The sequence below is a fragment of the Bacillus sp. UNC322MFChir4.1 genome (assembly GCF_000746135.1).
GTDB lineage: Bacteria > Bacillota > Bacilli > Bacillales > Bacillaceae_G > Bacillus_A.
Map to the genome: position 1 here is coordinate 1 of NZ_JQKQ01000023.1, position 111,128 is coordinate 111,128.

General features: G+C 35.2%; 106 protein-coding genes, 4 pseudogenes, 2 riboswitches and 1 other annotated feature. Of the genes and pseudogenes, 32 read left to right on the forward strand and 78 right to left on the reverse strand.

What is annotated here, in order from left to right:
* Nucleotides 1-192: transposase (locus tag BR72_RS10195; protein WP_035432645.1), on the forward strand; the 192-nt coding region annotated here is incomplete at its 5' end.
* Between the two features lie 142 nt (nucleotides 193-334).
* Here BR72_RS10195 and BR72_RS10200 read toward each other — a convergent pair.
* Both BR72_RS10200 and BR72_RS10205 read right to left on the reverse strand, forming a co-directional pair.
* Nucleotides 335-871, reverse strand: a complete 537-nt coding sequence (locus BR72_RS10200; protein WP_051957288.1) for a DUF5643 domain-containing protein — start codon at nucleotides 869-871, stop codon at nucleotides 335-337.
* 68 nt (nucleotides 872-939) lie between these two features.
* Entirely contained in the window at nucleotides 940-1,278 is a 339-nt protein-coding gene (locus tag BR72_RS10205; RefSeq protein WP_331280391.1) for an RNA polymerase sigma factor, read from the reverse strand.
* A gap of 64 nt (nucleotides 1,279-1,342) precedes the next feature.
* Here BR72_RS10205 and BR72_RS10210 point away from each other — a divergent pair, with 64 nt between their 5' ends.
* A complete protein-coding gene (locus BR72_RS10210; RefSeq protein ID WP_035432651.1) occupies nucleotides 1,343-1,786 on the forward strand; it encodes an EVE domain-containing protein in 444 nt (147 codons plus the stop codon).
* Between the two features lie 331 nt (nucleotides 1,787-2,117).
* Nucleotides 2,118-3,941: an APC family permease gene (locus tag BR72_RS10215; RefSeq protein WP_035432656.1), complete on the forward strand. Its 1,824-nt coding sequence runs from the start codon at nucleotides 2,118-2,120 to the stop codon at nucleotides 3,939-3,941.
* A gap of 316 nt (nucleotides 3,942-4,257) precedes the next feature.
* On the opposite strand, the gene BR72_RS10220 is transcribed toward BR72_RS10215, so the two are convergent.
* Nucleotides 4,258-4,863, reverse strand: coding sequence for a PRK06770 family protein (locus BR72_RS10220; RefSeq protein WP_035432658.1), 606 nt, complete (start codon nucleotides 4,861-4,863; stop codon nucleotides 4,258-4,260).
* A 449-nt stretch (nucleotides 4,864-5,312) separates the two neighbouring features.
* Between BR72_RS10220 and BR72_RS27650 the strand changes: the two are divergent.
* Nucleotides 5,313-5,408, forward strand: a pseudogene (locus BR72_RS27650) (FMN-binding negative transcriptional regulator); the annotation flags it as partial.
* Here the strand turns inward: BR72_RS27650 and BR72_RS10225 are convergent.
* Nucleotides 5,377-5,547 (reverse strand): annotated as a pseudogene (locus BR72_RS10225) (MFS transporter); the annotation flags it as partial. The pseudogenes BR72_RS27650 and BR72_RS10225 overlap by 32 nt on opposite strands.
* Before the next feature lie 155 nt (nucleotides 5,548-5,702).
* Between BR72_RS10225 and BR72_RS10230 the strand changes: the two are divergent.
* A complete protein-coding gene (locus tag BR72_RS10230; RefSeq protein ID WP_035432664.1) occupies nucleotides 5,703-6,176 on the forward strand; it encodes a hypothetical protein in 474 nt (157 codons plus the stop codon).
* A 129-nt stretch (nucleotides 6,177-6,305) separates the two neighbouring features.
* On the opposite strand, the gene BR72_RS10235 is transcribed toward BR72_RS10230, so the two are convergent.
* Both BR72_RS10235 and BR72_RS10240 read right to left on the reverse strand, forming a co-directional pair.
* On the reverse strand, nucleotides 6,306-6,818 hold the full coding sequence (locus BR72_RS10235; RefSeq protein ID WP_331280392.1) for a GNAT family N-acetyltransferase: 513 nt from the start codon (nucleotides 6,816-6,818) through the stop codon (nucleotides 6,306-6,308).
* Nucleotides 6,819-7,114: 296 nt separating this feature from the next.
* Nucleotides 7,115-8,152 (reverse strand): SDR family oxidoreductase, encoded by a 1,038-nt coding sequence (locus BR72_RS10240; RefSeq protein ID WP_035432669.1) that lies wholly within the window; start codon nucleotides 8,150-8,152, stop codon nucleotides 7,115-7,117.
* Between the two features lie 854 nt (nucleotides 8,153-9,006).
* Between BR72_RS10240 and BR72_RS10245 the strand changes: the two genes are divergently transcribed.
* Nucleotides 9,007-9,840, forward strand: coding sequence for a YwqG family protein (locus BR72_RS10245; RefSeq protein WP_035432670.1), 834 nt, complete (start codon nucleotides 9,007-9,009; stop codon nucleotides 9,838-9,840).
* Between the two features lie 183 nt (nucleotides 9,841-10,023).
* Here the strand turns inward: BR72_RS10245 and BR72_RS10250 are convergent, their stop codons facing one another.
* Nucleotides 10,024-10,398 (reverse strand): hypothetical protein, encoded by a 375-nt coding sequence (locus BR72_RS10250; protein WP_051957289.1) that lies wholly within the window; start codon nucleotides 10,396-10,398, stop codon nucleotides 10,024-10,026.
* A gap of 321 nt (nucleotides 10,399-10,719) precedes the next feature.
* Here BR72_RS10250 and BR72_RS10255 point away from each other — a divergent pair, with 321 nt between their 5' ends.
* Nucleotides 10,720-11,265, forward strand: coding sequence for a 2'-5' RNA ligase family protein (locus tag BR72_RS10255; RefSeq protein WP_197059940.1), 546 nt, complete (start codon nucleotides 10,720-10,722; stop codon nucleotides 11,263-11,265).
* Nucleotides 11,266-11,772: 507 nt separating this feature from the next.
* Here the strand turns inward: BR72_RS10255 and BR72_RS10260 are convergent.
* Nucleotides 11,773-12,630, reverse strand: coding sequence for a LysR family transcriptional regulator (locus BR72_RS10260; RefSeq protein ID WP_035432672.1), 858 nt, complete (start codon nucleotides 12,628-12,630; stop codon nucleotides 11,773-11,775).
* Between the two features lie 110 nt (nucleotides 12,631-12,740).
* Between BR72_RS10260 and BR72_RS10265 the strand changes: the two genes are divergently transcribed.
* Nucleotides 12,741-13,988, forward strand: a complete 1,248-nt coding sequence (locus BR72_RS10265) for an MFS transporter (RefSeq protein ID WP_035432673.1) — start codon at nucleotides 12,741-12,743, stop codon at nucleotides 13,986-13,988.
* A gap of 138 nt (nucleotides 13,989-14,126) precedes the next feature.
* On the opposite strand, the gene BR72_RS10270 is transcribed toward BR72_RS10265, so the two are convergent.
* The 7 genes from BR72_RS10270 to BR72_RS10300 all read right to left on the reverse strand — a co-directional run bounded on the left by BR72_RS10270 (nucleotide 14,127) and on the right by BR72_RS10300 (nucleotide 20,222).
* Nucleotides 14,127-14,486 carry a hypothetical protein gene (locus tag BR72_RS10270; protein WP_035432675.1) on the reverse strand — a complete coding sequence of 120 codons (360 nt, stop codon included), beginning with the start codon at nucleotides 14,484-14,486 and terminating at the stop codon, nucleotides 14,127-14,129.
* A 260-nt stretch (nucleotides 14,487-14,746) separates the two neighbouring features.
* The gene (locus BR72_RS10275; RefSeq protein WP_035432676.1) at nucleotides 14,747-15,325 is read right to left on the reverse strand and encodes a cysteine hydrolase family protein; all 579 of its coding nucleotides are present in this window, start codon (nucleotides 15,323-15,325) and stop codon (nucleotides 14,747-14,749) included.
* 87 nt (nucleotides 15,326-15,412) lie between these two features.
* Complete coding sequence (locus BR72_RS10280) at nucleotides 15,413-15,775, reverse strand: MmcQ/YjbR family DNA-binding protein (protein ID WP_035432677.1); 363 nt, start codon at nucleotides 15,773-15,775, stop codon at nucleotides 15,413-15,415.
* 399 nt (nucleotides 15,776-16,174) lie between these two features.
* A complete protein-coding gene (locus tag BR72_RS10285) occupies nucleotides 16,175-16,975 on the reverse strand; it encodes an ABC transporter permease (protein ID WP_035432678.1) in 801 nt (266 codons plus the stop codon).
* A gap of 5 nt (nucleotides 16,976-16,980) precedes the next feature.
* Nucleotides 16,981-17,769, reverse strand: coding sequence for an ABC transporter permease (locus tag BR72_RS10290; RefSeq protein ID WP_035432680.1), 789 nt, complete (start codon nucleotides 17,767-17,769; stop codon nucleotides 16,981-16,983).
* On the reverse strand, nucleotides 17,744-18,772 hold the full coding sequence (locus tag BR72_RS10295; RefSeq protein ID WP_035432682.1) for an ABC transporter ATP-binding protein: 1,029 nt from the start codon (nucleotides 18,770-18,772) through the stop codon (nucleotides 17,744-17,746). The genes BR72_RS10290 and BR72_RS10295 overlap by 26 nt, the downstream gene beginning before the upstream one ends.
* 997 nt (nucleotides 18,773-19,769) lie before the next feature.
* Nucleotides 19,770-20,222 (reverse strand): hypothetical protein, encoded by a 453-nt coding sequence (locus tag BR72_RS10300; RefSeq protein ID WP_177206943.1) that lies wholly within the window; start codon nucleotides 20,220-20,222, stop codon nucleotides 19,770-19,772.
* A 555-nt stretch (nucleotides 20,223-20,777) separates the two neighbouring features.
* Between BR72_RS10300 and BR72_RS10305 the strand changes: the two genes are divergently transcribed.
* Complete coding sequence (locus tag BR72_RS10305; RefSeq protein WP_051957291.1) at nucleotides 20,778-22,145, forward strand: Nramp family divalent metal transporter; 1,368 nt, start codon at nucleotides 20,778-20,780, stop codon at nucleotides 22,143-22,145.
* Nucleotides 22,146-22,202: 57 nt separating this feature from the next.
* On the opposite strand, the gene BR72_RS26390 is transcribed toward BR72_RS10305, so the two are convergent.
* From BR72_RS26390 to BR72_RS24960, 3 genes and pseudogenes are all read right to left on the reverse strand, one after another.
* Nucleotides 22,203-22,493 (reverse strand): hypothetical protein, encoded by a 291-nt coding sequence (locus tag BR72_RS26390; RefSeq protein ID WP_035432686.1) that lies wholly within the window; start codon nucleotides 22,491-22,493, stop codon nucleotides 22,203-22,205.
* Nucleotides 22,483-23,556 (reverse strand): annotated as a pseudogene (locus BR72_RS27655) (GH25 family lysozyme); the annotation flags it as partial. The pseudogene BR72_RS27655 and the gene BR72_RS26390, both read right to left, overlap by 11 nt.
* A gap of 264 nt (nucleotides 23,557-23,820) precedes the next feature.
* Nucleotides 23,821-25,314, reverse strand: a pseudogene (locus BR72_RS24960) (GW domain-containing glycosaminoglycan-binding protein); the annotation flags it as partial.
* 938 nt (nucleotides 25,315-26,252) lie between these two features.
* Between BR72_RS24960 and BR72_RS10320 the strand changes: the two are divergent.
* Both BR72_RS10320 and BR72_RS10325 read left to right on the forward strand, forming a co-directional pair.
* A complete protein-coding gene (locus BR72_RS10320; protein WP_035432692.1) occupies nucleotides 26,253-26,831 on the forward strand; it encodes a DUF2087 domain-containing protein in 579 nt (192 codons plus the stop codon).
* Nucleotides 26,832-26,914: 83 nt separating this feature from the next.
* A complete protein-coding gene (locus tag BR72_RS10325; RefSeq protein WP_035432695.1) occupies nucleotides 26,915-28,120 on the forward strand; it encodes an MFS transporter in 1,206 nt (401 codons plus the stop codon).
* A gap of 96 nt (nucleotides 28,121-28,216) precedes the next feature.
* On the opposite strand, the gene BR72_RS10330 is transcribed toward BR72_RS10325, so the two are convergent.
* Complete coding sequence (locus BR72_RS10330) at nucleotides 28,217-30,409, reverse strand: transglycosylase domain-containing protein (protein ID WP_035432698.1); 2,193 nt, start codon at nucleotides 30,407-30,409, stop codon at nucleotides 28,217-28,219.
* 531 nt (nucleotides 30,410-30,940) lie between these two features.
* On the opposite strand from BR72_RS10330, the gene BR72_RS27455 reads away from it, so the two are divergent.
* The gene (locus tag BR72_RS27455) at nucleotides 30,941-31,174 is read left to right on the forward strand and encodes a DUF3947 family protein (RefSeq protein ID WP_081904856.1); all 234 of its coding nucleotides are present in this window, start codon (nucleotides 30,941-30,943) and stop codon (nucleotides 31,172-31,174) included.
* 279 nt (nucleotides 31,175-31,453) lie between these two features.
* Here the strand turns inward: BR72_RS27455 and BR72_RS27335 are convergent, their stop codons facing one another.
* The 7 genes from BR72_RS27335 to BR72_RS10360 form a co-directional block, all read right to left on the reverse strand.
* Nucleotides 31,454-31,585 (reverse strand): hypothetical protein, encoded by a 132-nt coding sequence (locus tag BR72_RS27335; protein ID WP_256217123.1) that lies wholly within the window; start codon nucleotides 31,583-31,585, stop codon nucleotides 31,454-31,456.
* A gap of 138 nt (nucleotides 31,586-31,723) precedes the next feature.
* Nucleotides 31,724-33,118 carry a PepSY-associated TM helix domain-containing protein gene (locus BR72_RS10335; RefSeq protein ID WP_035432700.1) on the reverse strand — a complete coding sequence of 465 codons (1,395 nt, stop codon included), beginning with the start codon at nucleotides 33,116-33,118 and terminating at the stop codon, nucleotides 31,724-31,726.
* 344 nt (nucleotides 33,119-33,462) lie between these two features.
* Nucleotides 33,463-35,328, reverse strand: coding sequence for an FtsX-like permease family protein (locus tag BR72_RS10340; RefSeq protein WP_035432703.1), 1,866 nt, complete (start codon nucleotides 35,326-35,328; stop codon nucleotides 33,463-33,465).
* 12 nt (nucleotides 35,329-35,340) lie between these two features.
* A complete protein-coding gene (locus BR72_RS10345) occupies nucleotides 35,341-36,108 on the reverse strand; it encodes an ABC transporter ATP-binding protein (RefSeq protein ID WP_035432706.1) in 768 nt (255 codons plus the stop codon).
* A gap of 329 nt (nucleotides 36,109-36,437) precedes the next feature.
* Nucleotides 36,438-38,066, reverse strand: coding sequence for a YndJ family protein (locus BR72_RS10350; protein WP_035432707.1), 1,629 nt, complete (start codon nucleotides 38,064-38,066; stop codon nucleotides 36,438-36,440).
* Complete coding sequence (locus tag BR72_RS10355; RefSeq protein ID WP_035432708.1) at nucleotides 38,054-38,683, reverse strand: DUF4166 domain-containing protein; 630 nt, start codon at nucleotides 38,681-38,683, stop codon at nucleotides 38,054-38,056. The genes BR72_RS10350 and BR72_RS10355 overlap by 13 nt, the downstream gene beginning before the upstream one ends.
* 4 nt (nucleotides 38,684-38,687) lie before the next feature.
* The gene (locus BR72_RS10360; RefSeq protein WP_035432709.1) at nucleotides 38,688-39,596 is read right to left on the reverse strand and encodes a DoxX-like family protein; all 909 of its coding nucleotides are present in this window, start codon (nucleotides 39,594-39,596) and stop codon (nucleotides 38,688-38,690) included.
* A 182-nt stretch (nucleotides 39,597-39,778) separates the two neighbouring features.
* Nucleotides 39,779-39,966: riboswitch (Lysine riboswitch) on the forward strand.
* Between the two features lie 222 nt (nucleotides 39,967-40,188).
* On the opposite strand from BR72_RS10360, the gene BR72_RS10365 reads away from it, so the two are divergent.
* A complete protein-coding gene (locus BR72_RS10365; RefSeq protein ID WP_035432710.1) occupies nucleotides 40,189-41,418 on the forward strand; it encodes an aspartate kinase in 1,230 nt (409 codons plus the stop codon).
* 216 nt (nucleotides 41,419-41,634) lie between these two features.
* Here the strand turns inward: BR72_RS10365 and asnA are convergent, their stop codons facing one another.
* Complete coding sequence (gene asnA / locus BR72_RS10370; protein WP_035432711.1) at nucleotides 41,635-42,618, reverse strand: aspartate--ammonia ligase; 984 nt, start codon at nucleotides 42,616-42,618, stop codon at nucleotides 41,635-41,637.
* 71 nt (nucleotides 42,619-42,689) lie between these two features.
* Nucleotides 42,690-42,949: a binding site (T-box leader), on the reverse strand.
* 490 nt (nucleotides 42,950-43,439) lie between these two features.
* Here asnA and BR72_RS10375 point away from each other — a divergent pair.
* Complete coding sequence (locus BR72_RS10375; RefSeq protein WP_035432712.1) at nucleotides 43,440-44,600, forward strand: MFS transporter; 1,161 nt, start codon at nucleotides 43,440-43,442, stop codon at nucleotides 44,598-44,600.
* Between the two features lie 70 nt (nucleotides 44,601-44,670).
* Here the strand turns inward: BR72_RS10375 and BR72_RS10380 are convergent, their stop codons facing one another.
* Both BR72_RS10380 and BR72_RS10385 read right to left on the reverse strand, forming a co-directional pair.
* The gene (locus BR72_RS10380; RefSeq protein ID WP_051957293.1) at nucleotides 44,671-45,537 is read right to left on the reverse strand and encodes a sigma-70 family RNA polymerase sigma factor; all 867 of its coding nucleotides are present in this window, start codon (nucleotides 45,535-45,537) and stop codon (nucleotides 44,671-44,673) included.
* 183 nt (nucleotides 45,538-45,720) lie between these two features.
* Nucleotides 45,721-46,572, reverse strand: coding sequence for an NAD-dependent epimerase/dehydratase family protein (locus BR72_RS10385; RefSeq protein WP_035432715.1), 852 nt, complete (start codon nucleotides 46,570-46,572; stop codon nucleotides 45,721-45,723).
* A gap of 517 nt (nucleotides 46,573-47,089) precedes the next feature.
* On the opposite strand from BR72_RS10385, the gene BR72_RS25545 reads away from it, so the two are divergent.
* Nucleotides 47,090-47,239 (forward strand): DUF3934 family protein, encoded by a 150-nt coding sequence (locus tag BR72_RS25545; protein WP_081904857.1) that lies wholly within the window; start codon nucleotides 47,090-47,092, stop codon nucleotides 47,237-47,239.
* A gap of 205 nt (nucleotides 47,240-47,444) precedes the next feature.
* Here the strand turns inward: BR72_RS25545 and BR72_RS10390 are convergent, their stop codons facing one another.
* From BR72_RS10390 to cls, 7 genes are all read right to left on the reverse strand, one after another.
* Nucleotides 47,445-48,377 (reverse strand): response regulator, encoded by a 933-nt coding sequence (locus BR72_RS10390; RefSeq protein WP_035432716.1) that lies wholly within the window; start codon nucleotides 48,375-48,377, stop codon nucleotides 47,445-47,447.
* A 4-nt stretch (nucleotides 48,378-48,381) separates the two neighbouring features.
* Entirely contained in the window at nucleotides 48,382-49,686 is a 1,305-nt protein-coding gene (locus tag BR72_RS10395; RefSeq protein ID WP_035432717.1) for an ATP-binding protein, read from the reverse strand.
* A gap of 74 nt (nucleotides 49,687-49,760) precedes the next feature.
* Nucleotides 49,761-51,494: an oxaloacetate-decarboxylating malate dehydrogenase gene (malS, locus tag BR72_RS10400; protein ID WP_090998427.1), complete on the reverse strand. Its 1,734-nt coding sequence runs from the start codon at nucleotides 51,492-51,494 to the stop codon at nucleotides 49,761-49,763.
* 52 nt (nucleotides 51,495-51,546) lie between these two features.
* Nucleotides 51,547-52,986, reverse strand: a complete 1,440-nt coding sequence (gene aspA / locus BR72_RS10405; protein ID WP_035432719.1) for an aspartate ammonia-lyase — start codon at nucleotides 52,984-52,986, stop codon at nucleotides 51,547-51,549.
* 168 nt (nucleotides 52,987-53,154) lie between these two features.
* Entirely contained in the window at nucleotides 53,155-54,426 is a 1,272-nt protein-coding gene (locus BR72_RS10410; protein WP_035432721.1) for a cation:dicarboxylate symporter family transporter, read from the reverse strand.
* Between the two features lie 206 nt (nucleotides 54,427-54,632).
* Nucleotides 54,633-55,307: a nucleoside/nucleotide kinase family protein gene (locus BR72_RS10415; protein WP_035432722.1), complete on the reverse strand. Its 675-nt coding sequence runs from the start codon at nucleotides 55,305-55,307 to the stop codon at nucleotides 54,633-54,635.
* A 188-nt stretch (nucleotides 55,308-55,495) separates the two neighbouring features.
* Nucleotides 55,496-56,707 carry a cardiolipin synthase gene (cls, locus tag BR72_RS10420; protein WP_035432723.1) on the reverse strand — a complete coding sequence of 404 codons (1,212 nt, stop codon included), beginning with the start codon at nucleotides 56,705-56,707 and terminating at the stop codon, nucleotides 55,496-55,498.
* Nucleotides 56,708-56,832: 125 nt separating this feature from the next.
* On the opposite strand from cls, the gene BR72_RS10425 reads away from it, so the two are divergent.
* The gene (locus tag BR72_RS10425) at nucleotides 56,833-57,099 is read left to right on the forward strand and encodes a hypothetical protein (protein ID WP_156107936.1); all 267 of its coding nucleotides are present in this window, start codon (nucleotides 56,833-56,835) and stop codon (nucleotides 57,097-57,099) included.
* Here the strand turns inward: BR72_RS10425 and BR72_RS10430 are convergent.
* From BR72_RS10430 to BR72_RS10450, 5 genes are all read right to left on the reverse strand, one after another.
* Nucleotides 57,046-58,191: an ABC transporter permease gene (locus BR72_RS10430; protein WP_035432725.1), complete on the reverse strand. Its 1,146-nt coding sequence runs from the start codon at nucleotides 58,189-58,191 to the stop codon at nucleotides 57,046-57,048. The two genes, BR72_RS10425 and BR72_RS10430, sit on opposite strands and share 54 nt — an antisense overlap.
* A gap of 1 nt (nucleotide 58,192) precedes the next feature.
* Nucleotides 58,193-59,302 (reverse strand): ABC transporter permease, encoded by a 1,110-nt coding sequence (locus BR72_RS10435; protein WP_035432727.1) that lies wholly within the window; start codon nucleotides 59,300-59,302, stop codon nucleotides 58,193-58,195.
* A gap of 37 nt (nucleotides 59,303-59,339) precedes the next feature.
* The gene (locus BR72_RS10440; protein WP_035432729.1) at nucleotides 59,340-60,275 is read right to left on the reverse strand and encodes an ABC transporter ATP-binding protein; all 936 of its coding nucleotides are present in this window, start codon (nucleotides 60,273-60,275) and stop codon (nucleotides 59,340-59,342) included.
* Between the two features lie 133 nt (nucleotides 60,276-60,408).
* Nucleotides 60,409-61,512 carry a sensor histidine kinase gene (locus BR72_RS10445; RefSeq protein ID WP_035432732.1) on the reverse strand — a complete coding sequence of 368 codons (1,104 nt, stop codon included), beginning with the start codon at nucleotides 61,510-61,512 and terminating at the stop codon, nucleotides 60,409-60,411.
* 4 nt (nucleotides 61,513-61,516) lie between these two features.
* A complete protein-coding gene (locus BR72_RS10450; RefSeq protein WP_051957294.1) occupies nucleotides 61,517-62,152 on the reverse strand; it encodes a response regulator transcription factor in 636 nt (211 codons plus the stop codon).
* A 276-nt stretch (nucleotides 62,153-62,428) separates the two neighbouring features.
* On the opposite strand from BR72_RS10450, the gene BR72_RS10455 reads away from it, so the two are divergent.
* Genes BR72_RS10455 through BR72_RS10470 form a run of 4 tightly spaced genes read left to right on the forward strand, consistent with a single transcriptional unit; the run spans nucleotide 62,429 to nucleotide 65,382 of the window.
* A complete protein-coding gene (locus BR72_RS10455) occupies nucleotides 62,429-62,917 on the forward strand; it encodes an RNA polymerase sigma factor (RefSeq protein ID WP_081904858.1) in 489 nt (162 codons plus the stop codon).
* Nucleotides 62,914-63,366: a hypothetical protein gene (locus BR72_RS10460; protein ID WP_035432736.1), complete on the forward strand. Its 453-nt coding sequence runs from the start codon at nucleotides 62,914-62,916 to the stop codon at nucleotides 63,364-63,366. Before BR72_RS10455 ends, BR72_RS10460 begins: the two co-directional genes overlap by 4 nt.
* Nucleotides 63,359-64,429, forward strand: a complete 1,071-nt coding sequence (locus tag BR72_RS10465; RefSeq protein ID WP_035432738.1) for a hypothetical protein — start codon at nucleotides 63,359-63,361, stop codon at nucleotides 64,427-64,429. Before BR72_RS10460 ends, BR72_RS10465 begins: the two co-directional genes overlap by 8 nt.
* On the forward strand, nucleotides 64,426-65,382 hold the full coding sequence (locus BR72_RS10470) for an exosporium protein E (protein WP_035432740.1): 957 nt from the start codon (nucleotides 64,426-64,428) through the stop codon (nucleotides 65,380-65,382). The genes BR72_RS10465 and BR72_RS10470 overlap by 4 nt, the downstream gene beginning before the upstream one ends.
* 113 nt (nucleotides 65,383-65,495) lie before the next feature.
* Here BR72_RS10470 and BR72_RS10475 read toward each other — a convergent pair whose 3' ends face one another.
* The 4 genes from BR72_RS10475 to BR72_RS10490 form a co-directional block, all read right to left on the reverse strand.
* Nucleotides 65,496-66,743: a DUF445 domain-containing protein gene (locus BR72_RS10475; protein ID WP_035432742.1), complete on the reverse strand. Its 1,248-nt coding sequence runs from the start codon at nucleotides 66,741-66,743 to the stop codon at nucleotides 65,496-65,498.
* A 157-nt stretch (nucleotides 66,744-66,900) separates the two neighbouring features.
* A complete protein-coding gene (gene kdpA, locus BR72_RS10480; protein WP_035432744.1) occupies nucleotides 66,901-68,568 on the reverse strand; it encodes a potassium-transporting ATPase subunit KdpA in 1,668 nt (555 codons plus the stop codon).
* Nucleotides 68,569-68,696: 128 nt separating this feature from the next.
* A riboswitch (cyclic di-AMP (ydaO/yuaA leader) is annotated at nucleotides 68,697-68,835 on the reverse strand.
* A gap of 107 nt (nucleotides 68,836-68,942) precedes the next feature.
* Complete coding sequence (locus BR72_RS10485; RefSeq protein ID WP_035432746.1) at nucleotides 68,943-69,371, reverse strand: DUF3995 domain-containing protein; 429 nt, start codon at nucleotides 69,369-69,371, stop codon at nucleotides 68,943-68,945.
* A gap of 209 nt (nucleotides 69,372-69,580) precedes the next feature.
* Nucleotides 69,581-70,750, reverse strand: a complete 1,170-nt coding sequence (locus BR72_RS10490) for an MFS transporter (protein WP_231559707.1) — start codon at nucleotides 70,748-70,750, stop codon at nucleotides 69,581-69,583.
* A gap of 375 nt (nucleotides 70,751-71,125) precedes the next feature.
* Between BR72_RS10490 and BR72_RS10495 the strand changes: the two genes are divergently transcribed.
* The gene (locus BR72_RS10495) at nucleotides 71,126-71,668 is read left to right on the forward strand and encodes a DUF1697 domain-containing protein (RefSeq protein WP_035432832.1); all 543 of its coding nucleotides are present in this window, start codon (nucleotides 71,126-71,128) and stop codon (nucleotides 71,666-71,668) included.
* A gap of 43 nt (nucleotides 71,669-71,711) precedes the next feature.
* Here the strand turns inward: BR72_RS10495 and BR72_RS10500 are convergent, their stop codons facing one another.
* The 9 genes from BR72_RS10500 to BR72_RS10540 form a co-directional block, all read right to left on the reverse strand.
* Complete coding sequence (locus BR72_RS10500) at nucleotides 71,712-72,578, reverse strand: SMP-30/gluconolactonase/LRE family protein (protein WP_035432751.1); 867 nt, start codon at nucleotides 72,576-72,578, stop codon at nucleotides 71,712-71,714.
* A gap of 156 nt (nucleotides 72,579-72,734) precedes the next feature.
* The gene (locus BR72_RS10505) at nucleotides 72,735-74,063 is read right to left on the reverse strand and encodes an MATE family efflux transporter (RefSeq protein ID WP_197059942.1); all 1,329 of its coding nucleotides are present in this window, start codon (nucleotides 74,061-74,063) and stop codon (nucleotides 72,735-72,737) included.
* Between the two features lie 63 nt (nucleotides 74,064-74,126).
* Nucleotides 74,127-74,483 (reverse strand): GIY-YIG nuclease family protein, encoded by a 357-nt coding sequence (locus BR72_RS10510; RefSeq protein ID WP_035432755.1) that lies wholly within the window; start codon nucleotides 74,481-74,483, stop codon nucleotides 74,127-74,129.
* Between the two features lie 225 nt (nucleotides 74,484-74,708).
* On the reverse strand, nucleotides 74,709-75,473 hold the full coding sequence (locus tag BR72_RS10515) for a DUF2087 domain-containing protein (protein WP_035432757.1): 765 nt from the start codon (nucleotides 75,471-75,473) through the stop codon (nucleotides 74,709-74,711).
* A gap of 259 nt (nucleotides 75,474-75,732) precedes the next feature.
* Complete coding sequence (locus BR72_RS10520; RefSeq protein ID WP_035432760.1) at nucleotides 75,733-75,996, reverse strand: hypothetical protein; 264 nt, start codon at nucleotides 75,994-75,996, stop codon at nucleotides 75,733-75,735.
* Between the two features lie 53 nt (nucleotides 75,997-76,049).
* Entirely contained in the window at nucleotides 76,050-76,769 is a 720-nt protein-coding gene (locus BR72_RS10525) for an ABC transporter ATP-binding protein (RefSeq protein WP_035432762.1), read from the reverse strand.
* Nucleotides 76,766-77,578 carry an ABC transporter permease gene (locus BR72_RS10530; protein ID WP_035432764.1) on the reverse strand — a complete coding sequence of 271 codons (813 nt, stop codon included), beginning with the start codon at nucleotides 77,576-77,578 and terminating at the stop codon, nucleotides 76,766-76,768. The genes BR72_RS10525 and BR72_RS10530 overlap by 4 nt, the downstream gene beginning before the upstream one ends.
* A gap of 52 nt (nucleotides 77,579-77,630) precedes the next feature.
* Nucleotides 77,631-78,149: a nitrous oxide reductase accessory protein NosL gene (locus tag BR72_RS10535; protein ID WP_035432766.1), complete on the reverse strand. Its 519-nt coding sequence runs from the start codon at nucleotides 78,147-78,149 to the stop codon at nucleotides 77,631-77,633.
* A complete protein-coding gene (locus BR72_RS10540; RefSeq protein ID WP_035432768.1) occupies nucleotides 78,146-79,423 on the reverse strand; it encodes a right-handed parallel beta-helix repeat-containing protein in 1,278 nt (425 codons plus the stop codon). Before BR72_RS10540 ends, BR72_RS10535 begins: the two co-directional genes overlap by 4 nt.
* A 769-nt stretch (nucleotides 79,424-80,192) precedes the next feature.
* On the opposite strand from BR72_RS10540, the gene BR72_RS10545 reads away from it, so the two are divergent.
* A complete protein-coding gene (locus tag BR72_RS10545) occupies nucleotides 80,193-80,666 on the forward strand; it encodes a hypothetical protein (RefSeq protein ID WP_035432770.1) in 474 nt (157 codons plus the stop codon).
* 99 nt (nucleotides 80,667-80,765) lie between these two features.
* Nucleotides 80,766-81,059: a hypothetical protein gene (locus BR72_RS27460; protein WP_035432772.1), complete on the forward strand. Its 294-nt coding sequence runs from the start codon at nucleotides 80,766-80,768 to the stop codon at nucleotides 81,057-81,059.
* 936 nt (nucleotides 81,060-81,995) lie between these two features.
* On the opposite strand, the gene fumC is transcribed toward BR72_RS27460, so the two are convergent.
* The 10 genes from fumC to BR72_RS10600 all read right to left on the reverse strand — a co-directional run bounded on the left by fumC (nucleotide 81,996) and on the right by BR72_RS10600 (nucleotide 94,192).
* The gene (fumC, locus tag BR72_RS10555; RefSeq protein WP_035432774.1) at nucleotides 81,996-83,384 is read right to left on the reverse strand and encodes a class II fumarate hydratase; all 1,389 of its coding nucleotides are present in this window, start codon (nucleotides 83,382-83,384) and stop codon (nucleotides 81,996-81,998) included.
* Between the two features lie 131 nt (nucleotides 83,385-83,515).
* Nucleotides 83,516-84,919, reverse strand: a complete 1,404-nt coding sequence (gene nhaC, locus BR72_RS10560) for a Na+/H+ antiporter NhaC (protein WP_035432777.1) — start codon at nucleotides 84,917-84,919, stop codon at nucleotides 83,516-83,518.
* Between the two features lie 358 nt (nucleotides 84,920-85,277).
* The gene (locus BR72_RS10565) at nucleotides 85,278-85,775 is read right to left on the reverse strand and encodes a DinB family protein (RefSeq protein WP_035432779.1); all 498 of its coding nucleotides are present in this window, start codon (nucleotides 85,773-85,775) and stop codon (nucleotides 85,278-85,280) included.
* 347 nt (nucleotides 85,776-86,122) lie between these two features.
* Entirely contained in the window at nucleotides 86,123-86,944 is an 822-nt protein-coding gene (locus tag BR72_RS10570; RefSeq protein WP_035432781.1) for an ABC transporter ATP-binding protein, read from the reverse strand.
* A gap of 30 nt (nucleotides 86,945-86,974) precedes the next feature.
* Nucleotides 86,975-87,952: a FecCD family ABC transporter permease gene (locus BR72_RS10575; protein ID WP_035432783.1), complete on the reverse strand. Its 978-nt coding sequence runs from the start codon at nucleotides 87,950-87,952 to the stop codon at nucleotides 86,975-86,977.
* Nucleotides 87,949-88,980, reverse strand: a complete 1,032-nt coding sequence (locus tag BR72_RS10580) for a FecCD family ABC transporter permease (protein ID WP_035432785.1) — start codon at nucleotides 88,978-88,980, stop codon at nucleotides 87,949-87,951. The genes BR72_RS10575 and BR72_RS10580 overlap by 4 nt, the downstream gene beginning before the upstream one ends.
* Nucleotides 88,981-88,993: 13 nt before the next feature.
* Nucleotides 88,994-89,956, reverse strand: coding sequence for an ABC transporter substrate-binding protein (locus tag BR72_RS10585; protein ID WP_051957296.1), 963 nt, complete (start codon nucleotides 89,954-89,956; stop codon nucleotides 88,994-88,996).
* Between the two features lie 141 nt (nucleotides 89,957-90,097).
* The gene (locus BR72_RS10590; RefSeq protein WP_035432786.1) at nucleotides 90,098-91,195 is read right to left on the reverse strand and encodes an alanine/ornithine racemase family PLP-dependent enzyme; all 1,098 of its coding nucleotides are present in this window, start codon (nucleotides 91,193-91,195) and stop codon (nucleotides 90,098-90,100) included.
* A gap of 14 nt (nucleotides 91,196-91,209) precedes the next feature.
* Nucleotides 91,210-93,018, reverse strand: coding sequence for an IucA/IucC family protein (locus tag BR72_RS10595; RefSeq protein WP_231559702.1), 1,809 nt, complete (start codon nucleotides 93,016-93,018; stop codon nucleotides 91,210-91,212).
* Nucleotides 92,999-94,192 carry an MFS transporter gene (locus BR72_RS10600; protein WP_269320425.1) on the reverse strand — a complete coding sequence of 398 codons (1,194 nt, stop codon included), beginning with the start codon at nucleotides 94,190-94,192 and terminating at the stop codon, nucleotides 92,999-93,001. The genes BR72_RS10595 and BR72_RS10600 overlap by 20 nt, the downstream gene beginning before the upstream one ends.
* A 130-nt stretch (nucleotides 94,193-94,322) precedes the next feature.
* Here BR72_RS10600 and BR72_RS10605 point away from each other — a divergent pair, with 130 nt between their 5' ends.
* A complete protein-coding gene (locus BR72_RS10605) occupies nucleotides 94,323-96,302 on the forward strand; it encodes an IucA/IucC family protein (RefSeq protein ID WP_035432787.1) in 1,980 nt (659 codons plus the stop codon).
* 177 nt (nucleotides 96,303-96,479) lie between these two features.
* Here BR72_RS10605 and BR72_RS27075 read toward each other — a convergent pair whose 3' ends face one another.
* From BR72_RS27075 to BR72_RS10615, 3 genes are all read right to left on the reverse strand, one after another.
* On the reverse strand, nucleotides 96,480-96,689 hold the full coding sequence (locus BR72_RS27075) for a GNAT family N-acetyltransferase (RefSeq protein ID WP_231559704.1): 210 nt from the start codon (nucleotides 96,687-96,689) through the stop codon (nucleotides 96,480-96,482).
* On the reverse strand, nucleotides 96,690-97,067 hold the full coding sequence (locus tag BR72_RS27080; RefSeq protein WP_231559705.1) for a GNAT family N-acetyltransferase: 378 nt from the start codon (nucleotides 97,065-97,067) through the stop codon (nucleotides 96,690-96,692).
* A 481-nt stretch (nucleotides 97,068-97,548) separates the two neighbouring features.
* Nucleotides 97,549-97,719 carry a Fur-regulated basic protein FbpA gene (locus BR72_RS10615; protein ID WP_035432788.1) on the reverse strand — a complete coding sequence of 57 codons (171 nt, stop codon included), beginning with the start codon at nucleotides 97,717-97,719 and terminating at the stop codon, nucleotides 97,549-97,551.
* Nucleotides 97,720-98,477: 758 nt separating this feature from the next.
* Here BR72_RS10615 and BR72_RS10620 point away from each other — a divergent pair.
* Entirely contained in the window at nucleotides 98,478-99,110 is a 633-nt protein-coding gene (locus BR72_RS10620; RefSeq protein WP_035432789.1) for a hypothetical protein, read from the forward strand.
* Between the two features lie 180 nt (nucleotides 99,111-99,290).
* On the opposite strand, the gene BR72_RS10625 is transcribed toward BR72_RS10620, so the two are convergent.
* Nucleotides 99,291-100,091 carry a hypothetical protein gene (locus BR72_RS10625; RefSeq protein ID WP_035432791.1) on the reverse strand — a complete coding sequence of 267 codons (801 nt, stop codon included), beginning with the start codon at nucleotides 100,089-100,091 and terminating at the stop codon, nucleotides 99,291-99,293.
* A 150-nt stretch (nucleotides 100,092-100,241) separates the two neighbouring features.
* Here BR72_RS10625 and BR72_RS10630 point away from each other — a divergent pair, with 150 nt between their 5' ends.
* The 3 genes from BR72_RS10630 to BR72_RS10640 are packed head-to-tail and all read left to right on the forward strand — an operon-like array spanning nucleotide 100,242 to nucleotide 101,871.
* A complete protein-coding gene (locus BR72_RS10630) occupies nucleotides 100,242-100,652 on the forward strand; it encodes a MarR family winged helix-turn-helix transcriptional regulator (RefSeq protein WP_156107937.1) in 411 nt (136 codons plus the stop codon).
* A complete protein-coding gene (locus tag BR72_RS10635; RefSeq protein ID WP_035432795.1) occupies nucleotides 100,636-100,965 on the forward strand; it encodes a DUF3147 family protein in 330 nt (109 codons plus the stop codon). Before BR72_RS10630 ends, BR72_RS10635 begins: the two co-directional genes overlap by 17 nt.
* A 12-nt stretch (nucleotides 100,966-100,977) precedes the next feature.
* The gene (locus BR72_RS10640; RefSeq protein WP_051957297.1) at nucleotides 100,978-101,871 is read left to right on the forward strand and encodes an alpha/beta fold hydrolase; all 894 of its coding nucleotides are present in this window, start codon (nucleotides 100,978-100,980) and stop codon (nucleotides 101,869-101,871) included.
* A 43-nt stretch (nucleotides 101,872-101,914) separates the two neighbouring features.
* Here the strand turns inward: BR72_RS10640 and BR72_RS10645 are convergent, their stop codons facing one another.
* The 4 genes from BR72_RS10645 to BR72_RS10660 all read right to left on the reverse strand — a co-directional run bounded on the left by BR72_RS10645 (nucleotide 101,915) and on the right by BR72_RS10660 (nucleotide 104,684).
* Nucleotides 101,915-102,304, reverse strand: coding sequence for a hypothetical protein (locus BR72_RS10645; protein ID WP_035432842.1), 390 nt, complete (start codon nucleotides 102,302-102,304; stop codon nucleotides 101,915-101,917).
* A 90-nt stretch (nucleotides 102,305-102,394) separates the two neighbouring features.
* Nucleotides 102,395-102,967, reverse strand: a complete 573-nt coding sequence (locus BR72_RS10650) for a histidine phosphatase family protein (RefSeq protein WP_035432797.1) — start codon at nucleotides 102,965-102,967, stop codon at nucleotides 102,395-102,397.
* Between the two features lie 183 nt (nucleotides 102,968-103,150).
* The gene (locus BR72_RS10655; protein ID WP_035432844.1) at nucleotides 103,151-103,312 is read right to left on the reverse strand and encodes a hypothetical protein; all 162 of its coding nucleotides are present in this window, start codon (nucleotides 103,310-103,312) and stop codon (nucleotides 103,151-103,153) included.
* 97 nt (nucleotides 103,313-103,409) lie between these two features.
* Nucleotides 103,410-104,684 (reverse strand): MFS transporter, encoded by a 1,275-nt coding sequence (locus tag BR72_RS10660; RefSeq protein WP_035432799.1) that lies wholly within the window; start codon nucleotides 104,682-104,684, stop codon nucleotides 103,410-103,412.
* Between the two features lie 115 nt (nucleotides 104,685-104,799).
* Between BR72_RS10660 and BR72_RS10665 the strand changes: the two genes are divergently transcribed.
* The 4 genes from BR72_RS10665 (at nucleotide 104,800) to BR72_RS10680 (ending at nucleotide 107,899) form a co-directional block, all read left to right on the forward strand.
* Nucleotides 104,800-106,014: a helix-turn-helix domain-containing protein gene (locus BR72_RS10665; RefSeq protein ID WP_035432801.1), complete on the forward strand. Its 1,215-nt coding sequence runs from the start codon at nucleotides 104,800-104,802 to the stop codon at nucleotides 106,012-106,014.
* 106 nt (nucleotides 106,015-106,120) lie between these two features.
* Nucleotides 106,121-106,300, forward strand: coding sequence for an H-type small acid-soluble spore protein (locus BR72_RS10670; RefSeq protein ID WP_035432804.1), 180 nt, complete (start codon nucleotides 106,121-106,123; stop codon nucleotides 106,298-106,300).
* Nucleotides 106,301-106,978: 678 nt separating this feature from the next.
* Complete coding sequence (locus BR72_RS10675; RefSeq protein ID WP_035432806.1) at nucleotides 106,979-107,299, forward strand: antibiotic biosynthesis monooxygenase family protein; 321 nt, start codon at nucleotides 106,979-106,981, stop codon at nucleotides 107,297-107,299.
* 3 nt (nucleotides 107,300-107,302) lie between these two features.
* The gene (locus tag BR72_RS10680; RefSeq protein WP_035432808.1) at nucleotides 107,303-107,899 is read left to right on the forward strand and encodes a dienelactone hydrolase family protein; all 597 of its coding nucleotides are present in this window, start codon (nucleotides 107,303-107,305) and stop codon (nucleotides 107,897-107,899) included.
* Nucleotides 107,900-107,924: 25 nt separating this feature from the next.
* Here BR72_RS10680 and BR72_RS10685 read toward each other — a convergent pair whose 3' ends face one another.
* The 6 genes from BR72_RS10685 to BR72_RS25560 all read right to left on the reverse strand — a co-directional run.
* The gene (locus tag BR72_RS10685) at nucleotides 107,925-108,104 is read right to left on the reverse strand and encodes a hypothetical protein (protein ID WP_035432810.1); all 180 of its coding nucleotides are present in this window, start codon (nucleotides 108,102-108,104) and stop codon (nucleotides 107,925-107,927) included.
* A 141-nt stretch (nucleotides 108,105-108,245) separates the two neighbouring features.
* Nucleotides 108,246-108,458: a DUF3951 domain-containing protein gene (locus BR72_RS10690; protein ID WP_035432812.1), complete on the reverse strand. Its 213-nt coding sequence runs from the start codon at nucleotides 108,456-108,458 to the stop codon at nucleotides 108,246-108,248.
* A gap of 100 nt (nucleotides 108,459-108,558) precedes the next feature.
* The gene (locus tag BR72_RS10695) at nucleotides 108,559-108,876 is read right to left on the reverse strand and encodes an AzlD domain-containing protein (RefSeq protein ID WP_035432814.1); all 318 of its coding nucleotides are present in this window, start codon (nucleotides 108,874-108,876) and stop codon (nucleotides 108,559-108,561) included.
* Nucleotides 108,867-109,544, reverse strand: a complete 678-nt coding sequence (locus BR72_RS10700) for an AzlC family ABC transporter permease (protein ID WP_051957302.1) — start codon at nucleotides 109,542-109,544, stop codon at nucleotides 108,867-108,869. The genes BR72_RS10695 and BR72_RS10700 overlap by 10 nt, the downstream gene beginning before the upstream one ends.
* 422 nt (nucleotides 109,545-109,966) lie before the next feature.
* Nucleotides 109,967-110,653 (reverse strand): class I SAM-dependent methyltransferase, encoded by a 687-nt coding sequence (locus tag BR72_RS10705; RefSeq protein ID WP_035432818.1) that lies wholly within the window; start codon nucleotides 110,651-110,653, stop codon nucleotides 109,967-109,969.
* 289 nt (nucleotides 110,654-110,942) lie between these two features.
* A partial coding sequence (locus BR72_RS25560) for an IS3 family transposase (RefSeq protein ID WP_156107938.1) occupies nucleotides 110,943-111,128 on the reverse strand: 186 nt, incomplete at its 5' end.

Genomic DNA, 111,128 nt, shown 5'->3' on the forward strand with positions numbered 1-111,128 from the left:
GAAAGCGAGCTGTTCAAAGAAAAAGCAAAAGAGCGCTATAAAATTGAAGCGAAAAATAGTGAACTCAAACATAGACACGGGTATGATGTGGCATCTTCCTCGGGTCTTATTGGCATGCGAATGCAAGGGGCGATGGCCATATTCGCAGTTAATTTAAAACGAATTATGACATTATTAAAAGGGAAACAGTAACAAAAGTATAGAGAGAAAGGCGACCTTTCGTTCAAAACTGAACGAAAGGTCGCCTTTTTTGTTTTACATATGTTTTATGAGATGAAAAACGGAAGTTTTTCAGTGGCCTCATTTAAAGAAAGCAGCCCTTTCGTTTACTATGTTATTTTTCTAATTCGATAATGATCTCTTTTAACACGAGGTCCTCTTTTTGGCTACCAATTTTCTTTAATATATTAAATTTACTTCCTTCACTTCCAGCTCCTCCTGCTTCACCATAATTATCAGCATTATGATTACTTAACATAACATGAGGAGTTATAATAAGTTTTGTTGCATTCGGATTGATTTTTTGAAATGTTTTGCTTCCATTCAAAGTATAAGAACTTTCATCACGTATACTCCCATTTCCTTCTCCGGCATAACTATTCCCTAAATCATCCTTAATTCTCAAATCAACATATACTTCATCCCATCTATTTTTCATATACTCGGAAACTTCTTGTTTATACGAAACGATAAATGACATCGGTGATACGGATAATTTCTCAATAGATACCTTTACTCCGTCTCGTTCTACACTACTATGAATTAGTTTTTCTTTACTTTCCGTTGCCTTTAAAGTGAAATCAAAGTTCCAATTCCCTTTTATTTCTTTCCCTGTATTTGTGTTTGTAATGCACTCTATATTCCATTGCATATTTACACTTTCTTCTTTAGTAGCCTCCAAGGTACTAGCAGTATATAAACCTACATACTTATAGTTATCTACTTTTTTAATTCCATTACTTCCCGACGTGACTTTACTGTCCCTTCTTTCACATTTAACACTTCCGAAATTTCTAAAATAGATAAATCTTGATAGTAAAAAAGAATAATAACAATTTGATGCTTGCTAGATAATTGCTGCACTGCATCGAGAATCATCTGAGACTCTTCTTGTATGAGATAATTATTTTCTGGTGTTTTCACATCTTTTATACGAAACCATGTTTCAGGGTGCAAAAAGGCAAACTGCTTTTTCCGCTTCTGTTTTAAAGTTGTATGAATTAATATTTGATGAAACCAAGTCTTAAACGAAGCAATCTCTCCATTAAAACGATGAATTTCCCAACCACATCTTTATTTTTTGAAGAAACTAGTGATTCATCATGTGGGTGTTAATGCGCTAATGAATGAGATAAACTATTGGATTGGCGTCGCTTCAAGGGATCATGTTTTAAAAGGTGTAGAAGGTGGATTCGCCGGGCTTTGTCACGGCAAATCCTCCCCATTAAAAAGAATGAAATCTGGAGATTGGATTATATATTATTCTTCTAAACATAAGTTAAATGAAAAAGCACCATGTCAAATGTTCACAGCTATTGGCAATGTAATTGATGACCATATTTACGAGTTTGATATGGAGAACGGTTTTATTCCTTTTCGCAGAAATATCAAATTTTATCAATGTAATGAAATAGACATTCATCCACTTATTGATAAACTATCCTTTATTCAAAATAAGAAAAAGTGGGGATATCCATTCCGATATGGGTATCTCAAAATAAGCAAAGAAAATTTTACATTAATAGCACGGGAAATGGGTATTGAAACTATTGAATTCCCTACTTGATAAGAATTTAAAAAAGATCAGCCTTCAACATATTGAAGGCTGATCCCTTTATCTAAATAGATATTCATTTTCACATATAACAAGTATTATGTAAAAAACATAACCCCCCATATCAAACTCTATTTTACAATTTCAAATCCTAAATATAATCAATAACTTTTATTTTCCCTCTTCGCTATATCCATTTTTTTATGAAATAAAAAGCTTATTCTGTCACTGTTTTGTCAATTTACTATAAAAAAAGAATGAATTCATAATAAAAACATCTATTCACTCGCTACCAATTGTGATATTCTTTTCATTGGAAAAATTACTTATTGGTGGTGCATCCATGTTTTTAGCGTTCAAAAGGTTTTTAATTGGTAGACCTCTTAAATCAACTGCATTAGGTGAACAAAAATTAAATAAATTAAAGGCATTAGCCATTCTTTCATCTGATGCTCTTTCTTCTGTTGCTTATGGAACAGAACAAATTTTAATTGTTCTTGCAGCAATCGGATCAATTGCTTTTTGGTATTCTATTCCAATCGCAATCGGTGTTCTCATTTTGTTAACGGCACTTATTTTATCGTACAGACAGATCATTTATGCCTATCCACACGGCGGAGGAGCTTACGTTGTTTCTAAAACAAATATAGGTATAAATGCGGGTCTTGTTGCCGGGGGATCCTTACTGGTAGATTATATTCTTACCGTAGCTGTAAGTGTATCCGCAGGGACAGATGCGATTACATCCGCATTTCCAGCTTTACATCAGTACACCGTAATAATCGCTGTAATACTTGTTATTTTTATTACCATTCTGAATCTTAGAGGAGTAACTGAATCAGCTTCTATTCTAGCTTATCCTGTCTATCTCTTCGTATTAGCACTTATCGTATTAATTTCTGTTGGAGTCTTTAAAATTGCAACTGGACAAGCGCCGGCATCTTTACATTCACCTATTGGTACGGTAGCACCAGGAATTACATTATTCTTTTTATTAAAAGCATTCTCATCTGGGTGTTCTGCATTAACAGGGGTAGAAGCGATTTCAAATGCAATCCCTAACTTTAAGGCGCCAGCTGCTAAAAACGCAGCCACTACTTTAGTGATGATGGGAGCAATTCTTGCAGTATTATTTACTGGTATCACCGTTTTAGCATATTGGTACGGTATCGCTCCGAAACACAACGAGACTGTTGTCTCTCAAATTGCTTCGGATGTATTCGGAAGAAATTATGTGTATTACTTTATTCAAGGAACAACTGCACTTATTTTAGTATTAGCTGCTAATACGGGATTCTCCGCATTCCCATTATTAGCTTTTAACCTAGCATCAGATAAATATATGCCTCGCATGTTTTTAATGCGCGGTGATCGACTAGGATATTCAAATGGAATTATGACTCTTGGAATCGCTTCTATCATTTTAATTATTGCGTTTCAAGGAAAAACAGAACAATTAATCCCGCTGTACGCAGTTGGTGTATTTCTTCCTTTCACCTTGTCACAAACGGGAATGATTATAAAATGGTTGCGTGAAAAACCAGCAGGATGGTTACCTAAATTACTAACAAATTTAGTAGGTGCACTTATTTCATTATCTGTATTACTTATATTCTTTATCACAAAGTTTTCACAAGTATGGTCTGTCGTTATCTTCCTGCCAATTATTGTGTACATCTTTCATTGTATCTATAAACATTACGATTCGGTTGGTGAACAATTACGTATCAATCCAAACGACATTCCTCACAAAATTGAAGGAAACATCGTTATCGTACCGGTTGCAGGAATTACAAAGGTAGTTGAACAATCCATAAATTATGCTGAGGCTATCGGTGATACTGTCATTGCTGTATATGTAGCATTTGATAAAGAAAGTGAAATAAAGATGCAGCAAAAATGGAAAGAATGGAAGCCAGATGTTCGTCTTATTACAGTCGTTTCTTCTTATAGAAGCTTAATGAGACCTATTACAAAATTAGTAGCAAAGATTCAAGAGAAAGCACAAGAAAATCATCATTCCGTTACTGTTCTTATTCCGCAGTTTATCACAAAGAAAAGTTGGCATAACTTTTTACACAACCAATCAAGTATTTTATTAAGGATTTATCTTTTATATAAAAAGAATGTTATTGTTTCAACTGTTCCGTATCGATTTAAGAAATAGAGTTTAAAACTGTTACAAGTTTCTATTTTTCTATTAAAACGAGACCTCTAACTATTAATCAGTTAGGGGTCTCGTTTTTGTTTTCCTTACTTATACGATATATTTAGCAGAATTGGTATTTTAAGTAAAATGAATTTTAAAGAGGAAATTGATAAAGTCTTACCGTGGTCAATGGATTTACCATCTAGTTGCAAAGTACCGAAAAAAAGTGAAGAAAACAAAAAGTAACTCTAAAATCAACCTTTGTTGTATATTTTGGAGTTACTTGACGTTTACCAATCAAATCTTTTCAACACTATTATATATTTTTTATAGGTCATTTTTTACCTTGTTCACCATTTGCTATTAACGTACTTCCTGAAAATGTCTCTTTTTGCATGAAAACTTTATTAATTAACTCTTTCTGTTCCTCTTGTGACATTACACCCTTACCTTCACCAAGGTTCCCGCTTTGTAATTTCCAAATCGTATTATGATCGGCATCAACCTTCTCGTATTTCCCTTGTTTCCACCTTTCTAAAATATCTATATATACATTTTTATGATTCATATCACCGCTCTTAATAACCCCTAATAAACTTTCAATTCGTTCTTGCGTTATAAAAATATAACCCCACTTTTGATCTGCTTTTACTTTTTGATGTGCCATTTCGTGTAATGCAATTTGTACTTTTTCATCAGTCCACTTAAAATCTTTATTAAAATCACTATTTGGCAACGAGTAATTACCATTATCTAACAGATTTACGTTTTCTGCTTTTACTTTGCTATCAGCTAACACTTCCACTGCTGGAGCCGCTGTTGGTGTTTGTTTAGTAGTTGCTTTACTTTGATTGAGGTAATATAAGATTCCATAAGTAAGTGCCACACCGATTACTGCCATCCCAGCAATGATTCCTAGTATTTTTAATAGTGTTTTCATTGTCCGATTTTCCTCCCCAGCATTCCATTACTTATTTTCTTCCTACCTATTTCGTTATTCACAAAAATTATCCATCTGTTCTCTCCCCCAAAAATACTATTTTATCAAAATCTTTCATAGACTTCCTTTTATTGTATTTCTTTTCAGTTTAATATTGCAAGATTATTCTGTAAAATCATCATAACTTTATACATTGGAAGTTTTCTTCATCGTTTATAAATAGGGAACGAGGCGCTATTAACTTTTATTATGCTGTTTTGACCGTCTCCATTTAAATAAAGGGTGTTTATGTTGAATAAATCTACAAAAAGAAACGCTCAGAGTTTTCTTACTCTAAGCGTTTTTTCTTTACGTTTAACTATCAGTATAAATTATTCATTTTAATAAAATATACTTATTAAAATGAAATCTTAGGAACCCTCACTGGAGAACCTTCGAATATTAGTTATGTACCAACATGGAACTATGGTAAAGCCAGCATTTTGAACGTGGGAGAGTTAAAATTTGATTTTACAATATTGCTACAAAAATACGAAAAACTCCGGAAGCAATACTCATTGCCATTCGGCCAATCTTATCAACAAGGATTCCTGTAACGAGTGACGGAAGATACATTGAACCTACATGAAATCCAATGACAAGACCCACTTCACTTAAGCCATGACCATGGTGTTTCATATTCAATAGCATTTCCATTCATATCGTATACAAGAAAACCATACAGACTACTCCCCTTTTACATAACCAGTGCTATCGGAAGTAGATAGCACTGGTTGCATATTACCTTCTATTTAAAGAAATAGTAATAAGATAAAATCCTGTATTTTGGAGGTTAAAATATGCGAAAGATAACTGCTATTCTTTTTTGTATATTGTTTTTTATATTCAGTAGCAATATATTAGCGGAAGCTTCCTCGTTTAGTGATCTGCCTATATCAAAGTCATCTGAACATTGGCACTTGAAAATTGATAAAGCTAACAATGACCCAAGGCTTTCAAAACCAAAGCCAGGCGTAGTAAACACATATAGTCTAGATGTGAAGAACCTAGGAAAAGATGTTTATAATTTAGATGTAGATATATACAGTAACTTTAACGATTCCAAGACTTTGCGGGGAAATATAGACGCGCTTGAGACTGAGAGAACAGTCACCACTAATGAGTGTCATTTTCCTAATTTTCCTGTGTCAGTAAAAGCAAAAGGTATTACGGTTATTGTTACATGGCAAGAGGAACTACCAAAGACGCTAGAAAATGGTCAAAAAATACAAGCAAGAAAATACAAACAAATATTTGTGTTCGATCAAAAATAAATGATAAAAAGCTCTCCTTAAAATTAGAGAGCTTTTATCATTTCTTATCCATCCAATGACAATAAGAGGTTTAATTTGTACTGAACTCCAAAAGTTAGACTTTTTTCGGAATGATTCCTCACTCCGATTTCATAGTTCTATCCAGTAACGCTGAACACTTTCGCCAGTAACAGGGGAAATTACTTCATTTTCTAAGATACCTCCAACTTTTTGAATGGTTTTTGCAGAGCCGATATTTACTTTGTCACAAGTTATCAACACTTTCTCCAATCCTAATTTTTTCGCTTCAAATAAGGAAAGCCGAAGTTGCTCTGTGGCGTAACCTTTTCGACGTTCGTCAGGGTGCACGCTATAACCGATATGCCCGCTCTCCATCAGTAATTCTGGCGTTAATCGATGGCGGATATTGATTAAACCGAGTAATTTCCCCTTTTCAATACTCAAAAACTGAGTGGATGAAACTCGATTTGCTGGTAATTTTTCTCCTTTTTCTTGAATTTCGACTTTTTCAAACCATTCGTCTACGGAATCAAAATTTTGTAAGGAACAACTACCATAAGGTTGTTCTCTTGAATTTAGGAATGCCTGTCGATAAGCCATGATTTGTTCGCTATACTGGTGTGTTGGTTTCACTAATTTCATTGTCATCCTCTTTCTCCTATATCATTTTTCATTCCAGTTTATAACATTCAGAATAGAACGAATAGAATGAGAGAAGTTTTTTCTTTTTAGTCCCTCAGCACCAAACTTTTTATACGGGTTAATCCATTGCCTAACTCGTTCAAGATATTCTTCAATAATACGCAATATTAATTCAAAATCATATTTTTAAAATCTAAATTTCATCACACAATCATATCAGATCTTTTGGACTACTAAATTTAGAAAAATCTATTTCCTTGCAAAATCTTTCTCTGCTTGATCAGTATATATTCTCATCATAATTTCCCCTTCCGAAACCAAACCTCTAGCAATTCGGTCTCTCTTTCTCTTGATATACCTGCTTTTCGTTCTGTATCCTGCCTCGATTTCTCCCATCGATACACATCACAAATAATATCTTCAATAGGTCTAAAGGAAAGACCAGCGTTAACAGCTTTTTCTATACTGATGAAAAAACTACCTTTCCACGGTTCTGTCTCTCCTTCTAATGGGAAATTTTCAGGAATCCATAAAGGCAACTCCGTCCATGGCTTTACTTTATTCTCAATTAAAAACTGTTCTTCTGCCCATACAAATTCAGCATCGCTATTTGTTACTGCTTTACAAGTATTTAATAGTTCGTCTATCGTCAATTCATTATTCGGCCCTGTTACATTAAACTTGCCTACTTTTCTGTTTTCTGCCATATCGAATGCCCAGGTTGCCACATCTTTCACGTCAATCAGTTGAACAGGACGGTCTGAACGTCCTGGCACCATTATTTTCCCACCTTGTGTTACACGCTGAACCCAGTACGGGAGTCGATCTGAATAGTCAAATGGTCCAACAAGAAGCCCTGCTCTTACATGCAAAACACGCCCCGGCCAATGTTTTTCTGCTTCTTCTTCACATAAAACTTTAAGTGCTCCATAATACTCGTAAGGAGATATTTCCCCATCCTCAACAGCTTTTAACTTATCGCTAGGCGGCATAGGCTGTAAATGATAGCCTTCCTTAATATGAAGTGGAATCCAATCTTTGTAAGTAGAGATACTGGATATAAATGTATAATGTTCGATGTTATCTCCAAGTACAGCAGCAATTTTTTTAATTTGATGAGGAGCAAATCCACATGTGTCCATTACAACATCCCATTTTCGATTTGCTAAACATGATACATCACTGTCTCTATTGCCGGTTAGCTGCTCTACTTCAGGAAATACATCTTTATTCGTGCCGCGATTAAATAAGGTAACTTCATGCCCTCTTTTCAATGCTTCTTCTACTAAAGCTCTTCCCAAAAAACGAGTCCCCCCCAATATAAGGACCTTCATAAAATTACCCCCATTCATTTTCATAACCTATAAAATTAACATTCACTTTATATAACGATTTTCCTACTGAAAAAGTTACGGGGGTGATAAGAAAATTAATGTTGTTTTATTCATGTACTGTAAACAAATTATGTTGCTTTCTTCAATATGATTTTTTAATCATATACCGGAATCATTCCATCATAAAAAAACTCCTAATTAATCAGAAGGCTACCAATCTTATAACATACAATTCTAAAGCTTGCAGGAGCATTTCTTCAATTTCAGGTGTTCCGTATGTTTTCTTCTAAACCATCGTACCCACAAACTAGACATATATAAGCCATTCATTTCTCCCGTTCTAAGTTACCAACTGTCAAAAGAAAGAAAAAGATAAGGAAACATTTTGTTATTCTGCCCATTTTGCTATTGCGATTGGCGATGATGAAGAAGATATTTTTAAAGCAGCAGATGGGATTCCAAACAATGTAACAGCGCTTATTACAAACAACGCTAATAGAAATACGGAAAATGAATTTGATGTTACTATTGAATTTGATGGAGGTACAGATACAGTAGAGGTTGAAGCGGGTGTAGGTGTAGTTATTTCATATGAAAATGTACGCCGTATTTTCGCTACTTTTAATGAGGGGACAACACCAATTTTTGGTGAGGTTGATCTTCAATATGTGTACAAGTTCTAATGAGAAGAAAACCTTGCTTATATAGCAGGGTTTTCTTTTTTAAATATAGCCCTTCTATTAATAATTATAATTTTTTTTTGATTAAGGGGTTTATTAAGGGTAATGATTATTGCTTTTTTAAAAGATAAATTAGAACTCTGTTGCTGTACAATAAGAATGAGGTGATACATAATGAAAAAAACGCTACAAGATGTGCTTAAAAAGTACGGTGTCATGCATCTAGAGAAAAATATTTTAGATACGCTTGAGCAAACGATTCAAATACATTTATGTAGAGAATCTGACGAAAAAATAGCAGTGGGAACATCAAAATTCGGAGGTTTTCCTGATTTTCCTGATGAATTAGAGATTCCAATGAAAAATGACATATCGCTACACTTTATTGGACAACTGAATTTAGAGGAAGTACAACCCTATCACAAAGGAAATCCACTACCTACAAAAGGCATGCTCTATTTCTTTTATGATGCCGAAGAACAGCCATGGGGGTTTGATCCAAAAGATATTGGAGGACATCGTGTTCTGTATACGGAAAATATAGAAAAACTAAAACGGAGAGAAATCACAACAGAAACGTTCCCACCTTCACTAATTTCATTTCAAGAAACATGGACATTGACAAAAGAAAAAATTGGGAAAACGGGTTTATCAGATGATGATGAATGGGATTTTTATAAAGAAATAGAAGAAGTGTATATCGGGGAAGGGTATAATGGATTGCATCATTTACTCGGTTCAGCACAAGCTATACAGTCAGAAGAAATGGCAGAAGAGTGCCATCTTGTTACGCAAGGATTTTATTTAGGAAATGCATATCCTTCAAATAAAGAGGGAAAACGTTTGTCTGGTAGCTCTCGTGATTGGATGTTACTTTTACAAATTGATACCAACGACGAGTCTCAAATGTATTGGGGAGACACTGGTCTATTGTATTTTTGGATAAAAAAAGAAGATTTATTGCAAAAAAACTTCGAAAATACATGGTTGATTTTGCAATGTTGTTAAATTAAAAAGTATTCATTACGGTAAGTATTTCAGGTAATATAAAGAATCCTAATAAATAGCGTAAAAAACAACATATCGATTGGTATGTTGTTTTTCCTTGTTTTCATATGTTTTATTAAGGTACGATGGTGAAGAATAACTACAGTGAAGAAATACTTTGACCACCCTTCTCCATTCTTTATACTATTCCCTCAAACCAGCTCCAACAACTTTCCCTGACTCCTCATCTACAAGTTTGATAATGTCTCCCAATAAACTACTCTTTGTAGAACGGAACACAACCTGTGTCACTTCTTTCCCCTCAAAAGAACGGTCTTTTAAAGCGAATCCATTTGTATCTGCAACCGTTTTACTCACTTGGGTATCTTTCCATCCACCAATTACTTCTTTTTTCTGCGAATCAGAAAGTGAGTTCCAAGCGATTTCCCGTACATCTTTCGTTGTTTCTGTTGCTCCTGTTTTGTCGCCTGTTTGCTTATCTGCCGTTTGACATCCGCCTACTAATAGTAGTGAGGAAAAAGCAACCACTGAGAGAATTGTAGCCTTCAGTTGTTTCAAAATGATTCATCTCCTGTTCTATTCATTTATTATCATTTTCGACATTTGATTGTATATCCTTTATTTTCATTCGTAACATAAATGAGCAATCCTCTGTTCATAGGCATCTGAACTTCAACTCACAGCTAGCTCTACCCAATTCTTATATACTTTATAATGAGGCAAGTATGTCAAAATTGGACGTTATCATCAAAACTATATATACCAGAAAATTTATATTTTTTCAATTTTTTGTTAAAATAATTATAGAAAATAAGATTAGGAGATGATAACTTTTATTTAAGTACAAATATTTTTATTCACTAAAAAAGGAGAATTCATATGCAATACTTTATTGGGATTGTGCCTCCAGACGAATATAAAGAAAAAATAATTAAAGTTCAACAGCGATGGGAAAATAATTTACTTGTCGATGTTGTTGAGCCACACATTACGGTAAAAGCTCAAGGTGGCTTAACTGCCGATTTAGAATGGATTGAAAAATTGAAAAAGGTTTGTGCAAATTTTTCTACGTTCAATGTCTCCCTAAATCAACCAATGTTTTTTGGAGAAAGTGTTCTTTTCTTGGGTGTTTCATCAGAAAAAATTTTTGAATTACATCAAAAGATTGTTAATGCCATTTCTCCTGATAATGAGTTGATTAAAAAATATATGGAACTAGATAATTATGTACCTCATTTAACAATGGGACAAACACATTGGGGGTTATCTAGTAAAGAATTAAAAGCCATGGCTAATATAACTGAAAAAGAACTCAGTCCTTATCCTACATTTGAAGTGAATTTCATACGCATATATCAAGAAATTGAAACAAACAAATATGTAAAATATCTAGATATTCCGTTTAAAAAGCATCTTCAAATGTAGAGTCTTATTCGCTGTCAATTCATTTAATAAGACTTTGAAAGAATAGTAAAACGCTTGAATAGTTATCCAAGCGTTTTCAGAGTGCTGTAAGATGCTTACATGATAAATAAGTACAATTTCTTATTTTTCCTCATAACAAGTATTATGTTACTTTGTATCGGATACTTAATCATAAATAATTCCTCACAAAAAAACAAAAAGAAACAATTAACAGATATACAGAATGCCAATTACCTCGTTTCTTATACGGATACATGTAAGCCCCAAACTACACAAATCCGCATCAAAACTATATTTACCAAATGGATTAATCCCCATGCAGATTGCTACTGGCTGTGTATACCAAATTTTAATACAATTCCCCATATCTCAAGTACAATAGATTATTTTATGCTTTTAATGAAGACGACCATTTACGGTGAAGCTTATAATTTCATTCATAGACAACCTTGAAGACCCCTATCCTATATGCCGCCGCTAAAACAAACCTCAATAATCAGAATTAAGTTACACAGTTTTTTCTTTAATCAGCTCAACAAATTTCTGAAGAGCAGCCGAAAAAAGCACGTCTTTTCTCATAATAAAATAAGTTGGTACTTTGGAATATTTCTCAGGGAGAGCAGTCAAAGTTAAAGATTCCTCATGGTCTTTCAAAATTGATTTGACCATGACAGCAATGCCCATTCCGGCCTTCACACAACCGATGATTGCTTCAATCGTACCAAATTCTAATACACGCTTTGGATAGATACCTTCTTCTTTTAACCACTTTCCTACCATATTTCGATAGTGGCAGCCGTTCCCAAAAGCTAACATAGTGACTTTATCAAGCTCTTGAAAAGTATGTAAAGGTTGATGACTAATAATCGTTAGTTCTTCCTCACAAAACAAAATGGAAGTTAAATCTGGATGATGAACATCTTCAACAATAAAAGCTCCTTCTAGTTTACGTTCGAGCACAAGTTGTGTTAGCTCAGTGCTTGTATTGGCTTCTAACACTAATTCAACCTCAGGATAATTTTCATAATAGCTTTTCAGAAGTGGCGGTAATCGGACTGCAGCTGTAGAGTTGGTAGATCCAATCTTCAATGTGCCTAGAGGTGTTGAGTGATTACTTTGTACCAATCTGATTGATTGCTCAGTTAAGTCTAGTATTTTCCTAGCATATGTTAACAAAATCTCGCCATTAGAATTTAAAGTAACTCCCTTTCCGTTACGATAAAATAGAAGGACTCCCAACTCATCTTCTAGCTGTTTAATTTTCATAGTTACATTTGATTGAACATAGTTTAGTGATTTTGCTGCTCTCGATATACTTCCTTCTTCGGCTACTTTTTTAAATACAGTCAAATCTTTAATATCCATATAACTCACCTCTTGAGATATCATTTTTTTTGATATCTTTTATCTTTATTATTCATTTTACATGATGTCTTTCTATTCATACAATTAGAACAAGAGGAGGCTATGATAGAATGCAGCGACAAAAAACTAAAAATGGTTCCACTAGCTCTTACAAATGGATTATTTTATTGATTGCAACTATTTCACAAACATTTGCTACTTTTGTTACGTACGGGATTGGCCCGTTAGCTTCTTTATGGCAGCAAGTACATCACCTATCTCAGTTTCAAACCGGGTTACTTGTGTCAGCTGTAAATATTGGGCCGATCTTCTCAATGCTGTTTTTTGGAAACTTAATGGATCGATATGGCGAAAGATGGATTGTAGGAGGAGGATCTATTTTACTTGGAGCGAGTATGTTGCTTGCCTATCCAGTCACCAATTACACATATGTAGTTGCTATTTTACTATTTGTAGGAGTTTGGTATGGAACGGCACAACCTGGGGGCAGTAAAGCGATTGTAAAGTGGTTTCCTCCTCAGCGTAGAGGACTTGCAATGGGTATTCGTCAAACTGGAATTCCCATCGGAGGTGCTTTAGCTTCTAGTACGCTTCCTTTCTTTTTTTATGAATATGGCCTTCCTTCTGTAATCCTTGTGCAAGCAATTGTAGCTATGAGCGGGGGCTCATTGTTCATCCTATTTTATCGTGAGGAGCGTTCTAGCATTCAAAAAACAGAAACGGTTTCCTTCCTTACAAAGTTAAAGAAGATACAAAGAAACGATTCTCTCTATCCTATCTTTTTAATTGGAATAACAATGATGTCCTTACAAATGGTGCTCGTTTCTCACCTAATGAGTTATCTTACAAATGAAGTTCATACAAATCTTCATCATGCTGGAATATTATTAAGTGTAGTATTGCTAGGTGGAATGTTTGGGAGGGTCCTTCTAGCATGGGCTAGTGATAACATATTTAAAGGAAATCGCGTTATTCCATTACAAATTACTATCAGTATCACTGTCTTATTGCTCCTTTGCACGAGTTATGTCATGACCTATATGACTTTTTGGTTACTCATAATCTTCTGCTTCTGCCTTGGTTTCTTCGCTATCGGGTGGTTTAGTTTATTTATCGTTTTCGTATCAGAGAAATCAGATCCGCAATTTATTGGTTTAACTGTGAGTTTTGCTTTAACATTAAATCAATTTGCTATTGTACTTGCACCTGCGTTGTTTGGTATACTTGTTGACCATCTACATAGTTATACTGCTCCGTTTAGTATACTAGCTCTTCTCATTGCTTTGAGTGGAATATGGTTAAGCATTACCGAATATCGTAACAAACAATTACGTATTCGAAATTTCTTATCTGTTTAATAACTTTAGAAGAACGTTTTTCATTCCAAACTAACAAATACTCCTTTTGTTTTAACTAGTAAACATGATTACTTAACAAAGTATTTGAGTAAAAAATAAGTGTAGAAAAAGGACTGTACGCATTTCCTTTTTCTACACTTATTTTTCCCGATATGCTGAACAATGTTCGTCAGAAATTCGATAATTTTCCTTACCTGTTAATGCTGCAACTTCCACTAATTTTTGACCCAGTCTATCCCATACGGCAACTGTATTCAATGAAACCCATTCAATATTCCCTCGTGCAAGCCGAAAGGAAAGATAATGATTATCCGTTGTTACTAAGACTTCTTTATAAATAATTTGTTTGTTTTTACGATTTTGAATGACCAATACAATATCTAAATTTTCTTCTTCCTTAGGTATTTGAATAAGCTGTGCTACAAACATTCCATTGGGATTCTTCTTCGTCTTATAAATTTTTTCATTTTCAATTTTCATTTCTGGTCTTCCCCTCATACTCTCGTCCTCCTCCCTTATTCCTAATCAGTAATGATACTTTATTATTAAACTAAAATTTGAAGAAGTTTATAAAAAACGTGGGAAATTATTCATGACAGAAAGAAAAAATGTGGATGTTGAACATAAAGAAAAAGAACACATATTATAAAGGTTTAATATGCGTTCTAAGTCTAGTCTTTTTTGTTTTATAGCATATATATTCTTTGTAAATCCTACATATCATTCGATAACAACGTGATGCTATCCCTATAAAAAAATTATTTTAAGATCTCTATCTCCGTAATTCCCATCATCTCGTTAGTTGTAAGAATGGTAGCAAATTCCTCATGCAATGTAGCCAATGAAATAGCATGAATTTCTTCTGCACTGTAGTATATATCATTTGGCCCTTTCATTCCAAATGCAGCTGTGGCATCTGAAATAAGATATGTATCAAATCCTAAATTACCACTCATTCTTGTAGTAGTTGAAACGCAATGAGGCGTTGTTAACCCAACAATAACAACCTTTTCAATACCGTTCGTACGTAAGTACTCTTCTAAATTCGTCCCTATAAACGCACTATTTACTTTCTTTTGAATAACAACTTCACCCTCAATTGGCTTTACAATATCTTTAAATTCTGAACCTTCATGACTAGGATGCATGATAGAATGAATATTATCTGATAAATGTTCAATATGGATAATTGGGTATTTCTTTTTTCTCCATATTTTTAATAAACTTTCAATATTTTGTTCTGCTTCTAAATTATTTCGTACACCCCATTTTTCATGATTAAATGCTTTCTGAACATCAATAATTACTAATGCCGCATTATCTAATTTATTTAACATGTATTTCCCCCTGCCCTTAGAATGACTATATCTAATCATTAAATCCTTTTTTAGTCCTTTAATCCCATCCATTCATTGTTTCAGTCTTTATTCCAAACTACCAATTTCTTTTTGAATCTTTTTAGGTAACTTTTGAAGGACTAGCTCATAGGAATGAATAATTAACTTCTCCCATAACTCTTTAGGAATATCAGCATCTAGATAAATGGAATTCCAGTGTACTTTATTCAAGTAATATCCAGAAATAATCCCTTCGTATGTTTCCCTCAAATATTCAGCACGCTCTGGATCACATTTCAATGATAGTATAGGCTTCCCCACTGAATCTCCGCCAAGCATAGCAAACATTTTACCTCCCACTTGATAACGATCTGCTTGCCATTCTATTTTATAATCATGAATTGCTCCAAGCTGATTTCGACAATATCCTTCTAATATATGTTTCTCCATAAATAGGCTCCTTATATACAAATTTATTACTTCAAGCCCAAACAGTATTTATCTCAAATCATATGACGACTCGCAATCTGATAAGTATATAATACAAAAGATTCTTTACAGTTCCAATTGCTTAACTCCTTCTGAATTAACTCAAGATGCTTCTTAGAGATATCACTTATCGCATTTCCAACTGATTTCCTTACATACAATTATTTAAATACATCCGTTTTAATATTTCGACATATAAGTTATTGCTAAGCAGAATACATCATGACCTCAACTTCCCTTTGTTTTAAACTATTGCATGTGGTAGGAAAAGACCCTGACCGCTACTATGCACGGCCAGATGCTCTTATCCTCCTATAGAAAAAGGGGGGTATGTAAATGTTTTAACTTATATACATATAGTTAACTTCCTGTACTAGTAAATGCACTCAATCCAAATTTCCAAAAACGATAAGCTATAAAACATAGTATTATCGCAACGAGTGGTGTACATAAAGAAACCCATTTATATCCCTTATCGAAGAAATAAGCCGCTGGATAAAAGGACGTAAAACTATAAGGAATAATAAACGTTAAAATAAATGCGATCACTTTATTATAAATGGTAATCGGATATCGCGAAAAGTCACTTAAACTGAATACTGCTGATACAACAGGGAGACTATCTGTCATCCAAAAAGAAAATGTTATAAAAAATAAATTTAATGCAACAAAGATCATACCGCTTGATAAAATCATTATAATAAGTATCAGTACATTTCCAAACGAAATAGCAATATCTAAATTACTAATAGAATAATAAAGAACCACTCCCCCTATTAATAGTTGTCCTATTCCATCTTGTTGAACACGCTCTGCTATAATTTGGAACAGCGGATTAATTGGGCGAATAAGCAAACGGTCTAAATTTCCTGTCCGAATGTATTGCCATCCAATCGTCCATAAATTATCGAAGAAAATGTGATGGATTGCCCTTCCTGCAAAAGCAATTCCGTAGATTAAGAGAATTTGATAAAAATTCCATCCTTTTAAAGTTTCAATATGATCAAATACCACTTTTATAAAAAAGATAGCGGCAAATTGTTGAATGAAAACTGAAGAAATTCCTATTAAAAAGTCTACTTTATATTCCATCATCACTTTTAAGTGCTGCTTAAAATAGACAATGTATAAGAATGAGTATCGTTTAAGAGTTTGCAACAATTCACTCACCCCCCAAATATTGTGATTTTTCGGATTGCTAAAGTCCATAAGAATCTAACAAGTACTGTAATCACGATTAACCATATGAATTGTGTCGCAATTGCCATATAAGCTTGGGTACCTGATATAGAACCTGTATAAATAGAAACAGGGATATAGACCATAGACTGAAAAGGTAAAAACATACTCATTTCTTGAAACCATTGCGGATATAGCGATAATGGGACGAGTGCACCTGAACAAAATTGAATAACTGACTCTCGCAGAAGGCGTAGTCCCCATATATTAACAGTCCAAAAAGCTAATATACCGATAATAAGATCTAATTGCGTTCCAATTAAAATACCTAAAACTACACTTACCGTAAATAATAGAAAAGACTCTAATGATCGCGGTAGTTGAATCCCTACAAACCAAATGGCAAACAGTAACATAGGAAACGTTGTACGCATAGAATTAGAAATTTTTTGCCCTATATCCATCGCTACAAGTTTATCTAATAAGTGATATGGCTTCATCAGTTCCAATGCTATATCACCTTGTTTAATCATTCTAGCTAAGTTATTCCCTACTCCCGATACATATTGTTCCAACAACAAAGCTATAACCATATAAGTTAGCATGTTAGATAGTGAAAGTGCTCCAACAGTCTCTTTATTCTCATATACAGCAGTCCAAAAATAATACAACGTACATAATTTAACGATAATTGCAAATGTACCTGCCCAATACCACGCTGCATATGAGGTATCTAGCTTTATCTGCACTTTAAGCATTTCCCAATATTTCCTCAAAGGATTCCTCACCTCCATGCTGATAAAGATCTTTAATAATTGTCTCTAATTTAGGGTTAGAAATCGTCAAATCTAATATTTTATTGTGCCTTGCAAGTTCTGAAAGCACAAATTCCGATGAAACATATTTTGTATGAAAGCTTAACTCTACATGAGATTTACTTTCTGCTGCATTCTTCTGTACGACTATGTAATTTTGTAGTGATACAGGAATCTCAAACTTTGTGTACTCTTCTAATTCTAAAGATAGAATGCGGTTATAAGAAAAACGATCTTTAAGATTTTGTAAGTCCCCATCATAAATAATAGACCCTTTATCAATAATAATAATCCGCTGGCAAAGCTCTTCTATATCTTGCATATCATGAGTAGTTAATACAACTGTTGCATCCAATTTCTTATTCATTTCCTTAATAAAACTACGTATTTTTTCCTTTACATCAATATCTAAACCAATTGTAGGTTCATCTAGAAACACAACAGAAGGTTGATGAAGAAAAGCAGCAGCCAACTCACAACGCATTTTTTGTCCGAGTGATAGCTGACGAACAGGTAATGGCATTAAAGTTCCGAGATCCAGTACTTCTTCAAATAAATGTAACATTTCCTGATATTTTGTTTCTGGAATCTCATAAACATGTTTTAATAGTTCGAAAGACTCTCGCACCGGTATATCCCAAGCAAGTTGTGTACGTTGGCCAAAAACAGCTCCTATATTTTTAGCGTTTTCCTGTCTATCTTTGTATGGAATAATTCCATTTACCTTAATTTCACCTGTATCTGGAGTTAAGATTCCACACAGCATCTTGATAGTGGTTGACTTTCCAGCACCGTTGAATCCGATATATCCAACCATTTCTCCTTTTTCAACAGAAAAAGAAATCGGTTGCACTGCCTGCTTATCATAATACTTACGTTTAATCAAAGCTTTTATTGCACCCATTAGACCCGCTTTTCTCTCTAATATCTTATAGCTTTTCGTAACATTTTTTACTTCAATCATTTATAAATCCCCTACTTCCCCTTTACAAATATTAGCCGTTACACAGCTAAAGTATGATAGCAATCAAATAAATTCCTTCATCCTATTACACCTGCCTCCTATAAAATAGAGATTCATTGTAAATGATAATCTAGCACCCTCATACGAAAGCGTTTGCATAAATAGAAACTAGTATAATTTTACAGTAGCATTTAAATATTATCAATAGATTTAAGTGTATCGAAACGAACCACACGCAAAAACATTTTCCCCTTGACTTAATATCTTTACTATAACCTTTCAAGCCTCTTCCCCATAATTAAGCTTTTCTATTTCAAATAGAAATTGTCTTCCCGCCTTCAGTCCCCTCTAAATATCGGCTTACCGCTCGTACTTCTCCTTTTGAAGAAAATTTATCCATAAAAAATGCACCCGAGTTGTTAGACCTTATCTAACAATTGGGGTGCACTTCAACAGTAAATCGGCTTATTTTATGTCGGAAATTACTTAGCATATAAGACCCTCATTTTGTCGGCAAGACCTCATACCCATCAACTTAAGATTTTGAAGTGCACTCAAAACGAAATTTTTTCACGCTACATTTATTTATGATAATTAAGTTTACTATTTTCATTTTGGAGTATTTTTATCCCGCATTAACGGGCAGTAATACTCCCACCTCAAAATTCAGCGAAAACATTGTCCAGCTCTAGCGGCTAGAATCTCCGGACGTTTCCGCTTTTCTTAAGAAGTTAGGTGGGAGATAAACTGCCCGTAAAAGCCCGATTGGTTCAACTAATAATCAGTGGGGGATGAAGAAAACCCCCACTGATTAAAGTTTCACTTTATTTGTTAGCTCGTGATGGGGCGGAACCCAATATGGACTATTTGGGGTTATTGTACTATCTCTTCTTTATGTTGAGTAAAAAAGAAGATAAAAATAATTAAAGAAAGACCTAGAAGAAAGATTCCATTTTCAGATGGCTTAAAAGTAGGAAGATCGGTTAAAGCCATGTCATCATTCCTTTGTAAGTGTTTTTAATAAATTAGGATTAACATCAAAATGTTTGGACACAACCTTTTGAAAGAAAGTATAATCTCTTTTCAAGTAAGGAAGAGTGGGTTCAAGTTTAGGAACACCAAAAATAGGTCCACTAACATTAATGGTAAATCTGCCTGGTGCAATAAAGCTACCCGTAACACCAATTTCATCATTAAGTAATAAAACAGCGAGGATAACATCTATTACATCAATAATCACATTCGTAGTTTGTTTCTCAAATTTACCTTCGACTCGACTTTCCCCTGTTAATGGTCCTCCTAATGAAACGCGAAACCCTCCTGGTGTCACAAAAACTCCTATAATGGTGATTTGTCCAGTTAACAATAGTGCGCCTGTCACAATATTGAGATCGCGCTGGATAGACCGTATGACTTGTATATCTTTTGTAATTTCAACGTTTTTTTCCACTATTGTCACACCCTCTAGATACATATTATTCTGAGCGATGTTAAATGTGAGTAAGGATAAGTATGAAATATAGGGTATTTCTTGTATAAAAGGAGAAAAATTAAAATCGGAGAAATTTCAAAATGACGAAAAAACTGTTTACTGAAAAAGAAGTTCAAGATCTATCAAAGAATCCGTACGTAAAATCCGTGAGCGCGAAAGAAATTACTTATACAGATGAATTTAATCGTATTTTTATAAAAAAATTCATCTCTTATTTAAGAATCCACTCTCGGAATTTCACCAGTTAGAAAAATAAATATTGCTGCTCAACATTTGCTTTCTATGTTATCTGTTAGCAAGTACAAATAATTCATAGCAAAATAATCATATTTATACTCACCTATTTTCTTGCTTTTGCATAAAATTTAATCACACATCATAATTTTAAACCAGGCTAAAAAAGTTGGTCTGGGTAAACTATTAAAGTAGGACACTACATTTTTGACATAAGAAAAAATCCAACCCTATTTTAGGTTTAAAAAATATAACAAATGAAAAGGAGGAGGATACGTCATGGACGAATTAGAAACAGTCAAATCGCAAAATGCGGTTGCCGCGCCACACCAGGAAGGTTGGCGGCAACAGAACAGTGATCCTAGTTTACGAGAAGTGTACAAAAGTATGAGGATACCGAAGAAGGGAAATTCTCTGCGAAAGCTTCTTGCATTTATGGGGCCAGGTTATCTTGTTGCAGTAGGGTATATGGATCCTGGAAACTGGGCTACATCACTAGCTGGAGGATCTGCTTATAACTACACGTTATTATCTGTCATTTTGATTTCTAACTTTATGGCTATTATTTTGCAGGCATTATCTGCAAAGTTGGGGATTGTAACAGGAAGAGACTTAGCACAAGCATGTCGAGATCATTTCAGTAAGCCTGTATCGCTTGTTTTATGGGTACTATGTGAATTGGCTATTGCAGCTTGTGATTTAGCAGAAGTAATAGGTGCCGCAATCGCATTAAATCTTTTATTTCACATTCCTCTTGTATGGGGTGTATGCATTACTTCGTTTGATATCTTACTAATCCTTTTATTGCAAAATAAAGGATTTCGTTATATTGAAGTGATTGTCATAAGTTTAATCGCTACAATTTCTGTTTGTTTTGGTGTAGAACTCTTTATGTCGCAACCACAACTAAGTGAAATTGCAAAAGGCTTTATTCCAAGTAAAGAGATTATTCAAAATCCACAAATGCTGTTTATTGCACTTGGAATTTTAGGAGCTACAGTTATGCCACATAATTTGTATTTACATTCTTCTATCGTACAAACGAGAAATTACGAAGAAACGCCTAAAGGGAAACGAGAAGCGATTAAGTTTTCAGTGATTGACTCTACTATCGCCTTAATGTTGGCTTTATTTGTAAATGCATCAATTTTAATATTAGCCGCATCCACTTTTTATACAACAGGGCATACCGAAGTAGCAGAAATCCAAGATGCCTATCAATTGTTAAATCCGATTCTTGGAAGCGGAATTGCGAGCGTATTATTTGCAGTTGCTTTATTAGCCTCAGGACAAAATTCTACGTTAACAGGAACGTTAGCTGGGCAAATTGTAATGGAAGGTTTTTTAAATATCCGCTTACGCCCATGGATTCGCCGCTTGATTACGCGTTTAATCGCAATTATACCTGCGGTCATTGTAACACTACTATATGGAGAAAAAGGAACCACGGATCTATTAGTATTAAGCCAGGTTATCCTATCTCTTCAACTTTCATTTGCAGTAATTCCACTAGTTATGTTTACTAGTGACAAAAAGAAAATGGGTGAATTTACAAACTCACTTTGGACAAAAGGAATCGCTTGGTTTATTGCAATTGTTATTGCTATTTTAAATGCATATCTGCTTTTTACTACATTTTCAGGATGAAAGTATTCTAAATATATATTGTATTGCCTCAATTAATCCAAGCTATATATATCCAGTTTAATTTTTCGACATATAAGTCACTTCTATGCAAAATACAACATTACCACTACTCGCTTTTTCTTTTTTTTTAAACCTTGCATGTGGCAAAAATAGTCCTTGACCGCTTCTATGCATGGCCAGATGCTCTCGCCAACCTAAAAGAAAAAGGGTTTTATATCGTTTTTTTAATTTGTATGTATATATAGAAAAAACTCCTGTTTGACCAGGAGTTTTTTCTACTATTCTTCTTTTTTGTTCTTGTTTCTCCTTGATTATACAGGCAAGAAATCCGTTACGGTCTAAGTCCATCTAATGAAGTAGTAACGTTAATATCAACCGCTCCTTCTACTCCATTTACACTCCCACTTTCTGTATATTGCCAAGAATTCCAGTTATTCCAATCACCATATGTAGTTGGAGTAGTAGAGTTATATCTAGAAATCCAAAGAGGTACATCGCCAAGTCCGGATAAATTAAAATTATTTATATACCAAGGCCCTGTATAAAGCATAACGCGTTTTCCTGTTGTCTGCTGCACATAATCAATAAAAGTACGCGCCCATCTTGTCACATACGGCCCTGTTATATTACCTGTCGGACTAGATGGTGATTCCAGATCAAGGACAGGCATTAAATCCGTATGATATCGATTCAATACATCCACAAAATGTTTTGCTTCCACAATCGGGTCACCTGATTCTGGACGAGCAAAGTGATATGCTCCAACTAAAAGACCTGCTGCAGATGCATTTTGTACATATTGTGCATAGGTTGGATCTGTATATGAGACACCTTCAGTTGCTTTCATATAAGCAGCATTAATACCAGATTGCTTTACTTTATTCCAATCTATATTTCCTTCCCAGTGTGAAACGTCAATAAATGTATAAGACGGTTTCAGTGTTACTGTTACTTTACTATCTTCTGTACCTTGCATATATTCCACTTCGATCCAGTGAACATCACTATTTGAGTTATCTGTAATATCAATTTTCAATGCTTTTTCATTGTAACCATGATATCCCCATGCATCTACAACTTTTTTCCCATCTACATATACACGAATTCCATCATCCGCTCCTGTATACAGAAGATACTGACCAGCTTTCAGATGCTTAGCTGTAACATAGCGTGCTGAGAAATGGGTTCCTGATACACCTCTAGCCGGTGAGCCTTCAAATCCATTATCATCTTGCAAGCCGCCATTTGCTGCTTGTGAAAGAGTCTTAGCTGCAACCGGATATCCAGAAAGAGATTCATTCGGATAGTAATAGGCAAGCCAACTATCAAATGGTACTACATCTGAAAATACAGCTGCTTGTCCACCATCTTGATAATATTGTGTGTGAATACTATGAGAACCTGCTGCCATGTTTGGGAATACGGCACGATTCGTTTCACCAGCAGCTGCCGACCAGCGATTAATAACTACATTATCATCAACCGAAACCTTTATGCCATCATCTGCAAACGACTGAACGAAATAATCTCCTCCAGACAATTGCTTATTCTGAACAAAATCAGCTTGGAACTGTTGAGAAGGAAAACCAGCAGGACCTCCTGATCCCCAGTTATAATGAACTTCACCGTTTGGATCCAGCTGAGTATAGACAGTTTTCGAAGATAGTACCTTCGCATCAACCCAGCCTAAAATACGATTGTCTTGCTTAATTTTGTTCCAGGTGGTAGAACCTTTTGTAAGACTTTGTACAACTTGCACCATTTGATATTTGTAATCATTTGTAGACCCTACGAACTTCGCTCCATATTCCCCATACGGTACTGTCCATATACCATCACCGTTCGTCGATGGTTGTATAACTGCTGCTCGATTCTCATCTTTAATATTAGTTATATCTGTAAGCGACTTTCCGCTATCAAGCCAGCCCAATATCTTACCGTCTTTCGCTACTTGATACCATGTAACATTTCCTATTGTTGCAGTCTTCACAACTTGAAACGTTTGATAAGCATAATCATTTGTACTTTGTACATATTTTGCGCCAGGAAGGCCGTACGGTACTGTCCATATGCCATTGCCATTCGTACTTCCAATAGTAACCGAAAAGTCCGCCGGCTTAGCTATCCCTGTATTGTCTATTGCATAACTGCTAATCCAGCCAATAGCTTGACCATCTAGACTAAATTTATACCATTGTACACCTTGATATGTAACGCTCCCGATTAACTGCATATCTCGAAAAGCATATTGATTAGAAGATCCTAAATATTTTGCACCTGAAAGGCCATATGGCATGCTCCATATACCATTGTCATTTGTCGCCCCCATAACAGCCGCCTGATTTATAGCTTTTAGATTCGTCAAGCTACTTAACGCACGACCATCAAGCCATCCAATGACTTGATTGTTCACGCTACATTGATACCATGTAACATTTCCAATCGTTGCTTTCTGAATCACCTTTACATCTTTTCCTACATAATTATTAGTGGAATTGATATAGTTTGCGCCATTTAGACCATATGGAATAGACCAAACTCCGTCACCAGATGTAGAGACAATAAACTGATTCTGATTAACATTCGTTGTAATATATAGGGCTTTACTATCAACCCATCCTGCATCTTTTCCATCTACTTGCAGATGATACCAAAGTACATTCCCAATCTGCGCACTACCAATAACATGAACGACCATACCACTATATTTCGTAGCGTCTCCAAGGTAACTAGCCCCTTGTAAACCATATGGTACTGTCCATATACCATTACCACTCATGTTATTTTTAATCAAGCCATCGCAATTTAACGGAGTTTGATTAACAGTCGCTGTAGTATTTAGGACTTTACTATCAACCCATCCTGCATCTTTTCCATCTACTTGTAGATGATACCAAAGCGTATTCCCAATCTGTACACTACCAATAACATGAATGACCATACCACTATATTTGGTAACGTCTCCAAGGTAACTAGCCCCTTGTAAACCATATGGTACTGTCCATATACCATTACCATTCATGTTACTTTTAATCGAGCCATCGAGATTTACCGATTGTTCATTTGCAACTGTACTAGCTGCCAAAGCAGTGTTCGGACTTCCAACAATTACTGTCTGAGCACCACAAACCGTAATCGCAGTACACACAGATAGCCAAACTTTCTTCACTTCTAGACACCCTCTCCTTAAATTGTAATAATCTTGTAGCTGGAAGAGGTCTATTTTTATGTAATCTTTTAATATATGTTTCAATAAATAAGATCCCTAACAATTATGTCCCTCTCTACTACCTTTACATATTACTATTTTTATAGAAATTTTAATATAGTATTTTTGATAAGTATTTCGAAATATATTTAACATAAACACTCATCAAAAAACTTTATATGGAAACGTTCATTCATGTTTCACACAAACGAACGATACCTTCTAATACACAATATTTCATTATCCTAATATACATTTTATCATTTTCATATATTATGTACTTGCATTTTCTTTAGCGACTATTAATGTATTTCGCTATTTATAGATTGTAATCTCCTACTTCATGATTTAAGGAAAATTGTCCATAGCTAATACAAATGCATATCTGCAAACAAATCAAGAAATTCAATTACAAAAAATGATAAAACCTTCAAAACTTTTAAAAGGCCACGAAGAAAAGTCTCTAGAATCATCACTAAATCTGCTAATGAAGAAATTAATCGTACAATAATGCATTTTAACATTTTCATATTCAATAACACAATACAATAATATATTTTACACTTTAATAGATTTAGAGTGAGTATCTTATACTAAGTATTCACTAATCCCCTCCTTCCCTATTTATAATATTCGAACCAACTAATCTTTTTGTGGGGGTAGTTTTTTGAAATCTTTCAATAAAACCGAAAAAACTTTGAAATATATAACTTCACGAAAGTAAATATACATTGCTTCTCACTTCCTAGTGATACAACAAATCCTTATGTGCTCAACTTAAACAGAGAAAAAAAATATCTCCCCACCGATATAAACACCTTCATCATTTCATTACTTGAATTACAAATCTAATTCGATTATAATCTAATTAGATAAACATTAAAGTAGGTGATTTCTAAATGCAATTAAACAAAATTGTTGAGTTTCATAAAGCATTAGGTGATCTTACACGTGTCCGGATTATTGCCTTGCTACAGCAAGGTCACTTGAGTGGACAAGAGATTGCCGGAAAGTTAGGACTTAAGCCCCCAACAATTACCCACCATATGACAAAGCTGCGAGATGTTGGACTGATAAAAGAACGTCGTGATAAAAATACGATCTATTTTTCTCTTAATACAAAAATATTGGAGATGAGTGCCAAGGCTATTTTTACTATAGGAACAGGAGGCGATTCAAATATGGAAATGTCGGTTACTGAAAAAGAACGTGCAGCTATTATTAATAATTTCTTCACAAAAGATGGGAAACTAAAAACCTATCCTGCACAGCGAAAGAAAAAACTTGTCGTACTCACACATATGATTAAAGGATTAGAATTTGGAAAAATTTATCCAGAGAAAGAAATGAATGAATATTTAAAGCAATTTCATGATGATTACGCGACATTAAGACGTGAACTCATTATGTGCCAATATATGTACCGAGAAAATAATCAATATGAGTTAAACCCTGTTGAGTTATGGTGGTTAAAATAATGGACGTTACTTGACGTCCTTATTTTTCAACTAATTAATTAGATAAATATGAAATTAGATATTTATAAAATAAGGAGATAGCCATGAATCTTTCTTTTATAAATGAAGAAAAAAAATATCGGAGGTTATTTTTTGCCGGCATCGTAAATGGTATTGGGGATCGCTTTAGTTCCGTAGCTGTGCTAGCAATGCTACTGCATCTAACAGGTTCAGGATTGGCTGTGGGAATGACTTTAGCAATCCGTCTCATCCCCTTTTTATTTTTCGGGCCAATAGGTGGGATGTTGGCTGATCGATTTTCAAGAAAAACAATATTAGTTGTAACAGACCTTATAAGGATTCCATTTGCCTTGTCCTTCCTATTTGTTCAAAGTAAAGAAGATATTTGGATCGTTTATTGCAGTTCATTTATTTTGGCAGCAGGAGAAGCTATATATGGACCAACAAGAAAATCAGCAATACCTAAGCTCATTAGTAAGAAACATCTTGTAAAAGTAAATAGTTTGGAACAAGTAATGCTAGGAATCGTTTTAATTATTGGAGCACTTTCAGGCGGAGTAGTTTCGTCTATTTTCGGACCTAATGTGACTTTTTGGTTAAATGCAGGATCATTTTTAGGGGCAGCCGCTATCAACTATACGATTCAGTTTCCAAGGAATGAAGATGTAAAAAAAGTAGAGAAGTCCGAAAATCTAATCTTCACCTTCAAAAAGGTAATTTTGATGTCTATTACGGTACAAATTCTTTTTTTCTGTGAAATATTAATAGCTTCTATAAATGGAATTGATAATGTTCTAATTAGCGTCTATGCGATTAACGAGTTTCATCTTGGTGATGTTGGTGTAGGTCTTTTTTATGGTGCATTAGGTATTGGCTTAATATTAAGCTTTTCTGTTGCAAATCAACTACGAAAAAATTTCCTTGTTATAGGTTTAGTATGTTTATTGCTTGAGGGAATATTTCAACTGTTATTAAGTCAAACACATTTAGTAATTTTTGCATTTCTTATGTTTTGCGGGATTACATTTATGTCCGGGATTGGTAATGCATGCTTTGATACCATTCTTATGAAGGAAGTTCCTGAACAACACCAAGGAGCCATATTTGGACTACTAGCAACAATCATAAATACCGTATTGGGAATATCTATGTTTATTTCTGGATCGGCATTGCAATTCCTTGCGCCACGTACCTTAGGTTTGATTGGAGGTATCGCCTATATCCTTATTGCCATTTCCCTAATTGTAACTATTTCAACGAAAGCATATCGAAAAAGAGGTACCATTTGAGAGGTACCTCTTTTCTTATGAAGACTTTCTCCTATTTCTTCCATTCACTATAATGATTACAAGTTATGACTAAGTTTCCTCTTTTCTGTACTTACCTTAGTCATGCTTATGTTTATGTTTATCTTTTTTATCTTGATTCTTTTTACCTTTGTCTTTTTTATCTTTATCCCCACCATGATCTGAGTCTTCATTATCATTTCCTTTCCTATCGCCCTGTTCCGGATTTTGAGCTCCCGGTAAAACAACTGCAGATGGGGCTACTGCTGGTGGAACAGCGTCAGGGCTAACCCCGTTAATATACAGCTCATTATTCATTGTGTATACGCTGCTCGGCTGTTGGAATCTGGATGTGTCTGTTCCAAATGCTTGAATCATTGCTTTAAAAATAAGTTGTGAGATTTTCGTTGTATCTCCAAGCATATAATTGCCTGGACCATTCTTCGCATAGCCAGTCCAAACAACCATCGTGTATTGTGATGTATAACCGGCAAACCAACTATCATTTGTCGCTTTAGAGGGATAGCCGAACTGACTAAGTGTCTTGTCGTCAAAGTTTGTTGTTCCCGTTTTCCCTGCAATATCAAGACCTGGTACATTAGCTGCTGTACCTGTTCCGTTAGAGGCATTCACTACACCACGAAGCATATCGGTAATCATATAAGCCGTATAGTCATGCATAACACGTTTACCATTCGACTTAAAGCTTATTTCTTTGCCGTCTGATAGAACAACTTTTGTAACAAAATGCGGTTTTGTATACACACCATCGTTTGCAAATGCACCATATGCTCCTGCCATTTCAAGAGGAGACACAAGGTTACTTCCAATTGCGTAAGACTCATAAACTTGATTATCAGGAAACGTAATTCCGAGTGATTGCGCAAACTCTTTTGCTTCATTCGAACCAACTTCCTGTAATGCTTTCAAAGCTGGTATATTACGTGATTCTACTAGAGCATTTCGTACAGACATAGGACCTTTATAATCCGTATAAGCATTTCGGATAGGTTTTCCATTTGAGTAATGATACGGTTCGTCCACAAGTTGATGGTATGTTGACCATTTTAAATGTTCAATTGCCGGACCATAATCAAAGATTGGTTTAAACGTCGAACCTGGTTGACGGTTTATATTAATAGCGAAATTATTCCCTCGGAATGTTGCTTTGTATTCATTGCGGCCACTTCCAATCGCACGTACTTCACCCGTTTTCGAATTCATAAACGTGAAAGCTGCCTGGAAACGGTCATTCGGATAACTCACAATATCTTGCGTATTCATGATTTTATCGGCATACTGCTGCGCTTTCGGATCGAGTGTCGTATAAATTCGAAGACCATCCGTACCGATATTGACATCTTTCAACTTGTCTTCAACTTCTTTTGTTGCAGCATCCAAAAACGCTTCGTAAGGCATACCTTCTTGATTGGCTTTCGGAACAAGCCCTTTCGTTACTGGAACTTTCATCGCATCTTGCATTTGTTGCTTCGTGATATATCCTTGTCTATTCATAGAAATTAAGACGAGGTTACGGCGCTTTGTCGCCGCTTCTTCGTTTTCCGGTTTGGACGGATCGTAGTTATTTGGACTTTGCGGTAGTCCTGCTAACATAGCAGCCTGTGGAAGGGTCAATTTTTTCAAATCATTCGCTTCAATACCGTAGTAATTTTTAGCTGCAGTAGCAACGCCGTAAGAGCGGTTTCCCAGGTTAATTTTATTCAAATATATTGTCAAAATATCGTGCTTAGAATATTTTTCTTCCAATTTATATGCCAAGTACCATTCCTGGATTTTTCGTTCTAGCGTTTTTTGAGAAGACAAAAATGAATTTTTAATAACTTGCTGTGTAATGGTACTTCCGCCCTGAGATCCGAAGTTCCCAGTCAAGTTTTCGAGAATTGCTTTACCAGTTCGTTTTATGTCTATACCATGGTGTTCATAAAAATGAGAATCTTCTGTAGCAATAAATGCATGTTCCAACACTTCTGGAACTTGATCATAAGTGACTTTTGTTCGTTTTTCCTTTCCATATTCATAGATAAATTTTCCGTCTTTATCATAAAACTTCGTGGATAGCGGATCCACCAATTTTGAGGCCTCTATTTGGGGAGCTTCCTTAATAATGGAAAAGAAAATAGCAACTCCTACTCCTACTAAACTGAGGCCAATCAGCAAACAGACAAGTAAGATTTTTTTCAACAATGATCCTTTTTCGAAGGACTTTCCGCTTCCTTTTTGTTTTTTCTTTAGCTGTTGTCGTTCTTCACGAGAACGATACGTTTCTGACATTATTCTTCTCACCTACGTTTGTTTAGTTTACTTATGAAAGTTAAAGACCATGTTAAGTAAGCCCCTTTTGTTAACTTACTACCTACTAAATTATGAGTATTATATTTGGCCTAGCACTTAGTTATCGCTTCCTTCTATTTATACTTATTTCGCAAGGAACCTTATTTTTAAGGGGGTCATAAGAGTTTTTTCAGAAAAACTCTTATAAATCCCCAAATAATGTAGTTTATCTCCTGGATAAAAAAGACGCTGAATATGTATTGAGGCTGCTGAAAAAGCACCTACTTTGAGCAAGTTACAGAGATTTTATCCATATACAAAAAATAAAAAACAGATAATCACCTAATACAGTAGGCAATTATCTGCTTTTTTCTTTTAATAGACTTTTCCAGTGTCCTCTATGTATGAAAAACCTTTACAAACAAATGAGAAAGGAGCATGTTTTTCAGTAAAATAAGCTCTTTGTTCCTTACATAGACATAACATATAAAAGGCAAATTCCACTACTATGAAGGAGCAAGATGACTGATTATGATAAACCCATACTTTAACAATACTAGGCAATCGGGCGCTGCTACCACATATAGTTCTGCCCAACAGACACTTCATGCCATTCACCAAGTGATGGCAACAGAACCTTTTTTTCTCCATAGCGCACATTATCCTGTTACACATCATTACGTTGTACCTCATCATATTATACATCATGTCATCTATCCAACTGACATTTCAATAATTCCGTTTGGCTCCACATACTATTTCTAAGAAAGGCCTTTTACTTTCCTTTTTCTTTATACAAATAAACTGAAGCTTCCATTAGTGGTGGCTTCATCCTAACCTAAAATTATATTTTTTATGCTCAATACTTATGTGATTAATGATGGTTTACATCTATAAAGGGCTCTCATGGAAAAAGTCATTTTATTTAGCTAACCATTTTATAAAAAATACCCATAAAAGATTAACCTTTACGGGCATTATAATTATAGTTCTATACTTAAATATATGCTATGTATCGTACTTTATATTAAAAGTCTTTATATATTACTTGTCGATATGACAAGGCGGCGTCGATGTTGATTTCGTCTCTTTTGTTTTATTGTGGTCTATATACAGGTATACACCAAGCATTACTAAAACACTCACTACTGTGTATGTAAAAATTTTCTTTTTCATATCTTTCTCCTTACTTTATCCCGCATTAACGGGCAGTAATACTCCCACCTCAAAATTCAGCGAAAACAAAGAAGTTAGGTGGGAGATAAACTGCCCGTAAAAGCCCGATTGGTTCAACTAATAATCATGTAACCTACATTAACCAAACCATTTTTTCAAAGTTGGCACTCTTTTTATTACCAGCCAATCAAGCGTCAAAGCCACAAGCAACGAAATACCTACTAGCGGGAACAAAATCCCCAGCATGATAATAAGTATTACTGCTCCTTTCATTAATTTAAAGTTCTTTGGTAAAGAAGGTGCACCTAACGTACCAGATGGCTTACGTTTCCACCACATCATGCAGCCTGTTACAGCAGTTCCGATTAATACAAGACAAATTACAAAATCCAATAGTTGATTAACTAACCCGAAATAACGCCCTTCATGCAGCGCAATCCCAATAGAAATTGCTTTAGCTAATATTCCATAATCTGCAAATTGTAAATTCGCTAATACCTTTCCGCTGTACTGATCAATATGCAGCGTTGCTTCCCCTTTTGGATTGTCAGGTTTAACGGATAATGTGTACACCCCTTTTTCTCCTTTAGGGAATGTAATTGCGTATCCATCTTCTAATTGATTTTTTTCTGCTATTTTCATAATGTCTGCCACCATAAGAGGGGCTGTTTTATTTTCCTTAGATTCTGGAACTGGTAACTTTTCTGCTGCCCAAGGAACATCCGCTACCGCTTTAGATGGAACAGTAGACTGCGGCAAATTACCATCCCATAGTCCCGTCGGGTATCCTGTTTTTGTCGCCGTTGCGATTTTATTAATATAATCCCCCCATAATCCAGACCAAGGAAGTCCTGTCAGTATAAATAGAGAAATGAACAGTGAAAACCAAAACGCCGGAACAGAGTGTAAATCCCTTAGCATGGTCCTCTTTCCTTTAGAAAACCTTGGAATCAATGTACCAAAAATTGATTTTTTATTACGCGGCCACCACAAATATAAGCCGGTAATCAACAAAATCATGGCCCAGCAAGCAGCCATCTCTACAATCCGATCTCCCGCCTTGCCAATCATAAGCTCGCCATGCATCCGCTCCACTTGACTCATAAATCTCTCTTCTTTCTTTAAATCCCCTAAAATCTTTCCATCATGTGGATTTACGAATACCGTCATCGGAACTTTCTTATCTACGATTCCCACTTCTGCTGAACGATTTGACACAAAAGATGGCTTGTACTTTGTAACAGAAGCACCAGGATACGCTTTTTTGACTGCTTCTATTTGCTCTTCAGCAGTCAACTTTTCCTTTGTAGCCTGTACATAGTAATAATCTTTGTATATGATATTTTCAATTTGCGGTTTAAATAAATAGATAATACCTGTGATTGCTAATAAGATTACAAAAGGTGCAAAAATAATGCCAGCATAAAAATGCCAGCGCCATACAGCTCGATATAAAAATTGTGCTTTTGAACTGTCTACCCGAACTTCATGATCTTCAGTAGAATGATTTACTGTTTGTTGTTTTGCAAACATATTTCGTTTTCCCCCTAAATGTTACTCGTCCTTCCTTCTTTATAGAAACTTATAAGACTATAATTTCGATTTTTAATATATCGGATATATGTGAACATTTTGTGAGGATTATTCAAACTTATTTACAATTTTTCTATAAAACTTCTGACTGCAAGATTTTTAGAGAAATACAAATTAAAAAACCGACATAAAAACCCTCTTTCTTTTTAGGCGGGAGGGAGCATCTGGCCATGCCTAGAAGCGACTTATATGCCGAAAAATTAAAGTAGATTTATATACGTTCACTTTCAATAAGCACGAAAGACCTTACATACACAATCATACATAAGGTCTTTCTCTCAGCATTATACTTTCGGCAATACCATACCTTTATACAATTGTACTGTTATCCAGTAATATGCAAGATAAATGAAGACAAATAAACTAATTGGCATCCAAATTTTCACATACGGATCAAGTAAAATGAATGAAAATAGATTCATGCCAACTAATACATGAGCAATTCCAACAATCCCAGGAAATAAGAAGATGAAGAATACTTCTTTATAGATGCTGCGAGAGAGCACTCCTTTTCGAACACCAATTTTTCGAAGCATGGCATAGCGGCGTTTATCTCTAGATGCTCCTGTTAAAATTTTAAACATAAGCGAACTAGCCATCATCGCAAGAAAAGAAGCGCCTAGAAAAAACCCCATAAACATTGTACCGCTCATAAAAGTATACATATACTGATACGTCGTCATTTTCGTTTGCATTGGTACTTCTTCCCCGATATTTTTTTGTGCAACTTCTTTTTGTCGTTGATCTATTTTTGTAAGAATCGGTTTATATTTTTGCAAATTATCAACGCGAATTAAAAGGAGTGAGTGCACTGTTCCTTGTACTTTTTCATAATTTTCTTTATCAGCGATGCGAAGCGGCTTTCCACCAAATTGATTGTAACTAATTTGAAATTCACGAACGAGTGCATCCTCCCATTGCCCAGGCATACTGGGATATTGCTGCGTTTCCGGCTTCTCAAGCGATGTGTATATTGGTTCAGGAAGTCCCTCACTTACGCGAACACGGATTGGCTCTTTACTTTTCTTTGCACTTCTGTGCTCCGAAATAAGCGGTGGCTGATTAAGTAAATCGTCACGTGAAAAGTAAACCGCTTCGTTATTTTCTTTATAAGGATATTTCTTTTCTTCTATAATATTCATTTGCTTTAATTCTTTTATCTCTTCTACATTTGGATCATGAATCGTCGCATCATACACTCGCGAAAATTCCGTTGTCATTCCAACATTTTTTTGAAACGCCATCCCAGCTGTCATCGCACCAGCACCTAGTGCAATCAACATAGAAACTGTCCCTAATATTCTCGATAAACTATTAATTCGAAAACGTAGCTGTGCAAGGGTAAAACTATTAAGTCCTGCTTCGTTTCTTTTTTTATTTCTTTTTAACATCGTAACAAATAAAGGCAATAATGAACCAAATATAAAATAAGTTCCAATTGTCGTACAAATTGTTGCAACTATAAGTCCCATTTCCTGCAATTTATTCACATGAATGATCGAGTAATATCCAATGCCTAACATCAAAATTCCAAGCACCGTAAAAACAGTAATACGAAGTTTACTTTTTTCTACCTCATCTTGTGTTTCATCTTCTCGTATAAGCTCTAATTCTGTTTTGCGCAGAAGACGAATGCTATTAATCATCCCTGTCACTGCAAAAAGAACAAAGAAGAACAGTAACGTTGCAATTAAAGCAGGAAAATAAAACGCATCGTATCCCTTCGCTGATACATCCATACCTTTTATAAGAATCTTCCCTACTACACTTGCTAATCCAATTCCTACTACATTTCCAATCAGTAAAGCAACCATTCCAAGCCCCACTGTTTCGATAAAAAGCAGCTGTGCAACCTTTTTCTTTTTTGCACCAAGCATCATATACATTCCTAATTCTTTTCGGCGCAGTGTAAGCAAAAATGAATTTGCATAAAGAATGTAAAATAAGGTAATGAACGAAAGTAACACAGAACCAATCCCAAAGACAATACGAATGCTGCTAATAATACTATTTCCTTTCGTAAATTCAGTATTTAAAGCCATCGTTTGAAACATATAAAAAACACTTATACTAACGATAAGACCAATTAACAAAACAAGATAATCTTTCATCATCTTTCGTATACTATGTATCGATAATTTCAGTAACATGTCCTCATCTCCTTATATCGCTTCCTTGGAAGAACTCATTTTTCCAAGCACATTTAAAATATCTTGATAAAATGCTTCTCTACTTCCATTACGGTGAATTTCCTTATAAAGCAATCCATCTTGGATAAATAAAATACGTTCACAATAACTTGCACTAAACACATCATGCGTTACCATCATAATGCTAACGTGATGATTTTCATGTAAATCATGCATCGCTTCTAATAAGCTTTTCGCATTTTCACTATCAAGTGCTCCTGTTGGTTCATCTGCAAGAATAATTGCTGGATTATGTACGAGTGCACGAGCTGCTGCTGTACGCTGCTTTTGCCCACCAGAAACTGCAGTTGGGTATTTCTCTAAAATTGCTTCTATCCCAAGTTTTATCGCTACCTCTTGTACTTTTCCTGCAATTTCTTTTGAAGACACTCCTTGCAGTGACAACGGCAATGCAATATTTTCATAAATTGAAAGGTTTTCAAGAAGATTAAAATCTTGAAAAATAAATCCTAGCTTTTGCGCTCTAAAATCAGATAATACATTTCCTTTCATATTCGCAATGTCGGTTCCAGCAATTTTCACCGTACCACTAGTCGCTTGATCAAGTGTCGAAATCACATTCAACAACGTCGTTTTCCCTGATCCCGATGGACCCATGATTCCAACAAACTCGCCTTCTTTTACTGATAACGTTACTCCTTTTAATACCCTTGAGTGGTTTTCATTTCTCTTCCCATATACTTTTTCAACCTGATTTACCTCTACTACAGCACTTTTCATAACTTCATCCCCTATCTCTCAGTATCTATTCGTATCTTCTCAGAAATTTTTTAAGTTTCTTGTAGGTAAATTCTTAAGAATTCTTAAGATTCACTATATACACAAGTTAAAAACCCCTTTCTTTTTTTGGGGACGAGAGCATCTGGCCGCGCATAGAAACGGTCAGTGCCTTTTCCTGCCACATGCAATGTTTAAAACAAAAAGAAAAAGCAAGTAGCGGTCATGCTGTATTCTGCATAGCGGAAACTTATATATCAAAAATTTAAAATAGATTTATATAGAACACCTAATAAAAAATGAGCTTGGCATCATACCAGACTCATTTTTTGTTATGCAATATTCTCTTTTTGTTCTATCTCATAATCAATCTCTAGAAACTTCGCACCAAACAGCCACATTCGATGATGTGCAGTTAACGTTGTTGCATCATTCTCTCTTATCGTAAACGTTTCTGTGAGCGGCAAACGAATTGTAAAGAAGCGACTATGTAAATATATCCCCTCATCTCCTCTTGCACTGTTCCTTAATCTACTCGTAATGATAAGATGTTTCTTATCATTACGCAGTTTTAAAATTCCCGTCATATTCATATACGGTAATGGCAACGCAATATTCATGTATGTTTCACTCTTATATTCATGCTGAGAGTAAAGTGCAACAAAGATCGTTTCATTCTGTTCATTTTTCCGAACCCACGCTCTGACGTCATTTCTACCGTCTTTTTCATCTTTTATAGCAACAATTTCTCCTTTCATTCGCTCTAAGCGATTTCCCATTCCTAAATGAATTTGTTGCACATGTCGGCTTATTTTTTCATACAGAAAAGCAAATGGCCGAAACCAGCGTGACCAGTGAATAGTTGCTTTTAACTCATAATCTTTTGTATTCTCATAAAAATCAATTATAAGTGGTGATACATTCGGTGTATTATACTGTTTACTATCAAAATCTATCATGTTATTTATAAGGCCTGTATATTCGTTCTTCTCTATTAACTTATTTTCTATTAAAACATCCTCTCCAATTTTCGCCTTACCTTTTATACGACTCATTGGTTTCCCATAATAACAATATGTCGGCGCAGTCTTTTCAATCATCCAGCCAATACAGCCAGGTAATGCTACGCCCACTCCATTCACAACTCCATGAATCCAAACCATTTGCGCAATCGTAACGGTCATCATTCCCTTAAAATTCCCATATGAGTAGAGAAGCGAAAAAAGAATAGTTACCATAAGCGTACCAGACGAGATAATAAGAAGAACTTTTGCACTCATAGAAGTAAATTTTGTTTTCCATACAAAAATCCCATAAACATAAAGCGAAAGAAGATAAAATAGCACCGCAAAAAATTCAAATATACTCGAATAAGTAATACCAATTGCAACTGTCATCGGAGAAATGATGATAATAAACATAATGATCATATATAATTTACTTTTCTTTTGTTGCTTTCTCCCTAACAAACCTGCAAACAAGGGAAGTAAAAAAGCAGAATAATGAAAATGGGCTGCTGTGAGTAAGACGATATCTGAACTAAACTGCATAATTTGTATATTTGCTACAGAGGCAAAGAACCAAAAGCCACCTAAAAATAAATATATAAATCCACTATCAATGGCAGTTTCTTCTAACGGTTTCCATCCTCTTTCTAATAATCGGCTTACTCCAAACAATGCGATAATACCTGTATATATAAACCAAATTATCGCAAAGAGATAATAGTTTGTTACAAAAGCTAGCATTGCACTTATTGCTGCAACTGGATAAAAAAATACTGCAAGCTGATAACAAAATAGTACTTCTCCGTCTCTTTTTTTCTTATCTACAATCGAAAACGCCAGCGGGATAAAAACAAGAATAGACAATAATATAATTGCTTCAACAGGATGTATATTTGACCACTCTAATATAAGAAAAATAACATAACAGATGCAGCCAATTATTAAATTTCGCATAAATTTAGATCCCCTTCTCTAAATGTCCCTTTATAGGAGAAAAGCGGTCCTAATAATGGATTTTGTACTTGTACATATATCCGATAACACTCTAATTCCTCATCATAGCTTTCTATAATCTTTGCCTGTCCATATAAAAACTTTGGCAACGGAATCTTCATTCCCCATAAGTAGAACCATTGTTTTTTAGATGAAATATGCATCGCTCCTTTTGCATCAACGTGAAACGCGAGCGTCGATACAAGCAAATGAGGTTCTCCAAAATAATCGACAATTTCGTTTTGTTTCTCATTCAAATACATGACAGCATGAAAATAACGCTTTTTTTCACCAAACAAAAACATCCGATTCCATCTTACAAATATCTTTCCTTTCTTGTCCTTCTCAGCTTTATTTTGGATAATAAATGGTACTTCTGTCCCTCTTTCGGAAAAGAACATCCGGAATTTTGCTGCTACTTTTAAAAACAGTCTAACAGCAGCAGAACCTTCAGTAATTTCATCCATTCGTCCTTCTCCTGTAAAGCTATATCCTTCTGTAATTGCATACCGTTGCTGTAATTTTGGGTGTAACTGTTGATAGGATTCTCCTAATAATGTTTCGTAAATGGAAGTCAATTTTCTACTCCTTTCTACTTCTCTTACAATTCTTCGCTTGCGGTAAGTTATCACTATTCATATAACCAATTATTGAGAATCCAATTAATATGATATTTAACGTAATCGGATTAAAAGGCTGCATAAAACTAGTGATATTCGCAAGTGCCGCCGTAGCTGTCAATATTAATAATATAAAAATATGAAGAAAAAATAATTTCTGTTTTTGGAACGGTAACAACCAGGTCACTCCAAACACAATCTCCAAAAATCCAATTATTTTAATTATCAAATGATTATAACTTTCCGAACCAATAGCATTAGAAAGCATCTGCACCTCTTCTGGATGAGTAAATAAAATTTTCGGAACTAGCCCTTGATAAATCCATACAAAAGATAGAAAAATACAAATCAAATAATATGTAACAGCTCTTTTTAATAATAATCGTGGATGAAACCCTTTTTCTAACCACAATTTCAAGGCATCAAAACTCCAAGCAGTTGCCCACCCTAACAATGGACGAAACATGTATAAATCTATAACTCTTCCTATACCTCCAAACCTCGTTTCATAATCATACTGCGTTTCAAAACGAACTTTTTGTTCATTCGGTGTATACTTCCAGTAGCCTCTCCCTATGGAAATTAGCGAAAGTTTACTATCCGTCCAAAATTTCAATGACGAAATGCGTTCTCCGCCTTCTTTTCGTAATTCTCCTACTGATTCTCCTTCTCCCGCAATTTCTAATCCGAAACCAATTTTTGTTTTATACAAAAAACGCTGTGGTTCACCTTCGTTTTTCTCTAAATACGATATTTCTGTAAACCGTACATCCCATTCAGTATGTATCTTTGGATCTTGTGTATATTCCCAAAGGTCACCCATTGTAGTTTCTATTTCTGTTTGTACATAAATAGGATTTTGTTCTTTCATTCACACCCCTCCATTCCTATGTTAAATATTGTAACATCTAACATTTTATATCATTTTTATTCCCTTTATAATATTTTAAAAATTAAAAATATTTATAACCTACTTGATTTCTCTCAACATTTTAATTACTATGGAACAAATGTTACCAATAACTTCATACAACCAATTACTCTCGCCTAATGACGTGAGATAGAGGTCGCAACTTTTATGAGTATTCTATAGGAGACACAGAGATTGTCAGTGAATGTAGATGAAAGGAAAAGTTGCCGAAATGTATATGTGCCTCTGAGCATATACATTGGGGCTGTTTTCAAATAGAAACAGAACTGTCATATATACAGCGGTGTATATATGAAGAGCTATCTACAAAAAAGAGAAATCATGTTTTTATGATTATCTTCTTTTTTGGCGGTTTTTTTATTAGCTCCGTATTCTGTTTCCCTTTTCCTGTAACAGCACCATCCTCACCTATTTGAGATGGTGTTTTTTATTTACTTTTTTACAGGAGTAAAAGGGATCTATATTTCCCATCTTATGTTTGACAACATTTTTTCCTAATTTACCTATATTAACTTGAAAGAGGGCACTTATCATGGAAATTATTGTTCAAAAATTTGGCGGTACATCTGTCGGAAACATCGAACGGATTCAACATGTTGCCGATTTAATCATTGAAGAATATGAAAAAGGACATGGGATTGTAGCGGTTGTTTCAGCAATGGGACATAGTACAGATGAACTCGTCTCTTTAGCTGCTAGTATTACAGATCAACCGAGCAAACGTGAAATGGACATGTTACTTACAACAGGTGAGCAAATTTCAATTTCCTTATTAACAATGGCTTTGCAAACGAAAGGGTACGAGGCAATTTCACTCATAGGTTGGCAAGCTGGTATTACAACAGAATCCGTACATGGCAGTGCTAGAATTACCGATATAAATACAGAGCGGATTCAATCTTATGTACAAAAAGGAACGATTGTCGTTGTAGCCGGTTTTCAAGGCTTAAGCGCAGAACAAGAAATCACAACACTTGGCCGCGGTGGTTCTGATACAACTGCTGTTGCGTTAGCGGCAGCATTACAAGCAAAAAAATGTGATATTTATACTGATGTAACAGGTGTTTACACAACTGATCCTCGCGTTGTAAAAAATGCTTATAAATTAGATGAAATTTCCTATGATGAAATGTTAGAACTTGCAAATTTAGGTGCTGGCGTACTTCACCCAAGAGCCGTCGAATTCGCCAAAAACCATAACGTTATATTAGAAGTTCGTTCAAGCATGGCACAAGAAAATGGAACAATCGTAAGGGGAGAATGTAACATGGAACAACAATCAATCGTAAAAGGCATTGCATTTGAAGATAATATTACACGTATAACAACGAAAGGCTTACAACCAGGAAAACTTTCCGCAGTCTTCTCTACATTGGCAAATGCGCATATTAATGTAGATATTATTATTCAAAGTATTACAAATGAAGGAACTGTACATTTGTCCTTCTCTATACATTCAAATGACTTAAAGGAAACATTAGTAGTTTTAGAAGAAAATCGTGAATCAATGCAATATGAATCTGTAGAGTATGAAAACCACCTAGCAAAAGTATCAATCGTTGGATCGGGTATGGTATCTAATCCAGGTGTCGCCGCGAAAATGTTCTCCACATTACAAGAAGAAGATATTCACATTAAAATGGTCAGTACATCAGAAATTAAAGTATCTGTCGTAATCGACCGCCTTCATTTAGTAAAAGGTGTCGAAGCGCTTCATGAATCATTTATGGCAAAAGTTGAACCGTTTGTATCAATTAATTAAAAAACAAAGAGCTGATTTCCCAAAGCATCTATGTGACTTTTGGAAATCGGCTCCTTCTTACATATCCACCGATATATCGGCAGAAATGGTACATTTATCGGCGCTTTTCACAATATATCGATCGTTTCTTAAAATATATCGACGATTCGACACGGTATAAAGTTCCTTCGGCAACATTTAACACAAGAACTGTCTAGCCCTTGAAGTTGAATCTTTTTAAAACAAGTGAATGTTTTGTTTTTTGCACGCTTCACGCATTTCATCTGGCCATACAGAAGACTGCACTTCACCGATATGTGCTTTACGTAAAAAGTACATGCACATTCTCGATTGTCCGATTCCACCACCAATTGTTAGCGGCAGTACATCTTCTAAAATCCCTTTATGGAAATCGTACTCACGTTTGAAATCTTCTCCTGCTATTGTTAATTGTTCATCAAGAGATTTCCTGTCAACGCGAATCCCCATAGAAGATAACTCAAATGAAGATTGCAGTACTGGATGCCAGAATAAAATATCTCCGTTCAACTTCCAATCATCATAGTCCGATGCGCGTCCATCATGTTTTTCACCAGAGCTTAGCGCCCCGCCAATCCCACTAATAAAGACAGCACCGTATTCTTTTGCAATCGCATGTTCACGATCTTTCGGTGTTAATTCTGGATATTTATCTTCCAGCTCTTGTGAAGTGATAAACACGATATCTCCTGGTAAATATTTACCAAGAAACGGGTATTTCTCAAACAAATAGCCCTCTAAATCTTTGAATATTCCATAAATTGTTCGTACTGTTTCTTGTAAATAATCCGTTGTACGCCATTCTTGTTGAACAATTTTCTCCCAATCCCATTGGTCAACGTAAATGGAATGCGTTTCATCTAACTCTTCATCACGGCGAATTGCGTTCATGTTTGTATATAATCCTTCACCAGCTTCATATCCATATTCATGCAAAGCGAATCGTTTCCATTTTGCTAGTGAATGTACAATTTCTAACTCTTCTCCCGAATGCAGCATATCAAATTCAATTGGACGCTCCACACCGTTTAAGTGATCGTTTAATCCTGATTTTTTCGTTACGAATAATGGCGCTGATACACGGAATAATCCAAGACGCTTTGATAGTTGCTCTTCAAAAAATGTTTTAACTTCCTTAATTGCAATTTGTGTTTCTCTTACTGTCATTAATGTTTGATACATGATGTTTTCCTCCTAAAATGTTTTGATGTAGTGAGGAAAGAAACCAATAAAAAAAGCCCTTCTTTCCCAAAAACTGGGACGAAAGACTTTGGTTCCGCGGTACCACCCAAATTAGCAACAGAGGTTGCTCACTTATCAGTACGGAGATTAGAGATAACTCGATACTGTTCTTCTTGTAACGGCGAAGTTCCCGGCTAAGTCTACTTTCCTAAAAAGGATTTCGGTTAGCGACTCCAGGAGGTTCTTCATAACAGGCTTCGTATCAGGCTCACACCACCCCTGACTCGCTTGGACTACGTCCTATTACTACTCTTCCTTTCACAGTCGTTTTACTGTCACATCTCTGAAACATTTTATTAATGTTTATTTTATACAAAAAGAAAAGAAAGTCAACAAAAAGTTTTAAAATATTTTTCAATTCTTTATTTTATGGATTTACAAATAATTCACTCGTAAAAAAATATTCGTAAATCTACAAAACAATGAGTCACACTTCAACAAATTATACTGTCTTATTAGTACAGATAAAGTGAAACTTTAATCAGTGGGGGTTTTCTTCATCCCCCACTGATTATCAGCCCTCACCCATCGGGCTTTTACGAGCAGTTTATCTCTCACCTAACTTCTTAAGAAAAGCGGAAGCGGCTCGTTCAGAATCGCAGGACGCCCACGCCCCTGACAGAGAGGCGCTTTTTGCCTCGTCCGAGGGGGCGAAACGGCCGGAGATTCTAGCCGCTAGAGCTGGACAATGCTTTCGCTGAATTTTGAGGTGGGAGTATTACTGCCCACGAATAGCGGGATAAAATGTAAGGAGGATCTTCATGAGTAATTTAACAAATAAAGCTCCTGAATGGTTATACGTATTTGTATTTTGCATCGCCGGGATTAGTGTCGTTTCTCAAGGGTTTATCATGATTCCAATCGAAAGCCAACTTATATTCTATTTTCAAATCCCTAAAAGTATTATTTATCTCTCAAGTAGCATATTTTCTATTTTCTACGCCATTGGCTTCTTAATTTTTGCGCCTCTTTCCAATCGATTTGGGAAGAAAAATATATTAGTTCTCGGCCTATTCGCTTTGTCCTTTTGTACGATGACGATTAGCGTTTGCAAAATATACAACTTATTTTTGTTCCTTAGAGCTTTGCAAGGACTAGTAGCAGCTACGTTTACGCCTTTAGCACTTGCATATGCATTCGAATTGTTTATTCCAAAACGTCAAGGCTATGTTATTGGGGTTTTAAGCACAGCGTTTACAATGTCTAGCTTATTAGGACAAATACTCAGTAATTGGTTTATATCTCAATACAATTTTCCTACTCTTTTTTATTTTTTCGCTTTCATTCACCTTTTATGTGCAACAATTTTATATTTCATTCTGCCTGTATCTATCAAAAGTGATCGTCCATTATCTATAGCATACTGGTTTGATATGTTTACATTATTTCGAAATCGCTACATAGCAATTTGTCTTGCGATTACCTTTACGCAATTTCTTTCATTCGTTGCCATTTATAGTTCTTTGCATCACTTATTAACCCAAATGTATCATCTAACAAATCATGAAATTTTGCTCTTTCAATGTCTTGGCCTAATCGGAATGTCTATTTCTCCTTTTATGAATAACTTTATTACACATACTAAAGCCCCAAAAATAATTACTCTAGGGCTTATTATTACGTGTACAGGAGTACTTTTGTTCTTAAAATGGGATCGTCTTTATTTTCTATCTGTCACTACAATTATATTTGCGGCTGGAATTTCAATCGTACTACCCTCTATCATTTTTCATATTGGACAAATAAGCGGGAAGAAAAAAGGAGTTGCAATGGCCCTATATACATTTACCTTATTTTTAGGATCTAGTATCGGTCCATATATCGGGACCAAAATGATGTTTAAATATGTCGTACTTACTATTTTCTCTGTCTTATTCTTGTCTTTCCTATTGTCATTTTCTTTACGAAAAAATACAAGCTAATCAAAAAGAGTAACTTAAATAAGAGTTGCTCTAACAGCTCTCTCACAACTGTTAGAACAACTCTATGCCTTTAGCATTGTATACTAATATGCCCCAGCTTATCAGGATTTACAACATAATAAATTTGTTCAATCTGATTCGTATTTTTCTTCCAGGCGAAACTGAATACACCGACTACTTCCTCATCCTTTAATACGAGAACACCTGGCTCATTATTTACTATGACCGCTTTTGCTTTTTTTCCTGTGAAAAATTTTGTAGCAATTGCAGATAACAAACTTAGGACACGTTTTTTACTAATAATTTGATTAATAGCTGTAGCGACGTTCCCCCCTCCATCTGCAATAAGCGTTACATCGCTAGTAAGAATTGCTGAAATTTCTTGAACGTCACCTCTTGATAAAGCCGAAATAAACTTATGAATTTGCTCTTGTTGAATTTCGTATGATGTAGAATTTTCATCAATAGATACATTCATTTTCTTCTTCGCACGGCTAAACACTTTACGGCAATTCATCTCCGTTATATGGAGTAAGTCAGCGATTTCACTATGTTTTAAATCTAACGCTTCTTTTAGGACATAAACTGCTCGCTCTGTGGCCGAGAGTTTTTCCATAAGAACAGCAAAAGTATAATATAGTTGGTCATCTTGAATGATTTTCTCTGTAGGATCCCATTTTATATCTTGTACAATCGGCTCTGGCAACCACGTTCCAACATAAGTTTCTCTTTTTTTTCGGCTTGATTGTAATTCATTTATACAGCGATTTACTACCATTCTACTTACATACGACTTCACATTATTAACATCAGTTAAATGAATCTCTCTCATTTGTAGCTTTAGAAATGTATCTTGAACAATATCTTCAGCATCACTTATCGATCCAAGCATTTTATATGCAATAGCAATAAAATAAGATTTGTACGTTACATACAATTCATTTATGTCTAAATTATTTTTTCCACCTTCTCCCTCCTCGAAGCTAACTCACCCAAATTTTAACATGATATACAATCACAAATACCCTAGAAAAAATTTTCTAGGGTATACCTATACAAATTCTTCTAAAACATTTTTTTAAAATAGTATTTTTATAACAAAACTTATCTTAAAAGGATTCTACAAATGATGTTGAAACCCTTTAGACCAGGAAGGATGAATGGGCTCCCACCCATACTCTTCTCGAGCTTTTGTATTAGCAGCGCCGCGCTCACCGCGATTACTACCAGCTTGGAAACAAGGCTCAGGCGCCCCGATTGCAGAAGCATAAACAGGCAACCAATCATTTCCTGGTGCAGGATGATTATCGACAATGTTGACCGGACCAGATGGCCAATCTAGTGCCAATAGTGCCGCTCTTGCTGCATCATCTACATGGAGAAAAGAAGTTATCCCATCAGTTGCTACTATCTCTTGTCGTCGTACTTGATTCGCAATCATTCCATCTGTTGCATACCAAGTTCCTGGTCCATAAAGCGTTCCGTAACGGAGAACCACAAATTCCGGCATTTGAGACACTTTTTCTTCTAACGCTATAATACCTTCTATCGTCGTTTTTCGCGGAAACGGAGCAGTAATATCTAACATGTCTTCTTCTGTAGCAGGCTCCTCTCCAGGCTCATATGCCCATGAAATACTTTGTGCAATCATTCGTCTAACACCTACTGATTTTGCTGCATCTACAAGATTTTCTGTCCCCTCAATTCGCATTTTCGCATTATCCACCGAGCTTCCCGCACTTAACGATGTAAGTTGATGAATCACTACATCCGGCTGACTCTTTTCTAATGCAAAGAATACAGCATTTCGATCAAATGCATCGACCACCACTGGCTTTGCACCCATTTTTGTAATTATACTCGCCTGTGATTCATCACGAATCATTCCGAACACTTCGTGATTCTCTTGTACTAACAAACGAATTAAAGAACGTCCTATTACACCAGTTGCACCAGCAAGAAAAATTTTCATATCTATACCTCCATAATATTTTTTAAAAACTTAATAATTCGATACCTTTAGAATGAAAAAACGAATATACAATGTACTCTTTTTTACGTTCATATTTAAGACAAATTAATCATGTAATGTGTGACATAAAGTGAAACTTTAATCAGTGGGGGTTTTCTTCATCCCCCACTGATTATTAGTTGAACCAATCGGGCTTTTACGAGCAGTTTATCTCTCACCTAACTTCTTTGCTTTCGCTGAATTTTGAGGTGGGAGTATTACTGCCCGTTAATGCGGGATAAACTATAAATTGTAACTGTGAAGGACTCTTTTTTCTATTTTAAAAGATTTCTGTTAGCGGGATAAACCTGAGGATTTTGCGCATTACTGTCCATATTATGATATACTATTGTATCCTGTTGTTCATTTTTATGAGCAACTGTCGGAAAGGAAAAAGTCATAAATCAGAATTTCATTTCAAAGATATATTGACTTCTGTGGAAACAAATTTGCTATACAATAGTAACGGAGTGATTAAATGAGTAAGGCTAAAGGTAAAGGTGGAACAGGTAGAGGAACAGGCAGTAAGGGCTGGAACAGATGGAAAGCCAGCGCCAACAAAAAAAAGAGCGCCAAACCTTATACAAGCAAAGGTGTTAAAAAAGCAAATGACGCAAAGACAAGCTAAAGATGACAAATCTAAAATATGACGACTGCGGTTTACTTTTATGAAACTTGCTATCTTTCATGTAAGTGTAAAATAGATGTTGTTCGTTGATTTTGTGGAGTTTACAGCTATATAAGGGTATATTTTAACCAGTAAAAACGGTAAAAGAAAAAGATGTTTGCTACAAATAAGCAAACATCTTTTTCTTTTACCGTTCTTTATCCACTTAATTATCTTCAGTCAACCGCTTCGCTTCAAAATACAACACTTGAATAAATTTCTTCGTATTAATTCGTGTATGACCAGCCGTTGCTAATGATTCATTTGTTAACTCCGTCATTCGTTTACGCACAATTGTAAAATCAAAAAATTTCGGAGCATAGCTTTCAAATTTCGGATTTGAAAAATCTGTTAAACCAAGAGAAGCTAAGTGATTAAGTGATTGATAAATCGCGCGGCGCACTCTTTGTTCTGAAGCTTTTCTTTCTTTATCAATTTCTACGTCCGAAGCCATTTCACCTAACTTTTTGACAGTAATGCGCTGAAAAATATCTTTTAATACTGGAAATCCATGTTCAAAGGTTTCCTTCTTTTCATATTGATATAAGTATTCCAGCATACTTAGTAAATCTTTACTACCATTCTCTCCAGCAATCCCTAGTTCTGCTAATAAACAACGGCCAGTATTAGCTATTTTTTTCTCTTCAAGCCCTGATTCTATTCGCCCTTTTGGTTGTTCCCATTGAAATACATTGTTTAATGATTTTTGAATATCTTGAATAGACCGTTCCAAACGAATACGCTCTATCACTTTTCGTACAACGGATACAACTTCAATTTTATTAAGCGGTTTTGTTATATAATATTCAACACCAAGGGAGTAAGCTTCACCAATTAATTGTTTTGATTCTACTTGAGAAATCATAACTACTTTTCCTGTGAACGACGAAGCAATTTGCCGAACCGTTTCAATTCCATCACGAATTGGCATTAATAAGTCAATAAATAATATATCTACTCTTTTAAAATTTAACTGTTCTCCTTCTACAAAAACCCCATCTTCTTCTTCTCCAACTACTTCTCCAAGGTCCTCATCTTCAATAATTTGCGCTAACATAGAACGAAATACTTCGTCATCATCTACGATGTAATAAAACATAGGCTCATCCTTCCTTAGCTAGGCTAGATTCCGGCAGTCGTACAATAAACTTGCAGCCTCTTTCAGCGTCTCTGTCTTGTAGTATAACCTCTCCCTCAAGTTCCGTCACCAACTCTTTTATATAAGAAAGACCAATTCCTGTTGATGGTGTTCCTGTTTGATCATATTTTGAAGTAAAACCAGGCTTAAATACTAGCTCCTTATATTTCCCTGAAATGCCTGGTCCATCATCTATTACTTCAAACGTGACAACCGTCCCTTGCTTCTTAACTTGAATTGTAATTGTACCAACACGATCAATCGCTTCCACAGCATTCGCAACTAAATTATTTAAAATCGATAAAACGGTAAATACATGATATTGCGTATGTTCTCCTTCAATCCGTTTAGAAAATACAATTTCCTTCTGTAATAACTGTGCGTATTTCTCGTTAATTCTTATAATCATTTCCGTCAGTTCATTTCCATTTATATATTCCGAAAGATCTTTATCTAAAAGAAGTTTAGATAATCCTGCAAAAATTCTTTGATTATCTTTTTTTATTTCGTGTACTTCCCCTGCAATTTTTAGCGCGTTCTTACTATACGCCTCAATCTCATTCTCAGTACTACCTTTCAGTTGTAAGTGCCGATATAATTGGTACGCTTCTTGTGTAATCCTTTCTGCATTTTGCAGCGTTTTCTTCAAATGAACAGACTCTACATACAAATTTGAAAGATGCATAAACATCTTTTCATTTTCTTTTCGGACCTGCGCTTCTTTTAATTTTGTCTCATATAAATTCATCATATTTAAAAAACCGAGCGCAAAAAAACTGCGAAAAATAGCAATAATAATAATTTTATTGAATTCTGAAACTGTAATCATCGTGCTGAGCACAAAAATATGATAAAAAGTAAGTTCTGCCATACTTGAAATAATTTCAATTGAAATCCCAAAACACCCGATTATAAACGGCTTTTGATGAAATCGATTTACTCTGCATATTGAAAAAAGACTTCCATATACGAAATAATAAAAGAAAACTGGATAACGCATACTAAAAGAGTCTGAGAAATGAAAAGAACTTTGTAGCATCCAGTCAAGGCCAATTCGAAATGCTACTACAGATGCCCCAACTAAAATTCCCGCTATAGAAGCTGGGATTTTCCTTAAAAATAATAGTAAAAAGAAGAAAATCGGTGTTCCAAAGCTAACACGAAACGTATCATTAAATGGATGAAAGTTCAGTTCTCCAGCGACCGGAACAATCAAAATTAACATAATTAAAAGTGAAATATCCTTCTTCCACAATTGATGCCAGTTCACACACGTCACTTCCCATTTTTTAGTCTTTAAACATAATAAGGAAAGCCCGCTTAATATATAAACGGGCTCTATTCCTATACTGTTACTTTTTCAACTGCTTTTATTTGACGATAAACTGGTTGCCACATTGCATCTTTAACAGCCTTCCTGATATCGTTATCACTTAATACCTCACGAGCAACACCTTCAGCAACTGCCGCTTTTGCTACTTCAATAGCAACGATCTCGGAAATATTACGCAATTCCTCTACTTCTGGAAGAATTGGTGCACCAGGTTGACTTGTATCTACCATACTTGCTACCGCTTCTGCTGCCGCAGCAAACATACCATCTGTCATGACACGAGCACGAACAACATTTGTACCAAGACCAAGACCTGGGAAGATAAGTGCATTGTTAGATTGTCCAATTACATAAGTAACTCCATTGTATGTAACTGGATCAAATGGACTACCAGTTGCAACTAGTGCTCGCCCTTCTGTCCAAGAAATTAAGTCAGCTGGTTTCGCCTCCGCAAGAGGCGTTGGATTAGACATTGGTAAAATAATTGGCCTTGCCACATGTGCTGCCATCTCTTTTACAATTTCTTCTGTGAATGCACCGGCAACTGTTGACGTCCCAATTAAAATAGTTGGTTGTGCATGTTTTACAACTTCAGCAAGACCAATCGTTTCTGATTGTTTCCATTGTTCGACTTCAGACTTCTCACGTGCATAAGGAAGTTGGAAATCAAGAAGATTATCCATATTATCGGTAAGTAAACCATTGCGGTCAATACACCAAAAACGGCGGTTTGCTTCTTCCTTTGATAAACCTAAGCGCACCATCGCATCACGCACTTGATCTGCAATTCCAATTCCAGCAGTACCTGCACCAAAAACAACAACGCGATGTTCACATAGCGGAACATCAGAAGTTTTCACAGCTGATAACACCGCTGCCAATGAAACAGCGCCAGTTCCTTGAATATCATCGTTAAATGTACAAACGTTATCGCGATATTTGTCTAAAATTTTGCGCGCATTACGTGAACTAAAATCTTCCCAGTGCAGTAATGCATTCGGGAACTTGTTACATACAGCCTTTACAAACAAATCAATAAATGTATCATACGCTTCTCCCGTTACACGTGGATGGCGATTTCCGATATAAAACGGATTATTTAATAAATCCTCATTGTTTGTACCAACATCTAAAATAACCGGTAATACACGACTTGGATCAATACCAACTGCTGCTGTGTAAACAGCTAGTTTTCCAATGGCAATATTAATACCACCTACGCCCCAGTCTCCAATTCCTAAAATGCCTTCACCGTCTGTTACAACGACTAAATCAATATTTTCGGCAGTTGCACCAATGTTAGAGAATGCTTCTTCAATACCATTTGGATCATTAACTGATAAATACACACCACGTGGTTTACGATATTCATGACTATATCTCTGAATCGCCACACCAACAGTTGGCGTGTATACAACCGGAAGCATTTCTCGTAAATGATCTGTAAGTATACGATAAAATAATACTTCATTACGATCATGCAGCGCTGTTAAGTATACGTTTTTTAATAAGTCATCTGGCTGTGAACAAAATTGTTCATACGCACGGCGTGCTTGTTCATCTAATGTTAATACTGCTGGCGGTAATAACCCCTTTAATCCTAGTTCTTCTCTTTCCTCCGCCGAGAAAGCGACACCCTTATTTAAAAGTGGTGTTGCTAATACTTCTGCTCCTCGTAATGTTGTTTCTAAAGTTCCATTCGAGGAAACTGTAAATTTACTCATATAACCCCTACCTTTATTGATATATAACATTTCTATATTGTAAACAAAAAAAAGGGGAAAGTCCCCCCTTTTTTTAATTTTTCTTTAAAAGAGATGCTCCTGCAATTCCAGGATGCGTCATTTCAAACGGATCTAAAATCAAGTCTAACTCTTCTTGTGATAATACTCCGTTTTTCAAGCAAAGCTCTCTGACAGATTGACCAGTTGCAATTGCTTCTTTTGCAACGCGAGCTGCTGCTTCGTATCCGATATGTGGATTCACAGCTGTAATAATACCAACGCTTTTCTCAACATATTCTTTTAAGTGTGCTTCATTTGCTTCAATTCCTTTTAAACAATTATCTGTGAAAGCACGGAAGCCGTTATTCATAATACTGATTGATTGAAGTAAGTTAAATACTAACACTGGTTCCATTACATTCAGTTCTAATTGGCCTGCTTCTGAAGCAAGACAAATTGTATGGTCGTTCCCAATTACTTGGAACGCAATTTGGTTAATTACTTCTGGCATTACAGGGTTTACTTTCCCCGGCATAATAGAAGAACCAGGTTGACGAGCTGGAAGCATAATTTCACCTAATCCTACGCGTGGACCAGATGCCATTAAGCGTAAGTCATTAGCAATTTTGGACATATTCATCATACATACTTTCAGTGCAGCTGAAACTTCTGTATATGCATCTGTATTTTGCGTTGCATCTACTAAATCTTCTGCTCCGACAAGAGGCAATTTACTAATATCCGCTAAATGTTTTACTACAGCCTCAATGTACTGTGGATCCGCATTTAATCCTGTACCAACAGCTGTCGCTCCCATATTTACTTCATATAGATGTTGACGAGATTTCTCAATACGTTTAATATCGCGTCCAAGTACGCGAGCATATGCTTTAAATTCTTGTCCAAGACGAATTGGTACAGCATCTTGTAAATGCGTGCGTCCCATTTTAATAACATGATCGAATTGCTCTGCTTTTAATTCAAAGATGTCGCGCATATAGCCCATTGTTTGTAATAATTCTTCTAACGAATTTAACGTCGCAATATGAATTGCAGTTGGGAATGCATCATTTGTTGATTGTGCCATATTTACATGGGTATTTGGGCTAATGTAATGATAGTCGCCTTTTTCCATTTCTAATAATTCAAGAGCACGATTGGCAATCACTTCATTTGCATTCATATTCATTGAAGTTCCAGCTCCACCTTGAATTGGATCTACGATAAAATGCTCGTGCCATTTCCCCTCAAGAATCTCTTCTGCTGCTTCTGCAATTGCTGTACCTTTTTTAAGTTCTAATCGTCCAACATCTGTATTTGCAAGCGCCGCCGCTTTTTTTACAATCGCAAGCGCTTTAATTAATCCTTCATGGACTTTATAACCTGTAATCGGAAAGTTTTCGACCGCACGCATCGTTTGAACACCATAATACGCATGCATCGGTACTTCTTTCTCGCCTAAAAAGTCTCTTTCAATTCGCACATCTTTTTTAGCTTCAGTTACTGTTGCCATATATGTTCCACTCCTCACCTTATTTTGCCCCATATGTAATCATTCTTCTACCTCAAATTTTACAAGAAATAAAAAATGAGGCTGGAGATATACTATTTGTGATACATCAATTCGTTTCACGAATAATTAGCGAGAGATAAATAATCTCTCACTAATTAAACTTTTAATTTATGCCGCTTTTGTTTCGTTTACAGTTTCTACATACTGTTTTGCTTTTTCTTGATCAAATTCGCCTTCCCATTTCGACATGACAATCGCTGCTAATGCGTTCCCTAATACATTGACAGACGAGCGAATCATATCTAAAATGCGGTCAATACCAGCAATTAAAGCAATTCCTTCTAACGGAAGTCCCATTGAACCTAATGTTGCCAATACAACAACAAAGGAAGCACCAGGAACACCAGCCATTCCTTTAGACGTTAACATTAAAACAAATAACAAGGTAACTTGCTCTGTTAGTGACATGTGTACACCATACATTTGTGCCACAAATAGTGATGCTAACGCTTGATAAATAGCTGATCCAGTTAGGTTAAATGTATAGCCAGTTGGTATTACGAAAGAAGCAACGGCCTTCGGACAACCAAACTCTTCCATTTTTCTCATAATATTTGGTAAAACAGCTTCTGAACTTGCTGTTGTAAAGGAAAGAATTAATTCTTCTTTTAAAATTTTCATTAAGGTGAAAATGTTTACTCCCACCAATTTTGCATTGATCCCTAGTATCACAATAACAAATAAAATAACTGTTACATAAACTGCAACCACTAATTTTCCTAACGGAAGCAGTGTAGCAACTCCAAATTTTGCAACCGTAACAGCAATTAGTGCAAATACACCAACCGGAGCAAATTTCATGACTTGATTTGTCACCCAAAACATTGCTTCTAATACACCTTCAAAGAAATGAAAGACTGGCTTTCCTTTTTCTCCGATTGCAGCAACTCCTAAACCAAATAACACTGAGAAGAAAATAATTGGTAGTAAGTCCCCTTGTGCAATAGATTCAAATACGTTTTTTGGTACAATATGAACAATTGTTTCTGCAAAACCTTTTTTCTGCGTTGCATCTGCTGTTGCTTTATATGCCGAAATATCACCTTGCTGCAAATGGCTCATATCAACGCCCGTTCCTGGATGGAACACATTTGCTGCTACTAAGCCCATTAAAATGGCAATCGTCGTGATAATTTCAAAATAGAGTATCGTTTTTCCGCCTAATTTACCGAGCTTCTTCATGTCGCCCACACCAGCTACCGCAACAATAAGTGCTGATATAACAATTGGAACGACAATCATTTTAATTAAATGAATAAAGATGTCTCCAAGCGGTGTAATATAGGAAATAGCTGTTTTATTTCCATAAAAGATTGCCCCTACTACAATCCCTAAAATAAGCGCTACAAAAATTTGTGTAGCTAATCCGAATTTTTTCATGTATTTCATCCCCTCCATGCGAACGCTTTCAATTTGTATGTATAAAAGCTTAATCACATGATATAGGTGAACCTACAAAATCAGACAAAAACCTACAAGTTTGTCACAAAACTTTCGGATTTTTTTCTTGAATTGTCCATGAATGTCCTTCTTTAGTATACAATTGAAATATAGAATCGATAAATAGATAGATTATTCCGTATAATCTAAAAGGAAAAACCATTACATACAACTACTGGTTCTTCTATACTATTATTGTTTACAACTACATCTGCACACTCCTTCGGTGCATGCTCTTCTATGTACATATGACAAGCCGCATGATACCGATGTATAAACATATCCTTAGCTTTCTCTTTACTTCCAAAAGCTTGCGCTTCCCTCTTGGAACCACGTTCTCTAGCAATCTGAAAGTCTGTTTCTACAAATACTTTATAGTCAAATAAATGTTTCAGTTCTTCTTTAAACAAAAATGTTCCATCTACTATAAATATTGTATCTTCTGAAGCTAATACAGGTTCAGAATGAATATACATATCGGTTTCTAAATCGTGTGATTGTATTTCATAACGCATCGTACCATTTGATCCTAATGGATTTAATAACCGGTCAGAAATAGCCTTATAATCATGAGCATCTTCATAATACCCCTTCGCTGATTCCTTCCCTTGTGAATATCGAATTGCTCTTGGATTGTGAAAATGATCGATACTCGTTCGAATTACTGTTCTTCCTAGAGTTTGAACTTCCTTCGCTAATTCATTAGCAAATGTCGTTTTCCCTGAAGCTGTAATTCCACTAACCCCCACTCTTACAGGATGATTTAATTTAAGTGCACATATATGCTCCGCTATTTCACGAATAACAGTTTGACGTTTCACTCCAATCCCTCCTCATGGAATCCAAGCACACACATCCTTATTTTTATGAAATACAATTGATCTATGCTATTTTAGTATATCATCCAAATAACATATTGTAAAAATATGTATTCGTTTCTTAAGCGATTATTATCATTAAGAAAAAATGCAGCATCACGCTGCATTTTCTCTCATTCATATTTCTGTTCCTATAAATAATAACTAAACATCCCTACTATCTTTTCTTTACACTTCTCTAAAAAGGACAAATTGTTTAAGAATGATAACGTCATTTCTTTTGAATCCCGAATATCTTGTGATAATGCTTGATTTATCTGTTGCAGAAGGGGACCACCCTTTATATAGAAATTCATCTCATCATTAATATGAAAGCTACGCGGAGTAAAATTCGCTGTTCCGATAACGATTGTTTCATTATCAAATACCATAGCTTTTCCATGAAACATCCCTTTTTTATATCCATATACAGAAATGCCATTCTCGATTGCTTCACGAATATAAGGATAGGCAGCCTCTTTTATAAAAGGAACATCCGGCTTGAAAGACCACACTATTTTAACGGAAACGCCGCGCTGCCTTGCTTGAATTAAAGCATTCATAAGCTTTTCATCTTTTGGTATAAAATACGGGGTGGCAATCACAATAGATTGTTTTGCCTGCTTTATTAATTCCATATACTTTTGGATGATATCATGGCCATTATAACTAGACAGTGTATATAACGTTTTTCCTGGGACACTCTGTTTAGAAATACTTGTTATCGTTTCAGAAGCATCTCGTTTCCAGTCTAATGCAAACTGTTCTTCTAAATCCTTTACCCCGTCTCCTTTTATTCGTATATGATAATCTCGCCAATATCCAAATTTCTTGTCTTTTCCTAAATACTCATCTCCTATGTTAAAACCACCACTATAACCTATTTTCCCATCGATTGTTGTAATTCGGCGGTGATTCCGATGATGTAGCGAATAAAAAGAGAATGGCAATTCAGGTTTTCTACTATATGTAAAATGAACACCACTTGCTTCTAATTCATTTTTCATTTTTCTTTTGAAAGACAAATCATTAATCCGATCGACTGATAGGTATACTTGTACACCTTCTTTTGCTTTTTCTTTCAACAGATTCAAAAAAGTACGGCTGCTTTTATCATCTGAAATAATAAAGAAATAAGTAAAAATTGAATGTTTCGCCTCTTTTATATCCGAAAATAGCTGTTGATACAAAGATTGCCCCTCCACAAATAGTTGAAAATCACTATAGTGATTTTCATACTCTTTCGTTTGATTTTTTTTCGCTTCTATTTTTCTTCCCAGCGTAACATCAACATGCATACAAACAAGTAGTAAAAGGAATATAGCAATAATAATAGAAATAATCCGAAGTATTTTTTTCATCATTTCGTTTTCCTTCCGCACAAAATAATTGTTTCTACATAGTATTTCAGCAGAAGGTATTTTTAATGCTAATTTACAGGGCGTTTCATATTATTTTTACTATTATATATACATACGGGGTGGACTGGATGAAAAATTCTAACGCAAAAACACCTATCGTCTTTATTCCTGGCCTTTTTGGTTCTATGAGTAATTTTATTATTCCTGGTACAGGTGATGGAAATGTCATTGCAAATAGTGTTTTTCTTTTAGATGGAGACAAATATGTTGTACAAGGAACTCATAATGAAGTCTTGTATAAAATGGGTACAGTATCAAACTGTGCCCATTTTACATCTTTATTAAATAAAATTCCTAGCATCGTTATTCCGCCCAAATTTATAAATAGCAATTAGGAAGAAAGAAATGGCAAAGGCGAATAAGATTAAAATGTTTAAATATAAATCTGCGAACTGCGTTCCTTGCTGTAACTTCGTGAGTGTGTCTAATAACCAACGCTGCGGAAGAAATTCAGCAATTTTTTGCACAGACGCTGGCATAATTTCAAATGGAAAAAAGCATCCGGCAAGCAAACATGTTGGTGTAATAATAATATTTTGCATTGCATTCGCAGAAGTTGAGTTTTCCGCAAAAGATACAATCGCTAACGATAAACCAATTGCGATTAGACCAAATATTATCAGTACTCCAATCATAACAATTAAAGGCATATTTATATTAATATGAAATACATTGGTCATAAATAATACTGTTACAACAATTTGCACGATTAAAATAAGCATATTAACAGCAACATTAGATAATATATACTTCTTTCCATCTATTGGTGTTGATAATAACCTGAAATACGTTCTGTTCTCTTTTTCTTTCAAAATTAATTCTGAGAAATTCACCGCTGAAAAAAGCATAAACATAATGAGGTAACCAACTGTTTGATTCGTCATATCTTTATTTTTCGAAGTATCCTTAAGCGTATGAGCTGTTAACTTGAATGAATTTTTTTGATAATTTGCATACATTTTCTCAAACGTACTTTGATCATTTTGTGCTACTTTACTAATTGCCGTTATATTATCAATATAATTATACAAATACGATTTGATAAAACCTGTAATTTGCGCACCTTTAATGGAGGAGACTTCAATGTGACTCGGCTTGCCGTCTCGAACACTTTGTGAAAAACCTGAATCTAACGTAATAACTGCATCGAGCTTTTTCGAGGCAAGTTTCTCTTCTACTTCTGATGATTGAATTTTACTTACTTTTACATGGTCTATTCCTTCTATAAATTTCACCGTATCATTTGCTATATAATGATTTTCATTATTTACAATCCCGATGTTTAATGTCCCTTGTCCTGCATTTCCATACATTAAAAATGCAATGAGTGATCCCGCTATCGGTAAGCCGATAATAATAAGTAACCCTTTTTTATTTTTCAAAAGTACCGATAATATTTTTTGTATGAGCCATAAAATATCTTTCATATTATAGCCCCTCCCGTCTGCGTAATGCGATAATCGCAATCAATAAAAACAATGCTGAAATTCCAATATTTAAAGAAATTACCGGAAGTGCTGCCCCTAAATCATTCGCATAAATAATTTTCATAATTGCTGTATTTGCCCATGTTAATGGCGACATATTTGTAAGCACATTTTCTTCAACTACAAAATATGCTCCACCAAAAATAGAAGCCAATTGTACAACAACCATAATCACCGCTTTAGCTGCCTCGCCTGTTTTCGTAATATACCCTATCCCTAAACCAAAGCTAATTGCGAGTAACACTTCTGTCAGTAAAATTAGAAAAACTACTCCAAGATGGTCTCCCCAATTTGCCCCATAAACAAATTTACTAAAGACAACGACAAGAAGAAGACAAAGTGCATTTATTACAAGACTACCTAGTATTTTCCCAACGAAGATCTCCGCTTTACTAACAGGTGCAGCAATTAAACGATCTCCCGTTTTTCGTAATCGTTCTCCGCGAATGAGATAGCTTGCTCCCATCGCTCCATACAAGGCAATCATCGTCGTCATCACAATCGCATAATAATCCATAGAACCTGGTTTTTTAGCAGCTTGTAAAGATGTCTCTTTTATATAATCATCATGGTTGCCACCTGAAATAACTGTACTCACTTTCCCAGGATCTACTTTCGCGACTTCTACTACTACGTTGTACTTATCGACAAATGTAGTAAGCATCCCCTCAACAATACTTCCCTCAATACTATTTCGATCACTCTCATATAACTTCACGCCATCTTGAGTCATTTCTACATAGCCAGCATATTTATTTTGTTTCACTTCTTCTTTTCCATCTGCATCGGTTGAAACTTTTGCAAAGTGAATTCCCGATTTATCTGTTTCTTTTATAAATGCTTCAAAGGCCTGTGAGAACTTACTATCTGCTTCATCTTTATATAATACCTTTATATTTTTAATAGAAAGACTGTCACTATTAAATGCATTTGTTAAAGCTGTTCCCAAAATGAGCATAAGCACGATCGGGAATGCTAACATAAAAACTAATGTTCTTATATCTCGAAAATCTCTTTTCATTTGCATGATAGCAATATTGAAGATATTCAAACGATGAACCTCCTTTTTCTATTTACTATTAATCTTGTTAGTCTCGTAATTTTCTTCCCGTCAGCGTCAGAAACACTGTTTCCAAGTTTGGTGCCTGTTCTTCTACTGATCGTATTTCTACATCGTGACTAATAAAATATTGAATGATTTTATTTAAATTGTTCACCCCAGTATCAGAATTCACTTTAATTACGTTTTCTTCTATTTGAACAGCCTTAACACCGCTAATTTCTTTAAGTTGGTTTACATCCATATTTTCAAGTGATTTTACTTCAATCCAAATATCTTTCGTATCAGTAATAATCGCCTTTAACTGTTCTTTCGTTCCTTCTGCAATAATCTTTCCGTGATCGACAATCGCAATTTTCGTACAAATCTCTTCTACTTCCTCCATATAGTGACTTGTATAAATGATTGTGCTCCCCATTTCGTTTAGTTTTCGTACAGACTGGAGGATGTAGTTTCTTGACTGCGGATCAATCCCTACTGTCGGCTCATCCATAATAATTAACTTCGGACGATGCGCAATCGCGCAAGCAATGTTAAGTCTTCGTTTCATTCCACCGGAAAAGTTCTTTGAATAACTTTTATGTTTATCACTAAGTCCTACAAATTGAAGAGCTTCTTCTACTCTCGCTTTCAATTCCGCTCCTCGTAAGCCATATAATCCTGCAAAAAATTTTACATTTTCATAGGCTGTTAACTCCTCGTAAATCGCTAAATCTTGCGGAACAATACCGATGTTCATTTTTGCAAAACGATTATGTCGTTTTACATTTTTACCCAGTATACAAACCTCACCTTCGTTACTTCGTAATAATCCAGCAATCATATTAATTGTTGTACTTTTACCAGCACCATTTGAGCCTAAAAATCCAAATATTTCTCCTTGTTTAATAGCTAAAGACATATTGTCTACTGCGATGAAATCACCAAATTTTTTCGTTAAGTTTTTTATCTCTAATACGTTCATCATTTCACCCCTATTTCAGTTTCTCTGCTGTTATTATAAACAAAAAGAATGAACCTGCTTAGTGCAGAAGTTCATTCTTTTCACATGAGAATATTCACTTTTTTCCTGTGAGATCATTCATCTTATTTATTCCTTACTGTATCGGTAATAACATTGTTACTGAAAAACCATTTGTACCATCTACAATAATCGTTCCGTTAATAGATGCGGTACGTTCTTCCATGCCGATAATGCCGAGTCCTTTTTTCACTTGCGGTACACCTTTTCCATTATCTTTCACTTGCACCTTCACAACAGTATTAAGAACATGTATATCGATTGAAATAGCTGTTGCCTCCGCATATTTCATCGCATTCGTTAATGCTTCCGTTACATTTTCTCCAATGATTTTCCATTGTATTGGAGAAATAATATCCAAATTCCCTTTGTATAGAAACGAAATTTTCATATCATGCTTCGCCGCAAATTCATCTATGAATAATTTCATACGATGAATACCAATTTGTTCAGTTGGTGGTTTCATATTTTTTAACGTTATTCTAATGCTTTCAATTCCCTCTTTAGAAATATAAATGGCATTTTGAAGCAACTCTGCCGCTTTCTCTTTATCAGTATCCATTAACCTTTTTGCTGCTTCCATTTGAATTAACGCAGATGTCATAGAATGACCAATTTTATCATGAATTTCTTGCGATAATCGATTTCGTTCTTCTAGCTTAAATGTATATTCCGATTGTCTTATGTATGCTTTATTTTCATTCAAATTCTTTGTGAGCCTTTGCATATCTTTTCGCATCATGTCATTGTCTACTTCAAGTTTACATAACCTTTCCGTATATAGCTTGGCCATTGTATAAACAACAAAACCAAATACAGCGATTAAACTGTATGTCATACGTATATTTTCCTGGGCAAACATAACGGGAAGAAACATAATAAAAAGGATCATCCATCTTCTCTGTATGTAATAAGAAGTAAACTCATATAAATTCAGTGGTAAAAATAAAAGTAATAACGGATGAATCTGTTCATGCGAAACAACTATCATCACAATTGATGCAAATATAAATACTTTTTTCACTGCATCTTTTTTGAAAATATAAATCGCAACATTTGTACAAAAATATAAAAGTAAAGTAAATACAATCCATGGTAAATTCGTCACACTAGAATATACATAACTAAATACGATGTAAAGGAAGATGATCAGCTTACTAATAACGATCCAAAATTCCATATTTCTAATCCACAGTTCCTGTTAAATAGTAAATGGCAATTTGCGTACGATGCTCAAGCCCTGTTTTATTCAGAATTGATGTAATATAATTCGCAATCGTCCCTTCTGATATAAAAAGCTGTTTTGAAATCTCTTTATTCGAAAAGCCTTTAGCGATATGAGCAATAATACTAAGCTCTCTTTCTGTGAAAAGACTCTTATCTATCTTCAACTCTTCTTTATTTTCTTGTAAGTTTGATTTAATTTTATCAAGGACTACATCTTGCATCACAGTATGTCCGTGATATACGCTTTTAAGTGCATCTCGAATTCGCTCTGGATCATTATTCTTTAATAAATAACCTTTTGCCCCATTTTTCACCGCCTCTAAAATGTATTCGTCATCATCAAATGTCGTTAAAATAAGCGGCTTTGTTTTTGTTTGTTCACAAATGAATTTCGTTGCTTCCACACCGTTCATATTTGGCATACGTACATCTAAAAGCGCAATATCTACATCATGTTTTTTGCAATAATCTAAAGCCTCTTGTCCATCATTTACTGTTTCTAGCACTTCAAATTCTTCGTATGTACTTAAAATGATTTTCATTCCTTCTCTAATAAAAGAGTTATCATCAGCTATTAATACTTTTATCTTCATGTTTGTTAGTACGGAAATTCTCCTACTAACATTCACATCCTTTCTCCATGTAACATTTCCCTATTGCTCATTATATACTTCTCTATACCACTTTTTCACACTTTTTTGATATAGCCCCTTCTCTGAAAATATATTATTCTTTTTTTATATCATGTGTAGGGGGGCTTCTCATTTTTTACGTCTATATAATAGAATGCGTCAAAAAGGAGGGAGAGAACAATTGAGGAAAGACAATTAATTGAAAAAGCACAACAAGGAAGCGAGCATGCTTTTCGCATCCTTGTACAAACATATCGTCATTATATTTTCCAAGTTATTTTTGCTATTTTAAGACATCAAGAAGATGCCCAAGATGTCACACAAGAAGTGTTCGTAAAGATCCACGCTTCTCTTCCTAATTATCAATTTCGTGGATTCAAAACGTGGATTACACGAATTGCTACAAATCACGCTATTGATTATAAGAGAAAGAAAGCAAGGGAAAACGAAGAACTCTCCTTATCAAAAGAAACTCAGGAAGATATAAAATCCCCCCATAATATTGAGGCATTGTTATTGACGAAAGAGCAAAAAGTGTTGATTGCTCAAAAACTAAGAGAACTTCCAAAGAATTATCGTGACGTTGTTCTCGCACATTACTTAGAAGAAAAAAGTTATCAAGAAATTGCTGCTCAACAAAATGCTGAAGTCAAAACGGTGGAAATGAAGCTTTACAGAGCAAGAAAATGGATTAAAAAACATTGGAAGGAGGAAGATTTTCTATGACACATTTTTCAAAAGAAGCTTGGTGCAATTATATTTTAGACCTTCTATCAAACAGTGAACGCGAATTTATGGAACAACATCTTTATGAATGTGATCATTGTTTAGCACTTTATATGGAAATCATTGATGAACAAAATGAAAACCTTCCAATGATAAATGATGATTCATTTACAAATGAAGTTATGGAGAAAATTAACTTTGAATCCCTAGAGTCTGAAGAAAAAATGAGTAAGAAGCAACCAAGACAAATAAAAGGTACGCTCATTCACTACATAATTGCAACTGCAGCTACGTTAATTTTTATGGCAAGCGGTTTATTCCATTATATTTTCACGGTAACTGCTAGTTTTGAACAATCTTCCAAACAAAATGGGGTTTCGATTTCAAAACAAATTGTAAACAAAACGATACACACAACAAAAACGAACGGAGGTTCAAAACATGAATAAAAACCCCTTTTTAGCGCTTGTTTTAGGGCTAATCCCTGGGCTCGGCCATTTATATTTACAGCGAATTGGGCGTTTTATTATATATAGTGGTTGTTCATTATTACTATTCATTGCTGCGGTAGGATTTATTATTAACTTTGGGTATAGCGATTTCATTTTCCTTATCGTATTTTTATTAGCACTTGTATGGGGAATAAACCTACTAGACTTAATTATTTCTATAGTGAATCAGTCATGGAAAAGAGAGAAAGATCGAACGCAAGAATCAGCACGTGAAAGTGAACGATTTTATATCATTCTCTTATCCATCATCCCTGGACTTGGGCATTTCCAATTAGGACTTATGCAGCGCGGGCTTACATTTTTAGTCGCTTTTACAGGGCTAGGTAGCATGATTATATTCGTTACACTATTAACATCTCGTGAAAGCTTTCTTATCTTTCTTGCTACGTTACCTGTTCTATGGATTTATAATTTCTTCGATGCCGTCCAGCATCTGCAGAAAAAAGAACATGGCGAAATATTAGTCGATCGTACTATTTTCGAAGAATTTGAAGAGCACCGAGAACAAGGAAAGAAAAGCAAAACATTTGCTTCTATTTTAGCTATGTTCCCTGGAGCAGGCCATATGTACTTAGGCTTACAGCGCCGCGGTCTTCAGTTAATGGCAGCTTTTTTACTTGCTATTTATTTGCTCGACTTATTAAGATTATCAGCCTTCTTATTTTTAGTACCTATTATTTGGTTTTATAGCTTTTTTGATACATTACAGCAAACTGCAAAATACGGAAAAGAAGACTTACAAGACACACCTATTATTGATTATTTTATTAATCATCAAAAATGGCTCGGCATCGGACTTATCGGGTTAGGAGGCTACTATTTATTAGATCAAACACTCCTTCCTATTTTAAACGATTATTTCGCTACTATATTTAACATTCATATTAATGAATTGTATTATCGCTATTTCCAAACATCTATCGTTGCCCTCCTTTTAATTGGTGGTGGCTTTAAACTATTACTAGGAAATAAAGAAGAAAAAGGTGGTGCGAAAGAATGAGAACATGGCGTGTAGGAACGATATCTATGGGGATTTCAACTATTACATTAGGTTGTTTCTTATTATTTTCAATTATAAAAGGCATACAAGTATTCGATAACATTACAGCATGGTGGCCTATTCTTTTCATTGTACTCGGCATCGAAATTTTACTATATGTTATATTCTCTAAAAAAGAGCAACCTATCATTAAATATGATATTTTTAGTATTTTCTTTATCGGTATCTTAGGGACAATTGGTATTGCCTTCTATTTCTTATTATCCACTGGATTACTAGAAGAGATTCGTCATTCTATTCATACAACTGAACAAACGAATAACATCCCAGAAGTACAGTATGACATACCTGACTCTATTAAAAAAATTGTAGTTAATACGAGTAATGCTCCTCTTACAATAGAAGGAAGCAATAGCAATAAAGTCCATTTATTAGGAACATATGAAATGACTATGAAAGAAAATGAAAAAGACAAACTAAAGCAGGACGATTTTATTGCGATTCAAACAGTCGGCGAAACGATGTATGTGACATTAAAACCATTACCCGTTCACCATAAATTCTTCGCATCACAATTACGAATGACAGCAACACTTGTCCTCCCGCAAAATAAAAACGTGGAAATTCGCGGTTCTGAAAGAGGACTCTCTCTTTACCCAGGTCAATTACAAAATAATTGGTCTGTACAAGAAAGTTCAAGTGTATCTGTTCATCTTGTAAAAGATAGTGATATGACACTATCAGCTGTAACCAATCAAAAGGATTCTCATGGTAGTACACCTTGGGAACATGTAGAAGAACTAGCGAAAAAAGAAAATAATACTTCAGAGGGGAATCCCGATTCAAATCAGCAAGAACAATGGTATAAAAACACCATAAAAACGGGAAATGGTACACACCAGCTAAACATTCAAAAAACTTATAATATAGACATAAGTGTTCTTGAAAAATAAGAAGCTAAAAAACCTTTCCACATTCATATTGTAATGACCCAGTAAAGTGAGACAAGGATAAAGCACCCCCACTGTCGTATGTAAATGCAAACGACAAATTGGAGGTGTTTTTTCTATATAACCGCTTTTAAACCTTCCAAAACTAACCCAATCATAAAGCCACAAACAGCACCATTTACACGAATCCACTGCAAATCTTTCCCTACATTATTTTCAATCATTTCAATTAGCGTCTGATCATCTAGCTTATCCAAGTTTTCTTGTACAAGCTTTCCAATTTTAGAATGATTGTTTTCGACAAGGGTTACAATTTGCCTTTGCAACCAGACTTCCATTTTTTGAATCGTTTCGGGATCTTCTTTTACTTTATTCATTTGCGCCCTTAAAAATGAAAGAAGATATTTATCTGTAAACTCCTCTTTTTTTATAAAAGCAACTGCTCTTTCCTGTGCTTGTCCCAACAATTCTGTTATTTTTTCATTCGCATTCCAATTTGCAATCAAACTTTCTTTCCAATTCTCTAATTCCTGTAATACCGCTTCATTTTCCTTAACGTGAATAAGTTCTTGGCGAATCTTCATTATGATCTGTTGTCTTGTACTATTATCAGGATTTTGTAAACTACTAATATTACTAATCAAAAACTTCTGCAAAATGCTTCCGATTTTTTCTTCATCTACAATATTCATAAAAGATTTAAGCGTAAACTGCAAAAATCCATCTACTTTTATATTCTCCATCGCTTTCATGCCTAAGCTTCCGAGTTGATAACGGGCTTCATCTTGAGCTGTCCACTCTTTTGCCTTTCCTAACATATAGTCAAATGTTTTTTCATCGTACTCTTCTGCAACTAATTGATCAATAAGGACTTGTAGTATATTTCCTGTATGAATCGTATGCAAATACGTTTTTAATTCTTTTTCAATTACAGTCGCTAATTTTTCAATATTTATTTGAAGAATCGCTTTTTCAGCAATTATCACAATGCTTTTTTTCACGCTATCAGATTGCAACTCTCTTTCTGCAATCTGCAATACGATTTGTGCTAATTGCAGCTCTTTCACTTTATTTGTTATACTTTCTTTCGTCAGCCAATCATTTTCCAGTGTAGTAACAAGTCCTTTTGTAATTCGTTTTCGATTTTTTGGTAATAGTGCTGTATGCGGAATTGGGATTCCCATCGGATAGCGAAAAAGCGCCGTAACTGCAAACCAATCGGCAAGTCCACCTACTAAACCAGCTTCAAATCCACCTTGAATAATTCCGCCTACTACCGTTCCTTGAATCGGAAGTGTTGCGGCAAATCCCACTCCCATTACTCCAAGTGAAATTCCCGCTATATATTTTGATTGTAATGACATTACATTTGCACATCCTTTTTTATGTAAAGTAAACTTTTCAATCTATAATAAAATCCTTCAATAAAAGCATATATCTATACTATAATGAATGCCATTAGAAACCACAAAGAATTCATTATAAAAACGAGAGACTAATACACCCCTCGTTTTTATAATTTTATAATATTGTTAAAAATTCAGCAATTGGACCAAGGACAAGTACTGGTAAAAATGTTAAAGCGCCTACTATAAATATCGTACCAAGTAAAATCCCGCCAAATAAACGATTGTCAGTTTGGAGCGTACCAATCGTTTCAGGTACAATTTTTTTCTTTTTCAAGCCAACTGCAACAGCAAGCATCGTAATGATACTAAAATAACGGCCAATATACATCACGAGGCCAGTTGAAATATTCCAAAACGGTGTATTATCATTTAATCCTTCAAATCCAGATCCATTATTCATAGCAGACGATGTATATTCATATATGACTTGCGTTAGACCGTGAAAACCGGCATTCGAAATTGCATCTGTTCCGAAATGTGTTGAAAAGGCAATTGCTGCAGCGCCAAGAATAAGTAATGGCTGAGATACAATTGTAATGGCGATTAATTTCATTTCTTTACCTTCTAATTTTTTATTCAGGAACTCCGGCGAACGGCCTACCATTAATCCTGCCAAAAATACTGCAATCATCGCATACATGATCACGTTCATAAATCCGACTCCAATTCCGCCAAATACAGTTCCGAGAAGCATATTTACAAGCGGAACCATTCCTCCAATTGGTGTTAACGTATCATGTGTAGTATTCACGCCCCCTGTCCCCGAAGCGCTTGTAACCGTTGCGTATAAAGCAGAAGATATAACGCCAAGGCGCATTTCTTTCCCTTCCATATTTCCTTGTGAATGCTCTATTCCAAGTTGATTTAACGGCGGATTTCCTTTCAACTCAGATATGGAAAGCGCCTGAAATCCAACGATAAACAAAATGAACATCGATACAAAAAACAGTCTTCCTTGCTTCCGATTTCCAATCATTCGGCCGTAAACAAATGGGAATGCCATCGGAATTAACATTTGCAGCATCATTTGCAGCACGTTACTAATCATATTTGGGTTTTCAAAAGGATGTGCGGAAACCGTTCCAAAAAAACCGCCACCATTATCTCCAAGTTCTTTAATAGCTAGTAAAGACGCTACTGGCCCCCGAGGAATTACTTGCTCGGTCCCTTCTAACGTTTTTGCGATAATTGTAGAATCTAACGTCTGCGGTGTTCCTAGCGCTAGAAAAATGAGCGACGCTACAAATGAAATTGGTAACAATACTCTTATAATAGATTGAACAAAATCAACAAAGAAATTCCCTATTCTTTTACCTGCTAGCACACGAATAAACGTAATCCCAATTGCCATTGAAGTTGCAGGTGCTGCAAACATCATAAATGTTACCCCAACCATTTGAGAGAAATTAGATAAATTACTTTCACCACCATAATGTTGTAGATTCGCATTTGTCATAAACGTGATGGCCGTATGAAAAGCTAACGTCGGCTCCATTCCCGGAAAATGATTTGGATTTAACGGTAACATCCCCTGTAATCGAAATATAGAATACACAACAAGTATAAAAAATAGATTCGTTATAATTAAACAAAACAAATAGCGCTTCCAGCTTTGACTATAGCCCTTAATGTCCGCGATTTTAAATAAAAATTTTTCTAGCGGGCCAAATATCTTTTGAAATGGTCCCTTTTGCTGAAAAACGTTGTATATATAATCTCCCATTGGTTTCGCAACAACTACAAATAGACAAATTACAATTAGACTTGTAAGCCAGCTCACTCTTTTCCTCTCCTCTGTTATCTCTATATTTTTCTCCATTACATATAGAAATAAGTTTAATTGTAAATTTTTACCATAAAGAGAATAAAAGAAAACACTAGGCCGCACCTAGTGTTTTTTACACACAAGTCCCCCCTCTCAAAACGCTGACGAGGTTAGCTGTCGGATTCGGACCTTGAGAGTAGCCCTACCTAAAAAGGATTCACCCCGAGTGACAAAGCACAAAATTGGTTCCCCCGCTCCTATTGGATTAAGCGATATTCGGCTGTAAAATTTTCCATTTGTATGTTAATATACGCTTCCAAACTCTTATTGTAAAGAGAGAAAATACAAAAAAAGAAAAACTCCCTTCATGAAAGTTTTCCTTCTACATATCAATAACAATAAACCGCTACTACAAAAATAAATGCGATATACAAACAAAGCGGACTGTATAACCACGTATCATATACCGAAAATTTTGTTCCTTTTACTTTCTTAAAGAATCCAACATACTTCATGTCACCAATTGCACGTAATAAGAAAATGCCTGCAAGAATGATACATCCCCATCTCGTGTAACGACTTGAATCCCAAAAAGACAAATATCTACTTTGAGCTAATAGAATCATAGCGAAACATAGAATGGCAAGTGCCACTGCAAAAGTTCCTATTTTCCGAGGAACAAAAACAGATTCGTCGCTGTCTTTTTTCATCGGAAGAACAACCTTACTGCCCCAAGATCCGCCACATGCCCAATACATATGAATGAGGCTGATAAACACAAGTATGCTTGCACTTAAAATGATGAAAAATGCTGCCATTGTATTCCCCTCCATAAATTCGCTTACTTTTAATAACTTCCTTTCATATATAACCTATATAAGAAAACAATCTATATTCATTTTCATTTTCCGAGCTATAAGTTGAGGCTAAGTTGAATACAACATGACATGACCGTTTCGATGCGCGGCCAGATGCTCTCACCCTCCTGAAAAGAAAGGGGATTTTATATCGTCTATATATCTTTTCCTCATAGCTTTCGAATAGGACTAATAAGCGCAATAATAACTTCCATTATCTTTGCAACTGACGCCAATGCAAATACTGCAACTGGATTATAGCCAGAAATAATCCCACCAACTAAAGCACCTAACGGCATTGCTAGACGAGTAAGTACTCGCGAGAAGCCAAGAACCCTTCCTTGCATATCGGTAGGCACTGTTTCTTGCCGGACTGATGCTACGATTGTGTTCCAAGCTATGTTACAGACCATTGCCACACCAAGGGCGATACCAGGTGCTAGCCAATATTTGCTCCATATTGCATACGTTAGTCCAATAGCACCTATACCTAAAAGAACAGGGATAAGAATCCCACGCCGAAAGTACCTTTCGAGTGGTACTGCAATAATACTTCCTATAAGTCCCCCAACTCCAATTAAGGTATAATTAAGACCGCTTTGTTCAGCAGATAAATGTAAAGTTGAAAGTAAGTAATACATGAATACGCCCAGTACAGCACTAGCCCCAAAGTTGCCAACCATAGCTTGGAGAGATAAAGCAAGGTTAAGCCGATTATTCGTCAGCCATTTCAGTCCCTCTTTCAGATCTCTCCCTATGCCTTTTAATACATTCCCTTCTCTAACGATGACTTTATTTCCCACTAATTTAGGTAAGAGTAATACTGCAATTAAAGTAGCGGCAAAGGAGAAAACATTTAACCAAAGCGCGTTAAATCCTCCTATTATAGCGATTGTTATTCCTGCCAATGTTGGACCTGCTAAACTAGCAATTTGATTAACCATTTGGTATGCCGAATTCGCTTTCGTTAACTTTTGACCTGCAATATACGGAATTGCTGTAACAGTAGCTACATCAAATAACATAGATAAGACAGCTAACATAAAAGAAATAACGTATAGATGCCAAATCTGGAGTACATCTAGAAAATTTAAAATAGGAACTAGTCCTACCAAGACCATACATCCTAAATCAGCTGTCCACATCAACTTCCTTCGATTCCAGCGATCTACCATCACGCCTACTATTGGTCCGAATAAAACAATAGGTAATACACTAGTAGCAAAAAGTGTACTCATTACTACCACGGAACCAGTTAACTCATAAGCAATCCAAGGAAGCGCAAACGTATAAAGGGCGTCACCGAGCCGGGAAATTAGTATACTAGAAACAAAAACAATATATGAACTAGGTAGATGTGTAACTTTTGATAGCCACTTTTCACTAGTTCCATTCGAGGGCAACGATGAGTTGAACTTTGTTTCCTTTTTAAGGGTCAATCTGAATGCTCCTTTCTGTATATAAATGTTATAACTGATTTATCCATCGTTACCTAGACAGCAATTGTAAAATATACAAGTTTTTACAATTGTTATTCTTAGTTTAACATAATTTTGATTGATTTCTCGCACTTTAAACGTAGCGTAACCTAACGGCATATAACAAAAAATATTGGAATATAAAATTACTATTTTCTGTACAAAAAAGGACTCCTTCCCTATATAAACGAATTTGTTAAATGGAGCCCAAAACAATACATGACTGAAGGTGAATCGATGGTTATTTATATCGCGCTGTTACGAGGTATTAATGTAAGTGGACATAACAAAATTAAGATGGTTGAATTGAGACATACCCTGGAAAAGATGGGTCTTAACCAGGTGCAAACGTATATCCAAACTGGCAATGTCCTTTTCAAATCGGAGGAGAGCCCAGCGCCGCTTCGCCTTCGAATCGAGAATGCGATTAGAACAAATTTTGGCATTTCAATCACCGTTATTTTAAGAACAGCCGAGGAACTAGAGCGGATCATTGCAAATTGCCCATATGCAGATGTCTCTTTAGCTGAAGGAGAAAGCATTTATGTTTCAATATTGACAGAAGCGCCGCAGCAGAAGATAGTCGATCGATTGGCAGACAGTGAACGTAATAACGATGAATACCATATAGACGGACGTGTAATTTACTACTTGTTTCGTCAAAACATCTTAGATTCCAAGTTGGCCAAAAACATGCAAAGTCTTGGCAATACAGCAACAACACGTAACTGGAATACAATTAATAAAGTGGCGGCGTTAGCAAAAGCAATGCAAGTTTGACATGAATAAGCATGTTCGAATTTCATGGCCAGAACCCTATAGCTTATCTATAGGGTTTAAATCGATATGTAGGACACCCTGTTACATTCGTTTTGATTCGAAATACTCCACCAGCGCTTCCATCAGTAGTATGCATTTTAGCTGTCGTAATGTATAACTCGTTTAAATCCCTTCCACCAAATGTGCAAGAGGTTACATATAATGCTGGGATAGGAATACTTAGCAACTGCTCTCCATTCATCGGATTCCATCTTGTTATTTTAGAACCGCCCCAATGAGCAATCCACAACATTCCTTCCTCATCAATTGTCATTCCATCAGGAAGTCCTTCTTCTTTTTGTATGACAACAACATCTTTTGGATTTTCAATATTTCCTGTGCAAATATCATAATCAAAACGAACTACTTTTCTTGTCGGCGTATCTATGAAATACATATACTTATAATCTGGTGACCACGCTAAGCCATTAGATGTACTTACATGTTCTACTTTCTTTGTTACAATTAAATCGGTATCTAAACAGTAAAGAGCTCCCTTTCCATCAATACCAACACCTTCTGTAGTACCCGCCCAAAAACGACCTGCTGGATCACATTTCCCATCGTTAAAACGATTTTCTGGCAAATGGCTTTCGGGGTCACAAATAGCCCGCAGTTTTTCTGTATCTGTATTTAAAAAATGAAATCCATTTTCTAGAGCAAGAATCATTTCACCAGATTCACTCGGAGCCACTGATCCTATCATCTGTCCAAGACTGATTTCCTTATCTTCATTTGTAATAGGATTATAGATATGAACCTTCTTCTCCAATATATCGACCCAATACAATAGCTGCTTTTGACTATCCCAGCAAGGCCCTTCTCCAAGAGTTGCCTTCGCATCAATGACTAATTCTAATTCACCTAGCAAATTAACCCCTCCACATTAAAGAATATTCTGTCTTTTCTATAATAACATGTAATAGTTTTTAAGTATTAATTTGTAACATTTATGCTTTATCTAGAACGATAAAAACCCCCTTCAGCTCGCTTATCTGAAGGGGCGTCCTTATTCACCTAATTAATTCTAGCTTATAAGACGCGTAATTCGCTTCTTCTTCCACGACAACCTGTAATATCCGTATTGCAGAAGCAAACTCACAATAAACGCAGCTGGATATCCTACCCATATTCCTTTTATTCCAAGGCTCGTATGATACGATAGGAAATAGGCTACTGGAACTTCTACAAGCCAAATCGCTATAACCGCAAAAATAGTTGGCCACAATACAGTGCCGCTCGCTCTCATCGTTGCCCCATATATTTGCGCATGACCAAAAATTAAGTAACTCCATAGCGTAATCATAATGAGACTATGTGCAATATCTATCGTATTCTGACTCGTTAAAAAGAGCGCTAAAATTTGTTTTGAGAACAAATAAATAAAAGCGATTAATATTCCTCCAATTACATAGTTCATAACAAGTCCCGCTCGGATTACTTTTTGCAGACGATCAAATTGATTTGCTCCAATAGACTGCGCTGCAAATATGGAAACGGTAATCCCAAGACTTACTGCTGGCATCTGTACATAACTTGCCACTTGATTCACTACTCCGTATGCTGCCGTTGCATCTGAACCAAAACGGTTTACAAAGGAAATAACAGCAATCTCTGATAATGAAACAAGTATCATATTAATACTTGCTGGAATGCCAAGACGTAATAATAATTTTAATAACTCCCAATCCATGCGAAGATACTTTCGAACTGTTGCATCAAATTGCAATGGATGTTTCGTTTTTCTTAAATAAACTAACAGAATAATAAATGTAACAATTGTTGATATAACAGAAGCATATGCTGCGCCGTACACACCGAGTTTCGGCAGGCCGAACCAACCAAATATAAGAATAGGTAATAATGCCATATTTAGTCCTGTACTAACAATTAAAAAATAAAACGGTGTTTTAGAGTCTCCTGCCCCACGCATAAATGTTGTATATGCAAAATATAAAAATAGCACTGGCATGGAAATAAATAAAATTCGAGCATAATGAACACTTATATCAATAATATTTTCCGGCGTACCAACAAGTTGCATAATATCCATCGCAAACATACTACCCATTACCGCTAAAATCGCTCCAAGTACGAACGTAAATGTCAACGTTGTACCGACAATGGCCTTTAAGCGATCTTCATTACGAGCCCCAAAAGCCTGACCAATTAAAATCGAGCTACCAGACCCAATCCCAATGACAAATGAAATGAGTAGGAAAAATAACGGAAAGAAAGCCGAAATAGCAGCTAGTTCATTCATACCAAGCCAACGCCCTACCACTACCATACCAAACAATTGTCCAAGTGACTGCAATACATTACTTAGCAGTAAAGGAATAAGAAACATAGCCATAGAACGCCATATTGGTTTACTTTCTGTTCCTTCTTCAGTTATTTTCAAGTTTCATAACTCCTTTTATCGAGAAATGTCGCGATTATATCCTCGCTCTCCGTATGGCTGCAATTTCTCTAACCACTTCTCTTCTAATTTTTTCAATTCTTCTTTTTCATTAAAATATCCCGTATCTTTCTTTTTCAACACTTCTAATATTTCAAACTCAAAAGCATCTGTCCCGTATTCCTTCCAATCATCTTGCAATGCCTTATTCGTATGAGAACCCATATTAAGTAAAAGACGCCTTCCACTCATCGTTTTGAAATTTCTTGTACTCTCTACATACACTTTTTCGTTCTTTGTATTTCGAATGCAATACATACCCCCTTCAATTTCGGTTTCTTTATACAGTTGTTTTAATTCTTTTTTTCTATCCAATTTCCTTTCTCCTTTCATTTTATCTATATATATCTTTTTGCCATCTAAGTCACTGCTATGGCTAATTCAACATGAAAACTACTTGCTTGCTCCTTTTGTTTTAACCTAGTATGTGGTAGAAAAAGGCCCTGACCGCTTCTATGCACAGCCAAATGCTCTCGCCCATCTAAAAAGAAAGAGGGTTTTAATATCAATTTTCAAATTTGTATTTATCTGCATTTTTTTCTATAATTTCACCCAATACTGACTTCCATCTGATGTTCTGTCGAGGAAACCATATTCAATTAAATACCTTCTTAACGTGACATAATCAGGATATACATGTTCTAAAATCTCATTCACTTCTTTTTCTGTATACTTTTGATTGCTATCAAACTTTTTCACTACATGTCTCAAAATAATGAGCTTTCGCTTTTGTTTCTTCGGAAATTTAGAAAGCGGTCCGTCTAATCCTTCTGTAAAATGCAATTTTATTACTTCTTCATTTTCCTCTTCGGTAATGTTATACCGCTGATCAACCATCGTTGCTGTACGATGAATCGGGAGAAATTTAGGTTGAGTCGTCGCTTTTTCTTCTGAGAGCTCCATAAGCGCTAGAAACACTTTTGCTTGTTTCATCTTCTCCCTTAATGTAAAACGATGATTCCGAATCGTTGAAGTACTTCCGCCGTCCATTTCCTGTACAATCTCTTTATCGTTTAAACCCATATGGAAGAACTGGACCATCTTCTTCTGCAAATCTGTTAAACCTGTTAACTTTTTATCTAACCCTAATAAATAATCAAACATAGAAATATGTTCATTTGCGATATGAATTTGTGTAAACTTCTCTGCTTCATAAAAAATATTCTGCTCTTGATAAATAATACCTTTCATAAATTTTTCTCCACAAGCTAAACAAACATATTCTTCAGTGTCCTTCTCAAAAACATATCCTTTTTTCAATTCCTCAATCGTAGCATCCCAAAACCATTCTGAAATATCATTCATACTAAACAATCCCCTAAAAAGTTTATTTTAAAAACAAACAAATTATGATTTAGTTTATTTTTATTTATAATATCATAATAAAATTAAACATTTCAACATATCGTTCACCTATTTTCAAACAAATCCAAATATCGTTTGTGTTTTGTGAATTCTAGAAGAAAAGTTCATATATCTCCAATAGAGCAAAAATTATATCAACGGAAAATTACTAATCATCAATAGCGAGATAAACAAAATAGGACTAGCTACCAAGCTAGTCCTATTTCTCATTTGCGCTATTAAACTTTTCTTTTTTCTCGATTAACTTAAGGAAAATGAAACCAACTATTGTAGATAAGAAGACGAAGAGTAATTGAAGATAGTCTAAATAAAATGATTGATTAGAATTTTCTAGAGTGAACACTGCAACGCTTGTCCATTCCGAGTTATCAACCAAAAACAACTCTGATAATATATAACCTGATAAGCACTGTAACACAATGAATGTAATAAGGACGGTTAAAGTAGAAATAACATATTTCACTATTTTCACCTCACTTCTCATGTCCTTATTTTATCAATTTCCCACTTTTTATGTTATATGAAATCGTTTTGGTTCCATCCCTGCCGGTGCAATTGCATCAAGTGTAGTGTTTTTTCTTCTTTACTCCCCTTATGTTCAATACGATTTGTCACGATCCCATCTTTCATAAACAAAATACAATCTCCTATTTCCGCTGCCACGTCCATCATATGTGTAGAAAAAATAACAATTGTCCCCATCTTCTTAATGTCCTGTAAAACCTCAACAAATGCATTGACCCAATATGGATCTAAACCATTTGTCGGTTCATCTAATAATAATAGTTTTGGCTCCCCTAACAATGCTTGTCCAAATACTAATCGTTGCCGCATTCCCTTTGATAAATGTTTTACAAGTTCATTCCTCTTTTCAATTAAACCGATCTTTTCTAAAATTTCTTGTATTTGTTGCCCTCTTACCTTTCGTAATACACCATAAAAGGTAAGAAATTCATGCACAGTCATCATTTCCTGCGCATGGAAGTCATCTGGCATATATCCAATTTGTGACACGTATGCAGTCCTATTTTCATGAAGAGCAATACCATTCAATACAATCGTTCCATCTGTCGGTCTTGAAATACCTGCCAATATATGAAGAAGTGTACTTTTTCCTGCACCGTTCCCGCCGCATAGTACGATACACGTTCCTGCTTCTACTTGAAGTGAAAAGTGAGAGAGTGCTTGTTTTGTCTTATATTCTTTTGAAACCTCTGTAACTTGTAAAAGTGTCATTGCATCTTTCTCCTTTCTAGCTTCCATGCAGATAGAGCAAAACCAAATGTCATATATATTACTGTATATAAAATGAGAACGCTCCACGCCGCCTCAGATTGTAAAAAGGTAACGAGAGAATCATATGCTTGTCCAAATATTGCACCACCACCTAATTGAACAACGAATACGATACGAAGCAATTCAGCGGGATTAAGAAATAAAGCTACTTTTAGAAGCACAGCAATCATCGGATACGGAACAAAGTTAAGAACAGCGATAAGCGCAGTAGGCCAAATCATAATGAAGAAAAACCAAACCCCAACAGATATAGTTAGTGCCTGCCATCTTGTTACGACAAAAGAACCGATCACAACACCAATTATTAGAAAGAAAAGCATTAATACGATTGAGAATACATAAAGGGCCAGTATCCATTTCATAGATAGCGCACTTCCACTAACAAGACCGATTAGAAGACTTATACCATAACTTAGCGTAAAAATAATAAGCTGCGCTGTAAATTGTCCGAATGCTTTTCCCATTACGTATGCAACACTAGAAATAGGATACGTACTTAATAACCGCCACTGTCCGTTTTCCATTTCATTTGCGATAGAAAAAGAAATGATAATAAGCATAAATAGCGGTATAATATACAACACTAAATTCGCCATTGTACCTGTCATATTTGTGTATCCAGTTATAGTAGGTGAATTTCGCCCTAGTAAAAATAGTAACGACATAACACTCGTCCAAAGAATGACAAATGTATAAGATGAACGTTGTCTTATCGTGATCCGCCACTCAGATTGCCAAATGTGCCACATAAAATCCCTCTTTCCGTAAAAAAGGACAACCAGAACGGTTATCCTTTTTTTATTAATGAGAATGATTCATATCCTTTTTCTTTGCATTCTCTTCTTTTATTTTCATCATCATATCCATGTTCTTTGTCCATTCATGCTTTTCCAACTCTTTTGCAGTTAACACTTCACCCTTATTTTTAGAGACAAAGCTGTCTGCATCTTTTTTATCTTTGAATGAAATTACATTATAAGCCATCGGTGTTTTAATATCTTTGTCATAAACATAAGTCGCTTTGTCTACTTCAACCCACTCTTTTGAATTGTAATCGCGTACAAATTTTGCTTGCAACTTTTCATTCTTATTTTTATTCATCCATTTGTACATACAACCAAGGTCATCAAATTTTAATGATTTACCGTTTTCAAGAATTACTTCTGTTCCGAATTGATCATTCGTCACAAGCATATTACAATTGGCACATTTATCATTTTTCTCGTCAATTGCTACTGGCTTAACTTCCTTTTTCCCGCAGCCAACTACTGTCAATAAAAGAGCTGCAACTATTGTAATCAATAAACCTTTCAATTTCATCTTCTTTTCCTCCCAATTTTAAATAAAGTGATACTTATTGCTAACATACTTACAATGATCATTCCAATTTGCATCTTAAATGAGAAATTATTTTCTTCCTTTTTTCCTCTAGTTGTCATCATAGGTTCATAATCAGTTAAAACTCGACTTTCAGGACTTTTCAACAATGTTTGGAGTACAATCATACCAGGCGCTTGGAAAAACAGTTGATATTCTGGGACTTCATTTGTTAATGTTAGAAAAAATGGATCTGCTCTATGCGGAATGCTGCTCATACCATTTCCCTTTGTATCCAGTTTCAATGATGCGTCCCAATAATTATGTATAATTTCGTTTTCATTGCTGTTTATCGCTTGAGATTCATTTACATTTCCAACAAAGACATTGTCAGACACATGATTTTCATTCGCATTTTTAAATTGCATGCCAATAAAATTCTCAGTTACTTCATTATCTGAAATCTGGTTGTTATTCGCATTTTCCACATACATCCCTACACGATTATTAGAAATTCGATTTCCAATCGTTTCCGTGTTCTCTGCATCATACAGCAATAAACCCTGTGCATTAACATTACGATTATTGAAAGTTAACTCGTTCCTTTCAATTTTTGTTTCTTTTGTTCCCATCACCATTGCACCTGTAATATTGTTGTGAGACTTGTTATTCTGTACGGTTATTTGATTTGAAAACATAATATGTATGCCATAACGAGAATTTCCGATAGCATTACGAGTTATTCGATTAAAATGACTATTTTCTATATAAATGCCATCTCTTACTTTATCAATCTCGACCCCTTGAATCATATTGTTATTTGATTCCCATAAGTCAATTCCATTTCCTTTAGAATTCCCTTTAATCAAACTACCTTCTACTACCGTATCACTTGCCCTATTTAATTTAATCCCGAACTGCTTTGTGTAGATTTGAAGATTTTTCAACCGATGATTCTTACCAGTAACATGAATAGCTTCCGTGTCTGCCCTACTACTGCATTGTTCTACCTTTATATGCTTCAAGGTGACAGATTGTCCTTTTACCGTAATAACGGGTTCTTTACGACAAGAGCGAACAATAACTTCTCCCGTCCCTTCCAAAGTAATAGGCTTTGAAAGAACGATTGCTTCATCATAATTACCACTCGGTATTTTCACGATTCCATATTCAGGAGCAGCGTCAATTTGAGATTGCAACGTATCCTGTGCATAAGTATGGAATGAACAACTTAAAAAAATGATACAAAAGAGAAAAAAGACTCGAGTTATTTTCATATAGCAATCTCCTCAAATATCAGTCGACCTACATGAAGGATAACAAACAATTGTGTGGAATTTGTGAAGTAATTTTGTATTTTTTGACAAAAAAAAGATATTTTTAAATATAAATCCATTTTACTTTTTCAATATATAAGTCACTTGTATAAAGAACAAAACATAGCCTGCACTCACTTGCTCCTTTTGTTTTAAGCCTGGCATGTGGCAGAAATAGGCACTGACCGCATCTATGCATGGCCATATACTCTCGCTCACCTCAAAAGGAAGAGGTTTTTGTGTCGTTTTTTCACTTTGTATTTATACACGATTCCTTTATAGACTAAAAAAATAGGATCCTTATACTGTAAGCCTAAGTAATGAATAAAAGTAATAAGCCTTACAGCATTAACCAACTTATTTAGCAAGGTACGCACGAGTATTGATGTATAACATTTAAAAAAACAGCACAGGAGAAGGCCCCTCTTGGGCTTTTTACTTAGGAATCTACACAGCAAACTGCAAATTATATATGCAAGATTTTATGCAAACAACGGAAACAGGTACTACCACCAAACACAGTCGTGGCGCGGTAGTATGAAATCCTGCATACAGTTAAGCCATTGGGAGAACGGCAGATCCTTGCCCCACAAGGGCTGCGACGCAAACATCACTGTCGATAATGTTACGTTATGTAAAACCCACATGTATAGAATATACAAGAGGAATTCTTTCCTACTTACACGAATGTATTATGATAGAGAACGTCCTGATAATAAGGGGGCATCACATGTTTAAACAATTTTGGGCATGGATAAAGGGAGAAAAAATGGATCAAAATCTAGACTTTGGCCCGATTATATCAAAATCTGAGATAAATGAAGAGCTAAAGAAGAAGATTATGCATTTGGAGACAACAGCTGAGGAACTTTGTATTAAATACCAAGCAATATACAAAGACCCCTTTGAAAAAAAGGGAAAGAGAAACCTTCAATTATGGACTGCTCGTGACATAGATGGTGATGAATCAAATCAACTTACTTCAAGTCAATGCTTAGAAGCTGAATATCGATCTTTAATAGCAATTGACTACGAGGGTGAACCCAAACTAGATGAGGGTTTTTATAGATGTACTATTGAGCTTTGGTATTATTATCAAGGCTTCTCCCACAATAGTGGTACAGGACATCTGTATATAAGTAGTGTAAATCAATTAGAAGAGGAAATTACAGAAACATTAGAACTATTGCTTAATGAATCATGACTTCCGCTAACAGTGATTATGTGAATTTCACATCAGATTGATATTTAATAAAAGAAATTTTATAAGTTGATTGAACATCTAAAAGGAGTATGGGGTATTTTGAGAAAAACTAAAATGAGAAACTATGTGAAATTATTTATTCTCTACTTAATTATAATTTTAATATATTTCCTATTGTTCGATTACAGTAAAGTATATATTAAGGCAAAAATAAATAACGAATTTTTATATCAATTATATTTATTAATAGGACGTATTAGTATAGGTTTGGGAATATATTTTATTCCAGATAAGCTAGGTATTAAGATTAAATTCAGATTTAAATTTCTTATAGCAGTTATCGCAATGATAACTACTATGATTTTTCTTGATATAGTTGGTTTAATGGAATAGCTTTGATAACTTCATATTTTATTATCAAGTGGCCTAATAAAAAGTTATCGTTTAGCAAAATCTATATTTCTACAAATAATTGCACTCCTGCTAAGAGAGGTTATGTTAACCATACATGAATATGATATACAGAAAAGGTTACCTCTGATTAGTATGGAATACAACCTTAAAGAAATCATTTACTCGGAGGGCTATATATGGACAAAGAATATGAAGAAACATTTGTCAAAATTTTTTTTCTAAGAGATTATGTGACAGGGTTCTATTTGAATTATTTTCTCCTAAAAAAAGAAAAGATGCCTTATGGCGTTTAAATCATAACTACAACATTGTCTTGAATGAAAAATACATCGTAAGCATCACACAACGTATAGCTAACGCCGACGAACTCCTACAACTATTAAAAAATTATGGTGCTCAGGATAGCTGTTATGTTATGTCCTTAAACGAAGATGTAGACGGTAGGCACTTACCTTTACACATTGCAGTAGAAAAAATAGCTTTCTATGGTTTGTCTTCTATCATTTCATGTGTTCCAGACAAACTTGCATATTTTCAAACTGAGCAAGATTACGGTCCCCGTGAAAGATATCTTTTAAAAAGAAATTGAAAATACTTGGAACATTTTTTATAAATCGACTTCCAGTAACGGGAACTATGTCGACTAAAATGAAGACCGCGCGGTCTTCATTTTTTTGTACACAGCTTATTGAGGGTTTTACTGCAACATCGGTTCTTCTATGTTGTAGTAAATGAGGTCATATGCTGTACAAAAAAAGAATAGATCAAGCACATAATCTCTACTTGTATCTATTCTCCTCATTTCCTCTCTTATAAAAACTATAATATTATATAAAAGATGTTGTCTTAATCAAGAATATCCTGGTTTTTATATTACTTAATAAACACTTGGGAATCCTATCTTTGAAAATCATTTCATTCTTTCGGTTCAATCATTTTCTTCGGATCTACAATTTCATCAAATTGATCCTCTGTTAATAAACCTGATTGCAGTGCTGCTTCTTTTAATGTTAATCCCTCTTTATGTGCATATTTTGCAATTTTCGCTGCATTTTCATAACCGATATGCGGATTTAATGCCGTTACAAGCATTAACGAATTATTTAAGTGCCGCCTAGTTATTTCTTCATTCGCTTCAATACCGACTGCACAGTTATCATGAAACGAAACAATCGCGTCTGCTAATAATCGAGCGGATTGCAAGAAATTGTAAGCAATGACCGGTTTAAAGACGTTTAATTCAAAGTTCCCTTGACTTGCCGCAAAGCCGATCGTTGCATCATTTCCCATAACTTGCGCTGTGACCATCGTTAACGCTTCACTTTGCGTTGGATTTACTTTTCCTGGCATAATCGAGCTCCCTGGCTCATTTGCTGGAATCGTAATCTCCCCAAGGCCACTGCGCGGTCCGCTTGCGAGCCAACGGACATCGTTTGCAATTTTCATTACATCAGCTGCTAACGCTTTTAACGCCCCGTGCGTATAAACAACTTCATCATGGCTTGTTAACGCATGGAATTTATTTGGAGCTGATACGAATTGTTTTCCTGTAAAGTTACTAATTTCTTTTGCAACCATATCGCCGAATTTGGGATGAGCATTAATCCCCGTTCCAACCGCAGTCCCACCAATTGCGAGCTCTTTCATATAAGTACTGCTTTCTCTTATCATCCGCTCCGTCTTTTCAAGCATGCGATGCCAACCGCTCACTTCTTGTCCTAACGTTAACGGCGTTGCATCTTGCAAATGAGTACGACCAATTTTAATAATATGAGAGAACTCGTTTACTTTTTCTTGTAACGTTTCTTTTAATTTAGCTACTGCTGGTAATACTTGTTCTTCTACAGCTATCAAACATGCAATATGAAGTGCTGTTGGAAATGTATCATTTGAACTTTGAGACATGTTTACATCATCGTTCGGATGAATATGTAGATTTAGCCCTTTTTCTCGTAAAATTTGATTTCCGCGATTTGCTATCACTTCATTTACATTCATATTTGACTGTGTCCCACTTCCTGTCTGCCAAACAACAAGTGGAAAATGATCATCCCATTTTCCTGATAAAATTTCATCAACCGCCTCTACAATTGTACTCGCCTTTTCATCTGCTAGCTTTCCTAACTTTTGATTACTAAGCGCTGCACTTTTCTTTAAAATTGCAAATGCCCGAACAATTTCAAGTGGCATTTTCTCTGTTCCAATCGGAAAGTTCTCCTTACTACGCTGCGTTTGTGCTGCCCATAATTTATCAGCTGGAACTTTCATTTCTCCTAATGTATCTCTTTCAATTCTATACTCCATGTTTTCATCCCCTTAGAATTAAATGCCTTCCTTTTCATTTTATCGAAAACACTGCAAATAACAAATATTACCACTAAAAATATAAAAAAAATCATCCTCACGCTATTAGCGAAAGGATGATTTTCCCCATACTATGATACTTGCTTTGCTTCCTCTGCACCATCTACATACCAAATAAATTTACCTGTATATCCGTAAATAACAGCGAGCACTAATGATACAAAGCTCAGCCACATAAATGGTAGATAAGCTAACGTTGATACGCCTAGGATACCTGCCATAAAGATACCGTTATCAGACCATGGAACCATCCCTGATGTGAGTGTTCCACCTACTTCTGAGTTACGCGCTAAAATGCGGCGATCTAATTTTAATTTATCATAGCTTTCTTCCATAATTTTTGGTGTTAAAATTAACGATACATACATAGCACAGCCAAATACGTTTGCTAGAAATGCAACAATTAACGTCGAAAGTGTTACATTTCCTGCAGATGTTAATTTTTTCTCAAACTTCGAAACAATAACTTTTAAAACGCCAAGCTTTTCTAGTAAACCACCAAAACCGAGTCCGAAAATAATAACAGCAACAGAACTGAGCATTCCTTCAATTCCGCCGCGATTTAGTAATTTATCAATAAAGTCGATACCGGAATCAATAGAAAAACCTTTGTAAGCTGTGCCAATCGCATCTCCAAAAGGCATTCCTTGGAACACAGCTGCCCAGATTGCACCAAGAAGAGCTCCCATTGCAATTGTAGGCATAGATGGACGTTTCATCGCTAAAAGGATAATGACAACGACCGCTGGAACGAGCATCCAAATGTGAATATCAAACTGCTTTAATAAAGATGCCTTTAAAAAATCTACTTTTTCTAAATCTACATTCTCCCCGCCATATATCCAGCCCGCAACTGTAAACATAATACCTGTAATAATATAAGCTGGAATATCTAAATACAACATCGCACGAACGTGTGCAATAACATCTACTTTCGCCATAGAAGCTGCAAGTACAGTGCTATCAGATAATGGTGATAATTTATCTCCGAAATACGCACCGGACAGCACTGCACCAGCTACAAGCGGAAGTGGTAATCCAAGTCCTTCTCCAATTGCCATCATAGCAATACCAGCTGTACCTACCGTCCCCCAAGAAGTACCAGTCGCGATAGATGTTATCGAACAAATAATTAATGTTGCTAATAGAAAGATACTTGGGTGAATAAATTCTAAACCATAATAAATTAGTGTTGGCACAACACCGCCAGCAATCCAAGTTCCAATAAGAGCTCCAACCGCTACTAATATTAAAATTGCTTCAAGTCCATTCGAAATTCCTTTTGTAATTGCATCTTGTAATTCTTGATAACGAAACCCAAGTCTTAATCCAAGCGCAATGACAAGAAACCATGAAATAAATAACGCAAGCTGAATCGGTAAATTAAAAGTTGTCTGAAATGAAAAGACAACGCCTAAAAATAATAGCAAAAGAATGATGATTTCTATCATCGATGGTAATCTTACACTTTTCAAATTTCTTCTCTCCTTATGAAGTAATAACATGATGCATGTCGTATAGTTACCTATACATAAACATAACTAGGTAAAATATAAATATTCAAACTATTCCGATTTGTTTTTTTAGTATAATAAATACACGACCTTTTTTATTTTAAAAGTAGAGCCCATTTTTCGCAATGATAATTTTAAAAAATACAATATTTTTTCTTATTTTACTTATATTCAATCCAAGTCATCAAAAAAAGCTATTTAAAAATAACTTCTTTTTGTATTGCCAACTCACATAAGTATGTATAATATTTTTAAATTTACATTTACAGATAACCAATAACCGAAAACGTTATTTATAACAACGACAATTCAATCCATGTCATAAATTACTGTTTTCCCTTAGGAATTGTATAATTTGTCTTTGATGATGGTTATCGTGGTCTGTAAATTCCTTAACAATATATATAAGTGAATAAGGTGTTCCAGTATGTGGACAATGAGTTACACCGTTTGCAGTTAATGGTTTTATTAACTTTTCGGTTGGCAGTTCGTTAAGTTCTTTCACAAGTAGTTCCCTTATATCTTTTGCTTCTTCAAGAAGCTTTGATTGTGATATGCCTGATTTTGCGTAGTTTGATGCCTTTTTATTATGTTTGTAAAAATCAGGAAACTCCATTCCCTTTTCATTTTGTACAGATGGAAGGACTTCTGTTAATAGATGATTATCCCACTTCATAATATGTGCTATTATCTCACTTACAGACCATTTCCCTTCAGCTGTTGGTTTAAACCATACTGTTTCATCGATTTCTTCTAAAGTGATTAACCAAGATGAATAATGATTAAAATGACTAATTATATTTTTTATCTCACTCAAATTAACCCCTCTTTTCAAAATTAATTTCATATAATTATAACATAAAACGAACGTATATTCGCTAAAAGTTGCAAAAATAACAATCTTTGAGAAAAAGACTAAAAATAAAATGACTTTATTACTCACACATCTTCTTTACTTCTCTCTCATTCGTGAATAACCCCTCCTTATCCACCTTAGAAGTGCACCCCAATTGTTAGACACAGTCTAACAATTGGGGTGCACTTCTTTCCTTGAGAAAGGGGAATTCTTTTGGAAATATGTTAAATAAGATCTTACTGCCCGCAAATAACGAGATAAAAATTCCCGATAAAAAAACTGCTGAGAATCTTTTCTCAACAGTTCTTTTATCCAACAATTCTTTCTTTTTGCTGTTCTTTTTTCTCTGAAAGTAATGCATACGGTGTACACATATATGTCATCGCAACTGGATCATACACAACACGCGCTTTCACACCAAACACTGTTTCAAACAACTCATCATTTAAAATCTCATTTGGTGCTCCTTCCATTACTTTATCTCCATCTTTAATCGCAACAATGTGATGCGCATATTTAGCTGCATGATTTAAATCATGTACAACCATAACAACCGTTCGATTTTCTTCTTCATTTAACTTTTTCAATAACTCTAATACTTCTAACTGGTGGGCCATATCCAAGTACGTAGTCGGTTCATCTAATAATAATAATTCCGTATCTTGCGCAAGTGCCATCGCAATCCAAACGCGCTGACGCTGTCCGCCTGACAATTCATCTAATGTACGATCTGTAAATTGATTCATTCCAGTTACTTCAAGTGCCCAGTTTACCATTTCATAGTCTTTATCCGTTCGCTTTCCAAGCAAACGCTGATGCGGATAACGTCCATGCCAAACGAGACCTTCTACCGTTAATCCTTCGGGTGCTGTCGGTGATTGTGGTAAAATTGCCAATTTCTTTGATACTTCTTTTGTTGGCATCGTATGAATTGCTTTACCATCTAAATATACGTGACCCTTAGTTGGTTGCAGTAGCCGTGCTAACGATTTTAAAATCGTTGACTTTCCGCATCCATTTCGGCCAACAAGTGCCGTAATTTTCCCTTCTGGAATATATAGATCGAGATGATTAATAATCGTTTGATTTCCATACGTAAGTTCCAGTTGTTCCGTATGTAAACTAGTCATCTTGTTCACTCCTTATTTTTTTATAGGAGACTATGTTCCTTTTCTAATGACGAGTAAATATATAAAATATGGTGCGCCAATGAGTGCTGTAATAATACCAGCTGGTATTTCAATTGGCGGGATAATAATCCTTCCTACCATATCTGCCCCCGTAACGAGTAATGCACCGAGTAATGCTGAAATTGGTAAGAACAATCTACTATCCGATCCAACAAGTAGACGCGCCGCATGTGGGATAACAAGCCCCACAAAACTAATTGTCCCCGCTACTGCTACTGAACTTGCAGCTAAAGCAACAGCTACGCCGATCAGCACAAGACGAACAACATTGATACGCATACCTAACCCCTTTACTGTTTCTTCATTTAATAATAAAAGGTTAATTTGCTTATAACTTATAAATGTAATAGCCGCTCCAATTATTGTCCATGGCCATAGCATATCAACATGTTCCCAAGATCTTGCATATAAACTTCCCTTTAGCCATACAAGAGCTTGTGAGGAATCAACCGCAAATTTCACAATAATAAATGTAATAAGAGCCTGTAAACCCGTAGAAATAGCAACTCCGCAAAGTGCAAGACGTTCCGGTTCTACTCCTCCCTTTTGATACGATAATACATACACTAGCAAACTCGCAATCATTGCCCCGGCAAATGCAGCAATAGGGAGCATAATTGCTGGTACACTTGGAAACATAAGGAGCATAATAACAGCTGCTAATCCTCCACCAGCAGAAACTCCAATAATATCAGGTGCTGCAAGCGGATTTCGTGTTACACTTTGTAAAATCGATCCAGATAAGGCCATGTTAACTCCAACTAAAATCGCTATAATAAGCCGCGGCAAACGATATTTTAGTACAACACCTTCTCCTCTCATCAGTCCTTCTATAATCTCAGCAAGTGGTGTTGGTACAGCCCCAAGCCGCAAACTTAGCAAAGAAAGCGCAATTAGCAATATAAATCCTACTATTATAACAATTGTAAACCGGCCGAACTTCTTCATTTCACAGCACCTCGCTTCCTTCTCATTAAATAAATGAAGAATGGTGTACCTAATAGTGCTGTTATAACACCAACAGGCGTCTCTGCTGGATAAGACACCCACTGCGCTGCAAAATCTGCGATGACAAGAAGATTAGCGCCGAGCAATGCTGAAAATGGTAAAATAATTCGATAATCTTGACCAATTAGTTTTCTTGCAATATGCGGAACTATGAGTCCGATAAAACCAATCGGTCCAGCTACCGCAACTGCACTACCGACAAGAAGAACAACGAAAAACGCAAATACTCTCCGAATCAAAAGTACATTTACACCAAGTCCACGCGCTGTCTCTTCACCAAGTGATAAAATATTTAATTGATTTGCTAGAAAAAAAACAAAAACCATAACAGGTACTGCCGATACTACCATCATTTTTATATCTTGCCAATTTGCCCCTGATAACTTTCCAGCCATCCAATATAAAATTTCTGTTAATTGTGTTTCGTATAACAAAATCGCTCCTGTCGTTAATGATCCAAGAAATAGACTCACTGCAATGCCAGCAAGTACAAGACGTGAAGGCGTATATTCACCACGAAATGCTAATGAATAAATCACACTCCCACCTGCAGCAGCCCCGAGAAATGCTGCTAGTAAAATAACGAAACTCGTATCCTTCTCTCCAAAAATTAAAAGGGCAATGACAACAAAACAAGAAGCTCCTTGATTGATTCCCATATTTTCTGGATCAGATAACGGATTTCGCGTAATCCCTTGTAAGAGACATCCGGCAACAGCTAATGCCGCGCCAAGTAAAGCGCCTAGCACGACACGTGGTACACGTACTTGCCAAACTGTATAGTAAATTAAATTTTTCGTATCCGTTGCAAATACTTCTGTTATGTTATGAAATGATAATCCTTTTACACGAAATAATGCAGAGAGAGCTCCAACCATTATTAATAGTAGAAAAAAGAAAATAAATTGCAAAGTAGAAGAAGCATACGGGTGTAACGCCCGTCTGCTTCTAGTTTGTGAATGATACAAAGTCTCCAACTCCTTATTTAGAAGACTGACCTGTTAATGCTGGAAGTGCCTCATCTAAAATTTTATTTGCTGCAATTGGACCGCGTCCACGTGCCCAAAGATTACGGTCAACATCAATTACATGCTTTTCTTTCACTGCTTTTAAGTTATTGTATAGCGGATTATTTTTAAACTTCTCTACGTTTTCTCCATATAAGAAGATATAGTCTGGATTGATTTCATTTAGACGTTCCATCGTAATTTTAGCAATTTCTGCTTTACCTTCTGTTTTTTCTTTTTTACCTTCATATGCGTACTTCACGCCAACATCTGTCATTAACGAACCAATAAATGAATCTTTAATCCATACAGAAAATTCATCATCAAAAGCACCAATTACAAGTACCGTTGGATTTCCTGTTACTTTCTCTTTTGCTTTTGAAATTTTATCTTGTAATTCTGTACGAATCTTTTTCGCTTGTTCTTCTTTTCCAACTGCTTTAGCAATCGTATCCATATTTTTCATTACTTCTTCATAGCTGTTATCATCGAATGCAATTGTTGGAGCAATATCTTTTAATTCTTTTTGAATCATATTGTGACGATCTTTACTAGCAATAATTAACTCTGGTTTCACAGATGAAATAACTTCTAAGTTCGGTGCTTTTCGCTCCCCAACATCTTTAACTTTTGATGCTTTATCTTGTAAATATTCTGGAATTTTCGTTTTTCCTACTCCAGCATTTGCAACTGGTGTAACACCTAAATCTACTAATGTATCAATAAATGAAAAGTCAAGAGTTACTATATTTTTTGGTGTTTCTTTTAACTCCGTTTCTCCCCACTCATGTTTAATTTTTACTGATCCTGCTTGATTTTTTGCTTCTGCTTTATCTTCTTTTTTAACTGTTTCTTTTGCTCCTCCACTGCATCCAGCAAGCGCCCCCACCGCTAATGACATAGCTACAAGTAAAGTACTCATTTTTTTCCTATTCATTATGTAATCCCCCATACCAGCAATATTGATAATCATTTTCATTTAATATGATAGCATAATTTTAGAAATTGTCTATCATTTTCTCCTAAAAAAATGTTTTTTGAAATGATTTATAGATAATACTCTGATGTGATCTTTATTTTATAAAACAAGCGCTTTTTGCAGCACTTCATCATACACATATTGTTTTCGTACAAGTGAAGAAACCATACCGCTTTGCAATGCACTATACGCCGGAACAAATGTCATTTTGTCCCCTATGCTGCGCGGTGTACTATCCGTTATATCAACAATTAAATGATCACTGCTTCCACCAAGAATTTCGATATTCTTATCAAAAGCTCGTAAACCGTTAATATCAAGATCCTGTTTTCCTATCGCAACAATTGCCCGTAGTCGCTCTCCTTTATCTTCAAAACACGGAACTTGGCCAAACGCATCTCTTCCAATGACTCCCCTTGGCATCGATGGCTTCCTTTTTATTTCGATGATTTCTGCTTCAATTGAAAATACATCTTGATACATAAAGGGAATATTTTTTCCATAAGCTGTTTCTTTTCCTAGAAAAATAGCTTCTCCAATCCGTAGAGAATTCACCCGTCCAATATGTCGTTTTTGCATAATTAGTGGTAACGAACTTGAATTACCTCCTGAGATAAACCGAAGTTGTGCGCCTATTTTCTTTTCTACTAAATTTGTTAATTGCGTTAGTTCTTGCAAAGAACTCTCAGTTGGAATCACACCACTAAAGCAAGTAAAGTTTGCTCCAATACCATCGAGTGCAATTCCAGGTATATTCGATACTCTTTGCGCTGCTTCTATCACTTGATGCGGCATCATTCCTTCGCGAAGATCACCTAAATCAACCATTAAAATGACACGATGTACTTTTCCATATGTTCTCGCTGCTCTTCCTAACGCTTCTATAATACTTAGTTCAGAATTCAAACTAATATCCGCACAAAGCACCGTTTCTTCTACTTCTGACAAAGCTGGCGTACGAATTAATAAGAGCTCCGCTTCTTTTCCGACAATAGAACGAATGTGATGAAGATGCTGCAATCTAGAATCAGCAAATCTTATATACTTTGCCTCTTGAAGCGTTTCAATTACCTCTTTCGCAGCGCCAATCCCTTTTGTCACTGGAAAACACATTAAATTTGAGCGCTCACATAATTGCTTCATCATCATCGCATTATGCTTTAATTTGGAAAGGTTTACTTTCATAATAGGCATCATGTTTCTTCCTCCTACTACATACAAAGTGGATTATGAAACTTTGTATACAAATAAGATTTCGCTTGATCTTGTATTCGCATTGAAAACAATGCTTTTGTTTCAATTTGCGCTGCGAAGATAGCTGCTTTTTGCTCTTCTGTTGCATCTTCCATATACTCCTTTACAATCGCAGCAATAATTCTCCATAATTCTTTTTCCTGTATGTCGTCTATCGCACGAGCTAACGTAAATAACACATCACCAAAGTGGTTTTGTAATACGGAATGAATAAACTTGTTATAAACTTCATTTCTATCATCTGTAAATACAACTGCTTCTTTCAAATTCGTAATATCTACTACTCTCGCTAATGTCTTCTTATGAATTCGCACGCCTCCTAAATCACGTACAAAAATACGCTGAATTTCTCCTTTCTTTGTAACAATAATAGAGTTCTGCATATGTCCTTCTAATGCAATTCCATATTGTAAAACAAGCTGTAGTAAAGGAATCATAACTTTCTCTGTATAATGAGCAACGTAATGAAATACCTCTTTTTTGCTAATCGTTTCTGTTCCAAAATATGTGCGCATAATATCTACAATCACTGGTTCATCTTCTTTTAACGGATTACTTGCGGTTAAACTAGCTCCAACCCATAGTAATTCTCCTTCTTGCTTATATATATGTGGACTTTCTCGTAAAACAAATGCGAGATTCCTTCCTAGATGAACATCATTATTTTTCGTAAAAGTGGCTCCAACTCGTTCACGAACAACTACTACTGATTGTGATAACTCTTTCTCATTTGCGTAAATCATATCAAACAGTGAAGAAAGAATCGGTCCGTTTACCGTTATTTCTGGTGATACCGTTCTAACTGCACTCGTAGCTTGTGCGCGTACTGGAAGCTTTACATGGTACGGCAATTCTAGTAGATTCATCGTTCGAAATGAAAGCGTCGCCCGGGACGAAAGTTGATATGGCATCGGAATGATACGCCCTTCCTCTAAATCAGTCTCATACTCCTTTGTTAACACATGTTCATATTGCCACGGATGAACAAGAAATGGATAATAATCCTCCATTTGTTTTCTTTGATTTACTAGTGTTTCATATGCTGTTTCATATAAATCTGGCATAACTTCATATAATAATGCTTTTTCAAAATGATCTCCTGTAACTGCTACTACATCCTTATGAACAAGTAATACATGTAATGGAACAATTTGTTCAAATTCAGGCGCAAATCGCTTTACTTCTTCTTTTGATAAACCTAGTTTCGTCTTTGTTGAAGGGTGCAGTGGATGTCCTTCAATCACTAATGACTCTGTATATGATAATTCATCAAATGACGTACATTTTTTTAATTCTTCAAAGAACTGGTATAAATTATTCGGTTTGTATTTCGCAAAAAACATCATGTTTGTTTCAAGTTGTTGGTTTACCCATTCTTGTTTTTGTTCCCATGCCTCATATGCTAGTGCTAAGTTCTCAACGCTATTCAATAATTCTTTCTGCAGAGCATCTGAAACATGAAGCTGAAAGAATGGTGCTACCTCCTCAAAAAATGCTTGTAATGAATCAATCCATCTCACATGCCCTCTTACTTTAAAGCGAATTGGGAAAGTAAATTCGTATCGTTCAAACGCCCCTTCTTGTTGCACTTCTAGTAATAATTCTGCCTCATTCATACAATCTATAATTTCAATACCATGCTCATGCTTTAGCACAGCACAACCTTCTAATACATTTTTCTCACGAATTAACGCATTACAAAAACGATTTAAAATACGATATTCTGCTTGTACTCGATTAATTTGTTTACTTTGAATGGACAACATTCTTCACCTTCCTGTTTTGTTTTTTCACTTTTATATATTGAAATGCAAATGGAATCATACATAAAATCCCCATCATTACAAATGTTTCAGTAATACCCACATATTCAATTGCATAACTTACAACGATTGAACCGAGCGGAATCATTCCTCGGTCCATTAATACAACACTAAGCATGAGACCTCGTTCTTCTTCACGAACATTGTTTTGAAAATAGACACGATTACTAGAACGTAACAACTGTCCAAAAAGACCGATAGAGAATAGTAGTATAAAAAACATAAATATATTACTAATAATAAGAAGCGCTATACTAATAGAAAACAAAAGTAAACTCATGTAATAAATCTTAACTTCTGAAATATACTCTAATATTCTCGGAAGAATAATCGTTGCTATAATCGCACCAATTGCTGCCGCAGACATCGCAATGCCAAACACTTCCGCTTTTCCAGTAAATTGATGAGAAACAAGGACAGGCAATACAGTCGTATACGAAAAGCCAAAAGCCATTGTAATCATTGATGTAATAAAAATATTTTTTCCCATATGATCATGAGAAAAATATTGAACAATTTGTTCCCAGCTTGCTTTTTTCTTTTCTTTTCGTTTTTTCATCGTCCGATCTTTCATTGGTAATACGAGAATGAAAGCAATAAGTGAACAAATTGCCTGCATCACAAATGTCAGCTCAATATGTCCTCCTGCAATTAAAAATCCAGCTACAGCAGGCCCTGTTGAACGGCAAACATTCATCACAAATGAATTCATAGATATTAATTTACTAATTTGATTGTTCGTATCAATGTCCGAAAGTAGTGTATTCCGATTTGGTGTTTCTAATGCACTTATTACTCCTCTCACAAATGAAAAAAGAAGAAAAATAAAAAAAGAAGGAGTAATAAGCACAACATAAATAGCAAGTAGAGTTGTAACCACTAGCCCCCAGAATGAATAAGACTTCATTAACTTCATACGTGGATACAGATCACAAAGCTTCCCTGCATATACACTAAACAATGCAATAGGAATCAGCCTTACAAAGTTAATCCACCCTAAATATGTAGCACTCTGATACAGGTCATAGACGTACCAATTGATCGCAGTCATTCCAAGCCAATTCCCCATAAATAAGAAAAATGAACTACTAAAAAATAGTTTACGAATAAAAACCACCCCGAAATTTTTTGTTGCATTTTCACATGCACTCTTTATAATTGATATTGATTATCATTATCTATGTAAAATACTATAAAATATTCTTTTTTATCTGTAAAGATAGAAAAACTTGAGAAAGGTGGTTTCTATGCAACTCAATACAATTCAAACATTAGAATTAGAGGAACAAAACTTGCTTTCTTTTTTACAACAACATCACGCACCACTACATGAAACCTATCAACAAATGATTCAAAAAGGACGAGCTGGTATACTGGAACGATTACTCTCATCCTTCATACGTGAAAATATATGTAGTATGACAGAGACTGGGATTTTGCTTCGCAAACATAAAGGAATGTTTTCTTCATTTTCAGAACGGTATTGCCCAGATTATTTACTAGATTATATAAATACTCACACTCATCAATTTGACGAGTTTTCAATGATACAAGGGCTATATTTCAAGAAGCAAAACGCATACCTGCTTATACCGATTCGACACATATATGCTTTTGAACGACCAGTTATCAGTGGACCATATATTCTCGTATCATCATCAAATGAAAAAGAAATTACGCATCCGAATGAAGTATTGGCTTTGCTCATGCAAGAAGATTGGCAAGGATCTCCTACTTATTTTCATATGTTTGAAGACGATGTTACAAATAGCGCTGCTAATTTAGCACTTGCTTATACATTTCATGAACAAATTGAAAATACTTCAACGCTACAAGCTGCTACTCAGGCACGAGATTCTTATGCCTTTTTCGAACAGCTCGTTATAGAAGGACACCCTTGTCACCCTGGTGCCAAAATGAGGAAGGGCTTAAGCCCAGAAGAAACATTAGCTTATTCAGCGGAGTTTAAAAATATCATTCCACTCTGCTTTGTCGCTGTACACCAAAATTACATAAGCTCAGCTTTTATGGAAGAACAAAATTGGAATGCAGTATTATTCTCTTTTGAACCTGCACTTCAAGTAGAAGCCGAACTAAAGCTTGGTGATAAACTAGACGACTATATCCTATTACCAATTCACCCTTGGCAAGCTACTCATACGTTACGTGAAATTTATAGCACTGAACTTGAAAAACAAATGATTATTTTATTGGATTATAAAGCAAAATATTTGGCGGGGATGTCATTTCGGACGATCTTTCCTGCAAAGTATGATACGATTAGACCCCATTATAAACTAACAACAAATATTCATTTAACCGGGGAAGTACGAACATTATCAGAACAAACAATTCATAACGGACCAATTATGAGCACCATTTTAAAACAAATTGTTACGCAAGATAAAATGATTGATGGAAATCGTTTTGTTCCCATTATGGAGCGAGCTGGCGTTCATTTTCTTCATCCAAATGACATAGGCGAAGAATACCAAACATTACGGAGTGAAAACCTCGCTTGCGTCATTCGTGATAATATTCATGCTTATGTGAATCAAGATGAATGGGCTATCGTCGGATCTGCTCTTGTCGCTTCTGTGCACGGTACAAATAAACCAGTCATAATAGAACTAATTGAATTATACAAAGAGAACTATGACCTATCATTACAAGATGCGGTTGTTCAATTCATAGAGAAATATGTAACAAATGCCCTTACCGGTTTTATCCCGCTAATGGTAAAATACGGAATCGGTTTAGAGGGTCACCTGCAAAACACAGTTCCTGTCTTTAAAAAAGATGGGACACCGGATCGACTACTCGTACGTGACTGGGAAGGTATTCGTGTTCATCGCAACCGTTTACAAAATGCAGGATTTGATTTGAACATGTTTCATCACAAATCAAGAATTTTAGTAGATGATGAGAAAAGTATGCGGAATAAAGTGTTCTACTCTGTCATGCAAAATCACTTTGGGGAATTATTTTTGCATATCAGTCAGTTCTATGAATTTGATGAACAACTGCTATGGAATATAGTAAAACAAGTCTTACACAATATTTTTGTAGATTTACAAGAAGATGCTAACTACAAAGAGTGTGCAATATCTGACTATGCTATCTTTTTTGCAAATCAAGTAGATTATAAAGCTTTAACTCTTATGCGGATGATGGGAGAAGCTCATGCTTATTATTATGTAAAAGTTAAAAACCCATTAAGTGATTGAAATAGAAACAAATTCTTTTGATCTCTGTTTAAACGAACAAAAAGAAAGAGCGTGTTTTGAAAAAGATTTAATCAAAACACGCTCTTAACATATTCTAATGCATTACTCTTTTGTAAAAAAATTCATTTTTTTGTTCAACTGAAACACTCGTTAATTGAACAAGGTTTTGTCATTCTATTAATCAACATTGTACTGATGCCTTAACGAAGAGCCATTACTATAAAATGATGACTCTTCGTTATTTTTTTCAGTGAACGGATTTCGGCTAAATCTCCAAAAGTATAATTCATCTGTTTCTTTATACATTTCCGCTCCTAATTTTTCTAATACCTTGTGCGATGGAATGTTATCTTTATCAGTATCAGCAATAACGTACATAACACCCATCTAATTTAACAACCAGTTTTTCATAGTATTAACGGTTTCCGTCATATAGCCATTTCCTTGATATTCAGGAAGAGTATAATAACCAATTACTACTTCACCATTTTCATTTGGAAGACCTTTTAAGATGATTCCTCCAACATTACAGTTTTTATCTTTCGACACAATTAACCAATTGGTATACCATATATAATTCTCCTTATCGATTAACAGCTTTGAAAGCCTTGTTTCCATAGCTTGTTTAAGTTCTAGGCTAAGAAATCTATTTGATTCACTTAAAGATAACCTTAGTTCCATTTTCTTTGGATTATCAATAAGTAATTTCAAATTTTCTGCACTCAAAGGAATTAGTCTTAATCTTTCAGTGTTTAATTCAATCATTTTTACACTCCTATCATAATTTGTACGCCATTTTAAATAGGCAAAAACAAATTTTAAAATAGGTATATGTTATTGGCAGCTACCCCCATTATATGTAATCCAAAATAAAGGAAGCATCACACTTTGCAATCCATTATTACGGGTTACTTAAGTTTATCGTTCCAGAAATATCCTGTAAACTCTTTCCACAATTCATCCCCTTCGTATCATATTCATTACATCTCATTTGCAAATCGTGATAATTTCGATTTACTGTCAAAATTCTTTTTTGTATCATTTACGATATAACAAGAAATGTATGAAAACTGGGATATATTCCATGACCCTATCCCTCCATTTACGACTGCTTATAAAAAAACTCCCCTTTCTCCTCATGACGCTGAGAAAGGGGAGCTCATAAATAAAGCTTTCTTTATCTCTTACCAATAGCCAATCGTATCTATCATCTTGAATTCTTCTTTAAAGGAGAATACGGAGTACACTAAGCTTGCACTCCTTCATATTTTAAAATATCCTGATATTCTTTTTCCAATTCATCTAATGTTAATTCATACAACTGTTTATTTAGTACTTTGTATACACCTACATCAAGCAACTTCTCAATCAATTGTTTCTTCCGTTTCTCTACTGCATAACGAAGCCCATAATTCATTCTTTTTCCAAACTCCTTTCGACCATTCACCAATCATAACCTTTATCAGTTATAAAATAGGTTTTTAGGAAGTGTAATTATCACCTAAATGATTTACTACATGAACGTTTTGTGGCCACATTATACATATATATGCCCCAAAAAAAGATCTCATGACAATTTTTAAGATTTTTTTGAGCGTCCTACTTCTTATGTTTAGACTATTGTCTAATCACTTCATTAATCAAATCATTTGCTAGAAAGTTTCCTTCTTAATAGAGCTTTGCAACTATATTTTTATAACCATGATCATTACAATTTTGACTTAATTTATATATATCCACTTTGATTTTTTAACATCTAAGTTGCCGTTATGTAAAACAAAAAGTGATACGCTACTTGTTTGCTCCCTTTGTTTTCACATTGCCTGTGGCAGAAAAGGGCCTTGACCGCTCCAAGCACGGCCAGACGCTTTCGCCCATCTAAAAAAAGTGGTTTTTATGTTGGTTTTTCAAGTTGTATTTATATATTTATGTAACAGGAAATGAGGGTGTAGATCTAATCTTAATGACCCGACCAAATTTCGCAGTCGTCTCTGCCACATTCCTATATAGTTTGATATAAACAATATGGAGAAGCAAATAATTTTTCTTCTTCTCCTTACTTTAGATAGCACCTTAGAAATCTAATAAGATATAATATTTACAAGAGATTGTATTTGTTGGAAAAAGAATGAGTTTACTTTAAACGGGGATGTAACTACAGAAGGGATGAAACCGATGGAAATTACAATGATTCAAAAACCATTAAAATGGGATTTAACCTACAACTTTCCGTATATGAAGAATACATACACTGCAAAAGCAAATCGCGTTATTCTTCCTGTAAGAAGAAAAATTACTCTCTACAGAGAAAAAGAGATCGTTGCAAGCGGAACAGAAACCAACTTCATATATGTATTATTGAAATTTGTTCCATTTATTAAGAGTTTTATCCCTTCCAAATTTAGGATACAACTTTGTAATGCGAATGTCGGTCAGCTTATTGATAAATTTGATATCGTACAGGATTCTTGGGAAGCAATTGTGCACCAAGAGTACTATAAAATCTACCAACATACACATGGATTTGAAGGAAATTATTACTCTATCTTCAAGAATGATGAACAAGTTGGCTCAGTACATAAAAGCTCCTATACAGAGTGGGAAGCACACACATACAAAGGAAAGTTTGATGATGACACAGATGAAATTCTAAATATGCTGTTCATGGTTTATATTGATGTATTATGGAATACAGTAGATTTTAATAATGAGATTTACTCTAACACAAGAGAAGCACAATGGGGATTAGATCGTACTTTGGGTAAGAAAATGGACAAAGAATGGAGTCCCAGAAAAGAAGCAAACTAAAGCGGAACTTCCATCAGTAGGTTTTTTTCATCCCCCGCTGATGGAAAGCCCACCCAATCGGACATATGTCAGCAATTATTCCAGCTACCTTCCTCGTTTCCCTCTAAATCTTGCGATGGGGGTTACTGCCCACAAGTAGCAGGATAAAAGGCAGCCACCACGAAAGCTCCCTTTTACATATTACTTATCTCTGCGTTCATCACCCTCACAAGTACAATCTAAATTCTCTATATCAACAGACCAACTTATAATTGTGGCACTTCCTGCTTCTTTCCAAGAATCTACCTCTTCCAGCACACGTTTAATATTAAGAGTGCCTTCCGCATAAAGCGATTGATAAAATAAACGGTCGTCTTCAAATATCTGTTCTCTACATTCAACGATTTTATCTGTTGCTATCACAATATGATTTGTTCCTCTCTGTAATTCACGAACTCCAGATGTAAAACAAGGCGTTTCTACTGCAAAAATGTTTGGTCTACCAATTCGCTCATAAAACTGTTGTTCATTTAAACGGCCCTGTTTGCATTGTTGTGACTCTTGTTGAAATAAATAAATGAAGCACTCTCCTACTGACAACCAATACACAAACTGGTCTTTTCGAAAACAAATGAGACAATCTGTTTGTTCTGGCATCTTCTCACTTTTTTTAATAAATGTTTCATCTGTAAATAACGATAATAAATACATGTGTGTATGATGAAAAACTAAATGATTTGGATATGAAAACAGTTGTAGTAATTTCTCTTTTCTTTCACAAATTATATCTATAATAAACTTTGCCCTTTCAATAGTATGCTCGGCATCAAAAATCATCACAAATTCCCATGAACCATGTGGATCATACCAAGCAAGCACAGCATCTTCATTTGTATTCCCGTCATATAATCCGATAGAAAGAGGACCTAACTTTTCAATATGAATTTCATTTAAATACGCTTTTTCATCACCAAGCCATTTAAAGGTATGTGCAGCCTTCATCCCCATCCCTCGTTTCATTGTGATTTTAAGATAAGCTTATATTATCTACTAAAAAAAAGATACTTTTTCAATGAAAAATTTTGCAAATAAAACCATATATATCTTTACAAACAATTATATCGTATAATACGATATAAAAAAGGAGTTGGAATTATGCAAATAAATAAACATTGGGAAACAATTTATTTTTATCTCCGTCATGAGTATGAAGAAAATTTAACTCACCAAGCCATTCGTATTTTACAAATGATTTCTCGCCAAGAAGCCCAAACCATTAGTGCAATCGCAGCAAAACTGCAACTCTCACATAACACTGCTTCTGAACATATTAAACGATTAATTCAAAAAGAGTTTGTCATAAAGGAGCGTAGTCAACAGGATGAACGAGTTGTAATTGTAAAGCTAACAGAAAAAGGACAACGAGCATTAGCTACACACACATTGCTCGATGAGGCAAAACTAAAACAAATAGAAAAGAAATTATCTGAAGAAGAAAAAGAACTGATTCAATCTGCATTCGAATTATTAGCAAAGGAGGCTTACGATGTCTTTTATCATTAAAGTGATCGTCTCTGCACTTATTATTGGGGGCGTTACGGAAGTTGCCAAACATTATAGTACACTTGGCGGCTTCATTGCCGCACTTCCGTTAATTAGTTTGCTCAGTTTATTTTGGATTTCTGTTGAAGGTGGTTCACGAGAAAAATTAAGTGATTTTGCACTTGGCGTGTTATATGGATTCCCTGCATCAGCCTTACTTTTATTCATTGTTTATTTAGGGTTTCGCAACTCATTTTCACTTAGCACTTCTATTTTATTCGGTATAGGAGTATGGGGAATATTATTAGCGTGTCAGAGATATTTTCAAACTTAAGGAGGCGTTTTTTTGATTACGCATGTAGATGTTTTCGAAAAAAAAGTTGAAGTGCTGATAACAGGACAAGGTAAACAAACTGTTTTGATTCAAACCGGGATGTTTTGCTCCTTTTATAATTGGATAAAAATTGCAAATGAACTTTCCCCATACTACAAAGTTGTTTTGTTTCATCGACCTGGCTACGGGACTAGCGAATTAAATGGGAAAGAGCGGACAACTGGGCAAAACGCGGATGAATTACGAGAATTGTTACATGTTTTACACATCCAAGAACCGATTATTTTAGTTGGGCATTCTTATGGCGGTTTATGTGCACAACATTTTACGATGCTTTATCCTAAACTAGTTACTACGCTTGTTCTCGTAGATTCAACATCTATGAATCTGCACCGCTTAGATGAACTCGACTTACCTACATTAGATGAGACAGATTCAGATGAAAAATGGATTGAAAAATGCTTATACTATGCCGATTTAAATACCGCCCAATTACAACAAGAAGTATTCCCAAAACTAACAACTGCACAAACGACATTACCTGTTGAAATCCAAAAACTATTGCTATCTTTTTCAATCTCTTCAGCCCTTTATAAAGCCGTTTCCTCAGAAATCATACATTGGAAAGATTGTGCTCAAAAGATGAAGAGTATGCAACTATTCCCTAACATACCATTAATAATTATTGGAAGAGATGCCCATCATTCTATCCAACTAGCAGTACAAGATGGTATTCCTTATGAAGAAGCCGTATCCTTAGAAACTGTATGGCAAGAACTGATTCATGAACAAACTACACTTTCAAAACAAAGCCACCTTTTTGTTGCTGCTAAATCGGGACACTCTATTGAGGTAGATCGACCTGATATTATAATTGAAGAAATAAAAAATTTACATAAATTGTAAAAAAGAAGAGGAAAGCAGTATCCTTCCTACTTTCCTCTTCCTATTATTCAAAGTCTTCTTCTAGCTCTTCAACATCATAAAACAAGTTCCCAGTACTTACATGAATAGGACCGTTTGCGACATCAACACGTAATACCCATGCCCATGGCACAGATAATCTTCCATGCAATGCCCGCCAGAAAGCCATTGACTTTCTTTCATAGTCTTCGAATTCTTCAAGCATTTCTTTGTAGGAGGCACCGTCTAATTGAATATTCGCTTCCATTAAACGTGAAAAGGCATAATGCTTTAGTTCCAGTTCTGCAGCAACTTCCATTTCTTCAGGTGTTGCCATACCAATAATCGTTCCGTCAGGTGGTAAAATCTCATACACGTTGTAAACTTCTACAGTTTCTCCTGGCATGGATGAAAATCGATTGTTTTTCTCGAACATATGAACAGCCTCCTTTTTTAAAAAAACTTTTGTATTCCAGCCATTTATTTCTATAACTGCTCTATCATCTCCTGCTTTTTTCGTCAATCTTCATACATTCTTTACAAAGCCTTCTTTCCAAATTTGTTCTACTTGAACAAGTTGATTTTCTGTAAATGTCAGTTTATATATATCAGGCATCTGTAGTTCCTTCCAAAATGAAAAATCGTATTTGGAATCGAAATAATTCATGATAAGGACCATAATATTTCCATGTGTTCCTATTACAATATTTTTCCCTTTATGTTTCTCTAGAATTTTCATTATACAAGAAACTCCGCGCTCCTGAGCGATAACATTCGACTCCCCACCTTCTAAATGAAACGTAGGGTCTTCCCATACTTTTGTAATAGCTTGTTCAAAATCTTGAACAGGCTGCAAACTTAATAAACGCTCTCTTACATCTTCCTCTAATTCCATTGATAATTGAAAATGCTCGGCAACCCCTTCTACCGTCTGAATAGCCCTTTTATATGGACTAGCAATTACAACATCTATAGACTCATCTTTCAATACTTCTGTTACTCTCTCTGCAGCTTGCCAACCTTTCTCAGATAATGGTCTTTCCCTCTCATCTGGTGTATATGTAGAATGCGCATGCCGTACAAAATAAATAGTAGTCATTCCCTTGTCCCCTTTTACTTTATTTATCACTTTTTATCTGTATTTATCCAAGTTTAATAATAATGTGATATCATACTTTACTTAGAAAAAAAGCATGATGTTTTATTCGAACACCATGCTTTTTCTGTTTACATAATAAAATTATAAGATTAAAAACTTTACGAATAATAGATTTTGTAAATTTTACTTCCCGTGGTGTAACATGAAATCACTTACTTCTTCTTCAATATGGTCTAACTTGGCAATTCCTTCTTTCCACTTATGAATATAGCGTGTTACGCCTATAATGAAAGAAACAAAAAGAGAAGAAAGAATAACTCCATATACAGCACTAACCGTACTCATTACGACACTTCCTTGTAATTGGATTATGATACTAGTATACTCCTTTTTTTCTCCAAATGTAGGAAGTTCATATTTTTGTAACAATGACTGTTCATTTTTATGACATAGATACTCCCTCTTGATGCCCAATATCCTTCCATTGCTTCGTTCCAAAGAAAACAACAACAAACAGTCCAAACGCAGATATGAAAATAACAGTGGATGCTGGTATATAGTCTAAAAGTACACCATACAAAATTGTTCCAAGAGGCATAATTGCGGTTGCAATCGTTTCAATTAATCCGGATACACGTCCTAAATATTCAGGTACCGTCGTTTTTTGAACGTACACTTGCATTGGAACATTAATTGTGATGAGATTCACCCCAAATAGAATCATAAGGGTAATATAATATATGAAAATCATTGTTTTAGATAATGAAAGAAACATTGGTAATGCAATACAAAACAATAAAGCTGTTAGTATGAAAAGGTTCCTGCGAATCGTCTGAAACTTATTTGTTGCCTCCGCTCGAACGGATAAAATAATAGAGGCCATTAACATCCCAACCGCAAACATTCCTTCAATTATGCCAAATTGCTGAGAAGAAAGTGATAATTTTTGAACAATAATATACGGAAGTGAGACCGTAATTGCACAAAAAAAGAAATTGATCCAAAGTAACAGTTTCAGCATCGAAAAAAGATCACTTTGCTTTTTCACATATATAAAACCTTCTTTTATGCTCGTTAAAAAATGATCCTTATCTTCTTTTTTGTTTGCTTTATACAAATCAAAGACCATAAATACTTCTACCATCGCCGCCAAAGCAAATGTAATACCATTTAGTAAGAAAAAGAATTTTATAGAAAATAAGCCGTATACTAGACCACCAATAACCGGTCCTAAAATCGTTGCAAGCGATGTAGCTGTTTGGTTTAATGAATTTGCTTTTTGAATACGTGTTGTATCAACTAGAGATGGAATTGAAGATGTTAAAGCAATAGAGAAAAAGCTTGCGCATATTGATAACAGTGCTGCGGATACATAGATGAAGATTAATGAAAGTCCAAATGAAGTGGAAAGCAAAAACATGGTGAACATAATAAGAGCGCTTAATAAATCTGCTCCAACAGCGAGCTTCTTCCGGTTAATTCGGTCTGCTGCTGCTCCGGCAATTGGTCCGCTAATCAAACGCGGAACGGAACCACAAACAAGTGTAATTGCGAATCCCATGCCAGATCCTGTCGTTTTTAAAACGTACAGTCCCATTGCAAACGTATAAATATTTGCCCCAAGTATTGATGATAATTTTCCGATCATCATCAATACAATATTTCGCGTCGCCATTTTCAATCGTGTATTATCTTGATTTTCTAATACACCTTCCATACAATCACTCTCCCCTCAAAAGTTAAATTATGTTAAACTTATTATATAATCAATTCTCAGAATTTGACAACAAAAGTTTAATTATATTTAACTTTTTTATAAAAGGAGAAGTTCCATGGCTACTCTCGGAGAAAAAATACGGACATTACGAAAAGAAAAGAAACTTACCCAATCTGAACTTGCTGGGACAGAACTAACAAAAAGTATGCTCAGTCAAATTGAAAATGGGAAAGCGACTCCTTCTATGAAGACTCTTCATTATCTCGCTGACAAACTCGGCTGCGATGCAAGCTTTTTATTAGAAGAAGAAGCTAGTGAACTTGCTGCTCTTGTACAAAAGATGGAACAATATATACAAGATATGCGTTTCAAAGAGGTATACGAAATCCTTCATCCTATTGTGCATGATGAATTGCCGTCTACATTAAATGCTGCACGTTTGTATAAACAATATGCACGAGTAGTAACTTATACAGGAAACTACGATGTACATACATATATCGAAAAAGCAATCATCATTTTTGAAAAATATGCTTTATATCGAGAAAGTACAGAAACAAAGCTTATCGCCTACCATTCATTGTTTCGGCACAAAAAATTTAATGAATGCTTTCAATTAATTCATTCTTTGCGTGATGAATATAAAGAAAAACTTTTAGAGATGGACTTAATCATGCAAATTAACCTTTTTTTGTATGAAGCTTTTATATTATTAGCACTTGGAAATTATGAGGAATGTAAAGATATCCTTTTACAAACACTTGATTTTTCTAAAAAAAATCAAGTGTACTATAAAATGGATGATTTTTATCGTATTTTATCTTTTCAAGCTATATTAGTTAAAGATACAGAAGGATATTTACACAATTTAGAGAAATCAAAGCAATTTGCCATCTTTACAGAAAATACGGTGTCATTAACCACCCTTCATCTCTTGGAAGCTTATTTTCATAATACGATCACGAAACAATATGAAGCCGCGCTTTCTCATATTGAAACATATGGAAAAGAGCTTATCACAAAATTAGAACCCGAAAAAAACGGTTTTTATTTTCTGGAAAAAGGAAAAGCATTATATGGTCTAGGGCGTTATCATGAAGCATTACATGAGTTAGAGCAAGTGACAATCCCTACTTATACGCACCATCCAATAGACCAAGCATTATTGACTACAGCAGGCTCATTTCGTGCACTATGCTATATGCACCTAGAAAATAAAAAACAAGCACTGTATGAAGCAAAACAAGCACACAATGCTATGCAAGATTACCATGCTCCGGTGTTCAATTCTTTCACTGAAGAAACATTACAAATGATTCAAAAACTTTAAACTCTCTACCAATTGGTATATTATTCCTTGTATTTAGAAAAAATAATAGTACAAGAAAACTTCCATCTTGATGATTTACCAATCGGATACAGAGAGGAGTTTGACAATGAACACTCAAAGAGCAAAAGAAATTTCAGAGTCAATGGAACAAACAAGTGTAACATTTCAAGGAATGTCTGTTATGATTCAACATGTCGATGAAACAAATGAAACTGCACGCGTATACGAAGCAACGAATCCAAATCGTGAACTTACTGTTCCAATAAACAGCTTAGAGGAAATATGAGAGCTCCCACTTCATTTTATTTTGAAGTGGGGGATTTTTTATTTTCAACACTTGTAGGTAATTATTCCATTAAGGAACTTTCTTATTTCCGATGTAACTATAAAAAAACCGCTCTTTTTAAGGGGGACAAGAGCATCTGACCGTGTTAGATGCGGTCAGGGTCTATTTCTGCCACATGCGATGTTTAAAACAAAGAGAGAAAAACAGTAGCGTTCATGTTGTGTTCTGCATAGCAGCGACTTATATGTCAAGAAAGGAAAATGGATATATATTTCTCTCTTGCTTCATTTTACATTCATTACGGTAAATGAAATTAATATTTAATTCAAATAAAAATAACGAACTATTCAGATTTTCGTGATAAACTAAAAAGAAAAATTTGTAACTACTCAGCCATACATTTCATTTAGAAGTTTGGTAAGGGGGATGATTCCAGTAAAAAATACACTTACCTATATTATTTTCATTTTTCAGCATGTAAATTGCTGCTATGAAGATACAAATGGCAATGTTCCCTGCTGCATCTCTTTGTTTTCAAACATTGCGCGTGACAGAAAAAGGCCCTGACCGCTCCTATACATCGCCAGTCCCTCCCAGACCATTTAAAAAAATGCTTTTCTTCCTTTTTTCATAGAGCGACTGAATAGTTACAAAAATTTAAAGTAAAGGGGAAATACAATGAACAAAGCTCCATACTATGCTGTCATTTTCACTTCGCAACTATCATCTGAAACTGCCGATTATGAAATCGTCGCAGATGAAATGGTAAAGCTAGCCGCTGAGCAACCCGGATTTATCGATGTTGAAAGTGTCCGTAATGAAACTGGATTTGGTATTACTATTTCATACTGGGAATCGCTTGAAGCAATCAAGCAGTGGAAAGAACACGCTGCCCACACCATTGCCAGAAAAAGAGGTAGAGAACAATGGTATGAACAATTTCATACCAGAATTTGTCTCGTTGAAAGAGAATATCGTATTACAAAGGGAGAATCTTAATCTATGAAACAGAAAATTGCTCTTCTTCTTCTACATGAAATATACGGAGTCAATCAACATATGGAGCATGTTATTCGTACATTTTCCTCTTCTACTATTGATGTTATTTGTCCAAATTTATTATATCGCTCTCTTCCTTTTCATTACGATGAGGAATCAGAAGCATATTTATATTTTATTAAAAACGTTGGATTGCAACAGGGGAAACAACAAATTGAAGATACGCTCACTAAACTACGAAATAACTATACGTATGTAGGAGTTCTCGGATTTAGCGTTGGCGCAACAATAGCTTGGTTATGTAGCGAAGATTCTAGAATTGATTTTGTTATTGGATGTTATGGTTCACGTATTCGTGATTACACAAATATTGTACCGAAATGCCGGACGCTTTTATTATTCCCAGCAAACGAAACTAGCTTTTCGGTTTCTACTTTAATTGAAAATTTACAAAGTAAAGGTCATTCACGTCTCCATATAAAGCAACTTAATGGAGAACATGGATTTCTTGATCCATTTTCAAAAGCTTACAACGAGGAAGCTGCGAATCAAGGGGGTGAGATGATCCGTTCGTTTCTTAAAAACATAACAGAGATGTAGGACCTACTCCTCTGTTATGTTTATTTTAACCCCACGTTTTTTGAAGTTCATATACCTTCCATTTATAGTTCATAAATGTGTAGTATTCTTGAATTACAACATATTCCTTCGTATCCGTTTTAACAACATAAGTATGATCACCTTTATATATAACGCTCTTTACGTTTTTATTTTCAAATTCATCTTTTAATTCTTTTTCTTGCAAAATCCCTTCTGCATGAACACGATTTAAAACATTGTAGGGTGAAAAAATAGAGATTCCAAGCAGAATCAAAATTGTTACAACACTAGTAATACAAATTATTTTAAACTATTTCATTTTTGCCCTTTCAACATAAAATAGTTTTTATCTATCGTTATCTTCCCCTTCATCCGTGCGTTCTTCCCTATCTTCCTGCTCTTTATGAAATTCCACACGCGATTGTGCGCTAATGGAATCAAATGGCGTGTAGTAAATTTGAGGTGTCACTTTTTGAACACGCATTTTATATACAGTAAATCCTATTACAACACAGAGAAAAAGCATAAACATAACAACTCCGCTTGCTAGTATAATCATGGCATCCTCCCCAAGTAATCGTTATACTACAAAGTTCGATATAATCTGAAATACTCCTCTTTCTAAAAACTGAAACTTCTATTAAAAAGAAGGTTCGCTATTATATCGACAGAAATAAACGCAACAAAAACACCGCTATGACTCCCGTTAGTACAGCTCCCAATAAGCTACGTGTGAAAATCGCAACAAGGAAGGTTGGAATAGCTGCTACTACATAATCTACTTTCATCGTTTCATGCATAAATAACGTTTGTGCCAACAATGCGGCTAATATTGCAATTGGAATATTATTAAGCCATTTCAATCCCCATTCTGGAATTTCTACTTTACTTAATACAAGCAGTGGTAAAACTCTCGGAAGCAATGTGACAATCGCAGATCCGAGCACAACAAGTAATAAATCCCATCTTACTTCCATTTTTCAATCACCACCCCAATTGTCGCTGCTGCAAGTGTAGCAATAATAACAGCTACGTTATTTGATACAAAGAAATGGGCACCGTATGCAATGATCATAGATGCAATGGCAACGCAAAGATGGACAAATATCTTCGGTCGATTGCTTACAAGTTGTAAAACAAATAAGCCAATAAACATTGCGGGAATCGCATAATCCATCCCGTATGTGTGCGGATCTGGTATCCAGTCTCCTAAAATACCGCCAATGACATTTGCGACTACCCAATTCAGATAACCTGTCAAATTTAAACCGAGCATCCATTTTTCACTTATATATTGCTTTCCTGTTACATGCTGGGCTGCAACACCAAATGTTTCATCAGTAAGCTGCGAACCAATCACTATGTTTTTCCAAACTGATACTTTTTTTAAATAGGGAGCTAATGCTGCACTCATTAAAAAATGCCTTAAATTCACGAAGAAAACTGTAAAAATAATAGTAGAAGCCGGTGCGCCTGCTACAAACATTCCAGCCATAATAAACTGTGCCGAACCTGCATAAATGAGTAAAGAAATAAGTGCAATTTCTGTTAATGAAAATCCTGCTGTTTTTTCAATAACACCTGATGCAACCCCGATACTTAAATAACCAAGAACTGTCGGCAAACAGTCTTTCACGCCTTGCATAAACGTGTCATCTTGCGCCTGCAAAACTGTTGCTCGCTCCACCTCAATCCCTCCTTCAAAATCGCATCCTTCCACTTCCCGGCACCTATCTAGATTTACTAATCCTTAACACTGACTTTAGTCGTTATAGTTATACCTACTAATATAAAAAAAGAATCTAACGTAGCCAAGAACATTCTGAATATTCAACAAAATAAGACGGCTTTTATAGTCGTCTTATTCCATTTTAATCTTTCAATATATAAGTCACTACTATGCAGAATACATCATGTAATTCGCACTTGCTTTCTCCTTTTGTTTTAAACCTTGCATGTTGGTAGGGAAAAGCACTGACCGTTTCTATGCGCGGCCAGAGGCTCTCTTCCTTGCTAAACAGACAGAGGTTTTTAGCTTATATATAAAGATTGTCCCATTTTCATATACTAACAACCCTTCTTAATTTGCAGCATCGTATTCCCATTCTTTTGAAACTCATATGGGGCCTGAACCTCCGCTACTTTGCATCCTTTGTTTCGTAAATTTTCTATGAGTTCGTCTAAAAATTCATATCGTTCACCCTTTAAATCGATACAGGGGAAAATTCTAATTTCTTGTTTCGCAACGCGGAGCAATTCTGTAATCGTATTAACATGAAAGTCATAATCGAAGCGATCGCCATACATGAATAAAAAGTGTGCTGATAAAACCATATCAAATTCTTCATCTTGAAAAGGTAGCTTTGGTAACGTAGCATACACATACTTCTCTGGATTATATTTCATGTCCACTCTGCAAACTTGAAGTGCTTCTAAACGGTGCTTCTGTAAATCTTCTACACTAGAAAAATAATTCCATATGTAATTATCTTTTGCTTTTTCTATATGTTCCATCGTATGTATTACATCTTGTAATCCTTTTTCATATAATGCTTCCCCATCAAATTGATAGACAACATCACAAGCTGTTACATCTCCGCCCCTTGCATTTGCGACTGCAGTAAATGAACAAGCACCAGCTGGACAATCTAGTATTTTCTTATTTTGTATGTCCTCATCACATAATTGGAACATATCACAATATTCTTCAAACGTACGACCAATAAATACAACTCTTTCAATATCTAATTTCATTTTCTTCACTCCCCCTTCCTTATTTTAACATAAAAAAACTCAATACTATTACATTCACTTCCAATTGAACTACCCCCACCTAAAACCCGTCTAACTTTATGGGGGCCATTCATGTGCGCTTGAGGTGGGGGTCTTCTCGCCAAATATGATAAACCCTAATGGTCTTATATCATATTTCCATCTATGAGTGCATTCTGTTAATATGTATCCTATTTTTCTTATTAAAAAGCCTAATTTCTCAATTTATTGTAGATGGTCTTATCCCTGTCAAGTAGACAATATAAAAAAGCTATGCAGCTAGTGCGTGTCTAAACTCAATCGGCGCACGCTGATTGAGTTTAGATTGAAATCGTTGATAATTATAATAGTAAATATAATCTTCGACGGCTTGTCTTAACTCACTTTCTGATTTACACTGGTGTAGATACAACTTCTCTGTCTTGAGGTGCGAAAAGAAGGATTCTACACAGGCGTT

Coding starts and splice junctions, on each gene's coding strand:
- BR72_RS10330 (WP_035432698.1), bottom strand. CDS start 30,409: ATGTCAGAAACGTATCGTTCTCGTGAAGAACGACAACAGCTAAAGAAA.
- BR72_RS10530 (WP_035432764.1), bottom strand. CDS start 77,578: ATGTGGCACATTTGGCAATCTGAGTGGCGGATCACGATAAGACAACGT.
- BR72_RS10540 (WP_035432768.1), bottom strand. CDS start 79,423: ATGAAAATAACTCGAGTCTTTTTTCTCTTTTGTATCATTTTTTTAAGT.
- BR72_RS27080 (WP_231559705.1), bottom strand. CDS start 97,067: ATGATTGAATTAAACACTGAAAGATTAAGACTAATTCCTTTGAGTGCA.
- BR72_RS10665 (WP_035432801.1), top strand. CDS start 104,800: ATGGCTACTCTCGGAGAAAAAATACGGACATTACGAAAAGAAAAGAAA.
- BR72_RS10425 (WP_156107936.1), top strand. CDS start 56,833: ATGAAAAATTCTAACGCAAAAACACCTATCGTCTTTATTCCTGGCCTT.
- BR72_RS10605 (WP_035432787.1), top strand. CDS start 94,323: ATGCAACTCAATACAATTCAAACATTAGAATTAGAGGAACAAAACTTG.
- BR72_RS10505 (WP_197059942.1), bottom strand. CDS start 74,063: ATGGCTATGTTTCTTATTCCTTTACTGCTAAGTAATGTATTGCAGTCA.
- BR72_RS10620 (WP_035432789.1), top strand. CDS start 98,478: ATGGAAATTACAATGATTCAAAAACCATTAAAATGGGATTTAACCTAC.
- BR72_RS10240 (WP_035432669.1), bottom strand. CDS start 8,152: ATGAAGGTCCTTATATTGGGGGGGACTCGTTTTTTGGGAAGAGCTTTA.
- BR72_RS10670 (WP_035432804.1), top strand. CDS start 106,121: ATGAACACTCAAAGAGCAAAAGAAATTTCAGAGTCAATGGAACAAACA.
- BR72_RS10635 (WP_035432795.1), top strand. CDS start 100,636: ATGTCTTTTATCATTAAAGTGATCGTCTCTGCACTTATTATTGGGGGC.
- BR72_RS10470 (WP_035432740.1), top strand. CDS start 64,426: ATGAGAACATGGCGTGTAGGAACGATATCTATGGGGATTTCAACTATT.
- BR72_RS10445 (WP_035432732.1), bottom strand. CDS start 61,512: ATGGAATTTTGGATCGTTATTAGTAAGCTGATCATCTTCCTTTACATC.
- cls (WP_035432723.1), bottom strand. CDS start 56,707: ATGATGAAAAAAATACTTCGGATTATTTCTATTATTATTGCTATATTC.
- BR72_RS10655 (WP_035432844.1), bottom strand. CDS start 103,312: ATGAGTACGGTTAGTGCTGTATATGGAGTTATTCTTTCTTCTCTTTTT.
- BR72_RS10465 (WP_035432738.1), top strand. CDS start 63,359: ATGAATAAAAACCCCTTTTTAGCGCTTGTTTTAGGGCTAATCCCTGGG.
- BR72_RS26390 (WP_035432686.1), bottom strand. CDS start 22,493: ATGGACTTAGACCGTAACGGATTTCTTGCCTGTATAATCAAGGAGAAA.
- asnA (WP_035432711.1), bottom strand. CDS start 42,618: ATGTATCAAACATTAATGACAGTAAGAGAAACACAAATTGCAATTAAG.
- BR72_RS25545 (WP_081904857.1), top strand. CDS start 47,090: ATGAGTAAGGCTAAAGGTAAAGGTGGAACAGGTAGAGGAACAGGCAGT.
- BR72_RS10575 (WP_035432783.1), bottom strand. CDS start 87,952: ATGAAGAAGTTCGGCCGGTTTACAATTGTTATAATAGTAGGATTTATA.
- BR72_RS10305 (WP_051957291.1), top strand. CDS start 20,778: ATGGACGAATTAGAAACAGTCAAATCGCAAAATGCGGTTGCCGCGCCA.
- BR72_RS10280 (WP_035432677.1), bottom strand. CDS start 15,775: ATGGAGAAACATATATTAGAAGGATATTGTCGAAATCAGCTTGGAGCA.
- BR72_RS10625 (WP_035432791.1), bottom strand. CDS start 100,091: ATGAAGGCTGCACATACCTTTAAATGGCTTGGTGATGAAAAAGCGTAT.
- BR72_RS10485 (WP_035432746.1), bottom strand. CDS start 69,371: ATGGCAGCATTTTTCATCATTTTAAGTGCAAGCATACTTGTGTTTATC.
- BR72_RS10375 (WP_035432712.1), top strand. CDS start 43,440: ATGAGTAATTTAACAAATAAAGCTCCTGAATGGTTATACGTATTTGTA.
- BR72_RS10615 (WP_035432788.1), bottom strand. CDS start 97,719: ATGAATTATGGGCTTCGTTATGCAGTAGAGAAACGGAAGAAACAATTG.
- BR72_RS10265 (WP_035432673.1), top strand. CDS start 12,741: ATGCAGCGACAAAAAACTAAAAATGGTTCCACTAGCTCTTACAAATGG.
- BR72_RS10275 (WP_035432676.1), bottom strand. CDS start 15,325: ATGTTAAATAAATTAGATAATGCGGCATTAGTAATTATTGATGTTCAG.
- aspA (WP_035432719.1), bottom strand. CDS start 52,986: ATGGCAACAGTAACTGAAGCTAAAAAAGATGTGCGAATTGAAAGAGAC.
- BR72_RS10325 (WP_035432695.1), top strand. CDS start 26,915: ATGAATCTTTCTTTTATAAATGAAGAAAAAAAATATCGGAGGTTATTT.
- BR72_RS10570 (WP_035432781.1), bottom strand. CDS start 86,944: ATGACTAGTTTACATACGGAACAACTGGAACTTACGTATGGAAATCAA.
- BR72_RS10705 (WP_035432818.1), bottom strand. CDS start 110,653: ATGAAATTAGATATTGAAAGAGTTGTATTTATTGGTCGTACGTTTGAA.
- BR72_RS10360 (WP_035432709.1), bottom strand. CDS start 39,596: ATGAAAGAACAAAATCCTATTTATGTACAAACAGAAATAGAAACTACA.
- BR72_RS10320 (WP_035432692.1), top strand. CDS start 26,253: ATGCAATTAAACAAAATTGTTGAGTTTCATAAAGCATTAGGTGATCTT.
- BR72_RS10495 (WP_035432832.1), top strand. CDS start 71,126: ATGGTTATTTATATCGCGCTGTTACGAGGTATTAATGTAAGTGGACAT.
- BR72_RS10545 (WP_035432770.1), top strand. CDS start 80,193: ATGTTTAAACAATTTTGGGCATGGATAAAGGGAGAAAAAATGGATCAA.
- BR72_RS10590 (WP_035432786.1), bottom strand. CDS start 91,195: ATGATGCCTATTATGAAAGTAAACCTTTCCAAATTAAAGCATAATGCG.
- BR72_RS10270 (WP_035432675.1), bottom strand. CDS start 14,486: ATGAGGGGAAGACCAGAAATGAAAATTGAAAATGAAAAAATTTATAAG.
- fumC (WP_035432774.1), bottom strand. CDS start 83,384: ATGGAGTATAGAATTGAAAGAGATACATTAGGAGAAATGAAAGTTCCA.
- BR72_RS10210 (WP_035432651.1), top strand. CDS start 1,343: ATGAATGAGATAAACTATTGGATTGGCGTCGCTTCAAGGGATCATGTT.
- BR72_RS10220 (WP_035432658.1), bottom strand. CDS start 4,863: ATGAAAACACTATTAAAAATACTAGGAATCATTGCTGGGATGGCAGTA.
- BR72_RS10515 (WP_035432757.1), bottom strand. CDS start 75,473: ATGAATGATATTTCAGAATGGTTTTGGGATGCTACGATTGAGGAATTG.
- BR72_RS10700 (WP_051957302.1), bottom strand. CDS start 109,544: ATGCAAGGCGTGAAAGACTGTTTGCCGACAGTTCTTGGTTATTTAAGT.
- BR72_RS10365 (WP_035432710.1), top strand. CDS start 40,189: ATGGAAATTATTGTTCAAAAATTTGGCGGTACATCTGTCGGAAACATC.
- BR72_RS10645 (WP_035432842.1), bottom strand. CDS start 102,304: ATGTTCGAGAAAAACAATCGATTTTCATCCATGCCAGGAGAAACTGTA.
- BR72_RS10255 (WP_197059940.1), top strand. CDS start 10,720: ATGCAATACTTTATTGGGATTGTGCCTCCAGACGAATATAAAGAAAAA.
- BR72_RS10430 (WP_035432725.1), bottom strand. CDS start 58,191: ATGAAAGATATTTTATGGCTCATACAAAAAATATTATCGGTACTTTTG.
- BR72_RS10230 (WP_035432664.1), top strand. CDS start 5,703: ATGCGAAAGATAACTGCTATTCTTTTTTGTATATTGTTTTTTATATTC.
- BR72_RS10440 (WP_035432729.1), bottom strand. CDS start 60,275: ATGAACGTATTAGAGATAAAAAACTTAACGAAAAAATTTGGTGATTTC.
- BR72_RS10525 (WP_035432762.1), bottom strand. CDS start 76,769: ATGACACTTTTACAAGTTACAGAGGTTTCAAAAGAATATAAGACAAAA.
- BR72_RS27455 (WP_081904856.1), top strand. CDS start 30,941: ATGATAAACCCATACTTTAACAATACTAGGCAATCGGGCGCTGCTACC.
- BR72_RS10660 (WP_035432799.1), bottom strand. CDS start 104,684: ATGGAAGGTGTATTAGAAAATCAAGATAATACACGATTGAAAATGGCG.
- BR72_RS10340 (WP_035432703.1), bottom strand. CDS start 35,328: ATGTTACTGAAATTATCGATACATAGTATACGAAAGATGATGAAAGAT.
- BR72_RS10295 (WP_035432682.1), bottom strand. CDS start 18,772: ATGATTGAAGTAAAAAATGTTACGAAAAGCTATAAGATATTAGAGAGA.
- BR72_RS10390 (WP_035432716.1), bottom strand. CDS start 48,377: ATGTTTTATTACATCGTAGATGATGACGAAGTATTTCGTTCTATGTTA.
- BR72_RS10385 (WP_035432715.1), bottom strand. CDS start 46,572: ATGAAAATTTTTCTTGCTGGTGCAACTGGTGTAATAGGACGTTCTTTA.
- BR72_RS10245 (WP_035432670.1), top strand. CDS start 9,007: ATGAAAAAAACGCTACAAGATGTGCTTAAAAAGTACGGTGTCATGCAT.
- BR72_RS10690 (WP_035432812.1), bottom strand. CDS start 108,458: ATGATTATACTAGCAAGCGGAGTTGTTATGTTTATGCTTTTTCTCTGT.
- BR72_RS10595 (WP_231559702.1), bottom strand. CDS start 93,018: ATGTTGTCCATTCAAAGTAAACAAATTAATCGAGTACAAGCAGAATAT.
- BR72_RS10235 (WP_331280392.1), bottom strand. CDS start 6,818: ATGAAATTAGTGAAACCAACACACCAGTATAGCGAACAAATCATGGCT.
- BR72_RS10450 (WP_051957294.1), bottom strand. CDS start 62,152: ATGAAGATAAAAGTATTAATAGCTGATGATAACTCTTTTATTAGAGAA.
- BR72_RS10345 (WP_035432706.1), bottom strand. CDS start 36,108: ATGAAAAGTGCTGTAGTAGAGGTAAATCAGGTTGAAAAAGTATATGGG.
- BR72_RS10675 (WP_035432806.1), top strand. CDS start 106,979: ATGAACAAAGCTCCATACTATGCTGTCATTTTCACTTCGCAACTATCA.
- BR72_RS10535 (WP_035432766.1), bottom strand. CDS start 78,149: ATGAAATTGAAAGGTTTATTGATTACAATAGTTGCAGCTCTTTTATTG.
- BR72_RS10215 (WP_035432656.1), top strand. CDS start 2,118: ATGTTTTTAGCGTTCAAAAGGTTTTTAATTGGTAGACCTCTTAAATCA.
- BR72_RS27335 (WP_256217123.1), bottom strand. CDS start 31,585: ATGAAAAAGAAAATTTTTACATACACAGTAGTGAGTGTTTTAGTAATG.
- BR72_RS10410 (WP_035432721.1), bottom strand. CDS start 54,426: ATGAAAAAATTCGGATTAGCTACACAAATTTTTGTAGCGCTTATTTTA.
- BR72_RS10260 (WP_035432672.1), bottom strand. CDS start 12,630: ATGGATATTAAAGATTTGACTGTATTTAAAAAAGTAGCCGAAGAAGGA.
- BR72_RS10650 (WP_035432797.1), bottom strand. CDS start 102,967: ATGACTACTATTTATTTTGTACGGCATGCGCATTCTACATATACACCA.
- BR72_RS10200 (WP_051957288.1), bottom strand. CDS start 871: ATGCAATGGAATATAGAGTGCATTACAAACACAAATACAGGGAAAGAA.
- BR72_RS10585 (WP_051957296.1), bottom strand. CDS start 89,956: ATGAATAGGAAAAAAATGAGTACTTTACTTGTAGCTATGTCATTAGCG.
- BR72_RS10475 (WP_035432742.1), bottom strand. CDS start 66,743: ATGTCATTACAATCAAAATATATAGCGGGAATTTCACTTGGAGTAATG.
- BR72_RS10460 (WP_035432736.1), top strand. CDS start 62,914: ATGACACATTTTTCAAAAGAAGCTTGGTGCAATTATATTTTAGACCTT.
- BR72_RS10695 (WP_035432814.1), bottom strand. CDS start 108,876: ATGGAAGTAAGATGGGATTTATTACTTGTTGTGCTCGGATCTGCGATT.
- BR72_RS27075 (WP_231559704.1), bottom strand. CDS start 96,689: ATGGGTGTTATGTACGTTATTGCTGATACTGATAAAGATAACATTCCA.
- BR72_RS10350 (WP_035432707.1), bottom strand. CDS start 38,066: ATGCGAAATTTAATAATTGGCTGCATCTGTTATGTTATTTTTCTTATA.
- BR72_RS10680 (WP_035432808.1), top strand. CDS start 107,303: ATGAAACAGAAAATTGCTCTTCTTCTTCTACATGAAATATACGGAGTC.
- BR72_RS10335 (WP_035432700.1), bottom strand. CDS start 33,118: ATGTTTGCAAAACAACAAACAGTAAATCATTCTACTGAAGATCATGAA.